This window comes from Burkholderia sp. MSMB1072 (assembly GCF_001524725.1).
Lineage (GTDB): Bacteria > Pseudomonadota > Gammaproteobacteria > Burkholderiales > Burkholderiaceae > Burkholderia.
Genome location: NZ_LOYC01000009.1, coordinates 57,672 through 173,014 on the forward strand (window position 1 = coordinate 57,672; position 115,343 = coordinate 173,014).

Annotated in this window: 97 protein-coding genes and 1 pseudogene (2 of these 98 cut by a window edge); 59 read left to right on the forward strand and 39 right to left on the reverse strand. The window is 68.0% G+C overall.

Going from position 1 to position 115,343, the window contains the following annotated elements; translation table 11 throughout:
• From WS89_RS02365 to WS89_RS02400, 8 genes are all read left to right on the forward strand, one after another.
• Positions 1-206, forward strand: partial view of an isoaspartyl peptidase/L-asparaginase family protein gene (locus tag WS89_RS02365; protein ID WP_059789381.1) — the 3' end only. The gene continues 793 nt to the left of window position 1, outside the view; only the last 206 of its 999 coding nucleotides appear in the window; its start codon lies beyond the left edge, outside the window; it ends in the stop codon at positions 204-206.
• Between the two features lie 25 nt (positions 207-231).
• Entirely contained in the window at positions 232-2,130 is a 1,899-nt protein-coding gene (locus WS89_RS02370) for a dipeptide ABC transporter ATP-binding protein (protein WP_059789382.1), read from the forward strand.
• A gap of 102 nt (positions 2,131-2,232) precedes the next feature.
• Positions 2,233-3,795 carry a glutathione ABC transporter substrate-binding protein GsiB gene (gene gsiB / locus WS89_RS02375; RefSeq protein WP_059500717.1) on the forward strand — a complete coding sequence of 521 codons (1,563 nt, stop codon included), beginning with the start codon at positions 2,233-2,235 and terminating at the stop codon, positions 3,793-3,795.
• Between the two features lie 67 nt (positions 3,796-3,862).
• A complete protein-coding gene (gene gsiC / locus WS89_RS02380; RefSeq protein ID WP_059789383.1) occupies positions 3,863-4,783 on the forward strand; it encodes a glutathione ABC transporter permease GsiC in 921 nt (306 codons plus the stop codon).
• Positions 4,784-4,790: 7 nt separating this feature from the next.
• Entirely contained in the window at positions 4,791-5,684 is an 894-nt protein-coding gene (gene gsiD, locus WS89_RS02385; protein ID WP_059500715.1) for a glutathione ABC transporter permease GsiD, read from the forward strand.
• Positions 5,684-6,766, forward strand: coding sequence for a DmpA family aminopeptidase (locus WS89_RS02390; protein WP_059789384.1), 1,083 nt, complete (start codon positions 5,684-5,686; stop codon positions 6,764-6,766). Before gsiD ends, WS89_RS02390 begins: the two co-directional genes overlap by 1 nt.
• On the forward strand, positions 6,763-7,590 hold the full coding sequence (locus WS89_RS02395) for a M55 family metallopeptidase (protein ID WP_059789385.1): 828 nt from the start codon (positions 6,763-6,765) through the stop codon (positions 7,588-7,590). Before WS89_RS02390 ends, WS89_RS02395 begins: the two co-directional genes overlap by 4 nt.
• 97 nt (positions 7,591-7,687) lie before the next feature.
• Positions 7,688-8,467: an AraC family transcriptional regulator gene (locus WS89_RS02400; RefSeq protein WP_059500712.1), complete on the forward strand. Its 780-nt coding sequence runs from the start codon at positions 7,688-7,690 to the stop codon at positions 8,465-8,467.
• Between the two features lie 461 nt (positions 8,468-8,928).
• Here WS89_RS02400 and pcaG read toward each other — a convergent pair whose 3' ends face one another.
• The 3 genes from pcaG to WS89_RS02415 form a co-directional block, all read right to left on the reverse strand.
• Positions 8,929-9,522 (reverse strand): protocatechuate 3,4-dioxygenase subunit alpha, encoded by a 594-nt coding sequence (pcaG, locus tag WS89_RS02405; RefSeq protein WP_059500711.1) that lies wholly within the window; start codon positions 9,520-9,522, stop codon positions 8,929-8,931.
• Between the two features lie 3 nt (positions 9,523-9,525).
• Positions 9,526-10,233: a protocatechuate 3,4-dioxygenase subunit beta gene (pcaH, locus tag WS89_RS02410; protein ID WP_059500710.1), complete on the reverse strand. Its 708-nt coding sequence runs from the start codon at positions 10,231-10,233 to the stop codon at positions 9,526-9,528.
• Between the two features lie 278 nt (positions 10,234-10,511).
• Complete coding sequence (locus WS89_RS02415) at positions 10,512-11,078, reverse strand: YiiX/YebB-like N1pC/P60 family cysteine hydrolase (protein WP_059789386.1); 567 nt, start codon at positions 11,076-11,078, stop codon at positions 10,512-10,514.
• A 120-nt stretch (positions 11,079-11,198) separates the two neighbouring features.
• On the opposite strand from WS89_RS02415, the gene WS89_RS02420 reads away from it, so the two are divergent.
• The 4 genes from WS89_RS02420 to WS89_RS02435 all read left to right on the forward strand — a co-directional run bounded on the left by WS89_RS02420 (position 11,199) and on the right by WS89_RS02435 (position 13,861).
• Positions 11,199-11,936 carry a helix-turn-helix domain-containing protein gene (locus WS89_RS02420; protein WP_059500708.1) on the forward strand — a complete coding sequence of 246 codons (738 nt, stop codon included), beginning with the start codon at positions 11,199-11,201 and terminating at the stop codon, positions 11,934-11,936.
• A 77-nt stretch (positions 11,937-12,013) separates the two neighbouring features.
• The gene (gene pcaQ / locus WS89_RS02425) at positions 12,014-13,000 is read left to right on the forward strand and encodes a pca operon transcription factor PcaQ (RefSeq protein WP_059789387.1); all 987 of its coding nucleotides are present in this window, start codon (positions 12,014-12,016) and stop codon (positions 12,998-13,000) included.
• Between the two features lie 130 nt (positions 13,001-13,130).
• Positions 13,131-13,490, forward strand: coding sequence for a type II toxin-antitoxin system RelE/ParE family toxin (locus tag WS89_RS02430; protein WP_059789704.1), 360 nt, complete (start codon positions 13,131-13,133; stop codon positions 13,488-13,490).
• Between the two features lie 74 nt (positions 13,491-13,564).
• Positions 13,565-13,861: an XRE family transcriptional regulator gene (locus tag WS89_RS02435; protein ID WP_059789705.1), complete on the forward strand. Its 297-nt coding sequence runs from the start codon at positions 13,565-13,567 to the stop codon at positions 13,859-13,861.
• 95 nt (positions 13,862-13,956) lie between these two features.
• Here the strand turns inward: WS89_RS02435 and WS89_RS02440 are convergent, their stop codons facing one another.
• The 3 genes from WS89_RS02440 to WS89_RS02450 form a co-directional block, all read right to left on the reverse strand.
• Positions 13,957-15,231 carry an APC family permease gene (locus tag WS89_RS02440; protein ID WP_059789388.1) on the reverse strand — a complete coding sequence of 425 codons (1,275 nt, stop codon included), beginning with the start codon at positions 15,229-15,231 and terminating at the stop codon, positions 13,957-13,959.
• A 138-nt stretch (positions 15,232-15,369) separates the two neighbouring features.
• The gene (locus WS89_RS02445; protein ID WP_059789389.1) at positions 15,370-19,872 is read right to left on the reverse strand and encodes a DEAD/DEAH box helicase; all 4,503 of its coding nucleotides are present in this window, start codon (positions 19,870-19,872) and stop codon (positions 15,370-15,372) included.
• 201 nt (positions 19,873-20,073) lie between these two features.
• Entirely contained in the window at positions 20,074-20,598 is a 525-nt protein-coding gene (locus WS89_RS02450; protein WP_059789390.1) for a metal-dependent hydrolase, read from the reverse strand.
• A 398-nt stretch (positions 20,599-20,996) separates the two neighbouring features.
• Here WS89_RS02450 and ggt point away from each other — a divergent pair, with 398 nt between their 5' ends.
• Complete coding sequence (gene ggt / locus WS89_RS02455; RefSeq protein ID WP_011547886.1) at positions 20,997-22,718, forward strand: gamma-glutamyltransferase; 1,722 nt, start codon at positions 20,997-20,999, stop codon at positions 22,716-22,718.
• Between the two features lie 88 nt (positions 22,719-22,806).
• Here ggt and WS89_RS31630 read toward each other — a convergent pair.
• Positions 22,807-22,999, reverse strand: a pseudogene (locus WS89_RS31630) (alpha/beta fold hydrolase); the annotation flags it as partial.
• A 322-nt stretch (positions 23,000-23,321) separates the two neighbouring features.
• Between WS89_RS31630 and ppk2 the strand changes: the two are divergent.
• Positions 23,322-24,272 (forward strand): polyphosphate kinase 2, encoded by a 951-nt coding sequence (gene ppk2, locus WS89_RS02460; RefSeq protein WP_059789391.1) that lies wholly within the window; start codon positions 23,322-23,324, stop codon positions 24,270-24,272.
• Positions 24,273-24,542: 270 nt separating this feature from the next.
• Here the strand turns inward: ppk2 and WS89_RS02465 are convergent, their stop codons facing one another.
• Both WS89_RS02465 and WS89_RS02470 read right to left on the reverse strand, forming a co-directional pair.
• Positions 24,543-25,130, reverse strand: coding sequence for an IMPACT family protein (locus tag WS89_RS02465; RefSeq protein WP_059500702.1), 588 nt, complete (start codon positions 25,128-25,130; stop codon positions 24,543-24,545).
• A 542-nt stretch (positions 25,131-25,672) separates the two neighbouring features.
• A complete protein-coding gene (locus WS89_RS02470; RefSeq protein ID WP_059789392.1) occupies positions 25,673-26,530 on the reverse strand; it encodes a LysR family transcriptional regulator in 858 nt (285 codons plus the stop codon).
• A 130-nt stretch (positions 26,531-26,660) separates the two neighbouring features.
• Between WS89_RS02470 and WS89_RS02475 the strand changes: the two genes are divergently transcribed.
• Together WS89_RS02475 and WS89_RS34490 are read left to right on the forward strand one after the other, a co-directional pair.
• A complete protein-coding gene (locus tag WS89_RS02475) occupies positions 26,661-27,239 on the forward strand; it encodes a DUF4865 family protein (RefSeq protein ID WP_179949847.1) in 579 nt (192 codons plus the stop codon).
• Positions 27,239-27,361 carry a hypothetical protein gene (locus WS89_RS34490; RefSeq protein WP_257128102.1) on the forward strand — a complete coding sequence of 41 codons (123 nt, stop codon included), beginning with the start codon at positions 27,239-27,241 and terminating at the stop codon, positions 27,359-27,361. The genes WS89_RS02475 and WS89_RS34490 overlap by 1 nt, the downstream gene beginning before the upstream one ends.
• Before the next feature lie 81 nt (positions 27,362-27,442).
• Here the strand turns inward: WS89_RS34490 and WS89_RS02480 are convergent, their stop codons facing one another.
• Both WS89_RS02480 and WS89_RS02485 read right to left on the reverse strand, forming a co-directional pair.
• A complete protein-coding gene (locus tag WS89_RS02480; RefSeq protein ID WP_059500872.1) occupies positions 27,443-29,644 on the reverse strand; it encodes a glycoside hydrolase family 3 C-terminal domain-containing protein in 2,202 nt (733 codons plus the stop codon).
• A gap of 481 nt (positions 29,645-30,125) precedes the next feature.
• Positions 30,126-31,301, reverse strand: coding sequence for a polysaccharide biosynthesis/export family protein (locus WS89_RS02485; protein ID WP_059789706.1), 1,176 nt, complete (start codon positions 31,299-31,301; stop codon positions 30,126-30,128).
• A gap of 449 nt (positions 31,302-31,750) precedes the next feature.
• Here WS89_RS02485 and WS89_RS02490 point away from each other — a divergent pair, with 449 nt between their 5' ends.
• The 13 genes from WS89_RS02490 (at position 31,751) to WS89_RS02545 (ending at position 48,388) form a co-directional block, all read left to right on the forward strand.
• Complete coding sequence (locus WS89_RS02490) at positions 31,751-32,797, forward strand: GHMP family kinase ATP-binding protein (protein ID WP_034206207.1); 1,047 nt, start codon at positions 31,751-31,753, stop codon at positions 32,795-32,797.
• Positions 32,794-33,375: a D-sedoheptulose 7-phosphate isomerase gene (locus WS89_RS02495; protein WP_059500698.1), complete on the forward strand. Its 582-nt coding sequence runs from the start codon at positions 32,794-32,796 to the stop codon at positions 33,373-33,375. Before WS89_RS02490 ends, WS89_RS02495 begins: the two co-directional genes overlap by 4 nt.
• A complete protein-coding gene (locus tag WS89_RS02500) occupies positions 33,372-34,103 on the forward strand; it encodes a nucleotidyltransferase family protein (protein ID WP_257128103.1) in 732 nt (243 codons plus the stop codon). Before WS89_RS02495 ends, WS89_RS02500 begins: the two co-directional genes overlap by 4 nt.
• The gene (gene gmhB, locus WS89_RS02505) at positions 34,093-34,665 is read left to right on the forward strand and encodes a D-glycero-beta-D-manno-heptose 1,7-bisphosphate 7-phosphatase (protein WP_059789395.1); all 573 of its coding nucleotides are present in this window, start codon (positions 34,093-34,095) and stop codon (positions 34,663-34,665) included. The genes WS89_RS02500 and gmhB overlap by 11 nt, the downstream gene beginning before the upstream one ends.
• 227 nt (positions 34,666-34,892) lie before the next feature.
• Entirely contained in the window at positions 34,893-37,115 is a 2,223-nt protein-coding gene (locus WS89_RS02510; RefSeq protein WP_082741788.1) for a GNVR domain-containing protein, read from the forward strand.
• 44 nt (positions 37,116-37,159) lie between these two features.
• Positions 37,160-38,341, forward strand: a complete 1,182-nt coding sequence (locus tag WS89_RS31635) for a glycosyltransferase (protein WP_179949836.1) — start codon at positions 37,160-37,162, stop codon at positions 38,339-38,341.
• 11 nt (positions 38,342-38,352) lie between these two features.
• The gene (locus tag WS89_RS02515; protein ID WP_059789707.1) at positions 38,353-39,786 is read left to right on the forward strand and encodes a DUF6418 domain-containing protein; all 1,434 of its coding nucleotides are present in this window, start codon (positions 38,353-38,355) and stop codon (positions 39,784-39,786) included.
• A complete protein-coding gene (locus WS89_RS02520; protein ID WP_082741767.1) occupies positions 39,783-41,021 on the forward strand; it encodes a hypothetical protein in 1,239 nt (412 codons plus the stop codon). The genes WS89_RS02515 and WS89_RS02520 overlap by 4 nt, the downstream gene beginning before the upstream one ends.
• 88 nt (positions 41,022-41,109) lie before the next feature.
• Entirely contained in the window at positions 41,110-42,318 is a 1,209-nt protein-coding gene (locus WS89_RS02525; RefSeq protein ID WP_059789396.1) for a glycosyltransferase, read from the forward strand.
• 199 nt (positions 42,319-42,517) lie between these two features.
• Positions 42,518-44,326: an alpha/beta hydrolase gene (locus tag WS89_RS02530; RefSeq protein WP_059789397.1), complete on the forward strand. Its 1,809-nt coding sequence runs from the start codon at positions 42,518-42,520 to the stop codon at positions 44,324-44,326.
• A 105-nt stretch (positions 44,327-44,431) separates the two neighbouring features.
• Complete coding sequence (locus tag WS89_RS02535; RefSeq protein ID WP_257128104.1) at positions 44,432-45,625, forward strand: acyltransferase family protein; 1,194 nt, start codon at positions 44,432-44,434, stop codon at positions 45,623-45,625.
• Between the two features lie 158 nt (positions 45,626-45,783).
• Positions 45,784-46,998, forward strand: a complete 1,215-nt coding sequence (locus tag WS89_RS02540) for a glycosyltransferase (RefSeq protein ID WP_082741789.1) — start codon at positions 45,784-45,786, stop codon at positions 46,996-46,998.
• A gap of 100 nt (positions 46,999-47,098) precedes the next feature.
• A complete protein-coding gene (locus WS89_RS02545; protein ID WP_059789398.1) occupies positions 47,099-48,388 on the forward strand; it encodes a hypothetical protein in 1,290 nt (429 codons plus the stop codon).
• A gap of 24 nt (positions 48,389-48,412) precedes the next feature.
• Here the strand turns inward: WS89_RS02545 and WS89_RS02550 are convergent, their stop codons facing one another.
• Positions 48,413-49,978: a mannose-1-phosphate guanylyltransferase/mannose-6-phosphate isomerase gene (locus WS89_RS02550; protein WP_059789399.1), complete on the reverse strand. Its 1,566-nt coding sequence runs from the start codon at positions 49,976-49,978 to the stop codon at positions 48,413-48,415.
• On the reverse strand, positions 49,975-50,553 hold the full coding sequence (locus tag WS89_RS02555) for a hypothetical protein (protein ID WP_059789400.1): 579 nt from the start codon (positions 50,551-50,553) through the stop codon (positions 49,975-49,977). The genes WS89_RS02550 and WS89_RS02555 overlap by 4 nt, the downstream gene beginning before the upstream one ends.
• A gap of 1,295 nt (positions 50,554-51,848) precedes the next feature.
• Here WS89_RS02555 and WS89_RS02565 point away from each other — a divergent pair.
• Positions 51,849-53,240, forward strand: coding sequence for a sigma-54 dependent transcriptional regulator (locus tag WS89_RS02565; RefSeq protein WP_034204976.1), 1,392 nt, complete (start codon positions 51,849-51,851; stop codon positions 53,238-53,240).
• A gap of 39 nt (positions 53,241-53,279) precedes the next feature.
• Here the strand turns inward: WS89_RS02565 and WS89_RS02570 are convergent, their stop codons facing one another.
• From WS89_RS02570 to WS89_RS02595, 6 genes are all read right to left on the reverse strand, one after another.
• On the reverse strand, positions 53,280-55,733 hold the full coding sequence (locus WS89_RS02570; protein WP_257128105.1) for a glycoside hydrolase family 2 protein: 2,454 nt from the start codon (positions 55,731-55,733) through the stop codon (positions 53,280-53,282).
• Positions 55,734-55,762: 29 nt separating this feature from the next.
• Positions 55,763-56,818 (reverse strand): DUF1839 family protein, encoded by a 1,056-nt coding sequence (locus tag WS89_RS02575; RefSeq protein ID WP_059789711.1) that lies wholly within the window; start codon positions 56,816-56,818, stop codon positions 55,763-55,765.
• The gene (locus tag WS89_RS02580; protein WP_059500687.1) at positions 56,815-57,789 is read right to left on the reverse strand and encodes an amino acid--[acyl-carrier-protein] ligase; all 975 of its coding nucleotides are present in this window, start codon (positions 57,787-57,789) and stop codon (positions 56,815-56,817) included. Before WS89_RS02580 ends, WS89_RS02575 begins: the two co-directional genes overlap by 4 nt.
• On the reverse strand, positions 57,786-58,982 hold the full coding sequence (locus WS89_RS02585; protein WP_059500686.1) for an acyl-CoA dehydrogenase family protein: 1,197 nt from the start codon (positions 58,980-58,982) through the stop codon (positions 57,786-57,788). Before WS89_RS02585 ends, WS89_RS02580 begins: the two co-directional genes overlap by 4 nt.
• On the reverse strand, positions 58,979-59,230 hold the full coding sequence (locus tag WS89_RS02590) for an acyl carrier protein (protein ID WP_006490451.1): 252 nt from the start codon (positions 59,228-59,230) through the stop codon (positions 58,979-58,981). Before WS89_RS02590 ends, WS89_RS02585 begins: the two co-directional genes overlap by 4 nt.
• Before the next feature lie 180 nt (positions 59,231-59,410).
• Positions 59,411-60,193 carry a Crp/Fnr family transcriptional regulator gene (locus tag WS89_RS02595; protein WP_059500685.1) on the reverse strand — a complete coding sequence of 261 codons (783 nt, stop codon included), beginning with the start codon at positions 60,191-60,193 and terminating at the stop codon, positions 59,411-59,413.
• A gap of 920 nt (positions 60,194-61,113) precedes the next feature.
• Here WS89_RS02595 and WS89_RS02600 point away from each other — a divergent pair.
• The 4 genes from WS89_RS02600 to polX all read left to right on the forward strand — a co-directional run bounded on the left by WS89_RS02600 (position 61,114) and on the right by polX (position 66,016).
• Positions 61,114-61,896, forward strand: coding sequence for a Crp/Fnr family transcriptional regulator (locus WS89_RS02600; protein WP_059500684.1), 783 nt, complete (start codon positions 61,114-61,116; stop codon positions 61,894-61,896).
• A gap of 11 nt (positions 61,897-61,907) precedes the next feature.
• On the forward strand, positions 61,908-63,314 hold the full coding sequence (locus tag WS89_RS02605) for an undecaprenyl-phosphate glucose phosphotransferase (RefSeq protein ID WP_059789712.1): 1,407 nt from the start codon (positions 61,908-61,910) through the stop codon (positions 63,312-63,314).
• A gap of 383 nt (positions 63,315-63,697) precedes the next feature.
• Entirely contained in the window at positions 63,698-64,090 is a 393-nt protein-coding gene (locus WS89_RS02610) for a TraR/DksA family transcriptional regulator (RefSeq protein ID WP_059500683.1), read from the forward strand.
• A gap of 150 nt (positions 64,091-64,240) precedes the next feature.
• Positions 64,241-66,016, forward strand: coding sequence for a DNA polymerase/3'-5' exonuclease PolX (gene polX, locus WS89_RS02615; RefSeq protein WP_059500682.1), 1,776 nt, complete (start codon positions 64,241-64,243; stop codon positions 66,014-66,016).
• A 45-nt stretch (positions 66,017-66,061) separates the two neighbouring features.
• Here the strand turns inward: polX and ald are convergent, their stop codons facing one another.
• Complete coding sequence (ald, locus tag WS89_RS02620) at positions 66,062-67,177, reverse strand: alanine dehydrogenase (RefSeq protein WP_059789402.1); 1,116 nt, start codon at positions 67,175-67,177, stop codon at positions 66,062-66,064.
• Between the two features lie 295 nt (positions 67,178-67,472).
• Here ald and WS89_RS02625 point away from each other — a divergent pair, with 295 nt between their 5' ends.
• The 5 genes from WS89_RS02625 to WS89_RS02645 all read left to right on the forward strand — a co-directional run bounded on the left by WS89_RS02625 (position 67,473) and on the right by WS89_RS02645 (position 74,563).
• Complete coding sequence (locus tag WS89_RS02625; protein ID WP_059789713.1) at positions 67,473-67,889, forward strand: DUF3995 domain-containing protein; 417 nt, start codon at positions 67,473-67,475, stop codon at positions 67,887-67,889.
• An 816-nt stretch (positions 67,890-68,705) separates the two neighbouring features.
• Positions 68,706-69,446: a gluconate 2-dehydrogenase subunit 3 family protein gene (locus tag WS89_RS02630; RefSeq protein WP_059500866.1), complete on the forward strand. Its 741-nt coding sequence runs from the start codon at positions 68,706-68,708 to the stop codon at positions 69,444-69,446.
• Positions 69,446-71,224: a GMC family oxidoreductase gene (locus WS89_RS02635; protein ID WP_059500680.1), complete on the forward strand. Its 1,779-nt coding sequence runs from the start codon at positions 69,446-69,448 to the stop codon at positions 71,222-71,224. Before WS89_RS02630 ends, WS89_RS02635 begins: the two co-directional genes overlap by 1 nt.
• A complete protein-coding gene (locus tag WS89_RS02640; RefSeq protein ID WP_059789403.1) occupies positions 71,221-72,648 on the forward strand; it encodes a c-type cytochrome in 1,428 nt (475 codons plus the stop codon). The genes WS89_RS02635 and WS89_RS02640 overlap by 4 nt, the downstream gene beginning before the upstream one ends.
• A 199-nt stretch (positions 72,649-72,847) precedes the next feature.
• Positions 72,848-74,563, forward strand: a complete 1,716-nt coding sequence (locus WS89_RS02645; RefSeq protein ID WP_059789404.1) for a cation:proton antiporter domain-containing protein — start codon at positions 72,848-72,850, stop codon at positions 74,561-74,563.
• A gap of 105 nt (positions 74,564-74,668) precedes the next feature.
• Here WS89_RS02645 and WS89_RS02650 read toward each other — a convergent pair whose 3' ends face one another.
• Both WS89_RS02650 and WS89_RS02655 read right to left on the reverse strand, forming a co-directional pair.
• Entirely contained in the window at positions 74,669-76,558 is a 1,890-nt protein-coding gene (locus WS89_RS02650) for a peptidoglycan D,D-transpeptidase FtsI family protein (protein WP_059789405.1), read from the reverse strand.
• Between the two features lie 430 nt (positions 76,559-76,988).
• Complete coding sequence (locus WS89_RS02655; RefSeq protein WP_006483554.1) at positions 76,989-77,336, reverse strand: DUF3564 family protein; 348 nt, start codon at positions 77,334-77,336, stop codon at positions 76,989-76,991.
• 649 nt (positions 77,337-77,985) lie between these two features.
• On the opposite strand from WS89_RS02655, the gene WS89_RS02660 reads away from it, so the two are divergent.
• Positions 77,986-79,197, forward strand: coding sequence for an SDR family oxidoreductase (locus WS89_RS02660; RefSeq protein WP_059789406.1), 1,212 nt, complete (start codon positions 77,986-77,988; stop codon positions 79,195-79,197).
• 55 nt (positions 79,198-79,252) lie between these two features.
• Here the strand turns inward: WS89_RS02660 and hpaR are convergent, their stop codons facing one another.
• Positions 79,253-79,693: a homoprotocatechuate degradation operon regulator HpaR gene (gene hpaR / locus WS89_RS02665; RefSeq protein ID WP_027782888.1), complete on the reverse strand. Its 441-nt coding sequence runs from the start codon at positions 79,691-79,693 to the stop codon at positions 79,253-79,255.
• 152 nt (positions 79,694-79,845) lie between these two features.
• Between hpaR and WS89_RS02670 the strand changes: the two genes are divergently transcribed.
• The 7 genes from WS89_RS02670 (at position 79,846) to hpaI (ending at position 85,876) form a co-directional block, all read left to right on the forward strand.
• Positions 79,846-80,535, forward strand: coding sequence for a fumarylacetoacetate hydrolase family protein (locus tag WS89_RS02670; RefSeq protein WP_059789407.1), 690 nt, complete (start codon positions 79,846-79,848; stop codon positions 80,533-80,535).
• Positions 80,532-81,296: a fumarylacetoacetate hydrolase family protein gene (locus tag WS89_RS02675; protein WP_059500673.1), complete on the forward strand. Its 765-nt coding sequence runs from the start codon at positions 80,532-80,534 to the stop codon at positions 81,294-81,296. The genes WS89_RS02670 and WS89_RS02675 overlap by 4 nt, the downstream gene beginning before the upstream one ends.
• 22 nt (positions 81,297-81,318) lie before the next feature.
• A complete protein-coding gene (gene hpaE / locus WS89_RS02680; RefSeq protein WP_059789408.1) occupies positions 81,319-82,782 on the forward strand; it encodes a 5-carboxymethyl-2-hydroxymuconate semialdehyde dehydrogenase in 1,464 nt (487 codons plus the stop codon).
• 165 nt (positions 82,783-82,947) lie between these two features.
• A complete protein-coding gene (hpaD, locus tag WS89_RS02685; protein WP_059500671.1) occupies positions 82,948-83,796 on the forward strand; it encodes a 3,4-dihydroxyphenylacetate 2,3-dioxygenase in 849 nt (282 codons plus the stop codon).
• A 44-nt stretch (positions 83,797-83,840) separates the two neighbouring features.
• Positions 83,841-84,233 (forward strand): 5-carboxymethyl-2-hydroxymuconate Delta-isomerase, encoded by a 393-nt coding sequence (locus tag WS89_RS02690; protein WP_059500670.1) that lies wholly within the window; start codon positions 83,841-83,843, stop codon positions 84,231-84,233.
• A gap of 20 nt (positions 84,234-84,253) precedes the next feature.
• Complete coding sequence (gene hpaH, locus WS89_RS02695; protein ID WP_059500669.1) at positions 84,254-85,057, forward strand: 2-oxo-hept-4-ene-1,7-dioate hydratase; 804 nt, start codon at positions 84,254-84,256, stop codon at positions 85,055-85,057.
• Between the two features lie 12 nt (positions 85,058-85,069).
• Positions 85,070-85,876, forward strand: coding sequence for a 4-hydroxy-2-oxoheptanedioate aldolase (gene hpaI / locus WS89_RS02700; protein ID WP_059789409.1), 807 nt, complete (start codon positions 85,070-85,072; stop codon positions 85,874-85,876).
• Between the two features lie 74 nt (positions 85,877-85,950).
• On the opposite strand, the gene WS89_RS02705 is transcribed toward hpaI, so the two are convergent.
• Positions 85,951-86,742, reverse strand: coding sequence for an AraC family transcriptional regulator (locus tag WS89_RS02705; RefSeq protein ID WP_059789410.1), 792 nt, complete (start codon positions 86,740-86,742; stop codon positions 85,951-85,953).
• A gap of 95 nt (positions 86,743-86,837) precedes the next feature.
• Here WS89_RS02705 and WS89_RS02710 point away from each other — a divergent pair, with 95 nt between their 5' ends.
• The 4 genes from WS89_RS02710 to WS89_RS02720 all read left to right on the forward strand — a co-directional run bounded on the left by WS89_RS02710 (position 86,838) and on the right by WS89_RS02720 (position 88,859).
• The gene (locus tag WS89_RS02710; protein ID WP_034204951.1) at positions 86,838-87,089 is read left to right on the forward strand and encodes a hypothetical protein; all 252 of its coding nucleotides are present in this window, start codon (positions 86,838-86,840) and stop codon (positions 87,087-87,089) included.
• Positions 87,090-87,120: 31 nt separating this feature from the next.
• Positions 87,121-88,083, forward strand: a complete 963-nt coding sequence (locus WS89_RS02715) for a quinone oxidoreductase family protein (protein ID WP_059789411.1) — start codon at positions 87,121-87,123, stop codon at positions 88,081-88,083.
• A gap of 105 nt (positions 88,084-88,188) precedes the next feature.
• Complete coding sequence (locus WS89_RS34495) at positions 88,189-88,362, forward strand: DUF6402 family protein (RefSeq protein ID WP_257128129.1); 174 nt, start codon at positions 88,189-88,191, stop codon at positions 88,360-88,362.
• Positions 88,359-88,859, forward strand: a complete 501-nt coding sequence (locus WS89_RS02720; protein WP_257128106.1) for a hypothetical protein — start codon at positions 88,359-88,361, stop codon at positions 88,857-88,859. Before WS89_RS34495 ends, WS89_RS02720 begins: the two co-directional genes overlap by 4 nt.
• 144 nt (positions 88,860-89,003) lie before the next feature.
• On the opposite strand, the gene WS89_RS02725 is transcribed toward WS89_RS02720, so the two are convergent.
• On the reverse strand, positions 89,004-90,095 hold the full coding sequence (locus WS89_RS02725) for a porin (RefSeq protein ID WP_059505056.1): 1,092 nt from the start codon (positions 90,093-90,095) through the stop codon (positions 89,004-89,006).
• On the opposite strand from WS89_RS02725, the gene WS89_RS34135 reads away from it, so the two are divergent.
• The gene (locus WS89_RS34135; protein WP_179949390.1) at positions 89,977-90,216 is read left to right on the forward strand and encodes a hypothetical protein; all 240 of its coding nucleotides are present in this window, start codon (positions 89,977-89,979) and stop codon (positions 90,214-90,216) included. The two genes, WS89_RS02725 and WS89_RS34135, sit on opposite strands and share 119 nt — an antisense overlap.
• A 37-nt stretch (positions 90,217-90,253) precedes the next feature.
• On the opposite strand, the gene WS89_RS02730 is transcribed toward WS89_RS34135, so the two are convergent.
• The 4 genes from WS89_RS02730 to pdxR form a co-directional block, all read right to left on the reverse strand.
• Positions 90,254-91,321, reverse strand: a complete 1,068-nt coding sequence (locus tag WS89_RS02730; RefSeq protein WP_059505058.1) for an ABC transporter ATP-binding protein — start codon at positions 91,319-91,321, stop codon at positions 90,254-90,256.
• On the reverse strand, positions 91,314-93,086 hold the full coding sequence (locus tag WS89_RS02735; RefSeq protein WP_059789412.1) for an ABC transporter permease: 1,773 nt from the start codon (positions 93,084-93,086) through the stop codon (positions 91,314-91,316). Before WS89_RS02735 ends, WS89_RS02730 begins: the two co-directional genes overlap by 8 nt.
• A 100-nt stretch (positions 93,087-93,186) precedes the next feature.
• A complete protein-coding gene (locus WS89_RS02740) occupies positions 93,187-94,287 on the reverse strand; it encodes an ABC transporter substrate-binding protein (RefSeq protein WP_059789413.1) in 1,101 nt (366 codons plus the stop codon).
• Positions 94,288-94,471: 184 nt separating this feature from the next.
• A complete protein-coding gene (gene pdxR, locus WS89_RS02745; RefSeq protein ID WP_059789414.1) occupies positions 94,472-95,953 on the reverse strand; it encodes a MocR-like pyridoxine biosynthesis transcription factor PdxR in 1,482 nt (493 codons plus the stop codon).
• A 100-nt stretch (positions 95,954-96,053) separates the two neighbouring features.
• On the opposite strand from pdxR, the gene WS89_RS02750 reads away from it, so the two are divergent.
• The 3 genes from WS89_RS02750 to WS89_RS02760 all read left to right on the forward strand — a co-directional run bounded on the left by WS89_RS02750 (position 96,054) and on the right by WS89_RS02760 (position 99,709).
• Complete coding sequence (locus tag WS89_RS02750; RefSeq protein ID WP_059789415.1) at positions 96,054-97,289, forward strand: multidrug effflux MFS transporter; 1,236 nt, start codon at positions 96,054-96,056, stop codon at positions 97,287-97,289.
• A 130-nt stretch (positions 97,290-97,419) separates the two neighbouring features.
• Positions 97,420-98,100, forward strand: a complete 681-nt coding sequence (locus WS89_RS02755; protein ID WP_059505068.1) for a response regulator — start codon at positions 97,420-97,422, stop codon at positions 98,098-98,100.
• Between the two features lie 187 nt (positions 98,101-98,287).
• Positions 98,288-99,709 (forward strand): sensor histidine kinase, encoded by a 1,422-nt coding sequence (locus tag WS89_RS02760; RefSeq protein WP_059505479.1) that lies wholly within the window; start codon positions 98,288-98,290, stop codon positions 99,707-99,709.
• Positions 99,710-99,790: 81 nt separating this feature from the next.
• Here WS89_RS02760 and WS89_RS02765 read toward each other — a convergent pair whose 3' ends face one another.
• The 8 genes from WS89_RS02765 to WS89_RS02800 form a co-directional block, all read right to left on the reverse strand.
• Positions 99,791-100,657 carry an MOSC domain-containing protein gene (locus WS89_RS02765; protein WP_059505070.1) on the reverse strand — a complete coding sequence of 289 codons (867 nt, stop codon included), beginning with the start codon at positions 100,655-100,657 and terminating at the stop codon, positions 99,791-99,793.
• Positions 100,658-100,744: 87 nt separating this feature from the next.
• Positions 100,745-101,698 carry an ABC transporter substrate-binding protein gene (locus tag WS89_RS02770; RefSeq protein ID WP_059505072.1) on the reverse strand — a complete coding sequence of 318 codons (954 nt, stop codon included), beginning with the start codon at positions 101,696-101,698 and terminating at the stop codon, positions 100,745-100,747.
• A 33-nt stretch (positions 101,699-101,731) separates the two neighbouring features.
• A complete protein-coding gene (locus WS89_RS02775; RefSeq protein ID WP_059789416.1) occupies positions 101,732-102,913 on the reverse strand; it encodes a c-type cytochrome in 1,182 nt (393 codons plus the stop codon).
• A 50-nt stretch (positions 102,914-102,963) separates the two neighbouring features.
• Positions 102,964-103,779, reverse strand: coding sequence for an ABC transporter ATP-binding protein (locus WS89_RS02780; protein ID WP_059789417.1), 816 nt, complete (start codon positions 103,777-103,779; stop codon positions 102,964-102,966).
• Positions 103,773-104,867 carry an ABC transporter permease gene (locus tag WS89_RS02785; RefSeq protein WP_059789418.1) on the reverse strand — a complete coding sequence of 365 codons (1,095 nt, stop codon included), beginning with the start codon at positions 104,865-104,867 and terminating at the stop codon, positions 103,773-103,775. Before WS89_RS02785 ends, WS89_RS02780 begins: the two co-directional genes overlap by 7 nt.
• A gap of 4 nt (positions 104,868-104,871) precedes the next feature.
• Positions 104,872-105,906, reverse strand: a complete 1,035-nt coding sequence (locus tag WS89_RS02790; protein ID WP_059789419.1) for an ABC transporter substrate-binding protein — start codon at positions 105,904-105,906, stop codon at positions 104,872-104,874.
• Positions 105,907-105,937: 31 nt separating this feature from the next.
• The gene (locus WS89_RS02795; protein ID WP_059789715.1) at positions 105,938-106,777 is read right to left on the reverse strand and encodes a class II aldolase/adducin family protein; all 840 of its coding nucleotides are present in this window, start codon (positions 106,775-106,777) and stop codon (positions 105,938-105,940) included.
• 19 nt (positions 106,778-106,796) lie between these two features.
• Complete coding sequence (locus WS89_RS02800) at positions 106,797-107,882, reverse strand: LLM class flavin-dependent oxidoreductase (protein ID WP_059789420.1); 1,086 nt, start codon at positions 107,880-107,882, stop codon at positions 106,797-106,799.
• A gap of 246 nt (positions 107,883-108,128) precedes the next feature.
• Here WS89_RS02800 and WS89_RS02805 point away from each other — a divergent pair, with 246 nt between their 5' ends.
• Positions 108,129-109,469, forward strand: a complete 1,341-nt coding sequence (locus tag WS89_RS02805; protein WP_059789716.1) for an acyl-CoA dehydrogenase family protein — start codon at positions 108,129-108,131, stop codon at positions 109,467-109,469.
• A gap of 61 nt (positions 109,470-109,530) precedes the next feature.
• Here the strand turns inward: WS89_RS02805 and WS89_RS02810 are convergent, their stop codons facing one another.
• Positions 109,531-110,505 carry a LysR family transcriptional regulator gene (locus WS89_RS02810; protein WP_179949837.1) on the reverse strand — a complete coding sequence of 325 codons (975 nt, stop codon included), beginning with the start codon at positions 110,503-110,505 and terminating at the stop codon, positions 109,531-109,533.
• 17 nt (positions 110,506-110,522) lie between these two features.
• On the opposite strand from WS89_RS02810, the gene WS89_RS02815 reads away from it, so the two are divergent.
• Positions 110,523-111,089: a cysteine dioxygenase gene (locus tag WS89_RS02815; protein WP_059789422.1), complete on the forward strand. Its 567-nt coding sequence runs from the start codon at positions 110,523-110,525 to the stop codon at positions 111,087-111,089.
• 105 nt (positions 111,090-111,194) lie between these two features.
• Positions 111,195-112,820 carry a rhodanese-related sulfurtransferase gene (locus tag WS89_RS02820; protein ID WP_059789423.1) on the forward strand — a complete coding sequence of 542 codons (1,626 nt, stop codon included), beginning with the start codon at positions 111,195-111,197 and terminating at the stop codon, positions 112,818-112,820.
• Positions 112,821-112,876: 56 nt separating this feature from the next.
• Here WS89_RS02820 and WS89_RS02825 read toward each other — a convergent pair whose 3' ends face one another.
• Positions 112,877-114,022, reverse strand: coding sequence for a glycerophosphodiester phosphodiesterase (locus tag WS89_RS02825; protein ID WP_059789424.1), 1,146 nt, complete (start codon positions 114,020-114,022; stop codon positions 112,877-112,879).
• Positions 114,023-114,389: 367 nt separating this feature from the next.
• Here WS89_RS02825 and WS89_RS02830 point away from each other — a divergent pair, with 367 nt between their 5' ends.
• Positions 114,390-115,343: the 5' portion of a squalene/phytoene synthase family protein gene (locus WS89_RS02830; RefSeq protein ID WP_059789425.1), read on the forward strand. It continues 114 nt past the right edge of the window; the window shows 954 of its 1,068 coding nt (coding positions 1-954); it begins with the start codon at positions 114,390-114,392; its stop codon lies beyond the right edge, outside the window.

The window sequence follows — 115,343 nt, forward strand, 5'->3', positions numbered from 1 at the left end:
TCGCGTATCGCGGCGCGTCGCTCGCCGATGCCGCGCACGACGTCGTGATGAACAAGCTGCCGCGCCTCGCGGGCCGCGGCGGGATCATCGCGGTCGACGCACGGGGCAACGTCGCGATGCCGTTCAACACCGAAGGGATGTACCGCGGCTACGCACGCGTCGGTGAAGCGCCGGTCGTCGGCATCTACCGCGACGACGCGGCTTGATCCCGGATCGCACGAGGAGAGACGCATGACATCGAGCCGTAACCCGTCGGTCCCGGCGCTGCCCGAGCAGCGCGTGGTGGCCGTCGACGACCTGTCGGTCACCTTCCGTCGCGAAGGCGCGACGTTCGACGCGGTTCGCAACGTGTCGTTTCACGTCGATCGCGGCGAGACGCTCGCGATCGTCGGCGAATCGGGCTCGGGCAAGTCGGTCACGTCGCTCGCGCTGATGCGACTCGTCGAGCACGGCGGCGGCGAAATCACGAGCGGCCGCATCGCGTTCCGGCGCCGTGGCGGCGCGCTGGTCGATCTCGCGCAGGCGAGTGCCGCGACGATGCGCGGCATCCGCGGCGCGGACATCGCGATGATCTTCCAGGAGCCGATGACGTCGCTGAACCCGGTGTTTACGGTCGGCGACCAGATCAGCGAGGCGATCGCGCTGCACCAGTCGAAGAGCGCCGCCGAAGCACGCGCGGAAGCGCTGCGGTTGCTCGATCTGGTGCGCATTCCCGAAGCGCGCCGCGTGTTCGCCCGCCATCCGCACCAGTTGTCGGGCGGGATGCGGCAGCGTGTGATGATCGCGATGGCGCTGTCGTGCCGGCCCGCGCTGCTGATCGCCGACGAGCCGACGACCGCGCTCGACGTGACGATCCAGGCGCAGATCCTGCAACTGATCCGCGGGCTGCAGGACGAAATGAACATGGGCGTGATCTTCATCACGCACGACATGGGCGTGGTGGCCGAGGTCGCCGACCGCGTGCTCGTGATGTACCGCGGCGAGAAGGTCGAGGAGGGCGAGTCGGACCGCATCTTCGCGACGCCCGCGCATCGCTACACGCGGGCGCTGCTCGCGGCCGTGCCGCGGCTCGGCTCGATGCAGGGTACCGACGCACCCGAGAAATTCCCGCTGCTCAAGGTGGACGGCGCGAGCGCGCCGGCGCCGGCTACGGCGTCCGCCGCGAACGACGCGCAGCCGTCCGTCGATCGCGCCGCGCCGCCGATCCTGCGCGTGCGCGATCTCGTCACGCGCTTTCCGGTGAAGAGCGGCGTGTTCGGCCGCGTGTCGCAATACGTGCATGCGGTCGAGCGCGTGAGCTTCGAGCTGCGCGCGGGCGAGACGCTCGCGCTCGTCGGCGAATCGGGCTGCGGCAAGTCGACCACCGGCCGTTCATTGTTGCGCCTCGTCGAATCGCAAAGCGGCTCGATCGAATTCGACGGCCGCGACATCAGCGCGCTGAAGGGCCCGGACCTGCAGGCGTTGCGCCGCAACATCCAGTTCATCTTCCAGGACCCGTTCGCGTCGCTGAACCCGCGCCTGACCGTCGGCTTTTCGATCATGGAGCCGCTGCTGGTGCACGGCGTCGCGAGCGGCAGCGAAGCGCAGGCGCGGGTCGACTGGCTGCTCGACAAGGTCGGCCTGCCGCCGGAAGCCGCCCGCCGCTATCCGCACGAATTCTCGGGCGGCCAGCGTCAGCGGATCGCGATCGCACGTGCGCTCGCGCTGAACCCGAAGGTCGTGATCGCCGACGAGTCGGTGTCGGCGCTCGACGTGTCGGTGCAGGCGCAGATCGTCAACCTGATGCTCGACCTGCAGCGCGAGCTTGGCGTCGCATACCTGTTCATCTCGCACGACATGGCGGTGGTCGAACGCGTCAGCCATCGCGTCGCGGTGATGTATCTCGGCCAGATCGTCGAGATCGGCCCGCGCCGCGCGGTGTTCGAGGCGCCGCAGCATCCGTACACGAAGAAGCTGATGAGCGCGGTGCCGGTGGCCGATCCCGCGCGCCGGCATGCGCCGCGCCAGCTCGCGGCGGACGAGATTCCGAGCCCGATCCGCGCGATCGGCGACGAGCCGCTCGTCGCGCCGCTCGTCGCGGTCGGCCCCGATCATTACGTCGCGACGCATCGCGTCGGCGGCGCGTATTGAGTGGTGGAGTCGTGCGCGACGACGACGGCGCACGCACCCGCAGGCAGTCGAAACCGAAACGCCCGTGAGGCGTCACCGATTCACCGATAGGAGCCCAGCAAAATGACCCAGCAGCATCCGTTTCCGATGTTTCGTCCGCGCGCATGCTTCGTCGCGCTTGCCGGCGCGTTTGCGCTGTCGGCCGCGCTGCCCGCGTACGCGCAGCAGACCGCGGTGATGGCGGTGGATTCGACCTTCACGACGATGGACCCGTACGACGCGAACGACACGGTGTCGCAGGCCGTGGTCAAGTCGTTCTACCAGGGCCTGTTCGGCTTCGACAAGGACATGAAGCTCGTCGACGTGCTCGCGACGGGCTATGAAGCCAGCCCCGATGCGAAGACGTACACGATCAAGCTGCGCTCGGGCGTGAAGTTCCACGACGGCACCGATTTCAACGCGGCGGCCGTGAAGGCGAACTTCGACCGCGTGACCGATCCCGCGAACCACCTGAAGCGCTACAACATGTTCCGCGTGATCGAGAAGACCGAAGTCGTCGATCCGACCACGGTGAAGGTCACGCTGCGCGAGCCGTTCTCGGCGTTCATCAACACGCTCGCGCACCCGTCGGCCGTGATGATCTCGCCGGCCGCGCTGAAGAAGTGGGGCCGCGACATCGCGCTGCATCCGGTCGGCACCGGACCGTTCGAGTTCGTCGAGTGGAAGCAGACCGACGACCTGAAGGTGAAGAAGTTCGCGGGCTACTGGAAGAAGGGCTATCCGAAGATCGACGCGATCGACTGGAAGCCGGTGGTCGACAACAACACGCGCGCGGCGCTGATGAAGACGGGCGAAGCCGATTTCGCGTTCCGCATTCCGTTCGAGCAGGCGACCGAGCTGAAAGGCAACCCGAAGGTCGACGTCGTCGAGCGGCCGTCGATCGTGCAGCGCTACGTGTCGCTGAACATGCTGCAGAAGCCGTTCGACAACCCGAAGGTGCGCCAGGCGCTGAACTACGCGGTGAACAAGGAAGCGCTCGCGAAGGTTGCGTTCTCCGGTTTCGCGACGCCGTCGACCGGCGTGGTACCGCAGGGCGTCGATTACGCGACGAAGCTGGGCCCGTGGCCGTACGACCCGGCGAAGGCGCGTGCGCTGCTGAAGGAAGCCGGCTATCCGAACGGCTTCGAGACGACGCTGTGGTCCGCGTATAACAACTCGACGTCGCAGAAGGCGATCCAGTTCGTGCAGCAGCAGCTCGCGCAGGTCGGCGTGAAGGTGCAGGTGCAGGCGCTGGAAGCCGGCGAGCGCGTCGCGAAGGTCGAGAGCGCGCCGGATCCGGCGAAGGCGCCGGTGCGGATGTACTACATCGGCTGGTCGTCGTCGACGGGCGAAGCGAACTGGGCGATCACGCCGCTGCTGGCCGGCGCGTCCGCGCCGCCGAAGCTCGTCAATACCGCGTACTACAAGAACGACGCGGTCGACGGCGATCTGACGAAGGCGCTCGAGACGACCGATCGCGCGAAGAAGGCCGAGTTCTACGCCGATGCGCAGAAGCAGATCTGGGCCGATGCGCCGTGGATCTTCCTCGTGCAGGAGAAGATCGTGTATGCACGCAGCAAGCGGCTGCAGGGCGCGTACGTGATGCCGGACGGCTCGTTCAACTTCGACGAGATCTCGCTGAAATGACGGCGGTTCGTCCGCCACGCAGTGCCGGCGGCGCGAGCCGCCGGTGCGCTGATTCGATCGGTGTCCCATGCTGAATTTCCTCGTCAAACGCCTGTTCGGCCTGCTGCCCACGCTCGCGATCGTCGCGGTGCTGGTGTTCCTGTTCGTGCACCTGCTGCCGGGCGACCCCGCACGACTCGCGGCCGGCCCCGAAGCCGACGACGCGACGATCGCGCTCGTGCGCGCCGACCTCGGGCTCGACCGGCCGCTGCCCACGCAGTTCGCGAACTTCTTCGTGAAGATCGCGCACGGCGATTTCGGCGTGTCGACGCGCAGCAAGCGGCCGGTCTCGACCGAGATCGGCGAACGCTTCATGCCGACGCTGATGCTGACGCTCGTCAGCATGGTGTGGTCGACGCTGTTTGGGATGGCGATCGGAATTGCGTCGGCGGTCTGGCGCAATCGCTGGCCCGACCGTATCGGGATGACGCTCGCGGTGTCGGGCATTTCGTTTCCCGCGTTCGCGCTCGGCATGCTGCTGATGGAAGTCTTCTCGGTGAAGCTCGGCTGGCTGCCGGTCGTGCCGGACGGCTCGTGGAAGAGCTACGTGCTGCCGTCGCTGACGCTCGGCGCCGCGGTCGCGGCCGTGATGGCGCGCTTCACGCGCGCGTCGTTCGTCGAGGTGCTGAACGAGGACTTCGTGCGCACCGCGCGCGCGAAGGGCGTGCACGAGCCGATGGTCGTGCTCAAGCACTGCCTGCGCAACGCGATGATCCCGGTCGTCACGATGATGGGGCTGCAGTTCGGCTTCCTGCTCGGCGGCTCGATCGTCGTCGAGGTCGTGTTCAACTGGCCGGGGCTCGGGCGCCTGCTCGTCGACGCGGTGACGATGCGCGACTACCCGGTGATCCAGGCGATCGTGCTGCTGTTCTCGCTGGAATTCATCCTGATCAACCTGACCGTCGACGTGCTGTACGCGGTCATCAACCCGACCATCCGGTTCAAGTGAGGCGCGAATGAACGCGACTGCCCAGCCCGCGGCGCCGGCCGCACCGACCGCGATCCGCACGCCGTGGCGCGAATTCTGGCGCAAGTTCCGCAAGCAGACCGTCGCGCTCGTCGCCGGCGGCTTCGTGCTGGCGCTCGTGGTGCTCGCCTTCGTCGGCCCGCACATCGTGCCGTTCGATCCGGAGAACTATTTCGACTACGACGCGCTGAACGCGGGGCCGTCGGCCGCGCACTGGTTCGGCGTCGATTCGCTCGGCCGCGACATCTTCAGCCGGATCGTCGCGGGCACGCGCATTTCGCTCGCGGCCGGCTTCTTCTCGGTCGCGCTCGGCGCGGCGATCGGCACGTTGTTCGGGCTGCTCGCCGGCTATTACGAAGGCTGGTGGGACCGCATCACGATGCGCATCGCCGACGTGCTGTTCGCGTTCCCGGGCATCCTGCTCGCGATCGGCGTGGTCGCGATCCTCGGCAACGGGATGGTCAACGTGATCTGCGCGGTCGCGATCTTCAGCATCCCGGCGTTCGCGCGGCTCGTGCGCGGCAACACGCTGATGCTCAAGCACATGACCTATGTCGAGGCCGCGCGCAGCATCGGCGCGTCCGACTGGACGATCATCATGCGGCACATCCTGCCGGGCACCGTGTCGTCCGTCGTCGTCTACTTCACGATGCGCATCGGCACGTCGATCATCACCGCCGCGAGCCTGTCGTTCCTCGGGCTCGGCGCGCAGCCGCCGACGCCGGAGTGGGGCGCGATGCTCAACGAGGCGCGCGCGGACATGGTGACGGCGCCGCACATCGCGGTGTTCCCGAGCCTCGCGATCTTCCTGACCGTGCTCGCGTTCAACCTGCTCGGCGACGGGCTGCGCGACGCGCTCGACCCGAAGCTGGAGCGCCGTTGATGCGCGCCGCACCGATGTGGACGGCGATGCTGCCGGCCGGGCCGCGCGGCACGATCGCCGACGTGCCGGGCGTGACGGTCGGCCATTGCACGCTCGATGCCGGCAACGTGCAGACGGGCGTGACCGTCGTGAAGCCGCATCCGGGCGACGTGTACCGCAGCAAGGTGCCGGCCGGGGCGGCCGTGATCAACGGTTTCGGCAAGAGCGTCGGGCTCGTGCAGGTCGACGAGCTCGGCGCGCTCGATACGCCGATCGCGCTGACCAATACGTTCGGCGTCGGCGTGGTTGCCCACGCGCAGATCCGTGCGGCGATCGCGGCGAATCCACAGGTCGGCCGCGACTGGCCGACCGTCAATCCGCTCGTGTTCGAGTGCAACGACGGTTACCTGAACGATATCCAGGCATGCGCGGTCACGGCCGCGCATTACGACGACGCATGCCGCGCGGCATCGCGCGACGTCGCACGCGGCGCGGTGGGCGCCGGACGCGGGATGTCGTGCTTCGACCTGAAAGGCGGGATCGGCTCCGCGTCGCGCGTGGCCGTCGCGGCCGGCCGGCCCTATACGGTCGGCGTGCTCGTGCTCGCGAATTTCGGCCGGCTGCCGATGCTGACGCTCGGCGGCGTGCCGCTCGGGCGCATCGTCGCGCAACGGCGCGCGGCCGAAGTTGCCCACACGGCGCCGCCCGAGCAGGGCTCGATCATCCTGCTGCTGGCCACCGATGCGCCGCTCGACGCGCGGCAGTTGTCGCGGCTCGCGCGCCGAGCGGCGGCGGGGCTGGCACGCACGGGCTCCGTCTACGGGCATGGCAGCGGCGATATCGCGCTCGCCTTCTCGACTGCCTACACGATCGCGCACGACGCATCGACGATCGCGCTGCCGGCCCTCGTGGCCGATGCGGCGCTCGATCCGCTGTTCATGGCCGCGGCCGAAAGCGTCGAGCATGCGATCGCCGACGCGTTGCTGCAGGCGGTGACGGTCGCCGGGCGCGACGGTCACGTGCGGCAATCGCTGCGCGACGCGGTGCCCGATCTCGACCGGTTGTTCAACGAAAACGACGAAGGACGTTCGACCCTGCCATGAAGATCCTGATCTCGACCGATATCGAGGGTGTCGCGGGCGTATTCGCCGTCGAGCAGACGCGCGCCGGCAATCCGGAATACGAGCGGGCGCGCCGCTGGATGACCGCCGAGGCGAACGCGGCGATCGAAGGCGCATTCGCCGGCGGTGCGCAGGCCGTCTGGGTCAACGATTCGCACGGCGGCTTTCGCAACCTGTTGCCCGACGGGCTCGATGCGCGGGCGCGCGTCGTACTCGGCAAGCCGCGTACGCTCGGGATGATGGCGGGCCTCGAACAGCAGCCCGACCTCGTATTCATGATCGGCTATCACGCGAAATCGCAGACACGCGGCGTGCTCGCACACACGATCAACAGCTTCGCGTTCACGCAGGTGTGGCTGAACGGCGTCGAGCTCGGCGAAGCCGGGCTGTACGGCGCGCTGGCGCGCGAATACGGCGCGCACGTCGCGCTCGCGACGGGCGACGACGTATTCGCCGAGGAAACGCAACCGCTGTTTCCGGACGCGCGTTTCGAGACGCTCAAGACGGCCGGCGGCGCATCGAGCGGCGAGACGCTTACGCCGTCCGCGTCGTGCGCGCGCATCGCGGCCGCCGCACGGGAGACGGTCGCGCAAGCGCTGTCGTCCGGCCGGCGCGCGGGCGCTCATCGGCCCGCGCCGGCCGCTTGCACGCTGCGCGTGCAGACGGCCGCGCTGGCCGACCTGTTCTGCGTGCTGCCGTCGCTCGAGCGTGTCGATGCGGTGACGCTGCGTTTCGACGGGCCGTCGGTCGAGCACGCGGTGCGCACGCTGAACAGCCTGTCGGCGATGTCGTTCATGTTGCGGTGACGCGTGCCGCGCGACGCCGCCGGCGCATGGCCGGCCGGCCGATCGCGGCGGGGCGGACCGCCTTCGATAGCGGGTCATTGATGATGGAATTCGGGCCGTGAGAAATACGCTGCTAGATCCCTACGAACACATTCCCCGGAGCGTGGTCGTGCTCGCCAACGAATTTGCGGCGGGCACGACGTTTCCGGATCATGCGCACGTGCGCGGGCAATTCGCATTCGCGTCGCGCGGCACGATCAGTGTGTCCACGCCGCACGGCCGCTGGCTGGTGCCGCCGCAGCGCGCATGCTGGGTGCCGGCCGGCGTGCGGCACGAATTGACGATGACCGGGCCGGTCACGATGCTCACCGCGTTCGTGTCCGCCGACGCCGCGCAGGCGGCCGGGCTGCCCACCCAGTGCGGCGTGTATGGCGTGTCGCCGCTGCTGCGGCAACTGATCGACGATGCGATCGACTTGCCGGCCATGTACGACGTCGACGGCCGCGCGGGCAAGCTGATGGATCTGCTGATCGCCGAAATCGCGACGATGCCGCGCCTGTCGCTGCATGCGCCATTACCGGCCGATGCACGACTGGCGAAAGTATGCCGGCACCTGTTCGCGGCGCCGTCGATCGCGGCCGATCTCGATCGGGTCGCGGCCGACGCGGGCGTGAGCCGGCGCACCTTCACGCGACAGTTCCGTGCGCAGACGGGCGTGAGTTTTGCCGCCTGGCGCCAGCAGGTATGCATGCTCGCGGCGATTTCGCGCCTGACCGACGGGCAACCGGTGACGCGCGTCGCGCTCGATCTCGGTTACGCGAGTGCGAGCGCATTCACGTCGGCATTTCGCCGCATTCTGGGCGACACGCCGAGCCGGTATCTGGAGATTCGTCGCTAGGCGCCGGGACGCCGCGCGGGTCACGCCGGTGCGCGGGCCGCGACACCAAAAAAATACGCGCCCGCCAACTTCGGCCAGACGCGCTTAAAGGCACTCTGTCTGACAAATGCGCGGACCGCCTGTCGGGCAGCGTCGCGCACGACGCTTGTCATTGTTGCTTCATACGATTCAATTCTGCCGACTCGTTGCAGATAACGAAGAATACGCCGCATAACGCGCAAACGATATCGGGGCGACCCGACGATTGATGTGCTCTCGCAGCATGCGTTTCAATGGCGCGTTCGATATCGGGATGGGAAGTCGATGATGGCAGGGATCCGCAGCCGTTACCGGGCACGATGCGGCGCACCATCGAATGATGGCGACGCGGGCCTCAAAACGCCGTGTGGCGCGATGCCTGCCGGTATCGCGCCACACGGCGGTGCGGTTGCATACGAAGCCGGCGAGTGCCGGCGCATGCGTCAAACGTCGAAGAACACGGTTTCTTCCGGCCCCTGCATGCGGATGTCGAAGCGGTAGACGACCGGGCGGCCCGGTTGCGCGTCGCGTTTCGCGACGAGCGTCGCGCGTCGCTCGGCCGGCACCGCGTTCAGCACGGGGTCGACCGCGTTCGCCGCGGCTTCGTCGTCGAAGTACACGCGCGTGAACGCGTGGGTGAGGATGCCGCGCATCATCACGGTCACGTTGATGTGCGGCGCCTCGTCGGCTGCGACGCGGCCCGGCTTCACCGTCTCGACGACGAAGCGCTGCTGCGGGTCGGTGCCCGTGCCGACCCGCGCGAAGCCCGTGAAGCCGGATTTCGCGATGTCGTCGCGCGACGCGGGATAGCGGCCCGCGCCGTCCACCTGCGTGAATTCAAGCACCGCGTCGCCAACGACGTTGCCGTCGCCATCGAACACCTGCCCGACCAGCAGCACATGCTCGCCTTCGGTGTGCGCGGCGGCGATCGTCGGCGTGAACAGGCTTTTCAGGTCGTAGTCGTATTGCTGCGGGCACAGGCCGTACGCGAAGTACGGGCCGACCGTCTGCGAAGGGGTTTGCTTCAGCGTCGTCATGGTTCAGCGCTCCATCGGGGTGGCGTCGCGGCCGCGCAGCACGATGTCGAATTCGTAGCCGAGCGCATAGCCTTCTTCGGTGATGTCCATCGAGAAGCGCGAGATCAGGCGCTCGCGCGCGGCTTCGGGCGTGCCCTGGAAGATCGGGTCGTACGCGAGCAGCGGATCGCCGGGGAAGTACATCTGCGTGACCAGACGCGAGCCGAAGTATTCGCCGAACAGCGAGAAGTGGATGTGATTCGGGCGCCACGCGTTCGGGTGGTTGCCCCACGGATACGCGCCGGGCTTGATCGTCAGGAAGCGGTAGCGGCCTTCGTCGTCGGTCAGGCAGCGGCCCGCGCCGAGGAAGTTCGGATCGAGCGGCGCGTCGTGCTGGTCGACCTTGTGCACGTAGCGGCCGGCCGCGTTGGCCTGCCACACCTCGACGAGCGTGTTGCGCACGGGCTTGCCGCCTTCGTCGAGCACGCGGCCGGTGACGACCATCCGCTCGCCGAGCGGCTCGCCGTTCTTCACGGCGTTCTTCGTCAGGTCGTGGTCCAGCGCGCCGAGATCTTCCGCGCCGTAGACCGGCGCGTACTGGTCGCGCAGCTTCTCCTTCAGCGGGATCAGCGGACGGGTCGGGCCGCGCTTCACGGACGAACGGTACTCGGGGTGAACATAGGCCGGATGCGACGGCCAGTCGCGCGGCGTGAGGATCGTGGGGGAATCCATCGGGGCGTCTCCTGATAGGTATTTCGCGAAGTGGACGCCACGACTTTAGCCAATCCGGAAAGTTATGAAAAATGACCTTTTTTCGTGAATTGCATAACCGTTTGTTATGTTTGTCCCGCCCATGAAAATTCCGCCGGACAGGAACCCTGTCCGGCGGAAAAAGCGATCGGGCTTCGCGTCGTCGGTGACGACCCCGTGCACGGCCCTCCAGCCAGCCCGTCGCTGCTTTTTTGTCTTTCGTTCTCGTTGTTATCCGGTCTCCCCAAGCGTGCCCGTCGTCACGGATGGCGGGGATCGAACACGATCCCGTCGAATTCGAGCGCCAGCGTGCCGCTGCGCAGCAGGGCCGACGGTGTCGACGCGTGGCCGGCGCCGAGCACGTCGTTCACGTACTGCGTGCAGAAGCCGCGCCGCGCGCGCAGATTGAAGCGATTGCCGAGCAGCGCATCGATTCGCCGTTCGGCCAGCGCATGGATGTGGCGCTGCGCGTCGACCGAGGCCGCCGCGACGCGGCGCGCCAGCGCGATGCGTCCGCCGTCGGCACGGGCGACGAAGCGCGACAGCGGCGTGAGCTTCGTCCACGCGAACGCCGTGGCTTCGGCGATCATCGGTTCGTCGCCCGACGTATCGACGACGATGCCGAAGCGGTTGGCCCAGACGCCCGCCGAGCCGGTCGCGGCATCCGGCGCACCGGCCGGCTCGCGGATGAACACGAGATCGCCGACGTGCGCGCCGGCGGCCAGCGTGCGCAGGGTGGCGAGCGGCATCGTGCGATCGGTGTCACGTGCATCGCGCGGGGCGGCGTGGTGCGATTCGCAGGCGGCTGTGTCGATTCGGGTGGTCATTTCGGCTCCGTCGTTGCGTGACAGGACGGAGCGGATTATGCAGACAAGTAACCTGAATTGCTGATGTGGATGTGTGAGTAGCCTAATATCCGACCACGAGCATCATTTTTCGATACCAACATGACCGAGACCGCCCAACTCATCGAAACGCTGAAGCGCCAGTTGAAGGCGCAGGGAATGACTTATCGGGACGTCGCGCGTGCGCTCGACATCTCCGAGACGAGCGTGAAGCGGCTGTTCGCGAGCGGCCGCTTCACGCTGGAGCGCATCGCGGAGATCGCGCAACTGCTCGGCTATACGCTCGCCGAGCTCGTGCAGGAAGCATCCGCGTCCGCGCCGCGCTTGCGCGTGCTGACCGAGCAGCAGGAGGCGTTGCTCGTGTCGGACGAGAAACTGCTGCTGGTCGCCGTGTGCGCGATCAATTACTGGACCGTGCAGGACATCGTGTCGGCCTATCGCGTCACGCAGGCCGAGTGCGTGAAGTATCTACTGATGCTCGACCGGATGAACGTGATCGCGCTGCTGCCCGGCGATCGGATTCGCGTACGCGTCGCGCGTGATTTCGACTGGCTGCCGGGCGGGCCGATCCGCCGCTACTTCCATGCGCACGTGCTCGACGACTTTCTCGGCAGCCGCTTCGACGGTCCGGGCGAGACGATGACGTTCCTGCAAGGAATGCTGACGGACGCGGCCGCCGCGGAGCTCGAACAAGAGCTGCGGCGGCTGAGCAGCAAGGCGGCGGCGCTGCATGCGGAGTCGTCGTCCGCGCCGCTCGGACAGAAGCACGGCACGGCCCTGCTGATCGCGAAACGGATCTGGGAGCCAACGGGATTCCACGCGCTGCGGCGCCATGCATGACGCCGTGCCGAACGCTTGGGCCTTTCCGGAAAGTTATGCAAAATGGCGATTCATCGTCATTCGCATAACCACCCGTTATGAATAACCGTATCGCCGACGGTCGCGTCAAATTCCGGCACCTGCAGTGTTTTCTCGCGGTCGCGCAACTGGGCGGCGTGCAGAAGGCGGCCGAAAGCCTGTCGATCACGCAACCGGCCGTGTCGAAGACGATCGCCGAGCTGGAGGCGATCCTCGGCGTGAAGCTGTTCGAGCGCGGCCGGCACGGCGCACAGCCCACCCGCGAAGCGCAACTGTTCATGCCGCACGCGAATGCGTGCGTATTGGCGCTGCGGCAGGGCGTCGGGCTGCTGGCGCGCGAGGGCGGGGCCGCTGCCGCGACGCTGGAAATCGGCATGCTGCCGACCGTCGCGGCTTCGCTCGCACCGGCCTTGATGAAGGCGCTGACCGCGCGCTGGCCGCGCATCGTCGTGCGGATCGCGACGGCCGCGAACGCCGAGTTGCTCGAGCGTCTGAAATCCGGGGCGATCGAATGTGCGATCGGGCGGTTGTCGGAGCCGGAGCGGATGATCGGGCTCGCGTTCGAGCAGTTGTACAACGAGCCGCTCGTCGCGGTCGTGCGTGCCGGGCATCCGCTGCTCGCGAGCGCGGCGCCGGCCGCCGAGCTGGCGCGCTACCCGGTCGTGCTGCCGCCGTTCGGCACGTTGATCCGCCAGTCCGCCGAGCAACTGCTCGGCGCATGCGGCGCGCCGCCGCTGGATTCGTTCATCGAGGTGCTGTCGGTATCGGTCGCGCGCGCACTGACGCTCGAGAACGATGCGGTCTGGTTCGTGCCGCTCTATGCAGCCGAATACGATCTGTCGGCCGGCGCGCTGGCGCGCCTGCCGCTGCCGTCGGCGGGCACCGACGAGCCGGTCGGGCTCGTGCTGCGTACCGATGCGCAGCCGTCGCCGGTCGCGCGGACGCTGATCGATGCGGTGCGCGACATCGCGCGATCGCGGTTCGGCAATGCGCGCCCGCACCAGGCGCCACGCGCGGCGCGCAAGCGCGCTCGCGGCAAGCGGTGATCCACCGGCCTGGCGGATGCGCCGGGTCCGATCTGCTTCTTGCCGAAGGATTGAGTGGCCATCCGGTCAGTAGCCGTCATCGGGGTGCTTGGCATATCGTACCGTTTTTGATACGATGGATGACAAGACGATGGCGAGACAGCAGATTCAGGTCACGCTCGGCGTGCGGTTCTTCCGGACGGCCCGCGGCCACGAGCCGGTGCGCGAATGGCTCGATGCGCTCGGGCAGGCGGAGCGAAGGGCGATCGGCGAAGAGATCAAGACCGTTCAACTCGGCTGGCCGCTCGGCATGCCGCTGGTCCGGGAGATGGCGAAGGATCTGTGGGAGAGCCGCGTGACGGTGCCGGGGCGAAGCGCGCGCGTGCTGTTCACGGTCGTCGGCGACACGATGGTGCTGCTGCACGGCTTCTTCAAGCAGTCGCGAGCTACGCCGTCGGACGATCTCGACGTCACCGTCGCGCGCTTGAAAGCGCTGACGCACGCCATCTGAATTCCCCGGTTGCGCCGGAACGCACCGTCTCCGACGGTCGGGCTGCCGGCAACGCCATGCACCTGGAGTACGACATGACGACCACGAACAATCCGCATATCGGCAGCGATTTCGACGCCTTCCTCGAAGCGGACGGCAATCTCGAAGCGGTCACCGCCACCGCGATCAAGCGCGTGATCGCGTGGCAGATCGGGCAGGAAATGAAGGCGCAGCACATCACGAAAACCGCGATGGCCGCGCGGATGAAGACCAGCCGCGCCGCGCTCAACCGTCTGCTCGACGAAACCGACACGAGCCTCACGCTGGCGACGCTCGCGAGCGCGGCCGCCGCGCTCGGCAAACGGCTCAGCTTCGAGCTGGTGCCGGCCTGACGGGCGCGAACGAACGGCGCACGGCCGGATCGGCGTGATCGTTCGTGCGATCGGTGCGGCGAACCGGTGGGCGTCGGCCCGCGGCGCATATCGGATCATTGACGCGGGCCGGTAACCTGCAGATAAAGCAGTGCGCCGCCCGCGAGCAGCAGCGGGCACAGGAAATACCATCCGGTCGTCACGAACAGCCCGGCGACCGCAATCAGCGAAATCCACGCGCAACGATATGCGATGCCGCCACGCGGCAGCAGCTTCAGTGCAGCCGCCGCGCCGAGCCCGTACACCATCACGAAACACCCCGACGTCACGAGCACGAGCGGCTTCGGTCCGACGTCCGACAGCGCCGTGGCGGCCAACGCGATGGCCGCGAGCACCGCGATCACGCCGAGGCTGCGGCGCGGCACGCCGCCGACCTGGCTGCCTTGCGCGAGCCATGCGGGCAGTGCGCCGTCGCGCCCGAGCGCCGCGCCGAGTTTTGCCGCGCCGGCGAAATATGCGTTCATCGTGCCGAGCGTGAGCAGCAGTGCAGCGGCGGCCGCCAGCATCTGCGCATGGCCGCCGATGCCGCCCGCGATCAGTTCGGCGAGCGGCGCGCCCGATGCACCCGCGGAAGGCCCGAGCACCGTCACGCTCGCGGCGGCCACCGACAGATACAGGAACCCGACGACCACGACCGCGATGCCGGCCGAGCGCGGCATGTCGTGCGCGGGCCGGCGGAATTCGGCCGCGAGATGCGTGATCGCTTCCCAGCCGGCGAAGCTCCACACGAGCAGCGCGGCAGCCTGGCCGACCGCGAGCCAGCCGTGCGGGGCGAACGGATGCAGGTTCGCGGCGCGGGCATGCGGCGCGGACGCAAGCACCGCGGCAAGCAGCAGCGCGACGAGCAGCGCCGACAACACCAGTTGCATGCGGCCCGACACGGTGACGCCGAACGCGTTCGCGGCCGACACGGTCGCGATCAGCGCGGCGGCCGTGACGACGACCGTCGTGTGTCCGCCGCCCGTGACGGCCGCGACGTATGCGCCGCCGAACATCGCGGCGGCCGGCGCGCCGGCCGGCACCGCGAAGTAGAAGCACCAGCCGACGATCGCCGCGGCCTTCGGGCCGAATGCGCGCCGCGCGTAGGTCGACACGCCGCCGGCATCGGGATAGCGGGCGCCGAGTGCGGCGAAGGTGGCCGCGAGCGGCCCGGACAGTACGACGAGCGCGGCCCATGCGAGTAGCGAGGCCGGCCCGGCGACTTCGGCGGCGAGCGCGGGCAGCGCGATCACGCCGGTGCCGAGCACCGCGCCGATATAGAGCGCGGCGCCCTGGAAAATGGTCAGCGAACCCGCGTGATGGGCAACGGGCGAATCGGCATGCGAAGGCATGAGCGGCAGTCTCCGGAAGTCTTGTCTTGTGTGGGCGAGGCGTGCAAGCGCGCGGTCGATCGTTCGATGCTACCGGAACGATGGCGACCGCGCGGCCCGGCGATCAGTAGTCTTGTGCCGCGTGCGTGTCAGCCGATGTCAGCAGGAACGCGCGAGCCGCAGGCGCGCGTCCTCGCGCGCGGCGGGCGACAGCTCGGGCGCGTAGTGGAACGTACCCGATACCAGCGATGCGACGGGCACGCCATCGCGGAACAGCACGCGATTGCCGGCCAGCGCCGGCACCTTGTCGCCGGGCAGCAGCGTGCCGGCGAGATTCAGCGGGTCGGCGCCCGTCACGCATACATACTGCCCATCGCCCGGTTGCCGGCGCAGTTCGCGCAGGATCGGGATGGCCTCGGGCAGCGCGAACTGTTCGCCCGCGAGCCCGGCGACGAACCGACCGCCGCGAATCTCGCCGCGTGCTTCGAGGCGCTGCAGCACGCGCACGAGTTCGCGCCAGCTCGGCAGCCAGTCGGCTTCGCGTTCGAGCAGCCGCCAGAACACGACGCCGTAGCGGCGCAGCAGCGTCCACACGATGTGTTCGAGTGCGTCGGGATCGGTCGTGGCGGGGCCGCGTTTCGGTGCGGGCGCGCCGTCGTCCGGTGGTGCCCGACGCGGCACGAGCGCCCAGCGGCCGGCGTCGTCCATCCCGCCGATCAGCGCGCCGCCGCGTCGTGTACGCGGTGCATAGGTCGCGCTGCGCTTGACGGCCGGCTTCAGCAGCGCGCGCAGGCCCGCGTAACTGTCCGCGTTCACGAGGCCGGCCGACACGAGTTCGCCGAGCGCCTGTTCGAGTTCGACGGGCAGCATGTGCAGGTCGTCGAGCAATGCGTCGAAGAACATCGCGCCGTGTGCGGCAAGCGCGTCGCGCACCTGTGTGGCGCGTGCGGATAGCGCCGGCTGCGCATCGGGATCGCGCAGCGCCTGCCATGCGGAAAGATGGCGGCGCGGCAACAGCACGATCGGCGTCGTCTTCACGGGCGTGCCGGCCGCGCGCGCCGGCGCGCCGATGCGGGTCCACACCAGCTTGCCGGAGCGGCACAGCTCGTCGAGGCCGCCCGCCGTGTAGTCGGTGAGCCGCGCGGGCAGCAGCGCGTCTTCCCAGGCGCTCGCCGCGGCCTCGTAGCCTTCGAGCTGTTCGACCACGGCTGCCAGCGCGTCGCGACCGGTGCCGCGCGTGTCGGGCGTCAGGTGCTGCCAGTGGAACAGAAAGCGCATGAAATCGGCGCGTTCGACCGGCTCGATCTCGCGACGCAGCCGCTTCACCGTATAGCGATGAATGCGCGCGAGCAGGTGACGTTCGCACCATTCGTCGGTCGTCGCGCCCGGCGTGAAGCGGCCGCGCATCACGTAGCCTTCGCGCTCCAGCGCCACGAGCGCCGTCGCGATCGACGCGGGCGGCATGCCGAGCGGCGCGGCGATCGCATCGAGCGTGAGCGGCCCGAAGCCGGTGAGTCGCGCGCGGATCACGTCGACGAGCGCCGCATCGGTTTCCCACGGCTGCGCGCACGCGGCCGGCACCTTGAGCGCCGGTGTCGTGCGGGCGTCGGGATGCAGCGCGCGCACGCACACGAGCCGCTCGACCGGCACCCACAGCACGGCGCCGCCCGGCGTCGCGAGTTTCGTCGCGCGGCGGCGTTCCGCGAGTTCCGCGAGTCGCTCGGGCCAGCCTGGGTGCGCGTGCGCCTCGCTGTCGGCGACGCATGCGAGCGTAAGCAGCGCATCGTGCATTTCGTCGGCGTCGCGCGCGAGCGGCCACGCTTCGTCGCGCACGGCGGCGATCGCGTCGGCGTCGAGCGCGCCCAGATCGTCGGCCGATTCGGGATCGCTCCAGCGGCGCGACTGCACGGCCTGCGTGCGGCGTTCCTCGAGCGGCGCATCGTCGAGGAATGCGTAGGGCTTCGCGTTCAGGATCTCGGCCGCGAGCGGCGACGGCGCGGGCAAGTCGCGCTCGACGAGTTCGATCGCGCCGCTCTCGATCCGGCGCAGCAGCGCAAGCCAGCCGTCGGTGTCCATCGCGTCGTGCAGGCAATCGTCGAGCGTCTGGTCGACGAGCGGATGATGCGGAATCTCGCGTTCGCCGACGATGTTCTCGAGACATGCGGCTTGATCGGGGAACACCGTCGCGAGCAGATCGTCGCTCTTCATCCGCTGCAGTTGCGGCGCCGTGCGCCGGCCGCCGGTGAAACGCGGCAGCGCAAGCGCGGTGGTCGCGTTCCAGCGCCAGCGCACGCCGAACATCGGCGCGTCGAGCAGCGCCTGGATCAGCACGTGCTCGGCGCTGGCCGAACGTAGGTAGCGCCACACTTCGTCGAGTGCGAAGCTGTGCGCGAGCGACAGCGACAGGATGATCGCGTCGTCGGTCGCGGCGGCCTGCAGTTCGAAGTTGAAGTTGCGACAGAAGCGCTTGCGCAGCGCGAGCCCCCATGCACGGTTGATCCGGCTACCGAACGGCGAATGGATCACGAGCTGCGTGCCGCCCGATTCGTCGAAGAAACGCTCCATCACGAGCGTGTCCTGCGTCGGCAATGCGCCGAGCGCCGAGCGGGTGCGCGCGAGGTAGTCGGCGATCTGGCGTGCGGCGTCGGGCGACAGGCGGAGATCGTCGACGAGCCAGCGCAACGCGGGCGCGAGGCGGCTTTCGGCGGGCGCGAGCGCGGTGGCGGCGGCATCGGTTCGCGAGTCGGTGACGATGCCGGCTAGGGCCGCTGGTTGGGCGTTACCGTGCGTCTCCGTCTTACCCGCCGCGTTGCCGACCGCGCGCTTGCGTCCGCCGGCATTCGCCTGCCGGTCGCCTTCCGCGAGCAGGCCGTCGATCCGTGCGCGCAGCCGCCCGACCGCCGCCGACAGCTCGTCGCTGCGTCCGAGCCCCTCGCCGAGCCAGAACGGAATGCTCGGCGATTGACCTTGCGCGTCCTCGACGCGCACGCGGCCCGTTTCCACGCGAATGATCCGGTACGACTGGTTGCCGAGCTGGAACACGTCGCCGGCCAGACTTTCGATCGCGAAATCCTCGTTGACGGTGCCGACCTGGATGCCCTGCGGTTCGAGCAGCACCGCGTAGTCGGCCATGTCGGGAATCGTGCCACCGGAGGTGGTCGCGGTCATCATCGCGTTGCGGCGGCCGCGCACGGTGCCGCCGACCACGTCGCGGTGCAGGTACGCGCCGCGCACGCCGCGGCGGCTCGTGAATCCCTCGGCGAGCATCTTCATCACTTCGTCGAAGCGTTCGCGCGTCAGCCGCGCGTACGGCGCGGCGCGCGTGAAGCTCGCATACAGCGCGTCTTCGTGCCATTCCGTGCACGCGACTTCGGCGACGATCTGCTGCGCGAGCACGTCGAGCGGCGCTTCGGGAATCCGCAGCGCATCGAGTTCGCCGCGTTGCACGCAGTCGAGCAGCGCCGCGCATTCGACCAGCTCGTCGCGCGACAACGGAAACAGCCGCCCCTTCGGCACGCCGCCGACATGGTGCCCCGAGCGGCCGACGCGCTGCAGGAACGGCGCGATGCCGCGCGGCGAGCCGACCTGGCAGACGAGATCGACGTCGCCGATGTCGATGCCGAGTTCGAGCGACGCGGTCGCGACGAGCAGCTTCAATTCGCCGCGTTTCAGCCGCTGCTCCGCGTCGAAGCGGTGCTCCTTAGCCAGACTGCCGTGATGCGCGGCGATCGCGTCCTTGCCGAGCCGGTCGGCGAGATGGCGCGCCATGCGTTCGGCGGTGCGCCGCGTGTTGACGAACACCAGCGTCGTGCGATGCGCGGCCGCGAGCCCGGCGATGCGGTCGTACACCTGTTCCCACACGTCGGTCGCCATCACCGGTTCGAGCGGCACGTTCGGCAGTTCGAGCGCGAGGTCGCGCTCGCGGGTGTGGCCGGTGTCGACGATCGCGCAGTCGCGCGGCGCGTCGGCCGGCCCGCCGACGAGGAAGCGCGCGACCGCGTCGATCGGCTTTTGCGTGGCCGACAGCCCGATGCGCGGCAGCGCGTGCCCGGCCAGCGCGTCGAGGCGTTCGAGCGACAGCGCGAGATGGCTGCCGCGCTTGGACGACGCCAGCGCATGGATTTCGTCGACGATGACCGAGCGCACGCTCGACAGCATCTGCCGCCCCGACGTGGACGACAGCAGCACGTACAGCGATTCGGGCGTCGTGACGAGGATGTGCGGCGCGCGCTTGCGCAGCGCCGCGCGCTCGGCCTGCGTCGTGTCGCCGGTGCGCACCGCGGTGCGGATCGCCGGGACCGGCAGGCCGAGTTGCGCGAGCGATTCGGCGATGCCGGCGAGCGGCGCGTCGAGGTTCACGTGGATGTCGTTCGACAGCGCCTTCAGCGGCGATACGTAGACGACCAGCGTCGCGTCGGGCAGCGTGCCGTCGTGCGCGAGCGCATCGCGCACCAGATCGTCGAGCGCGCACAGGAAGGCGGTGAGCGTCTTGCCGGAGCCGGTCGGCGCGGCGACGAGCGTGGAGCGGCCGGCCTTGATGTGCGGCCACGCGAGCGCCTGCGCGCCGGTCGGCGCGGCGAACGTGCGCCGGAACCACGCGGCGACGGCCGGGTGGAACACGTCGAGCGCGCGGGCGGCAGGGCGGGTAGCTGTGACGTCCATCGGAGCGTTGAAATGGGGTGCGAGCGTGCGGATTGATCGCACGCGAGTCGAATCGTCAGTGTGCCAGACGTCACCGGTGCGTGCCGGCCATGCGTGCCGACGATTCACCGTCAGATGGGGGCCTGCAGCGCGCTTTCAATGGACGGAAAGTTGCGTGCACGTTGACATGCCGATCGCGTGCCGATTTGTATCGAATTGCAACTAGACGCGATGCAGCCAGCCGAGCCAGTGTTCGATCAGCGGCGCACGCGACCACAGCGATTGCGCGAGCCACAGCGTGCCGGCCCAGGCGGCGGCCACGACGATCAGGTCGCAATGCCCGCTGTTCCACAGGTTGAGCGAGTGGCGCCGCCAGATCCACGGTACGCCGAGCGGATTGGGCCAGTCGGCGAGCAGATGCATCACGCCGCCGCAGGCGAAGCCGAACAGCGGCGCGGCCCATGGCGGATGCGGATGATGGATGAGCCCGTGCCATCCGAGCGCGAGCAGCGCGACCCAGCCGATGCCCCAGTGCGTGAGGGTGCGATGCGTGATCCACAGGCGGCGCTTGCGGCTCCACCATGCGACTTCGAGCCAGTCGGGCGCGGTGCCGCCCGCGACGCCCGCCGCGAACGCGGCGAGCATGCCCGAGTGCCACGGGCCGGTTGCGCCGGTTTGCGCGACGAGGACGGCGGCGGCGACGCCGGCCGCGACGCCGGACGCATGATGCGCATTGTGTGATGCCATAGGAAGCGAGACGGGGAAACGTGAAGCGGCGCGTGCACGAAACGATGATGCGGCGCGCAAGCGGGGCGCTATCTTCGCAGATCGGCCTGTGCCGCGGGCGGGTCGTTCGCAGATTTTTTTGCATCGGCGGCGAGGGCCGCCGCACGGTTCGCAACTTTCGGTTTTGTGCATTGCGCGATGGCGTGCACCGTAGCGGAAGGTCGACCGATCCCCAAGCGCGTCGCGGCGCCGCAACGTGAGCACGCGTACACAACCGGCACGCTTTCGTCGCCGCCGTGTGTTCGACCCTTTTTGTCCCCCTATACTACGAAGCCGGCATATGGCCGTCGGCGCGCCAGCGGCCATCCACGGATCAGGTGCTCGTCGCGCCTGAAGGAGATCCACATGGGGGACATGCAATGACTACGCTGAATCGCTTCAAATCATCCGCCGCCGTGCTGGCGACGGTGGCCGGCATCGGCTTCCTGCCGAACGCGCCCGCCTATGCGAAAGGGCCGCAGCCCGCGGTCCTGACGAGCTCCGCGGTGGCGGTGGCCGACAAGTACAGCGCGGATGCGGCGGAGCGAATCTTCAAGGAAGGCGGCAACGCGATCGACGCGGCCGTCGCGATCGCGTTCACGCTCGCCGTCACGTACCCGGAAGCCGGCAACATCGGCGGCGGCGGCTTCATGACGATCTACAAGGACGGCAAGCCGTACTTCATCGACTACCGCGAGCGTGCGCCACTCGCCGCGACGAAGGACATGTACCTCGACAAGGACGGCAACGTCGTCAAGGGCATGAGCCTGTACGGCCCGCGCGCGGTCGGCGTGCCGGGCACCGTGGCGGGCATGTGGGAAGCGCAGAAGCGCTTCGGCAAGCTGAAATGGAAGCAGGTGCTCGCGCCGGCGATCCACTATGCGCGCGACGGCTTCGTCGTCGACGAGCAGCTCGCGCAGCGCGGTGTCGACGCATCGAAGGAGTTCGGCGGCAAGACCAACTTCGACAAGTACTTCTCCGGGCTGAAGGCCGGCGCGAACTTCAAGCAGCCCGATCTCGCCGACGTGCTGACGCGCATCGCGGACGGCGGCGCGGAAGGTTTCTACAAGGGCAAGACGGCCGAGCTGATCGCCGCGTCGATGAAGACCGGCGACGGCAACGGGCTGATCACGACCGAGGATCTCGCGCAGTACCGCGCGGTGTGGCGCCAGCCGGTGCAGGCGAAGTGGAACGGCTACGACGTGATCACCGCGCCGCCGCCGAGCTCCGGCGGCATCGGCCTCGTGCAGCTGCTGAAGATGAAGGCCGACCTGAAGCAGGACTTCGAGGGCGTGAAGCTCAACTCGCCGCAGTACATCCACCTCGTCGCGGAAATCGAGAAACGCGTGTTCGCCGATCGGGCGCAGTATCTCGGCGATCCCGACTTCTACAAGGTGCCGATCGCGCAGCTGACCGACGATGCGTACATCGCGAAGCGCGCGGCCGAGGTCAACCCGAAGGAGCCGTCGGACACGAAGAGCGTGCAGCCCGGCCTCGGCACGACGATGCCGGAGAAGGCCGAAACGACGCACTTCTCGGTGGTCGACAAGTGGGGCAACGCGGTGTCGAACACGTACACGATCAACGGCTACTTCGGCTCGGGCGTGATCGCCGACGGCACCGGGATCGTGCTGAACGACGAGATGGACGACTTCTCCGCGAAGCCGGGCGTCGCGAACATGTTCGGCGTGGTCGGCAGCGACGCGAATGCGATCGAACCGAAGAAGCGCCCGCTGTCGTCGATGTCGCCGACGATCATGACGAAGGACGGCAAGGTGTCGCTCGTGATCGGCACGCCGGGCGGCTCGCGCATCTTCACGTCGATCTTCCAGGTGATCAACAACATCTACGACTTCAAGATGCCGTTGAAGGAAGCCGTCGGCGCGATGCGTTTCCATCACCAGTTGCTGCCGCCGAACACGATCTTCTGGGAGCCGTACCACCCGATCGAAGGCGAACTCGCGAAGCAGATCGAGGCGCGCGGCTATACGCTGAAGGGGCAGGATTTCAGCGGCGACATCCAGGTCATCAAGATCGACGGCAAGACGCCGGAGGCGATGGCCGATCCGCGCGGGCGGGGCGTGACGCGGATCATTCGTTGACGTTGACGTGAAGCGTGCGTGCGCGTCGGCGACAGCGGCCGCGCGCGCCGTTCGGCAGCCGGTGTTTCGATCCGGCCGCCGAATTTTTTCAGCCGGTCGTTCGGATGATGCCCCGCGATCCGCGCGGCAATGGCATCGCGCGCGTCCTCGAAGCAGTCGTGCCCGACAGCCAGCCGCTCGATCGGCGCGGATGGAAACAGTGCGGTAAAGAGCGGCAGGAAGTGTTCGGCGCCAAATGTTCGGTCGGCGTCTCCCCAGATCGCGCGCGCAGGCTGTTTCCGTTGCTCGTCGCTGCGACAGTGGGGCGACGATTTCTTCTTCGAACCGGATGAGGCACACGTGTTGCGCGTCGGCCGGAAAACCGGGCTGTCGGTCAGGAAACCGGCGTTGCGTTCGCAGGGCGGGCGCGTACCGGGGCCGGATGACACGGTCGTGCCGCCGCCGCCCGACCCACGCGCGGCGAGCCGGCGGGAGTCGCGCGCGCGGGCGGCGGGTTGCCCGCATGCCGCTTTCGATGGGCGTGGCCGCCTGTTTTCATGAATTTGACGCGCGACGCTGGGATAATGGCCGAGTTTGGCTGCGTCAATGATGGAAGGAGGCCCCATGGGCGACAACGATACCCGCACCGAGACGGACGACCGTACCGATACGAACTCGATGGAAGCGCGCCAGCGCCGTTTCGAGGAGGATCTCGTCGACGCATACGACGAAGAGCTCGAAATGGAGCTCGACGACCGCCGCTTCGACGACAGCGGGAACCTGCTGCTCTCGCCAGAGCGTCGCCAGGCGCGCAAGGAATATTTCCGCGAGTTGTTCCGCTTGCAGGGCGAGCTCGTGAAGCTGCAGGACTGGGTGGTGAACACCGGGCACCGGCTCGTCGTCATTTTCGAGGGGCGTGACGCGGCCGGCAAGGGCGGGGCGATCAAGCGCATCACGCAGCGCCTCAACCCGCGCGTGTGCCGGGTCGCCGCGCTGCCCGCGCCGAACAACCGCGAGCGCACGCAATGGTACTTCCAGCGCTATGTCGCGCATCTGCCGGCAGGCGGCGAGATCGTGCTGTTCGACCGAAGCTGGTACAACCGCGCGGGCGTCGAGCGCGTGATGAATTTCTGTACCGACGACGAGTACGAGGAATTTTTCCGGTCGGTGCCCGAGTTCGAGAAGATGCTCGTGCGCAGCGGGATCCAGATCGTCAAGTACTGGTTCTCGATCACCGATCACGAGCAGGAGATGCGCTTTCAGAGCCGGATCGCGGATCCGCTGAAGCAGTGGAAGCTGAGCCCGATGGACCTCGAAAGCCGCCGCCGCTGGGAGGCTTATACGGCCGCGAAGGAAGAGATGCTGCAGCGCACGCATATTCCCGAGGCGCCGTGGTGGGTCGTGCAGGCCGTCGACAAGAAGCGCGCGCGGCTGAACTGCATTCACCATCTGCTCGGCCAGGTGCCGTATCACGAGGTGCCGCGCCCGACCATCGATCTGCCGCAGCGCGAGCATCACGAGGATTACATTCGTCGGCCGGTGCCCGACAGCATGATCGTGCCGGAGATTTATTGATCGGTTCGCGCCGGTCGATCGCGATGCGATGAAGCGCGCCGCTCGATGCGGCGCGTTTTTTTCGGGGTGGCCGCTTGACGGCGGGCGATTCGGCCCGACCAGGTCTTACCGTCTTTCGGAGTGTCGGACGGACAGCCTCGACAGCGTGCTTCTAGGTGCGCGTCGATATGCGTCGACGCCGTCGAAACGGCGCGATTCCGACGCATTGGGGAAAACGACGCGCGCCGAGCGCTCCAGGCTTGCGCCGCTCGGGCCTGTCGCCGCAACGGCTCAAATCTCCGGAAACCCCGAGCGCCCCTGCGTCAGATCGAACAGTTCGCCTCTTGCCGCGGCTTCGGCGGTTTCGGGCAGCTTGATCACGAGCTTCACCGTCATCCCGTACGCGCTGTCCACCAGCGCGTAGCCGGCCTGTTCGATCCAGCGACGCACGCGCGCCTCCTCCGGGTAGCCGATCTCGATCGCGAGCAGCGTGTGCCGGATGCGCTCGACGCGCTCGGCATCGAGCAGCGCCGATGCGATCGCGTCCGTGTACGCCCGCACCAGCCCGCCCGCGCCGAGCTTCACGCCGCCGTAGTAACGCACGACCGCACCGAGCACGCCGTCGAGGTCGTGATGGCGCAGCACTTCGAGGATCGGCCGGCCCGCGGTGCCCGACGGCTCGCCGTCGTCCGACATGCCCGACTGGCCGCCCGCCAGCAGCGCCCAGCACACGTGGGTGGCCGCCGGATGCTCGTCGCGCAGGCGTTGCAGTACCTGCATCGCGGCATCGCGATCCTCGACGGGAACGGCATACGCGATGAAACGGCTCTTGCGGATTTCGAGTTCGCGGGTGTAGGCGGTGGCGAGCGAGTAACTCATGCGTCGCCACGCGGAAAGCGTTGGGAAATCAAGGCGATGATGGCTGGTGGATGCTTTTGACGTTGGCCCGGGGGCGGATGGATATCGTCAGCCCATGCGCGGGGCGAAGACGCGATTTTACCGTGGCGCGCGTCGAGGCATTTCGATGCCGGCACAACACGGTTCAGGCGACGTGCCGGATACGAATCGACGAAGCGCGCCGGGGATCGATGGGGGCGGCTCGACCTGTCGCGGAGTACGGTCGCGCGTTGCAATCGAATTTCACGGCAGCGAGCGGATCTGGCTCGTCAACCGGGATGCGGGGCAATGGGCGGTTATTCGTCAGTCGGATACACGGCCGACCGGGATGGCGTCGGATGCGTATTCCGGGTGCGCGAAGAGGACCAACCGACCTGCAATATCTCGCAACGGCGACTCGCTGCCGTCGCCCGCTCGATCGAGGACGCAAGCGCGGAGTCACGTTCGTTCACCGGTTCGTCCGGCGCATGCATGTCGCTTTCCTGCGAGGCGTTCAAGTCGGTTCGTCGAACCCGCGCGCGGCATCAACGCACGCCAACCGACGACCGTAGCGCCGCGCCCAGCGTGCGCAGCGCCTGCCTGGCTCGTGCATCGGTCAGATTCGAGTGGAGCACCACATCGCGCGTGGGAAGCGGCGGCAGCCCGTACCGCGCACCTACGTCGACGGTGCCGGCGGGCGCCACGCGATGCCCGAGCGCCGCGACGGCAAGCCCCGCGGACACCGCCGCGCCGATCGTCGCCACGCCGCCGCCGACAAAGACTTCCGTCCATGCGACACCGGCTTGGTCCAGCGCGTCGACCGCCATGCGGCGCACGCTGCATGGTTCGGCCTGCGTGGCGAGCCGCAGCGGTTGCGGCGGATGGTGCTCGAAATCGGCCGCCGCCATCCAGCCGAACGACTCCGACAGGATGGTTTCGCCGTCGAGCCGCCGGCTGTCGTGCTGCAGCGCGACGGCCGCATCGAGCTGGCTGCGATCGAACGCCTCGAGCACGTCGCGCGACGTGGCGACGCGGATCTCCAGTACGAGCGCCGGCTCCGCTTCGCTCATCCGCCGCAGCAGCATCGGGAGATCGGCGCCGACGACATGGTGGCTGACGCCGATGACCAACCGTCGCTGGCTCGTGCCGAATGCGCTGATTGCGCCGTGGTGAGCGGCCACCAGTTCGCGCGCCGGTTCCAGGAACGCTGTGCCGTCGGCCGACAGGCGAACCTGGCGCGGCGTGCGTTCCAGCAGGCGGCGGCCGAGCCCGTCTTCCAGCCGCTTGATCTTCAGGCTCACCGCGGACTGCGTCGTGTCCAGCGCTTCCGCGGCCCGCGTGAAGCTCTTGAGATCGGCGGTCAGCACGAATGCCTGCACGGCCTCGACGTCGAGCGTTTTCATCGCACCCTCATTCATTTCAGAATCGAATCATTGAAATATTCTGCCATCGCCTTTTCAAATGATTCAAGGTCTTCTACGCTGCCTTCATGTCGTCCGGAATTCCGTGGATTTCTTTCGCCAGGAGTCGATCATGCTGACCGCGTACTACGTGCACCGCCTGCCGGCGGACTACGACCTCGACATCATCCGCAATCGCGTGCACGAGCGCGGCCGGCTGTGGAACGACACGCCGGACCTGCTGTTCAAGGGCTTCCTGCTGCGCGAGGCCGGCCGTCACGGCGCGACGGAAAACGGCTATGCGTCGTTTTACCTGTGGCGCAACGAACAGGCGTTTGCGCGGTTCGTGACGGACGGCCGCTTTCGGGTCGTGACGGACAGCTTCGGCCGCGCGCCGATCGACACGCAGGTTGTGCTCGACGCACGCAAGGGCAGTGCGTCGACGGGACGTTTCGCTCGTCTGGAAACGATCGAGATCCCGGCGGACGCCGATCTCGACGCGACACTGGCGCGGGAGATCGCACGCAATCGCGACGCGGCGGCTCGGCAGGGCGTGGTTGCGGCGGCCGTCAGTGTCGATCCGCTGCGCTGGCGGCTGACGCGTGCGCTCGTGACGGAACACGAACCGGATGACGGCGGCGCGGGCACGGTGTACCAGGTCCTGCATCTGGCGAAGCCGCTGCTCGACACGCTGGAAGCGGGCGGCGCGTGATGGCCGGCATCGCGTCGCGATTGCCGGCCGGCGTGGTGATTGCCGCGCATCTGGCGGGGGTGGTAGCGGGGATCGCCGCGATTGCGGCGCTTTCGACGCTGCTGGCGCTGTTGCTCAGGTAAGCGCTTCGGCGCAGCGATGGTTGATGCGGGAGCGCCGCGCCTGCGATGCATGGCGCCCCCGGTCGCTTCATCGTCGCTCGGTCAGTGGCCCTGCAAGCGGATGTCGCGCGACGACGCGCCGACGTACACGGTCCCGCCCGGGACGACCCGCCAGCCGTTGCGCGACGTATCCCAGACGCTCTGCATCCGCGGCGACACGGTCACATGCACACGCCGCGCTTCGCCCGGATTCAGCCGGATCTTTTCCCAGCCGACCAGCCGCTTCGGGGGCTCGTCCTTGTACGGCACGCCGAGATAGACCTGCGGCGTTTCCGCGCCGGCAACGCGCCCGTCGTTGCGCACGGTAAACGCAACGCTCAGCGAGCCGTCCCATTGCTTCGACACCGACAGACCCGAATACGCGAAGTGCGTATACGACAGGCCGTAGCCGAACTCGAACATCGGCTTGATGTTGCGCGCGTCATACCAGCGGTAGCCCATGTTCAGCTTTTCCGCGTACACCGGGTCGGTCTCGAACGTGCCGTTTTGCCCCCACGTCGGCGAATCCTGATCGCGCGCCGGGAACGTCACGGGCAGCTTGCCGGACGGGTTGACCGCACCGAACAGCACGTTCGCGATCGCCTTGCCGCCGGCTTCGCCCGGATACCACGCCTCGACGATGGCCGACACGTTGTCCTTCCACGGCATCAGCACCGGGTTGCCGCTCTGGACGACGACGATCGTATGCGGATTCGCGCGCGCGACGGCTTCGACGAGCGCATCCTGGTTCGACGGATTCGCGAGGCTCAGGCTCTGCAGATCGCCGAAATCCTCGCCGGCCGGCTGCGCGACCACGACGATCGCGACGTCAGAGCGGCCCGCGAGCGCCGCGGCCTGGTCGATCTCCTGCTGCGTGTACGCGCGGAACGGCGACTGCTGGTCGCTGTTGCCCGCATACGTGACCTGCGCGGCCGGCGCCAACGCGCGGATTGCGGCGACGATCGGCACGTCGACCTTGAGCCACGGATTGCGCCACCAGCTGCAGCCGGTCGACGACCCGAACGTCAGGCCGCCGCAGCCTGCGAACGAACCCGATACGGGATCGCGCGTGTTGCCCGAACCGCCGCCGGACAGCACGGCCGCATCCGCATGGCCGCCGATCACGGCGATGCGCGACAGCGCCGACGCGACGAGCGGCAACTGGTTGCCGTCGTTCTTCAGCAGAACGATCGACTGCTCGGCGGCTGCCTGCGCGAACCGGTTGCCGGCCGCGAAATCGATCGTGCCGCCGCCTTTGGCCGGATCGTCCATCACGCCGACGCGGATCATCACGGCGAGCTTGCGGCGCACCATGTCGTCGAGGCGTGCGGTCGACACCGAGCCGTTCGCGATCGCCTGCTTGACGGCCGCGGGCGTCAGGTAGACGCTCGGCCCGACGTCCTCTTCCTCGTCGAGCCCGGCGTTGATCGCGGCGGCGGTGCTGTGCGTCGCGCCCCAGTCGGACTGCACCTGGCCCTGGAAGCCCCATTCGTTCTTCAGCACGTCGTTCAGCAGATGAGAGTTCTCGCACGCATAGGTGCCGTTCAGGCGGTTGTAGCTGCACATCACGCTGCCGGGCCGGCCGCGCTTCGCGGCGATCTCGAACGGCAACAGATACAGCTCGCGCAGCGTGCGTTCGTCGATCTGCGTATTGCCGCCCATCCGGCCGTGCTCCTGCTCGTTGCCCGCGTAGTGCTTGATCGTGGCGATGACCTTCTGTCGCTGCGTGGCGAGCGTGCGTTCGGCGAGCAGGTCGCCGGCCAGTAACGGATCCTCGCCGAGATACTCGAACAGACGGCCGCCGCGCGGCTCGCGCGCGAGGTTGGTGCCGCCGCCGAGGCCCATGCCGAATCCTTGCGCGCGCAACTGGATCGCGACCTGCTTGCCGAAGTCGTACGACAGCCGGCGATCCCAGCTCGCCGCGATCGCGATCGTCGCCGGGAACGTCGTGCTGGCCTGCGACGTGCTGCCGGAGCCGGTCGCCGAATCGACCATGTTCAGATCGGGAATGCCGAGCCGCGGCACGCCCTGGATGTAGCCGGCGCCGCCGCCCGGCACCTTCGACATTTCGTATTGCGAATGAATGAATTGAAGTTTCTCGTCGAGCGTCATCTTGCGCACGAGCAGGTCGGCGCGCCGTTGCGCGGCGGCCGATGCGAACGCGTCGGTGGCGTCGCCCTGCGCATTGAAATCGGCGTCGCCGGCGTAGGCGGTGGTGCAGAGGGTCGCTGCCAGCACGACGGCCGGCCAGAGGGTGTCCCGCATGTTGCTCTCCATGATCGTATTGCCGGTTGTTCGGATGATGTCTGGAGCTGCGCGCGCCCGGTGGATTCGCACCGGACGCATTCGGCTGGCGATGCAGGGTGGTTGCGCGTCGGCATGCCAGGCCAGGCGGGGAATCGTTACGGCCGGTTGGGCTCGACCGGTCAATGCGGGCGGCGACGCGTAGGCCGCCCGACACTGTCGAATCGGATGTAGCGATTCTCTGCAACGACAAATGGTATGAATGTAGTTTGACTACAGCATCGGTGTTTCTACCGATACGTGCGATCTTTATTTCGTAGGGGCGCGCGGCGGGGTGGAAAGGCGGTCATCGTTCCCGACGGCGGAGGCGGGGCGGGTAAGAAGTACTTGGAGGCAAGCGGTTTTGCGGAGGAGTGCGTCGGGATGGCGGCCGATTCGTTGCGTGCGCATCGAACGCGGGGAGGTGTCATGCGAACCCGCTCCCCGCGTGCGGCCGGCCTGGCTACTTCGTGACGAGTGCGCCGGTCAATCCCGCGCTGATCGCCGGCAGCAGCAGGTTCAGCACGCGGCTTGCGCGGACGAGCCCGGTGTTGTCGACATACACGACATCCTTCGACGCGAGCGGGAACTGGTTCGCGAGCAGCATCGACACCGGTGACTGCATGTCGAGGTGATAGATGACGGGTGCGCTGTCGGCGGCCTTGCGCAGCACGAACACCTGCTTGGCATTCGACGTTTGCTGGTTGAGCTGACCGGCCTGCGTGAGCGCTTCGCTCAGCGTGAGCGAACCGTCGCGCAGCGGCGCGACGGCTTGCGGCCTGACCACTTCGCCCATCACGTACACGGGATTGTCGTCGCGCGCGCTCACATGCAGCATGTCGCCGGGCTTCAGCATGATGTCCGACGGGTTTTTTCCCGTCTTCATCATCTGCGCGACGTTCAGCGGATAGATCGTGCCGTTGCGGGTGAGCGTGATGCGGCTCTGATCCGCGGTCGGCGCAAAGCCGCCCGCGCGGCTGACGGCTTCGATCAGCGTCATCGGAATGTCGTTGATCGGCTGTGCACCGGGATTACGCACTTCGCCGTCGACGTAGACCTGCGTGGCGCGGAACGACGCGACGCGAACCGTGACCTGCGGCTTCACGAACACCTTGGCGAGTTCGGTCCTGACCTCGTGCTGGAGCTGCGCGACGGTTTTCCCGGCCGCGTGGATCGGCCGCGGGATATACGGAAACTGCACGTTGCCGTTGCCGTCGACGACGAAGCCGGGCGCGGCGTCCGCGGCCTTCGTGTTCTGCACCGGCTGGCCGGCGGCCGTCGCGAATTCGGGGTGATCCCACACCGTGATCTGCAGCACGTCGCCGGCGCCGATCCGGTACATGTCCGCCTTCGCGAACAGGTTCGGCGCAATGGTCGCGCCCGGCGCACGTTTCTGTGCGGCGCGAATCTGCTCGATCTGCGTCAGGTCGATCTGCTTGACCGGCACCTGCATGTCGCTGGTGACGTCGCCGTTGTCGGCGGTCGTGACCGGCAACGCGGTCGAATTCATGTGCTGCCCCGGCACCGTGCAGGCGGACAGCGTCGCGATGGTCGCGAACGAGAACGCCATGCACATGCGGCGCATGACGGTGCGAGGGTGGCCCGGCGCCACGGAGTCCAGCGGTTGAGCGATTTTCATTTTTGTGTCCAGCATCGTTGAATCGATTGTTACGTTATCCGGATCGAATCGAAGTGCCTGTCGCGCCTTCGCTTCGTTCTGCACATCGTGACGACACTCGCGGGCGGCATTCGGGCGCACGGCGATCCGCGCGTCGTTCACGGCGAGGCGGCTCCCGGCATCGATTGTCAAACATTGCCAATGACGGCAGGAAGTCGTCATGCGTGGCGGGGACGTGACGGCGATTCCGACGCAGGTTCGCACGTCGCCGTGCCGCTCGCGAACAGAGCGTAACGCAGGTTGAACGCCTGGATCGAGCGGTGGCGGCTTAATGTAAGCCATCGCACGCAGCGCGCCGGACATCTATCGCATAGTGGCGCCAACGAACATGGTCGTGCATTCCCGACCGAATGTGCGGAGGCGCGAACGGCATCGTGCCGGCGTCCGACTCACTGTCTGCGAGAGATTTCATGACACGCTTCATTGCCCGTTCGAGGGCGCCTTTGCGGTTGGGTCTGGGTGGCGGCGGAACTGACGTGCCGCCTTATTCGGACCGGTTCGGCGGTCTGGCGCTCAATGTCACGATCGAGAAGTTCGCGTATGCGTCGATCGCGCCGCGCGACGACGCGAAGGTCGAACTGGTGGCCGCGGATACGGATACGCGCTGGATCGGCCCGGTGTCGCCGGTGCTCGACGTGCAGAAGGGGCTCGGGCTGCATGTGGGCGTCTACAACCGGATCGTGCGGGATTTCCACGGCGGTCATCCGTTGGCCGTCACGATCACGACGTGCTCCGAAGCGCCGCCCGGCTCCGGGCTCGGCTCGTCGTCGACGATCGTCGTTGCGCTGGTCAGGGCATTCTGCGAACTGCTGTCGCTGCCGCTCGGCGAATACGACATCGCACACCTCGCGCACGACATCGAACGAGAGGATCTCGGGCTCGCCGGCGGCAAGCAGGATCAATACGCGGCGACGTTCGGCGGACTGAACTTCATGGAGTTCTACGGCGATCGCGTGATCGTCAATCCGCTGCGGATCAAGCAGGAAATCAAGGCCGAGATGGAGGCGTCGCTCGTGTTGTATTACACCGGCGTATCGCGCGAGTCGGCCAACATCATCAAGGAACAGAGCAGCAACGTGACGGAAGGCGTCGTCGATTCGCTGGCCGCGTTGCACGAGGTCAAGGATGAAGCGGTACGCATGAAGGAAGCCGTGCTGCGTGCCGATTTCGAAGCGTTCGCCGCGTCGATGCGCGACGCGTGGGAATCGAAGAAGCGGATGGCGAAGAACATCTCGAACTCGATGATCGACGATCTGTACCGCGTCGCGGTCCGGGCCGGCGCGAAGGCCGGCAAGGTGTCCGGCGCGGGTGGCGGCGGCTTCATGATGTTCTTCGTCGATCCGGTCGAACGATCGGCGGTGATGCGCGCGCTGGACGCGTACAACGGGATCAACGGCCAGGTGCTCAACTGTACGTTCACCGACATCGGTGCGCAGTCGTGGAGAAAGAATCAATGACGATCGGCGTGGAGAGCGAAATTCGCCAGACGCTGTCGGTGCTGACGGCGCTCGTTTCCGACCGTGAGCAAGTGGCGCGGATCGAACAGGTGGCCGAACGCGTGACGGAAGCGCTACGGACAGGCAACAAGATCCTGCTCGCGGGCAACGGCGGCAGCGCCGCGGACGCGCAGCATATCGCGGGCGAATTCGTCAGCCGTTTCAACTTCGACCGGCCGGGGCTTGCGGCGTTCGCGCTGACCGTGGATAGCTCGGTCATGACCGCGATCGGCAACGACTACGGTTACGAGAAGCTGTTCGAGCGTCAGATTCAGGCGACCGGGCGCCCCGGCGACGTCTTCTGGGCGTATTCGACGTCGGGGCGTTCGCCGAACATTCTCCGCGCGCTGGAAGTGGCCAGGACGGCCGGCATGGTTTGCGTCGGCTTCACGGGCAACGGACCCGGCGCGGCCGAGATGCGCACGCGCGCCGACATCTGCATCGAGATTCCGTCCGCGTCGACCCCGAAGATCCAGGAAGGGCATCTCGTATGCGGCCACATCATTTGCGGCATCGTCGAAGAGCGGATCTTTGCATGAACGCGATGCTGCCCTGCCTGATCCTGGCCGGCGGCCTCGGCACGCGGCTGCGCCCCGTGTTGGGCGACGCACTGCCGAAGGCGCTCGCGTCGATCGACGGCGAGCCGTTTCTGGGCTGGATGCTGCGCGGGCTCCAGCAGCAGGGCGTGACGGAGGTCGTGCTGTCGCTCGGCTACGGCAGTGATCCGATCAAGTCGTTCGTGACGTCGCGCGACTTCGGCATCGCGATTTCCGTGATCGAGGAAGACGAGCCGCTCGGTACCGGCGGCGCGATCGTTCATGCGCTGAAGGCTCACGGCGCGCGCGACATGATCGTGATGAACGGCGATACGTGGTCGAACCTGGATCTGCGCGCGTTGTCGGCGTTCCATCGTGCGACGCGCCCCGATCTCGTCGTGGCGGCCACGTATGTCGACGATGCGTCGCGCTACGGCACGCTCGAATTCGATGCGACGTCGCGCAGGCTGTCGGCATTCCGCGAGAAGCGGCCGGCACGGGGCTACATCAATGCGGGCACGTATGTCGTCGACGCGAGCAGGCTGCTCGGTTTCGCGCTGCCGGTGAAATTCTCGTTCGAGCAGGATTTCCTGGCCGAACGCGCCGACGCGCTCGACATCCGCGTATTTCCCGAGGTCACGTCGTTCATCGACATCGGCGTGCCGGCGGACTACCGGCGCGCGCAGACCGCGATTCCGCCGATGCTGGAGACCGGAACCAGTGAAGCGTAAAGCCCTGTTCCTGGATCGCGACGGCGTGATCAATATCGACTACGGCTACGTCCACCGGCCGCAGGACTGCGTGTTCGTGGACGGCATCTTCGATCTCGTGCGGCTGGCCAATGCGAACGGTTACCAGGTGATCGTCGTGACGAACCAGGCCGGGATCGGCCGCGGATATTTTTCGGAGTGGCAGTTCGCCGCATTCATGGACTGGATGCGCCGCAGGTTCGACGAGCGTGGCGCAAGAATCGACCGTGTCTATTTTTGCCCGCATCACCCGGTGGCCGGGATGGGCCGCTACCGGCAGGCATGTGCATGCCGGAAGCCGCAGCCCGGGATGCTGCACGACGCGCGGCGCGAGCTCGACCTCGACCTGTCGGCGTCGATCCTGGTCGGCGACAAGCCGTCCGATCTCGAGGCCGGTGCGCGCGCCGGCGTCGGGCGCCGTTTCCTGTTCGTGGGCGACCGGCCCGGCCCGGTGCGAGCCGATCCGGTAGCCGGCGTCGTCGCGCGGCTGTCCGACATCGGTGCGGCGCTGCAACCCGCGGGTGTCGTCGCGGCGGGTGTATAGCGGGTCGCAGCCTCGACGGCTGCATGCCGAGATGAAACGAACGAGGACTCGACGACGGCTTGCCGGCCGTTGCGCCGATCGGGCAAGCGCGAGGCATCCAGGCTCCCGACGCAGTGCGCTCCGGCCGGCACCGAAGGGTTTCCAGCCGGATTTTCAAAGACATGAACGTGAATCACAACGCGCGTAAGGCGGCGAAGCCAGCCGGATCTTCCATTCTGGAGTTCAGCATGAAGATGGACCGACCTGCATTGACCGGGCATCAGAACGAACCGAAACAGGCTGCCGGACATGCGACGCGGTTGTCGCCGATCGATTTGCTGGAGAACGTGCTCGACAACGGGCGCCTGTTTGCGGCCGTGTTCGCGGCCTGCCTGCTGCTCGCGATCGTCTATGCGATCGCGGCGACGCCCGTGTATTCGGCCGACATGTTGATCCAGATCGAGGAGAACAAGCCCAGCGCACTGGGGTCGCTGTCGTCGATCTCCAAGGCGCTCGATATCCAGAATTCGGCGGTGGTCGGCGAAATCGACATCGTCCGTTCGCGCTCGGTCGTTCTCGAAGCGATGAACGCGACGGCCGCACAGGCCGAGGTGTCGGTCGAGAACCGGTTTCCGATCGTCGGCGGGCTGATCGGTTCGTTCCTGCCGAAGGATGCGAACGGCCTCGTCGACGCACCGCTCGGGATGTCGTCGTGGGCCTGGGGCGGCGAGCGTCTGGAGTTCAGGACGTTCGAGGTGCCGGCCGCGCAGATCGGCAAGCCGCTGACGTTCGACTATCTCGACGGCAACCGCTTCCAGCTGACGGACCGCGGCGGCCAGGTGGTGCTGAGCGGTGTGGTCGGCGTGCCGAGTGCGAACGACGGCTATCGCGTGGACGTCGCACGGATCGTCGCGCGCCCCGGTGCGCAATTCAGGGTGCGGCGCATCGCCACCGACGTGCGTCTCGACGCGATCCTGAAGAAACTCGGCGTGATCGAGACGAAGCGCCAGTCGGGCATCATGCAACTGAGTTTCGAGGATCCCGACCCCGTCTTTGCCGCACGCATGCTCAATGCGATCGCCGCGGCCTACCTGAACTTCAATGCGAGACGCCGTGCCGACGATGCGGAGCGCAGCCTCACGATCCTCAACGCGCAGATGCCGATCGTCAAGGCGCGGCTGCAACAGGCCGAGCAGGCGCTGAACACGTTTCGCAACCAGCAGGGGTCGATCGACGCGCAGGGCGATATCCGGCTGCTGGTCGAGCAACTGGCGCTCGTCGACAAGTCGCGGCTCGAAACCCGGCTCGAGTATCAGGATCTGCTGTCGAAATACGTGCCGGGGCAGCCGCAGGTCGTTGCGGCGGCCAACAAGCTGAAGGAACTCGACAAGCAGGCTGCGATGTTGAAGGACAAGGCCGCGCGCCTGCCGTCGCAGCAGCAGACGTACTTGCGTCTTGCGCGCGACGTCGAGGTCAACAACCAGCTCTATGTCGGATTGCTGAACAATACGCAGCAGTTGCAGATCGCGGAGGCCGGCACGGTCGGCAACGCATCGATCGTCGACAAGGCGGTCGCGAGCGACAAGCCGATCCGGCCCAAGCGCCTGATCGCGATCCTCGCCGGTGCGGTGATCGGGCTGATGCTCGGGTTTCTCGCGGCGCAGGGCCGTGCGCTGCTGGCCGGCCGCATTCGCGATCCGAATGAGCTGGAAGCGGCGCTCGGCATCCCGATGCTCGGCGTCCTGCCGAAATCGCGCCGTCAGGCCGATGCGGATGCGAATCGCACGCCGGCCTTCATCGCGACGCAGGAGTCGGCCGACGAACCGCTGGCCGATGCGATGGACAGCCTGGCGCTGACGTTGCGACACCGGCTGGCGGCCTATGGCGGCGACGCGAAGGTCGTGCTGGTGTCGTCCGCGGCGCCCGCGCAGGGCAAATCGATGATTGCCGCCAACCTCGCGTACCTGTTCGCCGAGAGGGGGCTCAAGACGGTGATCGTCGATGCCAACGTGCGCGCGCCGGCGCTGCATCGCTATCTGCCGGTCGCCGCGACGCCAGGCTTGTCCGACGTACTGAAGGGCGCGCTGCCGGCCGACGAGGCGATCACGCGCGTGGCCGGGAAGCTCGATGCGCTGTCCGCCGGCACTCAGCGCGCGTCGACGCGCAACCTGTTCGACGTCGCGCGTCTCGACAAGCTGGTCGTGTCGTTGCGCAGCGGCTACGACATGGTCATCGTCGATGCGCCGTCCGTGCTGCCGGTGGCCGACATCGCGGCCTTGTCGCGCGTGGCCGACATGACGCTGTTGGTGGCGCGCCAGGGTTCGGCGAACTCGGCCGGCATGGCGGACGCGCTCGACAGCCTGCGCAAGATCGGTGTGCGCATCGACGGGCTGGTGTTCAACGGGTTCGAGCCGTCGCCGTTGCACGGCGTACGCCGGATCGGCGCCGGCTTCGCCGCGGCGCGCGCCTGACCGCTCGGGAGGCGTCGATGCAATCGGGCGAGGAGGTGCAACGCATGAGCGATTCGATGGCGGGCAACGACGGGCTGCGGCGCGAGTCGCCCGCGGTGCGGGTCGTGTGGTTTCTCGGCCCGCGGCCGGTGAGCTGGAACGGCGTCATGCGATACAGCCTCAAATGTATCGATTTCATCCCGGCATTGGCGGGATTCGACGTGGAGCCGGTCGACATTCCGGCCGAGCCGCGTTCATTCCTGCGGTACTGGACGCAGTTCGTGCTGTATCCGCTGCGTGCGATCGCGGCGGCGCGCGCCGGACACTTCGTGATGCTGTACCAGGAAGACCTGGCCTTCATGATTCCGCTGATCCGGTGGGCGGGCGGCCGCGTCGGCATCGTGCTGCATCATGTGCAGCGTCCGGGCCAGGTGCGCGGCGTCGTCGAGCAGTTGAAGAATGCGTACATGCGATTGACGCAGTCGCTGATCGCGACCGCGGACGTGGTGCTCGCGCCGTCGGGCGTGACCGCGCAGGAAGCGCTGGCGGAGCTGCGCATCCGCGCCGACCGGATACAGGTCGTTCCCAATGCGTTCGACGATCGCTATGCGCCGATCGACGCCGCGGTGCGCGAACGGGCGCGCGCGATGCTGCTCGCGCGCTTCGGCATCGACGTCGGCGACGCGCTGGTGGTGCTGAACGTCGGCTCGGACGAGACGCGCAAGAACAATGCGACGCTGTTTCGCGCGCTCGCGTCGCTCGAACGCAAGGACGTGATGGTGCTGCGGGTAGGCAGCGCGCACAACCAGGCCAACCGCGACGAATGCCGCAGCATTGCCGCGCAGGCTGGCATCGCCGCCCATTTCGTCGAGAACGTCGGCGACGAGGATCTCGGCTACTTTTTCCAGGCGGCGGATCTGTACGTATCGCCGACGTTGCACGAAGGCTTCGGTCGCACGGTGATCGAGGCGCAATTCGTCGGCGTGCCGGTCGTCGCGTCCGATTTGCCGGTGTACCGCTACACGATGGGCGAGTCGTTCGTGGCCGTCGCCGATGCGATGGATGCCGCCGAATGGGGCCGGCAGATCGAACGCGTCGCCGGCGACCCGTCGCTGCGCGCCGGGCTGGTGAGCGCCGGGCGGGCGAACGCGCGGCGTTTTTCGTCCGGCGCGGTCAGCGCGCAACTGCACGATGCGCTGGAGCGCGCCGTGCATGGCCGGCCGCGCGCCGGCCGGGCACAAGCGTGAAAGAGGCGGCGATGCGAACGATTCAGGCCGGCGGCCGAACCGCGGCGCTCACGGGCGTGGCCGTATCGACGCTGTTCGTGCTCGCGTTGAGCGTCAATGCGATGCTGCCGGCGCTCGGCGCGATGGAACCGAGTGCGACCTGCACGTTGCTGGTCGCGGTCGCGGGCGTGATCGCGCTGATCGTCGCGCGGCCGGCGTTCGCCGTGTCGATCCTGTACACGCTGGTGATCGGACTGACCGCGTTCGTTGCCGGCGTAGGGATCGAGTCCGGTGGATTCCTGCGGGAAACGGACATCTTCGGCGTCGCGAACGGCGCGTTCAGCCGGCTGCTGTCGTTCTATGTCGTTTTCATCGCATGCGCATTGTTCGCGTTCGACCGGATCCTGAACGCACGCTCCGGCCATCCGCCGATCCGCGCGCGGATGACGCTTCAGCCGATAAGCGTGGCGCTCGGGCTGGGGCTGGTCGGCGCGATCCTCGCGACGGGCGTGCTGGCCGGCCTGACGGGCGGCTTCGCGGTGCTGAGCGGCGTGAATCGCTACGCGCTGCGCAACGACGCGTCGAACAGCACGCTGTTCAACCTGTTCCTGAACAACCAGACCTTCGTCGCGGTGCTGCTCGGCACCTTCTGCACGAGTTCGGCGCGGGTCGTACGCTGGACGTCCGTGTGCCTGCTCGTCGTCGACCTGGTGCTGGAAGCGTTGCACGGCGAACAGTTCATGGCCGTGCTGCACGTATGCCTGACCGTCCTGATCCCGTTCATCGCGATCCATGCGATGAACGGCAAGCCGGTGATGCGCTACCTGGGAATCGGCTCGCTCATCGCACTCGTGATCGGCAGCGTGTCGGTGTTCTACGCGTACCGGGGGCAGGGGCTCGACGTCGCGGAGACGGTGGTGTCGCGGTTTCTCGAACAGGGGCAGGCGTGGTACGTGGTGGACGGCGACGCACACCTGTTCGGCGCGCCGACGTTCGGGGGCATGGCGGCGTTCGGGCGCTTCGTCGATTCATTGGGTTCGTTCACCGAGCCGACGTTCTTCAGCGATGCGCCGGTGAGCGGGCTGCGCGACCTGATGCTGTCGTACGGCACGCCCGAGATCCTCAAGGCCTACGTGTTCGACGACGTGACGTTCACGATGGGCAACATGGCGGTGCCGGTCTACTGGTTCGGCTATGCGGGCGGCGCGCTGTTCATTGCGCTGACGGGCGCGATCTACGGCGTGGCGAGCGCGATGCTGATCCTGGTCGCGATGCGCGGCGGGGTCGTGATGCTGTGGCTGGCCACGAAGATCTTCGCCTACGCGACCTATGCGATGCAACAGGGCGATTACTGGACCTTGTTCGGCGCACGCACGCTGTTCTATCTGGCGATCGCGCTGATCTGGTGGCATTGCGTCGACGCGCGGCGCGTGCACGCCGATGCGATGCGGACGGGGACATCTTGAACGCGTTCGTCAGGCTTCTGTTTTCGTCGTTCGCGGGCGTGGTGTGCGAAAAGATCATCGGTGCGTTAGCGGCGATCGCGAGCAATCACCTGTTTGCGAACATCTACGGCGCGCGGCTGTTCGGCGAGCTGCAGTTCGCGTTGTCGCTGGCCTACGTGATCGGCAGCGTCGCGCTGATTTTCGGCGCACAGGTGATCCAGCCGATCCTCGGCAAGCACCCGCGCCTGCGGCACATGGTCGTCTACCGCGCGTTCCGCCTGCGGCTCACGCTGACGCTGGCCGTCATGCTGCTGTTCATGGGGGTCGTGGTGATCGTCATGCGGCCGTCGAGCGTATCCGAGCTCACGTTGATCGCGGCCTTTGCGTTGATCGTGGAGCCGATCGCGCTCGGTTCGCTGATGGCCTACGCCGAATCGAAGCCGTGGGTGATCACGCGGGCGCGGGCGTACGCCAGCTGCGTGCGGGTGCTGTGGCTGTACATCGCGGCACACGCGTCGCTCGGCGTGATCGTCGCCGCGTTCGCATGGCCGCTCGAGGCTTGCGTGGCGGCCGCGGCGCCGTTCAGCCGTTATCGCGAGCTGGCGTTGAAGACGCCGAAATCGTTTCGCGGCAGCGCGGCCGTCACGAAAGCGCTGGTCGTGCGCGGGCTGCGGATCTGGCCGGCCATTGCGGCCAGCGTGCTGGTACTGCGCATGGATCGGCTGCTGCTCGGCGTGCTGGTGTCCAAGGCCGATCTCGGCATCTATGCGTCCGCCGCGTCGCTGGTCGAGCAATGGAATTCGGTCGGCACGACGCTGGCGCTGGCCCTGGCGCCGAGCATGGTTTTTTCGGCGCGGACCGAGCCGCTCGTGCGCGCCAAGGCATTGAAGCTCGGTCTCTATCTCGGCCTCGTCGGCTGTGCCGCGTGGGTCGGCAGCTACTTCGTCGGCCGCAAGGTGTTCCTGATGATCTACGGGCCCGCGTTCGTGCAGGGCGTGCCGATCATGATCTACGCGACCGGCTGCGCGATCGCCACGTTCGTCGATGCGGGGCTGAGCACGTGGCTCCTGGCCGTGCGGCGCTACCGGCTCATCATGATCAAGCAGGTGCTGATCGTCGCGGCGATCGTCGCCGCGCCGTTCGTCATGCCGCGCACGCTGGTGATGTATGCGCCGTCGACCGGCATTGCGGTATCGCTCGTGGTGTTCTGGTGCGTGGTGCTCGGGAATCTCGCGTTCACCCGGGAGCGGCCATGAGCCGGCGTGCAGGCGGTCGTTCGCCGCGCCGGCGTGGACCGGCGGGACATGGAATCGGGAAGGTTTCGGATCGTAGGGGAGGTCACTCGTGAAAAACCGGGTGCTGATGGTGATGACGCGGGACATTCCGCAGGACGTATCGAACGGACGGGAGCGCACGTTGAGCTTCATCCGGAAGGCAATCGGCGACCACATGGACGTAACCGAATTCAAGATCCGCTCGGTGTTCGAGGACGGCGGCTGGCGCGCGAAGATCGGCGCGGCGGTGCGGGTCGGATGGAGCGTGTTGCGCGGCGCGCCGTGCGCGCTTCAGGTGGCGATGTTTTCGCATCCGCGCAAGCGCACGGCGCTGCTGCGCGCCGTCGAGGCGATCAGGCCGGACGTGATCTATTTCGACGGCATCCGGCTCGTCGATTACGCGATCCTGGTGCGGCGCAGCGTGCCCGGCTGCCGGATCGTCGTGGATTTCGACGATCTCATGTCGCGCCGCGCAAACATCCTGCGCGAGCAGGATTTGCCGTTGTCGGCCGGGTATCTGGAGAAGTCGATTCCGGGGCCGTTCGTCAGGCTCGCCAACGCGAGGCTGGTTCGCAACGCATTCCTCGGCTATGAAGCATTCGCGCTGAAACGGCAGGAGCGCGCGGCGATCGGCTCGTCGCATGCCGTCACGCTCGTTTCGACCGAGGACGCGCAGTCGCTGCGGCGGTCCCTCACGAACGACGAGGCCGTGAAGACGCACGTGATCGCGCCGCCGATGCATGCGCTGGTGCCGATGCGGCGTCCGGCGGCGCCGTTCCGGTTCGTCTTCATCGGTTCGGACCGGCAGTTGCAGAACCGGCTCGCGATCGAATTCCTGGTGGCGTTGTGGGCGCGTATCCGGCCGGCCACGCCGCTGGTGATCTACGGGCGCATGGCCGGCCGGTACGCACCCGTTCCGAACGTCGAGTTCGCCGGGTTCGCGCCGACACAGGCGGATGTCTACACCGAGTGCTCGATCGCGTTGTGTCCTGCTTTTCTGCGTGGCGGCATCAAGTCGAAGGTGCTGGAGGCGGTTTCGTACGGTTGCGTGCCGGTCGGCAACGAAGCCGCGTTCGAAGGACTCGGATTCCACGACGATGCGCTGGCGATGAGCGACACGAGACTGGAGCGGTTCGTCGCCGATCCGACCGCGGATCTGGATCGCGTCGTGGCGGCGGCCACGCGCTTCGCCGCGTACTGCGAGCAGCATTTCAGCATGCCCGTATTCGATCGTCGGTGGCGCGAGCTGATCGCGCCGCCGGCAGGCAGCCCGTCGTGACGGGCGCCGCAACGAAGAGGAGGGCCCCGATGGCGTGATCCGAACGGCTCGCGGGTGGCCGGCTTCCGGACCTTGCATGTGCGGCATGGATACCGGAAAGGGGAAGGCTTCCGCGGGAGATTTGCCGTCCTGCGGCCGACCGGTTCAGCGGTCGGGCCGCAGGGCGCCGTACCCATTCTTCACCGATACCTAATAGAAAATGAGACCGATCATATTTGACGGGCGGTTCGGATGGCTGCATCCGGGCAGCGGGACGCGGGGTGTCGTCCTGTGCAACGCGTACGGACACGAATCCGTCTGGAGTCACGGCGGCATGCGGAATCTGGCGGATCGCCTGTCCGCGCGCGGGATGCCGGTGCTGCGTTTCGATTACCGCGGCACCGGCGATTCCGCCGGGGCCGATGGCGCGAACGACCAGTTCGAAACGGCCGTCGACGACGTGTGTGCGGCCATCTCGCGATTGCGCGAGGAAACCGGCGTGACCCGCGTGACGCTGTGCGGCCTGCGGCTGGGCGCGGCATTCGCGCTGCTTGCGGCGGACCGGGACGACGTCGATCGGCTGGTGTTGCTGGCGCCGGTGGCGAGCGGGCGCAGCTACGTGCGCGAGCTGTCGATCATGCGCAATATCTGGCTCGACCAGTTGCCGGCGCCGCTGCGCGCGGCCCAGCCGCAAGACGCGCCGCTCAACGTGCTCGGGCAGGTCTACAGTGCGGCGTTCCGTACGCGGCTCAATGCATTCGACGCGATCGACGCGTTGAAGGACCGCACGGGTGCGCCGGCATCGGAAACGCTGATCGTCGACATGAGCGGCGGCGGTACCGAACCGCTGCGCAAACGGCTCGAAGCGCTGGGCGGCAAAGTCGAGCAAAGGCCGTTCGAAGGCTATGCGGCGTTCATGCAGGAAACGACGTTCTCGCGCTTGCCGACGCGCGTGTTCGATGCCGTCGTCGACTGGATCGCGGCCACCGATGGCCCGCAGCGACCGGCGGCGCGCACCGCGCAGAAAACGGACTGGGAGCCCGACCTGATGCTGCGCACGCCGGAAGCCTGCGAGCAGCCGGTTCGATTCGGGGCGGCCGGCCGCCTGTTCGGCATTCTGTGCACGCCGCACGAGATGCACGACCGGGGGCCGGTGGTGCTGATCACGAACACGTCGGCCAGTCCGCACGTCGGCGACAGCCGGCTGTCAGTGCGGATCGCCCGCGAGCTCGCGCGCCGCGGCATCGCGTCGCTGCGGTTCGACGGACGCGGGATCGGCGACAGTTCGCCGGCGCAAGACGGCGCGCCGCTCGATGCGCCCCAGCCGGTCTATTCGAGCGCCGTCGTCGACGACGTGGCGACGGCAGCCCACTGGTTGAAGGAGCAAGGGTATCGGCAGGTCGTGTCGTTCGGCATCTGCTCGGGCGCATACAGCGCGTTGCGTGCGGCGCTCGCGGGACGCGCACTGTCGGGCGTCATATCGGTGAACCTGCAGCGTTTCCACATGCCCGACGGCATCTCGACCGACGCGCTGCGCGAGCATCGTCCCAATTCGATGGCCGGCTACCGGTCGTCGTTCTTCGAGCTGAAGAAGTGGAAGCAGGTGCTGAGCGGCGATCGAAAGATCATGCCGTTCGTCCGGCTCGTGCTGAAGCGCTCGACGACGACGCTGGCCGTGCGAATCGGCGCATGGCGACGCCGGATCGCCGGCTGGTCGTGCGCGGACACGACCCCGGTCGATCCGCACGAGATCCTGCGTGCGCTCCAGCGCAAGGAGGTGAGCACGTTGTTCGTCTGCGGCGCATACGACAGCAGCCTCGATCTGGTGACGATGTATTTCGGCCCGCGCGGAAAGCGGCTGTCGCGATTTGCCGGTGCGCGCGCCGTCGTACTCGACGATCTCGATCACAGTGTGTTCGGTTCGCATGCCGCCGACGCGGTGGTCGGGCTGTGCAGCGAATTCGTCAAGGGGCTCGAATCGCGTCGCGCGACGGCGGCGACGATCATCAACGCGGAGTCGCCGGCATGACCGGACCGACGCGGGGCTGTGTCACATGTCGCACAGTCGCCGCATCGGTGCGGTGATACGGTAACGCGTCTGTCCTCCGCCGACGCCGGCAACCTCTACGCGACCATGACGATGCATTCCGAACCTTCCGGACGTCTGGACCATATCGATGCGATGCGCGCCGTCGCGGTCCTGCTCGTCATCTGGACGCACTATGCCGAGCGGTTCGTCGCGCTGGCGGGCGCTCAGCAGTGGCTCGACACGCTGCAGCGCTCCGTCAATTTCGGGCGGATCGGCGTGGTGGTCTTTTTCGGCATCAGCGGCCTGTTGATTCCGGTCAGTTTGCGCGGGCCGGTCCGACCAGGCACACGGCGCTTCCTGATCCGCCGTTTCCTGCGGCTGTATCCGGCATTCTGGTTGTCCATTCCGATCGGCTGCGTCGTCTTCTGGACGCTGTTCGGCAAACCGGTGAGCGCGACGCTGCTGATCGCCAATGCGACGATGATCCCGACCGCGTTCGGTCAGGAGCCGGTCATGGGGCATTACTGGACGCTCGAAACGGAGCTGTATTTCTACGGGCTTTGCCTCGTGCTGTTCTGGTGGGGCGGGCTGCATCGGATGCGCGACCTGTCGCTCGCCTGCATCGGGCTGTGCGCGGTGTTCGTGACGACCGTCGCGCTGCACGTCTTTCCCGACGACACGCTGGGCCAGTACAAGGCCATGTCGTATCACCTCGCGATCATGTTCTGGGGCGCATGTTTTCGTCAGGCCTACGACCGGCCGCTCGACACGCTGCGGGTGAGAGGGGGGCGGGGCGAACACGCCGGCATCGCGCTGACGTACCGATGCGTGGCGGGGCTGCTGACCGCGATGATCGTCGGCGTGGCGCTCGTCGGCGCGGCCAACGACTGGCGCCATCACAACGTCGATCATCTGCCGTCGTCGCTGGCTTATGTGGTCGGCGTCGCGATCTTCGTGGCGATGGCGACGGTATTGAAAGTCCGCGCGCGCGCGATGGCGAAGCTCGGCGAGGTCAGCTACTCGATTTACCTGTTTCACGCGATCCCGCTGTTCGGGTTCTACTGGCTGTGCGAACACTACAGATGGACCGGATGGCCGCTGGGCGTCTACATGATCGTTCCGGTCGTGCCGTTGATTGCGTTGTCGTATCTGAGCTACCGGTATTGCGAAGCGCCCTGTGTGCGGCTCGCGCATCGCTTGACCGCATCGCGGCGGCGCGGCGGCGATCTGCCGGTCGACAATCGGTCGGTCGATGCGACGCCGGGCCCGGTGCGAAGCGGCTGGCGCGCGGACGGATGAAATGGCTTGGAACGGCTTGGAACGGCGATCTCGCGTTGCCGATACGAATGGAATGGACGATACGGAGCGCAGACGATGCTGACGAGTACGGTGGTGCATGACGATGGCGGCGGCATGCCGCGATACCGGGTGGTTCGATGCACGTTCGGGATGCCGAATTGAACGGGTGGTCGTCGATCGGCTCCCGCGCGGAGGCGACGCGCGTCGTCGTCGTCAACGACTACGCGCGCAAGGGCGGCGCGGAGGAGGTCTACCAGACCTCCATCGAGGTGTTGCGCAAGATCCCGGACGTGGACGTGTACTCGTTCGACGAGACGAATTTCGCGGCGGGCGAAGGCGCGTTCGCGCGCGGCTGGAACCGCGCCGCGGCGGGCGCACTGGCGACGTTGCTCGACGACGTGCGTCCGCATCGCGTGCTCGTGCACAACTATCACAATTTGCTGACGCAATCGATCCTGCCGGTACTCGCACGGCGGCGCCGCGAGCAGGGATTTCGCACGTATCTCACGTGTCACGACTACCATCTGGTGTTCTACAACCCGAACCTGCTCGCCTATCGCAACGGGCGGCTGGTGCCGGTTCCGGTCGATGCGCTGTCGAATCCGGCGCGCCTGTTCGCGCTGGCGAGCCCGCGCGGGCGGCTGCACGACACGGTGAAGAAACTGCACTGGCACGCGGTGTACGCGTATTGCAATCCGCGGAACGTGTTCGACCTTTTCCTGTGCCCGAGTCCGTACATGCGCATGGCGCTGACGCAACGCGGCATCACGCGCACCGCACTGCTGCCGAATCCGGTGAGCACGCTGGCGGAGCCGTTCCCGCCGCGCGTATGCGATCGCGAGCAGTTCGATCTCGCCTATGTGGGGCGGCTCGATGCGGAGAAGGGCATACACGAGTTCATCGAACTGGCTCGCCGGACCGCGTTCCGCCGTATCGGCAGTCTGACGCTGTACGGCGACGGCACACTGCGCACGCAGCTCGAAACGTGCCACCAGGATCTGGTTCAGGCCGGCCGGTTGCGTTTCGCCGGGCGACTCGGCCACGGCGAGCTGTTTCACGCACTGCGCGCGCACGATGCGCTGGTGCTGCCGTCGGTCTGGGCCGAAAACGCGCCGCTCGTGCTGGTCGAGGCCGCCACGCTGGGGCTGCCGGTGCTCGCGCACGAGATCGGCAGCCTGTCGACGTTCGGTAGCGAGATCGGCAACAAGATCCTGTACCGGAATTCGCCGGACGGCCTGACGAATGCGTTCGACGAATTGGGTCGTCATTTGCGCATCGCCGATCGGCACTACGATTGTTCGGCGTACACGCCGTCGCGCTACGCGGCGCAGCTTGCATCGTGGATGGGGCTCGGCGGGCAGCAGGGCGGTTAGCGGCGCGCAGCGGATGCGTCGACCTGGGCCGGGTTCGGCCAGGATACATCGCGGCCGCGCGTTCGTCCCGCGGCCGCGATACTTGATCAAGAGGAGCGTTATGCGGGCATTGCGACGCATCGTGGCGGTCGCCCTTGGCGCACTGGCGTTGTCGGCCGTCTACGGTCATTGCCAGGGCGGCGAGCGCGTGATGGCGCTCGCGCCGGCCAATACGTCCGGCAGCCCCGATTTCAAGGGCTCGTCGAACGGGCTGCTCGCCGGCACGACGTCGATATCGAAAATCGACGTGCACACGTTGCTGTACCCGGGCAGCACGACGCAGGTGCTCGCGCACTACCTTCCATGGTGGGGCCCCGACCGGCGCGGTGTGAACGTCGGCTATCGATCCGACGATCCCCGCCAGGCGTTTCGCACCTTCGCCGACATGCGTTCGAGAGGCATCGACGGCGTGATCGTGGATTGGTACGGCGAGGGCCATTTCGTCGACACGGCGTGGCAGGCATCGCTGCCCGAACTCGCGAAGTTTCCCGGGATGACGTTCTCGATCATGATCGACAGCGGTTCCTTCAAGTTCAATGCGTGCCGCGGCTGCGACCTGACCGCGACGATCCTGCACAACCTCGCGTACATCAGCCGCGAATACTTCACGTCGAGCCAGTATCTGCGCTACAACGGCCATCCGGTCGTGTCCGAGTTCGGGATGGACGCGGTCGGCAAGGCCGACTGGGCACGGATTCACGCGGCGTACCCCGACGTCTACTGGATTCATACGTTGGTGCAGGGCTTCGATCTTCCGTACAGCAAGGGCGCGTACGTGTGGACGCAGCCGTCGCCGCGCGCCGCGCCGCAAGCGGTCGGCATACGGCGCGACCTGCTGTATCGCGAGCGCTTCTACGACATCGCACGGAATCAGCCGCCAGGGACGATCACGGTCGGCGGCGTATGGAGCGGCTTCGACGATACGAAGGCATCGTGGGGCGCTGCGGCGCCGCGCTTTCTCGCGCCGTCGTGCGGCCGGACCTGGCTGGACACGTTCAGGACGATCAACGAGCGCTACAGCGTGCGGCAACAATTGCCGTTCGTTCAACTGATCACCTGGAACGACTACGAGGAAGGCAGCGCGCTCGAAACCGGCATCGCCAGTTGCACCGCAATCGACGCGCAGCCCGTGGGTGCGAGCCTGACCGTCAGGATCACCCATCCGGAGACCGTCGACCATCTCGAGCTGTACGAGCGGCTCGGCGACGGCGCGTTCGCGCTGGCCGGCCGCTATCCGGCCGACACGACGAGCATGCCGCTGCCGGGCGCCCGGGCGGGCACCTACTTCATCAAGGCCGTCGGCAAGCCGTTCATCCAGAACGTCGTGTCGACGGCGATCGTCGTGCGGTGACGCGCGGGCGCCATGCCCGTGCGGTCAGCACGCGTCGCCCGTCGACGGCGCGGCCAGCACGGCCGCCTTCCGCGTAGCCGGTTCCGGCGGTACGCAAGTCTCCCGGCCATACTGATCGTCGAAGCGGACGATATCGTCCTCGCCGAGATAGTCGCCCGATTGCACCTCGATGATTTCGAGCGGAATCCGGCCGGGATTCTCGAGTCGATGTACTTCGCCGACGGCGATGTACGTCGATTCGTTCTCGCACAGCAGGAACGTCTCGGCGCCGCGCGTCACCTTCGCGGTGCCGCGCACGACGATCCAGTGTTCGGCGCGGTGATAGTGCATCTGCAGCGACAGCCGCCTGCCGGGCTCGACGACGATCCGCTTCACCTGGAAGCGCTCGCCGAGATCGATCGAATCGTAATGGCCCCACGGCCGCTGCACCTTGCGGTGCTCGCTCGCCTGCGGGCGCCGGTCGGTCTTCAGGCGCGCGACGATGTTCTTCACGCGCTGCACGTCGTGCTTGTTCGCCACCAGCACCGCATCGGCCGTCTCGATCACGACGACGTCCTTCATCCCGACGCACGCGATGAGGCGGCCTTCCGAGCGCACCAGGCTGTCCTGCGTATCCTCGAACACGATGGGGCCGCGCGCGACGTTGCCGTGATCGTCCTTCGGCATGATTTCCCAGATCGCGTCCCATGTGCCGACGTCCGACCAGCCGGCCGCGAGCGGCACGACGATGCCTTCTATGCCGAGCTCGCCGTGTTCCGCGAGGCGCTCCATCACCGCATAGTCGATCGAATCCGACGGGCATGCGTCGAAGGCCGCCGCGTCGATCCGGAAGAACGGATCGTCGGCGACGCCCGCGCGCCACGCGCTCTCGCAGGCCGCATGAATGTCGGGCGCAAGCGCGCCGATGGCCTTCAGCCAGACCGATGCGCGCGTGACGAAGATCCCGCTGTTCCACCAGTAATCGCCCGATTGCAGATAGCGTTCGGCGAGCGTCGCGTCGGGTTTTTCGACGAAACGCCCGATCGCGTAACCGCCCTGGCTGCCGTGGTGGCCCGAACGCGGCTCGCCGACCTGGATGTAGCCGTAGCCCGTCTCCGCGCGGCGCGGCAGCACGCCGAGCGTGACGATCGCGCCTTCCTGCGCATAGCGTGCCGCACGTGCGATCGCGTCCTGGAACGCGCCGACGTCGACGATCACGTGATCGGCCGGCATCACGGCGAGCACGGGATCGTCCGCGAGCGCACTCGCGTCGAGCGCGGCGAGCGTCAGCGCGGGCGCGGTGTTGCGCGCGGCCGGTTCCAGCAGGATGCGGGCGGGCGCCGAGCGGCCGTGCACCTGCTCGGCGCTCATGAAGCGATGCTGTTCGCCGCATACGAGCAGCAGCGTGTCGCCGAGCGATGCGTTCGCGATACCGTTCAGGCGGCGCGCCGTTGCCGACAGCGGCGACTCGTTCGATACCAGCTCGATCAGTTGCTTCGGATACTGCTCGCGCGACAGCGGCCACAGCCGCGTGCCGGAGCCGCCGGCGAGAATCACCGGCAGGATGCTCGGCAGATCGGGTTCGGGAACCGGACGAAGGGTGCGGGTCATCGGTTCGCTCCGGTATCGGCAGGGAGCAGGGTGCGCGCGCGGCCGTCGGCGCGCGCGTCGTCGTGGCGCGAGACCGAAACGGCTCGCGACAGCAGGTGACGCAGCGCGCCGGCCGCGCGGTCGGCCGACCGTATCATGCCGACGAACGGCGCGCCCTGTTCGAGATACGGCCCGTAGGCCTTGCGGAATCCGAACTGTTTGTAGAACGCCTGGCGCGGCGCGGGGACGTGCGTGCGCACCGCCGCCTCCGGCCATGCGGCCTGCGCGGCGGTGAGCGCGCGCCCGATCAGGCGTTCGAGCGTGTCGTCGTCGCGGCAGCTTTCGCTCGTCAGCACCTTGTCGATCACGACGTCCGGATCGATGTCGTCGCCGGGCAGGATGCGTGCGTAGGCCGCGACTTCCATCGCGTCGCCGTCGCGCACGCTCGCATAGACGTGCAGCGCGCCCGCGTCCTTGCCGTCGATGTCGAGATGCGTGTGCGCGTCCTCGACCACCAGCACGGCGTTGCGCGCGCGCAGGATTGCATAGAGATCGACGGCGCTCAGATGTTCGAATTCACAACAATGCCATTCCATGATGCTGTCCTCGCGTGATGCCTTCGGCACGCCGCGCGGATGCGGTCGATCCGTGCGGCGCGGCGATCTTCATCATCCCGATGCGTGGTGCAGCGGTCTGTTCGAAAGCGCACTCACGCTCCGGATTCGCAGGCGCGGCGCGGGATACCAGGCGATGCGCGCGGCACGGGAGCGTCGCAATGTGCGGTAGCACACACCGTCGGGGCCAGTGCTTTTTCATAATTGGTTCATCGTGGCGGCCTGCAATGAAGCGCGCCCGGCCGACATCGCACGCAAACCGCGCGCCGGGAGACGGGGCCGAGATTGCATCGTTGACGACGGACCGGCTGCGCGCAGGAGTGCCGGGCGCTGGCTCGCCGCCGATCGCATCGTGCACACCGGGCGAGGTGATCCCCCCGCCATCCGATCGCCATCCTGCACGCCCGCAAGGGGGCGCTGCTGCTCGCGCGCTTGCACCGCCGCGGTGATCTGCCGGTGGGGGCGCTTCGGGCCGGGACCTGCGGGCGGGCGGATCGCGCAAGGATGGCCATCATGCTGCACCGCACGACGCGCGGGCCGCCGCCCGGTATCCGGCCAGCCGGCAGGATTTCGCCGAAAAGCGCCTGCGCGGCGCGATGCCGGTGATTACGACGTGTAACGGCCGGGTGGCCGGCGCGCCGGCGGGAGGCGATGCGGCGACCCGGGGGCGCGCGCGATTATGCGGTCCGCGGAGCACGGTACTTTGCTTTTTGGGAGATTTCGATGGAAATCGCGGGCAATCGACCGGATCAATCTTGCGGAAAAGTAGTATTTGCCACTGATTGACGGGAATGGTCATAGATAATCAAATCTCAGTGGTCAAAAGCGCGGAGCGCCGGGCCACGAGCAGCGTAACCGACTGATTCACGTTTATCTTTTGGTAACAAGGCCAACTGGCAACGGGGTGTAAATTCAGGTGCGGATGAAATGGGGCGGGCGATCCGGGCGCGGTTTGGCCGCCCTCCGGCTCGGCATTGGGTGCGACCGTCGTGTACGATGCGACGCCCATGCGGGTCGGCGTTTCCGTGTGCCGACGTGCCCCGCCTGACGGCGGGTCGCTTCAAAGCCGGAATGTCATGGCTCCTGCAGTCGCGCATTCCGTTCGAGTTCGATGACAACGAGGCCGGATGACAGCCGGCTCGATCTCCGGGGGTTCTCGCCGTGTGCAGTTTCGATCTTCGCCAAAGCTGCGGAAACGCAGCGCGGAAAGGCGGCCATGCGCCGCCGGCCGCAGCGCACGCGAACGGTTCGCGGAGTGCGGAAAGTGATGGTTCGTTATGAATATGCCAATAACGCGCGATAAGAGCGCCGGCGTGGGGAGCGGTAACGGGCAGCGTCCGCTGATTTACTGGACGCAGTCGCCGTCCGTGATGCTGCGAAAGGAATTGTCGCGCCGCGACTGGAAAGTGTCGGTCGTCGCGCATGCGAACGAGCTGCGCGACACGTCCGGCGAAATTACCTGCGGCATTCTCGACTTGAGCGGCGGCCACGCCGATGCGATCGGCAGCATCGCGTCGACCTGCGCGTCGATGCGCGACGTCGTCTGGGTGGCGCTCGTGGATGCCGGCCAGACTGCGTCGCCGAACGTGCGCGCGCTGTTGCGCGACTACTGCTTCGACTACGTCACGCTGCCGGCGTCGCACCAGCGGATTGCCGATACGGTCGGCCACGCCTACGGCATGGAATGCCTGTTCGCGCGCGATCGCGAACAGCTCGAATCGGAGGAAAAGGGCATCGTCGGCACCTGCAGCGCGATGCTGCGGCTGTTCGATACGGTGCGGCGTTTCGCGCGCACCGACGCACCGGTGTTCGTGTTCGGCGAAACGGGAACGGGCAAGGAGCTCACGGCCGTCGCGATCCACCGTCATTCGGAGCGGCGCAACGGCCCGTTCGTCGCGGTCAACTGCGGCGCGATTCCGCCGCATCTGCTGCAATCGGAACTATTCGGCTACGAGCGCGGCGCGTTTACCGGCGCGAACGCGCGCAAGATCGGCTACGTCGAGGCCGCGAACGGCGGCACGCTGCTGCTCGACGAAATCGGCGACCTTCCCCACGAAAGCCAGGCGAGCCTGCTGCGGTTTCTGCAGGAACGCGCGATTCATCGGCTTGGCGGCAGCGATCCGGTACCGGTCGATGTCCGGATCGTGTCGGCGACGCACGTCGATCTGCGCGATGCGATGGAGGAAGGGCGCTTTCGCGCCGACCTGTTCCACCGTCTGTGCGTGATGCGCATCGATCAGCCGCCGCTGCGCGCGCGCGGCAAGGACATCGAACTGCTCGCGCATCACATGCTCGAGCGCTTTCGCGGCGATGCGCGCCATCGCGTGCGCGGGTTCTCGACGGATGCGATCACGGCGCTCTACAAGCACGACTGGCCGGGCAACGTCCGCGAATTGATCAACCGCGTGCGCCGGGCGGTCGTGATGACGGAAGGGCGTCTGATCACCGCGCAGGATCTCGAGCTCGAATACTGTCTCGACGCGGCGTCGCCGTCGGTGGCCGACATCCGCAAGTCGATCGAGCGCGAAGCGATCGAAACCGCGTTGCTGCGCACGCGCGGGCGCGTCGCCGCTTCCGCGCGCGAACTCGGCGTGTCGCGCGCGACGCTGTATCGCTGGATGGAGGCGTACGGCATCGAGCGGCCGCGCAGCACGGGCTCGTCCGACTGATACGCGGCAGCGCGACGCTCGCGGCGGCCGCGAGCGTCGTCACCCGGCCTGGCTGGCCCGCACCGCGCGCGCGGCGTTCACGGCCCGGATTTCCACCGCGGGCGGCGCATCGCCGTCGGCCGCCGCGGGCTTTCCGTCGATTCGCAATGGAATGAGCGCGATGCGCGCCGGCGTGCCGGGCGCGAGATGGAACCAGTCGTCGCTCGGCATGAAACCCGGTGCGTCGATCTGCACGTGGCGTGCGACATGCCGCGTGTCGATGTCGACGTGCCAGGTCTCGCCGGTGCGCGATACGCATGCCTCGATCCCCGGTTCGCGACGCGCCAGCACGGCAGGATGCGTGCGGGACGGGAAATGGAACGCCTGCGACAGCAGCGTGCCGTCGTCGGCGCGCAGTGTCGCGACGACCGTATCGTGTTCGCAGGGGCCGAAGCGGTACGCGTAGGTCCAGTCGAAGAAGCGGCCGAGCAGTTCGGCCGAGCCGAGCCGCACCGTGTCGTGCGCGGCGATCCGCACCGGGCAGCCGGCTCGTGCGACCGGCGTACGGCCGTCGCGTAGCGCGACCAGGTCGATCGCGGCCGACAGCGGCGCCGGGCGCTCGTTGACCACGTGCACGTCGAGCCCGTTCAGGCCTTCGTCCACGAGCAGCACCTGGATCGGCTGCAGCACCTGGCGCAGCGCATACCATGCCGATTTCGGGCGGTGCGCGGCGTCGATCACGCCCCATCCGGCGCCCGGCATCACGTCCTGGAACTGCCACACGAGCGCGCCGGCGCAACGCGAACCGGTGCGTCGCCATTCGGAAAACGTCTCGCGCATCACGTCCGCGATCACCGCACGCGACAGCTCGAAGTAGCGCGCCGGATCCTCGCGTCGCAGCCGGTCGGGCGCGACGTCGTACAGCGTCTGCAGATAGTGGTCGCGGATATCGTCGAAATCCCACGACGTGCCGGGGTCGCGCGGCACGGCCGCCTTCCAGCGCGGCTCGTGCACGCCGGGCCAGCCGAGTTCCGCGAGCGTCGCATCGCACGGCACGTTCGCGAACGCGAGGCATTCGCTCGCGAAGCGCACGTCCGCGCGGCGCGCGTCGTCGAGCGGACGCAGGTACGCGCCGACGCCGTAGTAGTGCGACACGCGTTCGCGCGGCGTGAACGGCAGCACGCCGCCGTCGGGCGAATCGGGCACGTACGGGACATCGGGGCGGTGCGCGGCCGCGTGGCCGGCCAGCCGGTCGGCCGTCAGCTCGACGAAGCGCTGCTTCGGCCCGAGCCCCGACATCGCGGCCTGTTGCGCGATCTCGCTGCCGCCGCACAGCACCGCAAGCGACGGCGAAGCGCCGTGACGCGAAAGGAGCTGGCTCGCTTCGCGATCGACGTTGGCCGCGAACTCGGGATCGTCGAGCGCGTAATCGAAGTTCGCGAAACCGAAGTCCTGCCAGACCAGCAGCCCGAGCCGGTCGCACCATGCGTGGAACGCGTCGGCCTCGTAGGTCATCGTGCCGCCGACGCGGATCATGTTGAAGCCGGCGTCGCGTGCGAGCCCGAGCAGGCGGGCGTAGGTCGCGTCGTCGGCGTGCAGCGCGAGCGGCGCGGCGCTGCTCCAGCATGCGCCGCGCGCGAACACCGGCACGCCATTGATGCGCAGCCCGAACCCCTTGCCGTCGATGCCGGAATCGATCTCGATCGTGCGGAAACCCGTCGAGCCGAGCGACCGGCGCGCGGCGCCGATATGCAGCACGACCTCGTAGAGCGCCGGGTCGCCGTGCGTATGCGGCCACCAGCGACGCACGTTCGGTATCGCAACGCTTGCGCGCAGTTGGTCGATGTCGGCACGTTCGAGCGTCGCGTGATGGTCGCCGCACGACAGCCGTGCCGCGAACGCGTCGGGCAGCGGCGCGGCGAACGTCAGTTCCGCGTCGAGCCAGCCCGTGTCGCCTTCGATACGGGCATGCAGTTTGCAATCGGCCAGAACGGGGCCGTCGGCCGGATCGAGCACCTCGACGGGCCGCCACGGGCCGGTGGGTACATACGGCGGAAACCAGCCCGGCATGTGCCCGAACAGCGACGTGCGGATCGTGCGCAATGCGGCGGGTTCGGCGAGCCGCGTGCGCCAGCGCGCACGGCGCGGCGCGCGCGCGTCGCGCAGATGCGGCGCGAGCGCGCGGAAGCAGATGGTCAGCCGGTGCGTGCCGTCGAGCGACACGGGCACGTCGTGAGCGACGAACATGCTGTCCGAGCGGTGGATCGGCGTGTCGTCGAGCCATGCGTGGGCGAGCGTCGCGAGGCCGTGAAAGCGCAGGATGCGCGGTCCGCGCCCGCGCAGCTCGAGCCGGTACCAGTGATCGCGCTCGTCGAGCGACGCGGCTTCGTCGAGCCGGCCGGCCAGCGCGAGCGCCTGCGCGACCGTGCCGGGCACCGGCGCCGCAATCCAGCTGCCGCGATCGGCCGGGAGGTCGCGCGGTTCGCGCACGGCGCCCGCGGCCGTCGCCAGCATCGACCATGCGGGCAGGGGGCGCGCGCGCGTCACCGCATGGCCGACACGGGTGCGGTGTCGGCGCGCACGGGCGTCACGTGCCGCAGCGGCGCGCCGATCTGCCGAGCGCACGCGACGAGGTCGGCATACGCGACCTCGATCGCTTCGAGCGTCGAATCGCCGTATTCTTCCTTGCCGCGTGCGCACGCGCGCGCGAGCCGGAATTCGAGCACCATCGCCTCGGACGCGATGCGATCGCACGCGGCGCGGATTTCGGCGAACGGTCCGGTGCAGCCGCTCGCTTGCAGCCAGCGTGCATAGTGGCCGAATAGTTCGAAATTCGCGCCGAGCTGCCGCACCGAATTGAACGAGTACGCGTGGAAGCGCTCGAGCGGCGCGCCCGCGAGGATGCGCGCGTCGGTCTGCAACTGCCGGCGGAACGCCGCGATCGGATCGACGATCGGCAGGCGCCGCAGGTGGCGCTGCAACGCGGCGAGCGAGGCTTCGCACAGCGCGCGTTCGTCGAGCGGTGCAAAGCGTCGCTTCGCGCATTCGACGTACGGCGGCAGCGTCATCGGCGAGCTCGCGCCGACGAGCCCGTTGTAGTCGAAATCCTCGGCGACGTAATAGCCGCTGTTGTGGAAGTAGCCGATCTGGTGCTTCGCACGGTCGATCGCGTCGATGCCGATCGTCGTCTTCGTGTGCTGCGTGCGGTAGCTGCTGCCGCGCGTATCGGGCAGGAACCACGCGTCGACCTCGACGATCATCAGGTGGCCGCGCGCGACCTGCGTCTCGATGTGCTGGTCGAGCGGCTCGTAGATCGAATGTTCCTGCACGACGATCCCGTAGAGCCGCTCCAGCTCGTCGTGCGGAAACTTGAAGAACGTGAACTGGTCGCCCTCGAAATCGAGCGCGATCGTAAACGGCAGCGCCGCATACGGATTGAGACCCCACCACCGGAGCACCTCGAGCCACATGTCGACATAGCAGTTGGTCTGCTTCCAGACCATCTCCTGACTGTGCAGCGGGTGCGGCCGGTAGTGGCGTGCGCGGTGGCGCACCCCCTCGAACGACGCGTCTTCGCCGTCGCGGGAAACGAACCTCATGGCGTGCCCCACAGCACGTCGCGGACCGCTTGCGGCCAGGCGTCGATGTCGAAGCCGTGGTGGCGGAACAGCGCGAGCGTGAGCCGTTCGAGGCCGAAGCCGACGCAGCCCGTGTGCGCGACGTCGCCCGTCGCGGTGCGGATGTCCCACAGCAGCCCGAAATGGTCCATGTGGTAGTTGAAGCTCAGGCACGCAGTCTGCCGGCCGTCGTGCTCGATCGGAATCAGCAGCTCGAACTTCAGGTTCTGCTCGCGCTGGCTGTTCGCGACGATCTTGCCGCCGCGCCCGAAGAACGGATCGTTCGCGAGATCGATCGCATTCGGCAGGTGCAGCGCTTCGATCATCCGCGTGCCGCGTTCCATCCACGTCTCGCGGAACGAGACGATCTGCTCGGGCGTGCCGATCCGCACGTATTCGCGCATCCGGAACAGCTGCATGCGGGTCGGGTCGAGCGACGGTTCGTGACGGAAGCAGTACGAGAACACGTCGACGATCCGGCCGTCGGCGGGCAGCGCCCCCGCGCGCGCGACGACGGGATACACGGGGTAGCACGCGGCCGGCGTCATCACGACGTAGGTCGGCTTCTGGTTTTCGGTCCAGTCGTCGCCGCGATCGAGGCATTGCAGCACGCGCTGGTGCTGGCGTTCGTCGCCGCAGAACGCGTGCACGCTGCCCGCCAGTTGCGGGAAGCTCTTCATGTATTCGCTGCGCTCGAACTCGGTGCGGCTCATCGCCGGCGGGAAGCGCAGCACTTCGGCCTGCTGGTCGGCGCCGAGGCGCGTGACGAACGCGTCGAGCGCTTCGACCACGCGCTCGAATCGTTCGCTGCGGCCGAACAGGCCCTGGATGCCGGTCGAAACCAGCAGGCCTGCGTCGATCAGCGCATCGCGCAGCGGATTGACGCCCGCACGGTCGAGCGGTGCGTCGGCGGGGACGGAGGCGGCGGAGGGCACGGCGAGGCGATCGTTCACGTATGTTTCTCCAGCGTGGCGGGACGCAGGGCGAGCAACAGGCTCGCGGTGTTGGCGGCAATGCGGTCGTTGCTGATCATCAGCGGCGCCGCGTGCAGGTCGCGAATGTGGCGGCCGATGCTGAACGGCGTGCCTTGCTTGTAGCCGGCCATCCCGCAGATCATCATCGCCTGGTGCGCGACTTCGAGCGCGGTCGCCGACACGTAGGTCTTCAGCGTATTGATCTCGGCGGCCCAGGCCATGCCGGCCGACCACGAGCGGGCCGACGCGTTCGCGTGGAGGCGCAGCACGTTGTCGACGCGGGCCTGCATCGCCTGCATCAGCGCGAGCGATTCGGCGATGCGTCGCGCGGCGGGTGACGGTGCGCCGTCGGTCTGGCGCGCCTGCGCGCGGAAGAACTGATGCGCGCGATGGAATGCGTCGCCGGCCACGCCGATCCACACCGCGGCCCACAGGATGTGCGAGACCGGCACCATCGTTTCCTCGGCGATCTTCGCGAACGGCACCGGCAGGCATTGCACGGCGGCGCCTTGCGCGTCGAGCACGAAGCCGTTGCTGCACGTGCCGCGCATGCCGAGCGTGTCCCATTCGCCGCGGCGCGTGAGCGTATAGCCGTCGCGCAGCAGCGTGACGAGCACCTGCTCGGAAGCCGGCGCGTCCGCATCGCGTCGCGCGGTGGCGAGAATACCGTCCGCGTAGTCGCCGTACGAGATCGTCGGCGCGGATTTGTGCAACCGGAACCCGCTGGCGTCGATTTCGAGCGCGCACTGGCTCGCGCGCAGGTTGCCGCCGACGCCGTCTTCCGACGTGGCCGATGCGAGCAGCCACTGGTGACGCACGAGCTGCTGCAGGAACAGCTTGTGCCAGCCCTGGTCGGCGGCGTGGTCGACGATGCAGGCGACCTGGATCTGGTGCATCGCGAACACCATCGCCGACGATGCGCACGCCTGGCCGAGGATCGAGCAGGCCGACGCGATGTCTTCCAGCGACGCACCCGCGCCGCCGAGATGGGTCGGCACCATGGCGCCGAGCAGCCGGCGCGCGCGCATCGCCTCGATCGCCTCGACGGGGCAGCGCGCGTCGCGATCGACCGCATCGGCATGCTGGGCGGCGATCTGTGCGACGGCATGCGCGGCCTCGTCGAGCCGATGCGAATCGCTGTTGGACGCGAGTTCGGGAAGCAGCGCGCTCATGCGGAGTGCTCGGTGCGTTGCAGCGTGGCGATCGTGTCCGCGAGTGCGTCGATGCTGCGGAACAGGTTGCGGTTCAGCATCTCGTCGGGAATCTCGATGTTGAACTGCTTTTCGATCGCGAGCATCAACTGGATCGTATCGAGCGAGGAGAGGCCCGCTTCGTAGAGGTCGTCCCCGTCGCCGATCGAATCGATCGCGGCTTCGAGGTGGGCGACGTGCTTCAGGATGGTTCTGATTTCGTTTTTCACGTGCTGCTCCGGCATGCGTGGTGTCGTCCGCTCGGGCAGACGCGCGATAAGCGCTGACATCCCCCCGGCAGTCCGGCATCAGTAGACCATCGGTGGACACGGCGTTCTGTTCGCCACCCTACAAACAGCTGACCCGGCACGCCGGCGGCGCAGAAGCGCCGTCCCGGCCCGGTGCGCCGGTCACGCGCGCGACGCGGCCGGCACGCCCGAGTCGGCCGACAGGATGCGCTTCATCTCGTCGCGCACGATCGCGCGGCAGCCGCACGACATTTTTTCGAGGCCGTCGAGGTCCGCGAGCTCGATCGAGCTGCGGTATTGCCGGATCAGGCCGAGCTTCTGGATTTCGCCGGCTGCGTCCGTGACCGTTTCGCGCCGCACGCCGAGCATTTGCGCGAGCATGCTGTGCGTCACCTGGATCTCGATGCTGCGCGTGCGGTCGAACGCGAGCAGGAACCATCTGCACAACTGATGTTTTAGCACGTGATGACGGCTGCAGAACGTGATCTGCGAGACCTGCGCCATCAGCAGCCGCACGCCGACGAACACGAGATGGCGGATCACCGGCGACGCATCGAACGCGGCCGCGAAGACGCGCCGGTCGAGCCGGTAGACGAAACCGTCGCGGCACGCGACCGCGCGGCAGGGCATCCGGCCGCTGCCGCCGATCACGTCGTCGCAGACCACGCCTTCGCTGCCGATCTCCGCGACCTCCAGCGTCATGCCGCCGGACGACACGTACTGCAGCGAAATCGCGTTCGTGACCGGCAGGTAGACCGCGGCGAGCATTTCGCCGGGTTCGCATAGCACCTGCCCGGATTTCAGGTGAACGAGCTGCAGGTGGGGTGTCAGCGTGGCGAGTTCGTCGCGGTCGATGGCCGCGAGAAACCGGTTGGCGTCGAAGCTGTGGGAAAGCTCGATCACGCCGTTCGCATACGCGACGGCGTCGGCGGCCTGGTGAGTCACGGCGCATCCTCGCAGGTTGGCGGTCGCGCGTCGTTTCGGCGAACCCCGGAACGGGATTTCGCACGATCGTGCGGACTTTTGTTGATCAAAAACGGAATGACGATACTCGCGAAAAAGGCTAGCACGCAATTGAATTCGAGCAATTCCGCATTCTGTCATTTCACAAAGTTTGACGATTGCAATTGAGCCGGAACGTTATGTCGATTTAATGATTCGTTTTCCCGGAATTAATCATCCGGAAATGGAATCATGAGCCTGCTTGTCATTATATGTCGACCGGGAATCAATCGATCGACATGGCGAATCGTACAGCGAAAGTGGCGAGATGGCATTGAACATTATTTGACAAATTAATGGGGTCAACATGATTTGTCATTAAAATCAATGGCTTGATTGTGATATGTGCGGTAACGGACAGAGCCGCGAATTAGTGTATCGATTCAAATTTGAGACAGTTTGAAACGAGCGTGTGCGGTGCGGCGATGGCGCGAAATGCTGCGCTGCACATCAAGAAAACAATTGAAAATCGGCTGTAAGTATTTGAACGATAAGCGTCGCGGCCGCCAACCGGCCGTCCTGGCCCGAGGCAAGGGAATTGATCAGTCGAATGCTCGCTGTGTCCGTCGCGCGGGAGAGTGTCCGGAAATGAGACGCTTTTTGGGATTTGGGGACGGTTATTCGGCGGCTCTAAATCGGATGTGATTCATATATTAAGGACGGGCGGGTATTGGCACGTAAATCGCTTATTCGGGCTGGCGTGTCGAAACGGGGCAGTCGACTCAATTCGGCGATGACAAGCCGATGATCAGTCGGATTCAGGGTTGTGGGCCGCAACCGCTGTCAATGTCCGGGCGCGCATCGAGATAACGAGTTCCGTGCCTGCTGCTGCCGGCGGCGCGGACGATAAAAGGGATACAGACATGCTTCATCTTCACTCGAGCTATTCGGCGAACGCCATCCTTGCTGCCCTCCCGGAGGACAGCATCCGCGCCATCGCACCGCATCTCGAACTGGTCAGGATCAAGGCCGGGATGCTCGACCGGGTCGGCGAGCCGATGCGCCACCTGCATTTCCCGACGACGGCGATGATGTCGGTGCAGCACCTGATGGAGGACGGTGCGATGGTCGAAGTGGCGGTGGTCGGCCGTGAGGGTGTGGTCGGGCTGGGGACGCTGGTCGGCGGTGTCGCCGCATCGAACCGGGTCGAGGTGCGTATCGGCGGAATGGCCTATCGCGTGCCGAGTTGCGTGATGCGCGCCGAATTCGAGCGATCGGCGCAGACTTACCGGCTGCTGCTCAACACTTGCCAGGCGACGATGGCGCAGATCTCGCGCAGTGCGCTGTGCAACCGGCATCACTCGGTCAGCGAGCAACTCAGCCGCTGGCTGCTGCTCGCGCACGACCGGATCGACGGCGACGAGCTGGCCGTCACGCAGCAGACCATCGCGAACATGCTCGGCGTGCGGCGCGAGGGGGTGACGGAAGCGGCCGGGAACCTGCAGGAAGCCGGGCTGATCCGGCAACGCCGCGGCCGCATCACGGTGCTCGACCGGCACGGCCTCGAACATCAGGCGTGCGAGTGCTACGACCTGATTCGTGCCGACTATCGCCGGTTGCTCGGCACGCGCGCAAATGCGAGGCCGGCGACGGTTCGTCCGCGCATGCCGGATGCGCATTTCGGATTCCCCGCGCACGGTGCGTGACGATGCAGTCGATGTCCGGTGGAACGAATGCAATGCGGCGTGCCGCGATCGCGGCGGTCGACGTCGCGCTCGTGCTGGCCGGGACGCTCGTCGCGCAGGCGGCGTCGGGTCTCGGATGGCATGAACTGTCCGATGCGCAACGCGGTTCGATCGCGCTGCTGTGCGTGCTGACGGTGGCGTTGCTGCCGCGCTACTTGCGCACCGTGCCTGGCGGTGTGGCCGTGCAGGGCGGCGCGCACGTGCTGACGCACACGCTGGTGGCGGTGATGTGTGCGAGCGTGCTGACGGTGGCCGGCACGATGTGGATCATGAATCGCGGCGGCACGGTGACCACCCGCTGGATCGTGCGCACGGTGCTGGCCGGCGACGCGGCGCTGCTGCTCGGCCGCGCGGCGCTGCTGGCGCTCGCGCTGACGCGCGGCGACCCGCGTGCGCGGCAGCGCCGCGTCGCCGTCGTCGGCGCAACGGCTTACGGGCGCGTGGCGATCGAGCGGATGCAGCTCGCGCCGAACGGCCCGTTCGTGCCCGCATGCGTATTCGACGACGATGCGCAGGCCGCCGCGGGCGGCATCGGCGGCGTACCGGTGATCGACGACTGGAACACGCTTCGCGACCTGATTCGCGGCGGCGACATCGACGAGGTCTGGCTCACGCTGCCGATGTCGCACGAGTGGCGGATCCACCGCATCGTGCGCGAGTTGCGCGACGAGTTCGTCGAGTTGCGGCTGTTGCCCGACGTGCGGCAGATGGCGATCGTCGATCGCTCCGCGACCGACGTGCTCGGCATGCCGGCGATCAATCTCGCGACCACGCCGCGCTCCGCGCCGGAGTTGTGGGCAAAGTTCGCGTTCGACCGGCTGTTCGCGTTCGGCGTGCTGATTCCGTTGCTGCCGCTGCTGGCGCTGCTGGCGATCGCGGTCAAGCTGTCGTCGCCGGGGCCCGTGCTGTTCAGGCAGCGCCGCAAGGGCGTCGACGGCCGCGAGTTCGACATCCTGAAGTTCCGGACGATGCGCGTGCATCGCGCCCAGCCCGGCGTCGTGCGGCAGGCGTCGCGCAACGATGCACGCATCACGCGCGTCGGCGCGTTCCTGCGGCGCACGTCGCTCGACGAGCTGCCGCAGTTCTTCAACGTGCTGTTCGGGCAGATGTCGGTGGTCGGTCCGCGTCCGCACGCGATCGAGCACGACGACTTGTATCGGCAACTGATCGACTGCTACATGTACCGCTACCGCGTGCGGCCCGGCATCACCGGCTGGGCGCAGGTGAACGGCTATCGCGGCGAGACGCGCAAGATCGAGGCGATGGAGGCGCGCGTGAAGCTCGATCTGTTCTACATGCAGAACTGGAGCTTCTGGTTCGACATCAAGATCATCCTGATGACGGTGGTGCGCGGCTTCGTCGGGCGCAACGCGTTCTAAGGATGCCGAATCATCGAGGCGACGCCGTGCGCGCGATCGTATCGACTGCGTGATGCCGGTTCGCGAGCACGGAAGGATGCACCGTGGCCGCACGGGAAATTGCTGCGCTGCGGTTGCGCCGGCGGCCTTCGCGGTGCGCGCCGCAAGCCGGGATTGCGCGTCGGTCCCCAGTTTCCGCACCGCTGCCGCTGCATGACGGGTACGCCGATTTCGGTCAACACACGCGTGTTCAATGGGTTTATCCTGCGTCGAATGCGTCCGGCGTTTCGCACGTCCGGCCGCCCATCCGGATGCGGCGGCGCAGTCGTGCCTGCGTGCCGTGCACCGGCGCGGTACCGCGCGCCGCTCTTTTTTGCGCGGAACCCGGAACAGGAGAGACGGCCATGTCGCTCGACCCACAACAAAGGCAGACGCTGAAGCAGCGGCTGAACGAGAGCGAGCAGGCGCTGCGTGCGGAGATCCGCACGAGCGAAGACCAGCGCGCGTCGGAATCCTATGCGGATCTGGCCGGCGCGGCGCCGGACGAGGGCGACGAGGCGAACGCAGACCTGTTCGTCGACGTCGATCATGCATTGATCGGCATGAAGCTGACCGAGTTGCGCGCGATCGGCCGCGCCCAGCAGCGGATGCGCGACGGCAGTTACGGCGAATGCATCGACTGCGATGGCTCGGTCGGTTACGAGCGCCTGCTGGCGCGTCCGACCGCCGAGCGCTGCGCGCATTGCCAGTCGCTCTACGAGCGACGCTACGCGACGACGCCGCGCGCGTCGCTCTGACGTCGCGGCTTGAACCGCGCTGCACGCGACGCGCGGCCGGCGTAGGATGACCAACGGGCGCCCGGCGGCGTCGATATGCGGCGCCGGGCGGGCAGACGCCGCCGCGCACGCGCGCGGCGCGACATCCACGTGGAAGGAGCCACGCCGATCATGCCGATCCACAATGCCGAGTGCGCGGCCGTGTTCGCCGAGATCGCCGACATGCTCGAGATCCAGGGCGCCAACCCGTTTCGCGTGCGTGCGTACCGCAACGCCGCGCGCACGGTCGCCGACTACGGCCGCGATATCCCGACGATGATCGCGAACGGCGACGATCTCGCGAAGATTCCGTCGATCGGGGCCGATCTCGCGGCGAAGCTGCGCGAGATCGCCGCGACCGGCACCTGCGAACTGCAGCAGACCTTGCGTCATGCGTTACCGGGCGCGATCGTCGAACTGCTCGACGTGCCCGGGCTCGGCGCGAAACGCGTGAAGGCGCTGCATGACGCGCTGCACGTCGATTCGCTCGAACAGTTGCGCGCCGAAGCGAAGAGCGGGCATGTGCGCGAGCTGCCGGGCTTCGGCGCGAAAACCGAAGCGCATCTGCTCGAAGCGATCGACGATCGCCTGCAGCGCGAGCCGCAACGCTTTCTGCTGCCCGACGCCGCGCATGCGCTGATGCCGTTGCTCGAACGCCTGCGTGCGGTGGCCGGCGTCGGCAAGGCCGTGCCGGCCGGCAGCTTCCGCCGCCGCCGCGAGACGGTTGGCGATCTCGACATCCTCGTCACCGCACGCGAGCCGGTCGCGGTCGCCGAAGCGTTCGTCGGCCACGCCGACGTGGCGCGCGTGCTCGCGCACGGCAAGACCCGGTCGAGCGTGACGCTTGCCAGCGGGTTGCAGGTCGACCTGCGCGTCGTCGATGCCGATGCGTTCGGCGCGGCGCTCGTCTACTTCACGGGATCGAAGGCGCACAACATCGCGCTGCGCAGGATCGCGCAGGCCGGCGGCCTGAAGATCAACGAATACGGCGTGTTTCGCGGCGACGAGCGGATTGCCGGCGCGACGGAGGCATCGGTTTATGCGGCGATCGGGCTGCGCGAGGTGCCGCCCGAGTTGCGCGAGGACCGCGGCGAGGTCGATGCGTCGCGTGCCGGCACGCTGCCGGCGCTGGTCGAGCGCAAGCATCTCCACGGCGACCTGCACGCGCATACCGATGCATCGGCCGGCCGCGATGGCCTGCGCGCGATGGCCGACGCCGCGCGTGCACGCGGGCTCGCGTACCTGGCCGTCACCGACCGTGCCCCGCCCGATGGCGCTCGGGACGGCTTCGACTGGCTTGCGCGCCAGATCGACGAGATCGATCGCGTCAACGCGACGTTCGACGATTTCGTGTTGCTCAAGGGCGTGGAAGCCGGCATTCGCGAGGACGGCAGCCTCGACGTACCCGACGCGATGCTCGGCCGGCTCGATCTCGTGGTGGGTGCGGTACGCGACGGTTTCGACCTGCCGCGCGGCGCGCAGACCGATCGCATGCTGCGCGCGATGGACCATCCGCATTTCACGATTCTCGCGCACCCCACCGGCCGCGTGCTCGGCGAACGCGACGCCTGCGCACTCGATGTGCCGCGCGTGCTCGCGGGGGCCGCCGCGCGCGGCTGCTTCGTCGAACTCGATGCGCAGCCGCGGCGATTCGATCTGCCGGACGTCTGGTGCCGCGAGGCCGCGAAGGCCGGTGTACTGGTGGCGATCGGTTCGGATGCATGCAGCGCGGACGAACTCGACAACCTCGCGTTCGGTATCGATCAGGCGCGGCGTGGCTGGCTGACGAGGCAGGACGTGCTGAACACGCGCACGCTCGCGCAACTGCGGCCGCTGCTGGCGCGCACGATGGGCGGTGCGGGCAGCGCGGGCGGCGGCGCGAAGCGGAGCCGGTCGAAGGGCGCGTGAACGCAACGCGGCCGGCCGCGTTGCGTGCAACGCATGCCGGCATGGTCAAGCGAGCACGCCTATCGCCGGCACGTAGGGCAGGCCGAGCGCCAGTGCGACCGCTTCGTACGTGATGTGCCCGTCGCACACGTTCAGGCCCGCACGCAGATGCGGATCGTCGAGCATCGCCTGTTTCCAGCCCTTGTCGGCGAGCGCGAGCGCATGGCCGAGCGTTGCATTGTTCAGCGCAAAGGTCGACGTGCGCGCGACCGCGCCGGGCATGTTCGCGACGCAGTAGTGGACCACGCCGTCGACGACGAAGGTCGGCGCCGCGTGCGTGGTCGCATGCGAGGTCTCGAAGCATCCGCCCTGGTCGATCGCGACGTCGACGACGACCGCTCCCTTGCGCATCGTCGCGATCATGTCGCGCGTGACGAGCCGCGGCGCCGATGCGCCCGGCACCAGCACGGCGCCGATCACGACGTCGGCATCGCGCACGGCTTCGTCGACCGTTTGCGCATTCGAGCAGACGGTTGCGATCCGGTTGGCGAACACGAGATCGAGCTGGCGCAATCGGTTCACGTTGTTGTCGAGCACGGTGACGCGCGCGCCCAGGCCCACCGCCATCTGCAGCGCGCCGGTGCCCACGACGCCCGCGCCGAGCACGACGACGTGCGCGGCCGGCACGCCGGGCACGCCGGCCATCAGCAGGCCGCGGCCGCCGCGCGGGCTTTCGAGGTGGGTCGCCGCGACCTGGATCGACATGCGGCCGGCGACTTCGCTCATCGGGGCGAGCAACGGCAGGCCGCCGCCCGGGCCCGTCACGGTTTCGTACGCGATGCAGACCGCGCCGGATTTCACGAGCGCGGCGGCCTGATCGGGATCGGGCGCGAGATGCAGGTACGTATAGAGGATCTGGCCGCGCCGCAGCATCGCGCATTCGGCCGGCTGAGGCTCCTTGACCTTGATGATCATGTCGGCGCGCGCGAAGATTTCGTCGGCGCCGTCGCTGAGCGATGCGCCCGCTGCCGTGTAGTCGTCGTCGAGCAGGCCGATCGCCGTGCCCGCGCCGCGTTGCACGAGCACGCGATGGCCGTGCCGCACGAGTTCGCGCGCGCCGGCCGGCGTGAGGCCGACGCGGTACTCGTGGTTCTTGATCTCTTTCGGCACGCCGATCAGCATGAGTCGCCTCCATGGCCTTCGTTATCGTCGTCGTGCGGGCAGCCGCTCGCGTAGCGGCATGCCGCGCAGTACTGGAATAACAGGGTAGTTGTGCACGGAGGGAAGTCAAGCGGCCGGCCAGCGCGACGACGCATGCGCACTGCGACGCAACATGCGCGGCTATCGGTTGCGGCCGTTGCGACCCGACGTCGCAATGCGCGCGTGGCCGGGTTTCGGTATCGTCATGCGGGCGGGGCCGTGGGCCGGAGTGCTTTCGGCAAAACAACGAGACGACGAGACGAGGACCTTGATCGACATGACCGGTGCGTATTTCAGCGTGCCGATGCTTTGCGCCATCGCGTTCGTGCACGTCTACTGGGCGTTCGGCGGGCGGCTGGGCAAGCGCGCGGCCATTCCCGAGCACGACGGCGTACCGCTGTTGCGGCCGACTGCCGTCGGCACGCTCGCCGTCGCGGCGGCACTGCTGGGCGGCGCAGGCGTGGTCGCCGCGCGTGCCGGATGGCTCGGGCGCAACGCGTATCCCGGCACGATCGCGTTCGCGGTCGTTGCGCTCGCATTGATCTTCGCGGTGCGGGCCGTCGGCGATTTCCGTTACGTCGGCTTCTTCAAACGGATTCGCGGGTCGCGTTTCGCGCGGATGGACACGCTGTATTACTCGCCGCTGTGCGCGGCGCTGGCGTTGTCGATCGCGTCGATGTTCTGGCCGGGGTGAGGGGAAAGCCGCGCGCGATTCGGCACGCGTGCGTGTCGGTCGGTGCCAGGTATTCGGCCGGCACGGCATCGTGGGTATGCATAGGAGGGGGAACTACCGGAGCGCGGTCCAACTCGACATCGCCCTCCGAGCGGGCGTCGCCGGAAAGCGACACGCGGCCCTCGCAGCCCCCGCGGCCCTCACGCCTCTCACGTCCGGCACGTCCGGCACGTCCGGCACGTCCGGCACGTCCGGCACGTCCGGCACATCCGGCACATCCGGCACATCCGGCACATCCGGCACATCCGGCACATCCGGCACATCCCCCGCGCTCCGCTCGTTTGCCCGACCGGCGAAGGCGTCGCCATCTCGCCATCCTTGCACATTCAGTCTTGCAGCCTTCCCATTGTTGCTAATTTCGATGCACTGAATTGCATCGAACCCTCTAGTAATGGAACCGGTTCCATATATAATTCGCCGCACTCGTCGCCCGGCCGGAAAAGAGGGTCGTGCACGTTGCGCTTGCTGTCCGCGGACGCGACGTCTAAGTTGAACAAGGGTCGTGGGCGATGGCGGGTAGATGCAGGCCGATGCCGGTATTTGTCCGACGATAGGGCCCGCGAAGAGGTCGAACCGCGCAGCGCCGCCGGCGCCGGGGCGACGTGCGGCTGCGTTGACGGCACCGCCGCGGACTGCGTCGCCGGACGTCTGCATCGAGGTAGTGCGCAACACCGAAAGAACATGGCGACCGGCCGCCTGCGGCACGGCTGCCTGCCGGGCACGCGGCATGCGGCATGCGCGCGTCCGAACCCGATCCCCAACGATCAACATCCGACCATGTCCACGCCACCTGACAAACCCAATTCGCGTCGCCGTTTCCTGCGCACCTCGGTCGCGCTCGTGCCGATCGCGTCGGTCGCCGGCTGCGACCTGCGCTCGTCCTCGTCGTCCGCGACGACGGCCGGCAACGCGTCCACTGCGTCGGCCAGCGCCGAACGCGCGCCGTACAAGCCGACCTTTTTCGATGCGAAGGAATGGGCGTTCGTCCAGGCCGCCGTCGACCGGCTGATTCCTGCCGACGCCGAAGGCCCCGGCGCACTCGAAGCGGGCGTGCCCGAATTCATCGATCGCCAGATGGAGACGCCGTATGCGCACGGCGCGACGTGGTACATGCAGGGGCCGTTCCAGCAGGGCGTGCCCGAGCTCGGCTACCAGTTGAAGCTGGTGCCGCGCGACATCTACCGGCTCGGCATCGCGGCCGTCAACCGCTATTGCGAAAAGGCGCACGGCAAGGCGTTCGCGGATCTCGACGCGCCGACGCGCGACACGGTGCTCGGCGCGCTGGAGAAGGGCAGCGCACAGATCGACGACGTCCCGCCCGGCGTGTTCCTCGGCCAGTTGCTGCAGAACACGCGTGAAGGCTACTTCTGCGATCCGGTGCATGGCGGCAATCGCGACATGGCCGCGTGGAAGATGATCGGTTTCCCGGGCGCGCGCGCGGACTTCATGGATTTCGTCAACCAGAGCGGCAAGCCCTATCCGTATGGCCCCGTCTCGATCAACGGGGAGCGCAGCTGATGGCCGCAGATAAGAAGCCGCACGTCGATGCGGTGATCGTCGGCTTCGGCTGGACCGGCGCGATTCTCGCGAAGGAACTGACCGAAGCGGGCCTGAACGTCGTCGCGCTCGAGCGTGGCGAATACCGCGACACCTATCCGGACGGCGCGTACCCGAACACGATCGACGAGCTGACTTACAACATCCGCAAGAAGCTGTTCCTCGACCTGTCGAAGACGACCGTGTCGATCCGCCATGGCCTGCAGGACACCGCGCTGCCGTACCGCCAGCTCGCCGCGTTCCTGCCGGGCGAAGGCGTGGGCGGCGCGGGGCTGCACTGGTCGGGCGTGCACTTCCGGATCACGCCGGAAGAGCTGCGCCTGCGCAGCCACTATGAAGAGCGCTACGGCAAGAAATTCATCCCCGAAGGGATGACGATCCAGGATACGGGCGTCACGTACGACGAGCTCGAGCCGCATTTCGATTTCGCCGAGAAGGTGTTCGGCACGTCGGGGCAGGCGTACAAGGTCGGCGGCAAGGTGGTCGGCGACGGCAACGTGTTCGAGGCGAACCGCAGCGACAACTTCCCGCTGCCCGCGCAGCTCAATACGTATTCGGCGCAGCGCTTCTTCGATGCGGCGCACTCGCTCGGCCTGCATCCGTACCGGCTGCCGTCGGCGAACACGTCGGGGCCGTACACGAACCCGTACGGCGTGCAGATGGGCCCGTGCAACTTCTGCGGCTACTGCAGCGGCTACGCGTGCTACATGTACTCGAAGGCGTCGCCGAACCTGAACATCCTGCCGGCGCTGAAGCAGGCACCGAACTTCGAGCTGCGCTCGAAGTGCCACGTGCTGCGCGTCGACCTCGACGACACGAAGAAGCGCGCGACCGGCGTGACCTACGTCGATCCGGCCGGGCGTGAAGTGCACCAGCCGGCCGACCTCGTGATCGTGGCCGCGTTCCAGTATCACAACGTGCACCTGCTGCTGCTGTCGGGCATCGGCAAGCCGTACGACCCGGTGTCGGGCGAAGGCGTCGTGGGCCGCAATTTCGCGTACCAGAACCTGTCGACGATCAAGGCGTTCTTCGACAAGGATACCTACACGAATCCGTTCATCGGCGCGGGCGGCAACGGCGTCGCGGTGGACGACTTCAACGCGGACAACTTCGATCACGGCCCGCTCGGCTTCGTCGGCGGCTCGCCGCTGTGGGTGAACCAGGCCGGCGTGAAGCCGATCAGCGGCATTGCGACGCCGCCCGGCACGCCGCAGTGGGGCTCGGCGTGGAAGAAGGCGGTGAAGGACAACTACGCGCACACGATCTCGATGGACGCGCACGGCACCAACATGTCGTACCGCGACGTCTATCTCGACCTCGATCCGACCTATCGCGATTCGTACGGGCAGCCGCTGTTGCGGATGACGTTCGACTGGAAGGACAACGACATCAGGATGGCGCGGTACGTGACCGGGCAGATGAAGAAGATCGCGGAGGCCATGGGGCCGAAGGCGATCGGCGTGTCGACGCGCGAGTTCGGCAAGCACTTCGACTCGCGCCAGTACCAGACGACCCACCTCGTCGGCGGCGCGATCATGGGCACCGACCCGAAGACGAGCGTGCTGAACCGCTATCTGCAGTGCTGGGACGTGCACAACGTGTTCGTGATGGGCGCGTCCGCGCTGCCGCAGGGCATCGGCTACAACCCGACCGGGATCATCGCGGCGCTGGCCTACTGGTCGGCACGCGCGATCCGCGAGCAGTACCTGAAAAATCCCGCCCCGCTGGTGACCGCATGAAGAGGACGATGAACCACCACAACGCCGCGCGCCGCATTGCTCCGCTGCGGCGCGCGCTGGCGATCGGCGCGGCATGGGCGGCATTCGGTCTGCCAGGCGGCGCCGCGTTCGCGCAGCCGGCGTCCGCGCCGACCGCGGCTTCGGGCCCGGCGGCCGCACCGGCGGCGCTGTCCGCCGACGCGGCCCTCGTCAAGCGCGGCGAATACCTTGCTCGCGCCGGCGACTGCATCGCATGCCACACCGCGAGCGGCGGCAAGCCGTTCGCGGGCGGGCTGAAGTTCGACACCCCGATCGGCGGCATCTACTCGACGAACATCACGCCGGACCCGAAGACGGGCCTCGGCGGCTGGACCTACGAGGACTTCACCCGCGCGGTGCGCGAAGGCGTGCGCAAGAACGGCGACACGATGTATCCGGCGATGCCGTTCCCGTCGTATTCGCGGCTGACCGACGACGACATGAAGGCGCTGTACGCGTACTTCATGCACGGCGTCGCGCCCGTCGAGCACGAGAACCGCGCGGTCGACATCGTGTGGCCGCTGTCGATGCGCTGGCCGCTCGGCATCTGGCGCAAGATGTTCGCGCCGTCGCCGAAACCGTTCGACGCGGCGCCGTACACCGACCCGGTGGTCGCGCGCGGCGCGTATCTGGTGCAGGGGCTCGGCCACTGCGGCGCGTGTCATACGCCGCGCGCGCCGACGATGCAGGAGCGCGGGCTGACCGACGCGGACGGCCTCGACTTCCTGGCCGGCGGCGCGGCGATCGACGGCTGGGTGCCGACGAGCCTGCGCGGCGAGCCGCGCACGGGCCTCGGCACGTGGAACGAGGCCGAGATCGTGCAGTTCCTGAAGACCGGCCGCACGCTGCGTACGGCCGCATTCGGCGGGATGACGGACGTGGTCGGCCATAGCATGCAGCACATGACCGACGACGACCTGAACGCGATCGCGCGCTACCTGAAGACGTTGCCGCCGCGCGTGCAGGGCGAGCAGCCGCACGTGTACGACGCGGCCGCGGCGAAGGCGCTGCAGACCGGCGACGCGAGCAAGCCGGGCGCGGCCGTCTATCGCGACAACTGCATGGCCTGCCATCGCAGCGACGGCCACGGCTATACGCGCGTGTTCCCGGCGCTCGCCGGCAACCCGGTCGTGCAGGGCGACGATCCGACCTCGCTGATCCACGTCGTACTGGAAGGCAGCGCGCTGCAGGGCACGCGCACCGCGCCGTCGACCTTCACGATGCCGCCGTTCGGCTGGCGCCTGTCGGACCAGGAAGTCGCGGACGTGTCGAACTTCGTGCGCACGAGCTGGGGCAACACGGGCGCGCTGGTGACCGCCGCGCAGGTCGCGAAGGTGCGCAAGAGCGTGCCGTCGACGCGGCCCGAGCCGCCGCCGGGCGCGCGGTTCCCGCAAGCGTCGCGCTGACGGGCGCCAGCCCGCCGGCAGCCCGGCCCGCGCGACGTGCGGCCGGGCTTGCGACGCGTTTCCCCTGCGCAGGGGTTGCACCCCGCCAATACGCGCCGCCGCGTTGAAATTTTCGCGGCGGCGCGCCATTTTTCCGCTTCATCCCGTATCCTTTCACTCTTGAACCTTACTAAATCGTTACAAGAGCTTGGGAGGGGGGATGCCTCATGACGTCAGCCTGATTGCATTGCTCGCGGCCGGTTTCGGTCTCGCGATGATCTTCGGTTATCTCGCGTCGCTACTGAAAATGCCGCCGCTCGTCGGCTATCTGCTCGCGGGGATCGTGATCGGCCCCGGCACGCCCGGTTTCGTCGGCGACCTGTCGCTCGCGCAGCAGCTCGCCGAGGTCGGCGTGATGCTGCTGATGTTCGGCGTCGGTCTGCATTTTTCGCTCGGCGATCTGCTCGCGGTGCGCAAGATCGCGCTGCCGGGCGCCATCGTGCAGATCACCGTCGCGACGCTGCTCGGCGGCGGGCTCGCGCTCACCTGGGGCTGGAGCCTCGGTGCGGCGCTCGTGTTCGGGCTCGCGCTGTCGGTCGCGAGTACCGTCGTGCTATTGCGCGCACTCGAAGGGCGCGGGCTCGTCGAGACGGTCAACGGGCGTATCGCGGTGGGCTGGCTGGTCGTCGAGGATCTCGTGATGGTGCTCGTGCTGGTGCTGCTGCCGCCGGTGGCGGGGCTGCTCGGCGGCACGCCGCCCGGCGACGCGCATGCGGCCGGCGGCAGCGTGTGGGGCACGCTCGGCGTCACGATGCTGAAGGTCGCGGCGTTCATCGCGCTGATGCTGGTGGTCGGCAAGCGCGTGTTCCCGCGCATTCTTTGGCTCGTCGCGCGCACCGGCTCGCGCGAGCTGTTCACACTGTGCATGATTGCCGCGGCGGTCGGCATCGCGTTCGGCGCGGCGAAGCTGTTCGACGTGTCGTTCGCGCTCGGCGCGTTCTTCGCCGGGATGATGATGCGCGAGTCGGAATTCAGCCGGCGCGCGGCCGACGAGACGCTGCCGCTGCGCGACGCGTTCTCGGTGCTGTTCTTCATCTCGGTCGGCATGCTGTTCGACCCGAAGGTGCTGCTCGACGAGCCGCTGCACGTGATCGAGGTCGCGGCCATCGTGCTGATCGGCAAGACGCTCGCGGCCGTCGCGCTCGTGATCGCATTCCGCTATCCGCTGAACACGGCACTGACCGTGGGCGCCGGCCTCGCGCAGATCGGCGAATTCTCGTTCATCCTCGCAGGCCTCGGCCGTGCGCTCGGGCTGTTGTCGGCCGAAGGACAGAGCCTGATTCTCGCGGTCGCGCTGATCTCGATCGCGATGAACACGCTGCTGTTCGCGCTGATCGATCCGGCGCTCGCATGGATCCGCAAGCATTCGGCGTTCGCGCGCAAGCTCGAGGCGCGAGACGATCCGCTTGCCGCGCTGCCGATGTCGACGCCGCAGACGCATCTGACCGGGCAGGTCGTGATCGTCGGCTATGGCAAGGTCGGCACGCGGATCGCGCATGCGCTGGACGAGCGCGGCATCGCGTATGTCGTCGTCGAGCAGAATCGCGAACTCGTCGAGAAGCTGCGCGCGGACGGCATCGCGGCCGTGTCGGGCGACGCGATCGAGCCGATCGTGCTCGTGCAGGCGCATATCGCCCGCGCCGGGATGCTGGTCGTGACGCTGCCCGACGTGTTCGACGTGCGGCAGATCGTCGAGATCTCGCGCACGCTGAATCCGACGCTCGAGGTCGTGCTGTGCACGAACAGCGGCGACGAGGCCGCGCTGCTGTCGAGCGAGGGCGTCGGCACCGTGTTCATGGGCGAGACCGAGCTCGCGCGGGGGATGACCGAGCACGTGCTCGGGCGGATGGCGAAGCCGGCCGCGGCCGCGCATTGACGGCGCGCGGCCGCGATCGGCCCTGCGTGCGCCGGTCTCGGCGGTGCGTTCCTGGAGAGCGGGGTGGGACGGGGCGATGCGGACACGGCATCGCCCGTGGCGCCGTCAGCCGGCGGTAGCCGCCTTCGCGGGCGCGGGGAGCCCGGATTGCGCGGTCGTCTTGAGCGATGCCGACGGTTTCTGCGTGACGGTCGTCGCCGCCGCTTTCGGCGCCGCGACCGTCTTCTGCGGCGCGGCGGCCTTCGCCGGCGCATTCTTCTCCGGTTCGACCGGCGCATCGGGCGGCACGCCGAGCAACTGCAGCGAGCCGCTCGTGACCGACGCGAACACCGGGCCGGCCACCGTGCCGCCGTAGTAGCCCTTGCCGCGCGGCTCGTCGATCATCACCGCGACGATCAGGCGCGGGTCGCTCATCGGCGCCATCCCGGCGAACAGCGCGCGGTACTTGCCCTTCGCATAGGTCGCGCCGACCTGCTTGCGCGCGGTACCCGTCTTGCCGCCGATCCGGTAGCCGTCCACGCGTGCGCGGCGCCCCGTGCCGCCTTCACCCACCGCCATCTCGAGCATCGAGCGGATCGCGGCTGCCGTTTGCGGCGACGTCACGCGGTGGCCGCGATGCGCGTCGATCGTCTGCTGGTCGGTGCCGTTCTTCAGCAGCGACACCGGGTGCAGCGTGCCGTCGCCCGCATAGGCCGTGTAGGTCTGCGCGATCTGCAGCAGCGACATCGACAGCCCGTAGCCGTACGCCATCGTCGCCTGCTCGATCGGCCGCCAGCGCTTGTAGCCGCGCAGCCGGCCCGCTGCGACGCCCGGGAACGTCAGTTCCGGTGCGCGGCCGATCCCGTACTCCTGGTATTTGTTCCAGATCGTTTCGGCGGGCAGGTTCAGCGCCAGCTTTGCGAGCGCGACGTTGCTCGACTTCTGCAGCGCCTGCGCGACGGTCAGCGACCCGTGGTTCGACGTGTCGTGGATCACGGCCGGCCCGATTTTGTAGGTGCCCGGCGACGTGTTGATGATCGTGTTCGGCGTGACCTTGCGCTCGTCGATCGACAGCGCGACGACGAGCGGCTTGATCGTCGAGCCCGGTTCGAACGTGTCGATCACTGCGCGGTTGCGCAATTGCTGGCCGGTGAGGCGGGCGCGGTCGTTCGGGTCGAAGGTCGGATAGTTCGCGAGTGCGAGGATTTCGCCGTTCTTCGCGTCGAGCACGACGACGCTGCCGGCCAGCGCGTTGTTCTCGATCACGGCGGCCTTGAGCTGGCTGAATGCGAGTTGCTGGATGCGGCGGTCGATCGTCAGCTCGATCGTCGCGCCGTGCTGTGCGGGGACGAGCGGGCGCGTGTCCGACACGATGCGACCGAGCCGGTCGCGGATCACCTCGCGCTGGCCCGACGTGCCCTGCAGGCGTGCGTTCGCCGCGAGCTCGACCCCTTCCTGGCCCTTGTCCTCGACGTTCGTGAAGCCGACCACGTGCGCGGCCGATTCGCCTTCCGGGTAGAAGCGCTTCGAATCGGCGATCTGCGTGATGCCGTCGATTGCGAGCTTGTCGAGCCGGCTGGCGGTGTCCGCGTCGACCTGCCGCTTGAGCAGCACGAACGTCTTGTCGTTGCCGAGACGCCGCTTCACCTCGACGAGCGACATGTCGAGCAGCTTCGCGATCTGCGGGTAATCGGTGTCGGCGACCTGTTTCGGGTTCGCCCAGATTTCATAGGTAGCCAGGCTGACCGCGAGCATCGCGCCGTTGCGGTCGACGATGCGCCCGCGCATCGCGTCGAGCTCGATCGTGCGCTGATAGCGCTTCTGGCCCTGGCCGACGTAGAAATCCTGGTTGGCGACCTGCACCCAGAAAGCGCGCGCGATCAGCGCCGCGAACGCGAGGAACACGACCACCACGATCAACCGTGAGCGCCACATCGGCAGGCGCGAAGCGAGCATTGGATTCTTGGTCGCCGTCGCGTACGGATCGGCAGGGTGGGTCTTCTTTTTCACGCTCATGCAATGGCCGGGGTCGGGCCGCCGGACGGCGGCTGGTCAGTCTGAATAATGCGATTGTAATAAATGAGTAAACATCGTGTGGGGAAAGTATGTTCCGGCCCCGCAAAAAGGGGAATGGCAGGCGGTCTGGAAAAGGGAGAGGAGGAAGAGAAAGGGCGGAGCCGACGCAGGAGTTCCCACCGGGTGCGGGTGATGGAACACGAGACGATCCCTCGCATGCCAATCCGGGCGCACGGTTTCCAACTGACCCGATCTCGATCGCCCCCGGCGTACGATCAATTGCCCGCGCCCCGGTTATTTCTTTAATCCCGAAAATGAAAAGCGCCTCCAGTCGAGGCGCCATTCATGCTGAATATCGAAATGAATATTACTTCTACCGGAATAAACCCGAAAACCGCAGACGATTGACGTCAATAGTACTTGTCGATATCTATCGGGCAACGGAAATAAATTCCCGGTATTCCGGCTGGGTCGTGCAGGTATCGACAGCCTGCAGGCGCCACGCGCCGTCGGGGTGCTCGCCGGCGAGCACCGCGGGCCCCTGTTCGCGCCGCGTCGCATCGAACGACAGCCCCTTCAACTGACAGACGGCATTGCCGCTGTCGGCCGCACAGAGCGCCATCGCGCCCTCCACGTCGCGGACCTTGCCCCAGGTTGGAAGGTCGATGCCCTGGTGTGCCTCGCGCGACCACAGCCCTTCGTCGGTATCGACCCACAATACCGCGAACGAATGCCGGGTTGCCGATTCGCTGCCATTAATCCGAATGGTGAGGCGCATTGCATCGTCTCCTGAAAAAAATGACACATTCGACCGTTTGGACTTGAACAGTCTAGATAGACTGGTGTGAAACGCAAGTGATAATCCGCAATAAATCCGTATCGAGTCTATTTCGGTTTCAGATGAAACGACGTCTGACGATGCATGGTCTTCCCGATGCGCCAGCACACGCGGGCGATACCGGCAACGACGATGTCCGGGCGGGCACGCGCGGTGACCCAGACATGGGATGACAGGGCCGCCGGCCGCGTCGATCGGCCGCGCACCGGCCGCCGTCGAAACCGGCGCGAGCGACGCGCTGCGGGGTAGGTCGAATGCAGTCAGACCGAACCTCTCGGCGCGTCGACGCGGCGGCCGGCACGACACACTCCGACAATCGCGTACAAATCGGCACACTTTCACGAAACTTTCGGGACAGACTTGCATGCGGTCCGGCCCCACACTGGAAGCTTCCCGATCCTGTGCGACGGACGCCCGTCCGCGCCGGCTGCCGCCGCCTCGTGCCAGAGCGCGATCGACGCGATCGCTGGCCGCATGCCCGATCGGGAGCCGCCGGGGCGCGCGTCAGCCCCGGCCCGGCCAGTGAGCCGTGCGCCGCCCGCAACCGCGGGTGCCGCGCCGCCTGGCCGACTCTTCGAAGGAGACTATCGTGCTGATCTGGAAAACCGCGTTGTCGCTGAACTGGCGGACGAGCCTCGTGTCGCCGGCCAGCGCACCGGTCGCGGCGGCGAACGTCGGACGGCTGGTGCTGACCGGCGCGACCGGCTTCATCGGCAGTACCGTGCTGACGGCGCTCGTCAATGCAGGGCTGCTCGAACGCATCGTCTGCGTCGTGCGCGCGCAGGATCGCGGCCACGCGGTCGCGCGGCTGCGTGAAGCCGCGCTCCGCGCGGGGCTCGCGCCGTACTGGGCGTCGCGCCTGACCGATGCGAACGTGATCGTCGGCGCGCTCGGCGACGTCTGGCACGGCGCCGATGCGCCGCGCCTGGCCGGCGCGACACACGTGATTCACTGCGCGGGCCATGCGTCGCCGGCCGACGGCGCGCACCTGCAGGCCGACATCGCCGATGCGGTGCGCTTCGCCGAACGCTTTGCGCGCGCGCCGCGCCTGCAGCGCTTCGTCTACGTCGGCACGGCCTACGCGCATGCCGGCCGTGGCGGGATCGTCCAGGAGGAGGCGGAACGCGACGCGGGGAACGATGCCGCGCCGGGCGGCGAAGGCCTGCCGGGCGCGGTGCTCGCGGCCGGCTACCTGCACGCGAAGGCGGAGACGGAGCAGCGCCTGCGTGCGCTCGGGCTGCCGCTCGTCGTCGTGCGGCCGTCGCACGTGGTCGGCCACACGGTGCTCGGTACGCGGCCCGCGCCGAATTCGTTCTGGATGTTCCGGCTCGCGCATGCGGCGCGCCGCTTCACCGCGCGGCCGATGACGCGCATCGACATCGTGTCGGTGGACGACGTCGCGCGCGCGACGATGCTGCTGGCCGTCAAGCCGACGCTCGCGCACGACGTCTATCACGTGTCGGCCGGCGACGAGGCGCCGCAGGTCGCGCAGATCGTGCGCGCGATGGACGAGGCGGCGGGGATGACCGGGGCGCCGCGCTACGCGGCATGCGCGCCGGCCGAACTGCCGCTCGTCGTGCGCGACGTGCTCGGGCGCCGCGATCCGGCACTCGAGCGCGTGATCGGCCGGGCGTTGCAGCGCTGCGGGGAATTCGCGACGGTCGATCGCGTGTTCGACAATCGCCGTGTGCGCGACGAAATCGATTTCGAGCCGTTGCCGTTCATCGATTACGTCGAAGAGTGCATGCGCACGTCGCGCGGCGTGGCCGTAACCGAGCTGATGCGCGGCGCGATCCACTGACCGCCCGCGTCGTACCGGCGCCCGTTCCCGCACGTGGCGGGCGCGGGCGCCGCCTTTACGCGTGGCTGCCGAGCTCGATGAGCCGGTCGAGCGCCCGGTAGATATCCTCGAGGCCGTCCTGGCCGAATCGCGATTCGAGCTGACGATATTGCTCGTCGATGCGCGGACCGATTTCCGTCACCAGTTTCCTGCTTTGCGGCGTCAGGCTGACCAGCAGCCGGCGCTGATCCTCCTGCGCGCGCATACGCGTGATCAGGCCGTCGCGCTCCATCCGTTCCAGCACGCCGGTCAGGCTCGGGCTCAGGATGCAGCAGCGTTTCGCGATCTGCCCGGCTTCGAGCGCCTGCGCCGGTTCGCCGTCGAGCACGCGGATGATCCGCCATTGCTGTTCGGTCAGCGAGAATTCCTTGAGAATGGGGCGAAACAGGCCCATCAGCGTTTCGCGGGCCTCGAGCAGCAGCATGGCCAGGTTGCGATGGTCGAGCGTACGGTTCATCAGGGTGAGCAGAGGACGGGGACGCATCAATCTTAACAGCCGAAGCTGATGAATTTCGTGTATCAGGGTAATCGAGGTTGCCAGCGCTCAATTGTTTACTTAAGATATTAACTATTGACGATGCGCCGCGACGCGCGGCAGGGGAATGACGCATGGAGCTGTCTTGCACGACCGCCGCGGCGGCGCCGTTGCCGGTCGCCATCGGTACCGTCTACGGCGCGCTGCTCAACGAGCGCGCGGCGCTCGCCGCGCTCGGCGATGCGGTGAACGCACCGCCTTACGGCCGCCCGCCGCAGGCGCCGATCCTGTACATCAAATCCGCCAACACGCATGTGGCCGACGGTGCTGCCGTCGTCGTGCCGGCCGGCGTCGACGCGCTCGAGATCGGTGCGTCGGTGGCCGTCGTGTTCGCCCGGCGCGCGACGCGCGTGGCGGCCGCGCAGGCGCTCGACTACGTGCACGGCTTCACGCTCGCGAGCGACGTGTCGGTGCCGCATCCCGACTACTACCGTCCGGCCGTGCGTTTCAAGTGCCGTGACGGCTTTTGCCCGCTCGGCCCGGCGATCGTGCCGGCTGCCGCGCTCGCCGACGTCGACGCGATCGGCCTGACGGTGCGGATCGACGGCGAGGTGGCCGCGTCCGCATCGACCGCGACGCTGATTCGCCCGGTGCGCGAGCTGATCGCCGACGTGACGGCCTTCATGTCGTTCGACGCGGGCGACGTGCTGCTGCTCGGCGTCGCGGGCGGCGCACCGCGCGCCCGCGCGGGCAGCACGATCGAGATCGCCGCGGCCGGTATCGGCGCGTTGCGGCATACGCTGATTGCGGAGGAAGCACGATGAAGACCGCGCGCGTGATCTACAACGGTGCACTGCATGCAGCCGAACCGGCCGGCGACGGCGCGATCCGCCTCGATACGGGGCGCGTGCTGGCGGAGGACGCGGTGGCATGGCTGCCGCCCGTCGCGCCGCGTACGACGTTCGCGCTCGGCCTGAACTACGCCGACCATGCGAAGGAACTCGCCTTCAATGCGCCGAGCGAACCGCTGATCTTCCTGAAGGGGCCGAACACGTTCGTCGGCCACCGGTCGCGCACGGTGCGCCCGGCGGACGCCACGCACATGCACTACGAGTGCGAGCTGGCCGTCGTGATCGGCCGGCCCGCGCGCCGCGTGAGCCGCGCACAGGCCATCGACTACGTGGCCGGCTATACGGTCGCGAACGACTACGCGATCCGCGACTATCTCGAGAACTACTACCGTCCGAACCTGCGCGTGAAGAACCGCGACACCTGCACGCCGCTCGGGCCGTGGTTCGTCAGCCGCGACGAGATCGGCGACGCGGGCGACCTGACGCTGCGCACGACGGTGAACGGCCGGCAGACGCAGCGCGGCAGCACGCGCGACATGGTCTTCGACGTGCCGGCGCTGATCGAGCACATCAGCAGCTTCATGACGCTCGCGCCGGGCGACCTGATCCTGACCGGCACGCCCGAGGGGCTGGCGGACACGCAGCCGGGCGACGAGGTCGTGACCGAAATCGAAGGGATCGGCCGGCTCGTGAACACGATCGTCGGCGAAGCAGACTACTATCGCGCCGGCTGAGCCCGTCGCCCAAGGAGAGCACATGACCATCAAGCACTGGATCGACGGCCGCGAAGTGGAGAGCCGCGAAACCTTCACGACGCTGAACCCGGCGACGGGCGACGTCATCACCGACGTCGCATCGGGCGGCGAGGCCGAGGTCGACGCGGCCGTGCGCGCGGCGAAGGAAGCGTTCCCGAAATGGGCGAACACGCCGGCAAAGGAGCGCGCGAAGCTGATGCGCAAGCTCGGCGAGCTGATCGAACGGAACGTGCCGATGCTCGCGGCGCTGGAGACGCAGGACACCGGCCTGCCGATCGCGCAGACGAGCAGGCAGTTGATTCCGCGCGCGTCCGAGAACTTCAACTTCTTCGCGGAAGTGTGCGTGCAGATGAACGGCCGGACCTATCCGGTCGACGATCAGATGCTGAACTACACGCTGTACCAGCCGGTCGGCGTGTGTGCACTGGTGTCGCCGTGGAACGTGCCGTTCATGACGGCCACGTGGAAGACGGCGCCGTGTCTCGCGCTCGGCAACACGGCCGTGCTGAAGATGTCGGAGCTGTCGCCGCTCACGGCCGACCAGCTCGGCCGGCTCGCGCTCGAAGCCGGCATCCCGCCCGGCGTGCTGAACGTCGTGCAGGGTTACGGCGCGACGGCCGGCGATGCGCTCGTGCGGCATCCGGACGTGCGCGCGGTGTCGTTCACGGGCGGCACGGTCACGGGCAAGCGGATCATGGAGCGCGCGGGCCTGAAGAAGTATTCGATGGAACTCGGCGGCAAGTCGCCGGTGCTGATTTTCGACGACGCCGATTTCGACCGCGCGCTCGACGCGTCGCTGTTCACGATCTTCTCGATCAACGGCGAACGCTGTACCGCGGGCTCGCGGATCTTCGTGCAGCGCACGATCTACGACCGCTTCGTGCAGGAATTCGCGCGCCGCGCGAACAACCTGGTGGTCGGCGATCCGTCCGATCCGGGCACGAATCTCGGCGCGATGATCACGCGCCAGCACTGGGAGAAGGTGACGGGCTATATCCGCATCGGCGAGCAGGAAGGCGCGCGCATGGTCGCGGGCGGTGCGGACAAGCCGGCCGGGTTGCCCGACCATCTGCGCAACGGCAACTTCGTGCGGCCGACCGTATTCGCCGACGTCGACAACCGGATGCGCATCGCGCAGGAAGAGATCTTCGGGCCGGTCGCGTGCATCATCCCGTTCGACGACGAGGAAGAAGGGTTGCGGCTCGCGAACGACACGGCGTACGGCCTCGCATCGTACATCTGGACGCAAGACGTCGGCAAGGTACATCGGCTCGCCCGGGGCATCGAGGCCGGGATGGTGTTCGTGAACAGCCAGAACGTGCGCGACCTGCGCCAGCCGTTCGGCGGCGTGAAGGAGTCGGGCACCGGGCGCGAGGGCGGCGAGTACAGCTTCGAGGTGTTCGCGGAGATCAAGAACGTGTGCATCTCGATGGGTTCGCATCACATTCCTCGCTGGGGCGTGTAACGGGAGCGGGTCGTGTCGCCGCAAGAACGAACGATTCCTTGGCCGGCACGCCGGCCAAGCATGGGGCCAGCGTAAGCGCTAAAGCGCTGACTCTGGCCGACCGCGAAGCATGGGACCGGAGTAACCGCTAAAGCGCTAACTCCGGTCGACAGGGAGACTTGAACGATGGGCAAATTGTCCCTCGCCGCGAAGATCACGCACGTGCCGTCGATGTACCTGTCGGAACTGCCCGGCCGGCATCACGGCTGCCGTGAGGCGGCTATCCGCGGCCATCAACTGATCGGCGAGCGCTGCCGCGCGCTCGGCGTCGACACGATCGTCGTGTCGGACGTGCACTGGCTCGTCAACGCGGGCTATCACGTGAACTGCAATGCGCGGTTCGCCGGCACCTATACGAGCAACGAGCTGCCGCACTTCATCCGCGACATGCAGTACGCGTATCCGGGCAACCCGGCGCTCGGCCGGCTGATCGCGGAAACGGCCACCGCGCGCGGCGTCGCGACCCGTGCGCACGAGATCGACAGCCTCGAGCTCGAATACGGCACGCTCGTGCCGATGCGCTACATGAACGGCGACCAGCACTTCAAGGTCGTGTCGATTGCCGGGTGGTGCATGTGGCACACGCTCGACGAAAGCCGGCGCTTCGGCGAGGCGCTGCTCGAAGCGATCGAGAAGAGCGATTCGAACGTCGCGTTCCTCGCGAGCGGCTCGCTGTCTCACCGCTTCAACGACAACGGCAGCCCCGAGGAATCGATCCACGAGATCAGCCGCGAATTCTTCAGGCAGGTCGACCTGCGCGTGGTCGAGTTGTGGAAACAGGGCGATTTCAAGACTTTCTGCGCGATGCTGCCGGAGTACAACGTGCATTGCCACGGCGAAGGCGGCATGCACGACACGGCGATGCTGCTCGGGCTGCTCGGCTGGGATCGTTACGATCGGCCCGTCGAGATCGTCACCGACTATTTCGCGAGCTCGGGCACCGGGCAGATCAACGCGATCTTCCCGCTGCCCTGAGCGTTACCGCCCGCCACGCATTCGAATCCGACCGGAGACCTGCCATGCCACACATCGTCGTCGAATACACCGCGAACATCCGCGACGACGCACGCATTCCCGTGCTGCTGCGCACGATCAACGCGACGCTGATCGCACAGGGCGGCGTGTTCCCGACCGGCGGCATCCGTTCGCGCGCGATCGAGCTGCGCGACTACTGCGTCGCCGACGGCACGGAGGACGACGCGTTCGTCCACGTGACGCTGAAGATCGGCGCGGGCCGCACCGACGCGCAGAAAAAGGCCGCGTGCGACGCGCTGTTCGACGCGATCAAGGTGCATTTCGCCGAGTTGTACGCGACACGCTACCTTGCGCTGTCGATGGAACTGACCGAGTTCAGCGAAAGCGGCTCGTACAAGCACAACAACATTCACGCCCGCTACAAGCGGGCCGGCTGAACTCCATTCCCGATCCGACCATGCTCGAACCCGCCATCATCGACCAGCTCGCGCACCGTCTGCACGACGCCGAACGCGCGCGCACGCAGATCCGCCAGATCTCGCTCGACCATCCCGACATCACGATCGACGACGCGTATGCGATCCAGCGTGCGTGGGTGGCCCTCAAGCTCGCGGAAGGCCGCACGCTGAAGGGGCACAAGATCGGCCTCACGTCGAAGGCGATGCAGAACACGTCGCAGATCGACGAACCCGACTACGGCGCGCTGCTCGACGACATGTTTTTCGAAGACGGCGGCACGATTCCAACTAGCCGCTTCATCGTGCCGCGCGTCGAGGTCGAGCTCGCATTCGTGCTCGGCAAGCGGCTCACCGGCCCGAACTGCACGATCTTCGACGTGTACGACGCGGTCGATTACGTCGTGCCGGCGCTCGAGATCATCGACGCGCGCAGCCAGTCGATCGACCCCGATACGAAGCGGCCGCGCAAGGTATTCGACACGATCGCCGACAACGCGGCGAACGCGGGCGTCGTGATCGGCGGCCGGCCGGTGCGCCCGCAGGACGTCGATTTGCGCTGGGTGGCGGCGATCATGTCGCGCAACGGCGTGGTCGAGGAAACCGGTGTCGCGGCCGGCGTGCTGAACCATCCGGCGAACGGCGTCGCGTGGCTCGCGAACCGGCTGTCGCGCTTCGACGTTGCGCTGGAGCCGGGGCAGATCGTGCTGGGCGGGTCGTTCACGCGGCCGTGCGCCGCGCGTTCGGGCGATACGTTCAGCGTCGATTACGGCCCGCTCGGGACGATCCAGTGCTACTTCGAATGAGTTGAGCGAACGATGCAGATTTCGTCGAATGTCTTCAAGGCCGCGCTCGCGCGCGGCGATGCGCAGATCGGGTTGTGGCTCGGCCTCGCGAATCCATACAGCGCCGAAGTGGTCGCGGGCGCCGGTTTCGACTGGCTGCTGATCGACGGCGAGCATGCGCCGAACACGGTGCCGACGATCCTCGCGCAACTGCAGGCGATCGCGCCGTATCCGTCGCATCCGGTCGTGCGCGTGCCGTGGAACGATCCGGTGATCGTCAAGCAGGTGCTCGATCTCGGCGCGCAGACGCTGCTCGTGCCGATGGTGCAGAGTGCGGACGAAGCGCGTGCGGCGGTGGCCGCGACGCGTTACCCGCCGCACGGCATGCGCGGCGTCGGCAGCGCGCTGGCGCGGGCGTCGCGGTGGAATCGCGTCGGCGAGTACCTGCATCGCGCGAACGACGAGATGGCCGTGCTCGTGCAGGTCGAGACGCGCGCGGGGCTCGACGCGATCGATGCGATCGCGCAGGTCGACGGCGTGGACGGCGTATTCATCGGGCCGGCCGATCTGGCGGCCGATCTCGGTCATCTCGGCCATCCCGGGCACCCGGCCGTGCAGGCCGCGATCGACGGTGCGATTCGCGCGATCAAGGCGGCCGGCAAGGCGCCGGGGATTCTGAGCGCGGATGAGGCGGCCGCGCGGCGCTATCTGGACGCGGGGGCGCTGTTCGTCGCGGTCGGCGTCGATACGACGCTACTGGCGCGGAGCGCGGAGCGGCTCGCCGCGCAGTTCAAAAGGAGCGGCGACGCCGCCGCGAAGCAGGGCGACGGCACGTATTGACGCGGCGGCAGGCGGTGGTCGTGTGCCGCCCGCGGCGTTTCGCCACGCGGCTTCGTGCCCGCGCATGGCCGCGCCTATCCGTTCGCGCTTCGTCCCGCCTCCATATACCGTCCCGGTGTCGTTCCCAGCGCGCGCCGGAACATGTCGATGAACGCGCTCACGTTGTCGTACCCGAGATCGAGCGCGATCGTCGTCACCGGCGCACCGTCGGCAATGCGCTCCAGCGCCCGCAGCAGTCGCGCCTGCTGACGCCACTGCGCGAACGTCAGCCCCGTCTCGGCGACGAAGCGGCGGCTCATCGTCCGTGCGCCGATGCCGGCCCATTCGGCCCATTCCTCCAGCCGCCGGTCGTTCGCGAGATCCGCGGCCAGCGCATCGGTGATCTTCACGAGGCGCGGATCCCGCGGCCGGACCAGGCCCAGCGCCTCGGCTTCCGATGCCGCGATTTCATCGAGGATCACGTCGGCGATCCGGGCCTGTGCGGCATCCAGCTCGCCATCGCCCCAACTTGCCGCGCGCTGCACGGCTTCGCGCAGCAGCGGCGTCGTGCGGATCGCGCGCGGCGTCGCCGGCAGCGCCGCGCAGCGGGCTTCGGCGACGAACGCCGACCAGCCGGAAATGGGCCCGAACGAGCGCAACGAATGCCGGCAATGCGGCGGGATCCAGATCGCATGGATCGCCGGCACGACCCACTCCTGGTCGTCGAGGCCGATCGTTACCAGGCCGCTCAGCGCGCCGACGAGCTGGCCGCGCGCATGCGAATGCGGCGCGGTGATGCGCGGGTCGCGTTGCGACAGGACGGCGGCGACCACGAACGGGCCGTCGTCGGACGTGACGAAGCGGGCGGGCAGGAGCGGATCGGACATGGCCGGATATCGGTATCGAATGGCCGTTATACCGGAGATTGGACGGATTCGCACGCCTACACTGCGTCCATCGATGACAACCGGAGCAAGACGCGATGCGAGCCGAACAGATGCTTCCCGACCATGCCGACCGGGTCGATGCCGGCGGAACGACGATTCGCAAGGGGACCGTTGGTGCGTTTCTGGTCAACGCACGGGTGTTGACCGATCCGAATGCCGCGCCGGCGGAGCGGGCGCGTGCGGAGGCCGATGCGATCGACGCGTTGCCTGCGCTGCGTGCGCTCGGCCTGTTCGACGTGCTGGAAGTACGCGATCCCGCGCTGCGCGCATGGCTCGATGCCCGGTAAAGACCCATCTTCCAGAATTGAAGGAACCACCATGAAAGCAGCAGTCGTAACGGGTGCCGGCGAGCGTCCCGTTCATACGGAATTCGACGCTCCCGGCGCGATGCCGGGCCACCGTCTGATCGACGTGACGGCGTCGGCGTTGAGCCGGCTCGCGCAGGGGCGCGCGGCCGGCACGCATTACTCGTCGGACCGCCGCTATCCGTTCGTCGTCGGTGTCGACGGCGTCGGGCGTCTCGACGACGGTCGGCGCGTCTACTTCTTCGGTGCCCCGGCGCCGTTCGGCGCGATGGCCGAACGCACGATCGTGCCCGATACGCAGTGCGTGTCGCTGCCGGACGCGCTCGACGACGTCACGGCCGCGGCGATCGCGATTCCGGGGATGTCGTCGTGGGCGGCGCTGACCGAACGCGCGCGGCTCGTCGCGGGCGAGACGGTGCTCGTCAATGGCGCGACGGGCACGTCGGGGCGGCTCGCGGTGCGGATCGCGAAGCATCTCGGCGCGGCGAAGGTCGTCGCGACCGGCCGCAACGCGGCCGCGTTGCAGGCGTTGCTGAATGCCGGCGCGGACGCCGTGGTGTCGCTGCAGCAGGACGACGCGCATCTGGCGCGAGCGCTCGAGCCGCATTTCCGCGCGGGCGTGGATGTCGTGCTCGATTATCTGTGGGGGGCCAGCGCGCAGACCCTGCTGGTTGCCGGCGCGAAGGCGACGCCCGATGGCCGCCGGCTGCGTTTCGTGCAGATCGGCTCGATCGGCGGCGCGGACGTGCTGCTGCCGGGCGCCGTGCTGCGGGCGACCGCGATCGAACTGATGGGTAGCGGGATCGGCAGCGTGTCGCTGCCGCGCTTGCTGGCGTCGGTGCGCGGCGTATTCGAAGCGGCCGGGCCGGCGGGCCTCGCGATCGACACGCGCACGGTGCCGCTGTCGGACGTCGGCGAACATTGGGGCGATACGAGCAGCCTCGTGCGTCCGGTGTTCACGATGCGGGGCGAGTAACGGCGACGGGCGTGCAAAGGGCCATCGTCTGCCAAGGGGAAGGGCATCGTGCCAAGCTACACCGCAGCGAATCTTGCAGATCAGCCGTGGTTTGATTTTCCCGTCGTGTCCGGCAGTACGGTCGCAAACCTCTATGAGCCAGGGAAAGTTTACTATCCGGTTCGGAATCGCTCGTTCCGAGACTGGCAAATCAGACACCATCGAGGTGGCGATTTCATCATATTTTCCGACTATAGGTCGATCATGCTGGACAAACCCATAACGGTGTACTTCGAATGAACGGATTGGCGACTGCCATGCAAGGGCCGGGCATGGTTGCGCTTGCAGCAATCGCGCTGTTCGGAATCGCGGTGTGCGTGTCGATCGTTGTCTTATACAGCCTTGCACACCAGGATGGGCGCGCTGTCCGAATGAAATCGGGAATGAAAGCGCTCGGTTTTGGTGTGGCAGTTGTCGCTTTTTTGGGTTGCGCCGGTTCTTACTATCAGGATGCGCACGTACGTGCACGAGCGACGCAGTTTGATACCGAGCTCTCCAGAAGCGATGGGGGGCGCTACACGGCGCAATACACCTACCTGGCTGGGGACCGCATTCTTTTGCGACTCTATCGGACATCCGACATGCGATTGCTTGCCGAGCGGACTTACGAGTACCCGGATTCCGTCCGACTGATATGGACTAAGGATTCCTTGATATTTGATGCCGCCGTTGATAGCGATGGAGAGATCAAACTACCGCCTACACTGTTCGATCGATTCAAGGCTATGTTGCCGTAGTCGACCGTGCTTCGTGCGTATGTGATTCCGTGTTGTGCACATGAACAGGCGCAGGATGATGCGTAACGGCGCACGAGGACCGGCGTCACACCGAATGGAGGCGGGCGGCTATACGTGCCGCCGCCCGCCGTCACGTCGCAACGATCAGAACCGCTGCTGAATCCCCGCCGTGACCCCGACCTGCGTGGTTCCATACCCCGCGAAATCGCGCGACACGCCGACCTTCTGGTCGTGTTTCGCGATCGCGAACGCGCCGGCCGCGTACAGCACCGTCCGCTTCGAGAGCGCGTAGTTCGCGCGCATCGACACCAGCGTCGGATCGGCGTCGCTGCCGCCCTTGATGTTCTGGTGATAAACGGCCGCGATCAGCGAGAACGTCGGCGTGAACTGGTACGACCCACCGAGCCAATACATGTCGCTCAACTGGTTTGCGGCCGTCGTGTGATACGTGCGCCGATAATTTCGATAGCCGGCCATCGTTTTCAGGTTGCCGAAGTCGTAGCTCAGGCCGGCATGGATGCCCTGAACGTAGTTGACGGTATCGACCGGCGTGACGCTGTCGGCCGCGCCGTTCTGCCGGTCGAACGTGACGACCGCCGCGAACGGGCCGGTCTCGTAACCGACCGCGAAATCGTATTTCGAGCTGGTTTTCATGCTGCCCGGCACGTTGCCGAAGCCGTACAGCGCGCCGAACTTGAAGCCGCTGAATTCGCCGTCGTAGCGCACCGCGTTCGACGAGCGCGTGAACATGCCGTCCTTGCGGCCGCCCGTCGCCATCGACGACGAGGCCCACGAGTAGTTCTGCGCGTAGCCCATCGGGTCGAACGGCAGCATGTAGTCGTAGGTGACGGTGTAGTTGCGGCCGAGCGTCAGTTCGCCCCATTTGCTCTTCAGGCCGACCGTCGCGCGGCGCGCGAAGATCGAGTCCGGGCCGTCGTCGAACGCGCCGTTCGCGAGATCGATCCCGCTTTCGAGGCGGAACACGGCCTTCAGCCCGCCGCCGAGATCCTCGACGCCGCGCAAGCCCCAGCGCGATGTGTTCTTGTTGCCCGACTTGAGCTTGACCGAATTGCCGCCTTCCGGCGCCGCGTGGTTGGTGAATTCGATGCCGGCGTCCATGATCCCGTATATCGTGACCGACGACTGCGCGTGCACGGCCGGCGCGGCGATACAGGCCGCCGCGGCCGAACCGGTGAGGACTACTGTTCGAATCGAACGTTCTGCGCGTGACTTCATTTTGACGGTGTCTCCTTGGTTTGTTCTGGGTGGGGTGAAACGGAAAACCGGTATTCGGCGCGCCATCGGCGAACGCCATGACGGGTTCGCCGATGCGAGGCCGCAACGGATGCGTGCCTGACTGCATGCGCGGCGGCACATGGGCCGCCGCGATCGGGTCAGCCCGCTTTCGCGAACGCCCAGCAGTCGTTGGTCGGGAATTCGATCCAGTGCTTGCCGGCCGCGCGCGGCACATGGCCGAACGCACGCAGGCGCATCTCGCCGCAATGGAACAGGTATTCCCAGCGGTCGCCGAGATACATCGACGTGACGAGGTCGGCCTGCAGCCGGTTCGCGCCCGGGCCGTCGGCGACCTGCACGCGTTCGAGGCGGATCACGGCCTGAGCGTCCTGACCCGGCGCGAGCGTGTCGCGGGCGACGGCGCGCAGCTCCCAGCCGTCGCCCGCGAGCGTCACGCATTCGCCGTCGATCGCGGCGACGCGCGCATCGATGCGGTTGTTGCTGCCCATGAATTCGGCGGTGTACAGCGAGCGCGGCGCGCCGTACAGCTCGGCCGGCGTGCCTTCCTGCTCGATGCGGCCGTTGCGCAGCAGCAGGATGCGGTCGGACATCGCCATCGCTTCGGTCTGGTCGTGCGTCACGCACAGGGCCGACAGCCCGAGCGACACGATCAGCTCGCGCAGCCACGCACGCGCTTCCTCGCGCAGCTTCGCGTCGAGGTTCGACAGCGGCTCGTCGAGCAGGATCACCGGCGGGTTGTAGACGAGCGCGCGGGCGATCGCGACGCGCTGCTGCTGGCCGCCCGACAGTTGATGCGGAAAGCGTTCTGCGAGATGGCCGAGGCCGAGCTGGTCGAGTGCGGTCTGCACGCGGCGCTTCTGTTCGGCCGGCGCCACACGCCGCAGCTTGAGGCCGTACCCGACGTTGTCGGCGACGGTGCGGTGCGGCCACAGCGCGTAGGACTGGAATACGAGGCCGAGCGAGCGTTGTTCGACCGGCAGGTCGACGCGTTGCGCGCCGTCGAAGAACACGCGATCGTCGAGCTGGATGCGGCCGTCGGACGGCTGTTCGAGCCCGGCCACCGCGCGCAGCAGCGTGGTCTTGCCGCTGCCCGACGCGCCGAGCAGGCACACGACTTCGCCGGCCTTCAGTTCGAACGACACGCCCTTGAGGATCGGGTTGGCGCCGTAGCTGAGGTGCAGATCGTCGACGATGAGCTTATCCATGAAGTTTCACTCCGAAGCGCAGGGCCACGCCGAGACCGGCGCCGACCATCGCGATGTTGATGACAGAGAGCGCGGCGACCTGGTCGACGGCGCCGGTCGCCCACAGCGACACGAGCAGCGCGCCGATCACTTCGGTGCCGGGCGACAGCAGGTAGACGGCGGTCGAGTATTCGCGCTCGAAGATCATGAAGATCAGCAGCCACGCGGCGAGCAGGCCGAAGCGCACGAGCGGCAGCGTCACGTCGAGCGACACGCGGCTGCGCGTCGCGCCGACGCTGCGGCCGGCTTCCTCGAGCTCGGGGCCGACCTGCAGCAGCGCGCTCTGGATGAGCCGCATCCCGTACGCGAGCCACACGACCGTGTACGCGATCCAGATGCTCCACATCGAATTCTTCAGCTCGCGCAGGCCGGGCACGAACAGGAAGATCCACAGGAACGCGAGGCCGGCGAGCAGTCCCGGCACCGCACGCGGCAGCAGCACGAGATAGTCGAGCAGCCTGGTCGCCCAGTCGGGGCGGCGGTGGCCGGCGAACGCGACGAGCGAGTAGAAGCCGATCGCGAGCGCGCCGCCGATCACGCCGATGCCAAGTGTATTGACGATGGCGCGCACCAGATTGTCCTGCTCGAACAGCTCGATGAAATTCGACAGCGTCAGCACCTCGGCGAGCGCGACGCCTTCGCCCCAGTTGGTCACGAACGCACGCAGCACGATGCCCGAGATCGGCACGATCACGGTCAGCAACAGCCACAGCGCGACGATCGCAAGCGCGACCCAGCGCCATACGCCGAGCGGCAGCACCGTCGCGCGGCCGGCCTTGCCCTTCACGGTGACGAAGCGGTTCGCGGTCTTCAGCAGGCGGCGCTGCAGCAGCACGAGCGGGAACGTGATCGCGACGATGCACACGGCGACCGCGGCCATCAGGTGATACGACGGCACGCCGAGCTTGTTGGTCAGCTTGTACAGGTAGGTCGCGAGCACGAGGTGGCCCTCCGGGTCACCGAGCACGAGCGGCAGCCCGAACACCTCGAAGCCGAGGAAGAACACCAGCACGCCGGCGAACAGCAGCGCGGGCATCGTCATCGGCAGGCTCACGTCGAGCGCGACGCGGAACGGCCGGGCGCCCGTCACGCGCGCGGCTTCCTCGACGTCCGAGCCGAGGTTGCGCAGCGCGGCCGACGAATACAGGTACACGTGGGGCACGTGCGTGAGGCCGACGATCACCGTGATCGCGAAGATCGAATAGACGTTCCAGGGCACGTTCTGCACCCCGAACAACTCCTTGAACCACACCGAGTAGAAGCCGACCGGGCCGGCCGCGACCACGTAGCCGAACGCGAGCACCATCGGCGACACGAACACCGGCGTGAGCAGCAGCGGTTCGAGCCAGCGGCGGCCGGGCAGGTCGGTGCGCACCATCAGGAACGCGAGGATGCCGCCGAGCGGGATCGAGATGAACAGCATCCCGCCGGCGATGACGAACGAGTTCTTCACGGCCGACCAGAAGTCGGGATCGCTGAAGATGAAACGGAAGCCTTCGACGCCGAGCGTTTTGTTCGCGTCGAAGAACGGCGCGGACAGCAGGCTCTGGAACAGGATGAAGCCGAGCGGCAGCGCGACCGCGACGGTCAGTACCGCGACGACGATCCAGCGCAGCATGCCGGCGAGCGGCTGCAGGCTGCTGACCGGCAGCGCGGGAATCGCGTCGCGCGGGCCGGTGGCGGGCGGAACGGCCGGTGCCGTGCCGCGTGTGCTGGTTGAAAGCATGAGTTCGCCCCTGCGGCCATCCGGATGGCCGCCTCAAGGAAGTCGGTAAGGGGAAGGAGGCGCCCGCGCGACGTGCGGCGGGCGGCCCGAGGTCAGCGGCTCAGCGCTTGATCGCCTGCTGCCATTGCTTCAGGAACGCGAGGCGCTTCGACTGATCGAGATAGACGAGCAGGCCGGTGCCGATCTGGATCGGCTTCAGCGAATCGCCGAGTTCCTTCGTGAGGCTCGCGGCCGACGTTTCGCCGGTCACGTCCGCGCGGATCGCGTACAGGTTCGCCTGGTTCGCGATCAGCGTCTGGCCGCGCTTCGACAGCAGGTAGTCGACCCACAGCTTCGCGGCGTTCGGGTTCTTCGCCTTCTTCGATACGGTGGTGAGGCGGCTCACGACCTGCGTGTAGTCCTTCGGAAACACGTAGCCGATCGACTTGTCCTTCTTCGCCTTGGCATACGCATACGAACCGATGATGTTGTAGCCGATCAGGTTCTCGCCCGACGAGATGCGCTCCATCATCGCGCCCGTGCTCGACTGCAGCTTCGGGCCGGTCGCGCCGATCGCCTTCACGAGTTCCCACGTGACCTTCTCGTTCACGTGGGCGTCCTGCGTCAGGTAGTTGAAGCCGACGCCCGATTTCTCGATGTCATAGGTCGTGACCTTGCCCTTGAACTTGTCCGCTTGCGTGGTGAGGAGCTTGATCAGGTCGGCGCGCGTCGTCGGTACTTCGTTCTCGGGAATCAGGCGCTTGTTGTAGACGATCGCGAGCGGCTCGAACGTCGTGCCGTACGCCTGCTTCTGGTACTGCGCCCATTGCGGCACGTTCGGGCTTTCCGGCGAATCGTAGGACGCCATCAGGCCGTCGTTGACGAGCTTGACCTGCAGGTCCATCGCCGAGCTCCACAGCACGTCGGCGCTCGTGCTGCTCGCCGCGTTCTCGCTGATGTAGCGGTTGTACAGCTCGGTGCTGTTCATGTCGTTGTACTCGACCTTCACGCCGTACAGGCTTTCGAAGTCCTTGATCAGCGGACGCACGAGGCCCGTGTCGGTCGTCGAGTAGACGATCAGCTTGCCTTCCTTCTTCGCGGCGTCGATCACGCCCTGGTAGTTCCCCGGGTAGCCGGCCGGAACCTGCGCGACGGCGCTGCCGGCGGCAGTGCCCAGAACGACCGCCAGCGCGGCGGCGAGGTGCTTCGGTGCAAACGGCATGTCTTCCTCCAGTTACGCTTATGTGTTGTTCGAGTGCAGCGGATGGTAATTGCGCGGCACTTTCAGCCCGCTTTCATTTCCGTTCACAATCGCGCCGTTCATGTCATGGATTTCCCGAGGTCGAAGCGGCCGCCGCCGCGGGTTTGCGGCGCGCGGCAACGCTTGAAAGGGAGAGGCGTGCGGGCTACGCGGGCGTGGCCAGCAGTTGTCCGAGGAGGCGGCCGCCATGCCGCGCGTGCGCGGCCGTCAGCGCGGCATATCCGACGACGACGCCCGCTTCGCACCGGGCGCTTCGACAGAAGCCGCGGATCGGCTGCAACGCGACGCCGGCCGCGCGGGCCTGCGCGACACAGGCTGCTTCGTCCATGCCAGGCGGCAGCCACAGCACGAAATGAAAGCCGGCGTGCTCGCCGGACACCGTGTACCGGCCGCCGGCATGCTTCGCCAACTGGTCGAGCACGATGTCGCGCCGCTGGCGGTACGCGTGGCGGGCGGCGCGCAGGTGCTTCGTGAAATCGCCGTGGCCGATGAAACGGGCCAGCGCGAGTTGCGGCGCTGCGCCAACCGAGCGGGCGGTCGCATGCCACACGGCGGACAGCGCCGGCCGCAGTTCCGCCGGCACGACCATGAAGCCGATGCGCAACCCGGAGAACAGCGTCTTGTTGAACGACCCGCAGTAGATCACGCGATCGCACGCGTCGAGCGCTTTCAGCGCAGGGAGCGGGGCGGTCTGGTAGCTGAATTCGCCGTCGTAGTCGTCCTCAATGACCCACGCGCGGTTGCGCTGCGCCCAGTCGAGCAGTTCGAGCCGGCGCGATACCGACATCGTGACGCCGAGCGGCGCCTGATGGGCCGGTGTCACGTAAGCGGCGCGCGCATCGGGATAGCGATCCAGCGATGCGGTGTCGATGCCTTCCCGATCGACCGGCACGTCGATCACGGTCGCGCCCGCGATCGTGAAGATCTGCCACGCCGACGCATAGCCGGGATCTTCCATCAGCACCGTCGTGCCGGGCGCGAGCAGCGTGCGTGCGACGAGGTCGATCGAATGGCGGATGCCGGTCGTGATGACGATGTCGCCGGCCTCGCACGGGATGCCGCGGTATTCCCGCAGGTACGCGGCGATTTCGATGCGCAGGCTTTCGACGCCCTGTGCCGGCGTCGCGCCGAGATCGTCCGCGGTCGCGGCAAGCAGGCTGGCGCCGAGCGCCTTCTTCCAGTGCTGCATCGGCAGCAGGCCGGGGTCGGCGAGCCGCGCGACGAACGGGACACCGGGACGCACGCCCTGCTCGGGCTCGGGCTCGGCCGCGGCGGCCGGCATGGCGAGCGGGACCGCACGCGGACCGCCGTCGCCCGATTGCGCGGCCGCGCGCAGATAGCTGTCCGGCACGACCGCGCACGCGCGCGTTCCGGATCCCCGCGTGCGGGTGATGTAGCCCTCGGCGCACAGGATGTCGTACGCCGCTTCGACGGTGCCGCGCGCGACATCCCAGCGCGCGGCCAGCGTCCGGCTCGATGGCAGCGGGCCGTCGCCGGGCAGCAGGCGCTTCAGGATCGCGTCGCGAATCGTGTCGGCGATGCATGCCTGCTTCGACTGCGGGCTGCCGCCCGACAGCCCGACCGGGCGTGGCAGGTCAAGCGGAATCGCGGCTTTGCCTCGCGGCATAGTGGTCCAGTCGATGGTCAATTTAATGGTCCTTCAGCTTATATCACTTTCGCCTTAGATTGCTGTCGACCCACCCATCCGACCGAAACGGACTTACCGCATGAAGACGCGTTCATTACCCCGATGGGGCTGGCTGTTCCTGTTGATGCTCGTCGTGTGCCTGCCGCGCGTCACGATCGATGCGTACCTGCCGTCGCTGCCCACGATGGCGGACGCGCTGCACGGCACCGATGCGCAGTTGCAGCTCACGCTGACTCTCTACATGGCCGGATATGCGTTGTCGATGCTGGTGTCGGGGCCGTTGTCCGACCGCTATGGCCGCCGCCCGGTGCTGCTCGGCGGCCTGTGCGTGTACGTCGTCGCGAGCGTCGCCTGCGCAGGGGCGACCAGCATCTCGACGCTGATCGTCGCGCGCGTGTTCCAGGCGCTGGGCGGCTGCAGCGGCACCGTGATCGGCCGCGTGATCGTGCGCGAGCGCTTTCCGGCCGCGACGCAGGCCACGATGCTCGGCCATCTTTCGGCCGGCATGGCGCTGTCGCCGGTGGTCGCGCCGCTGGCCGGCAGCGCGATCGCCGAGTGGCTCGGCTGGCGCGGCGTGTTCGGCTGGCTGGCGGCGGCCGGGCTGATCGCGACCGCGATGGTGCTGCGCTATCTGCCCGAGACCCGCGAGCGCGCTGCGCGGCCGCCAGCCGGCGCCGGACTGCTGCGGACCTATGCCGGCCTGCTGCGCGAGCGGCGGTTCCTGCGCTATTCGCTTGCCATCGGCTTTGCCTACTGCACGTACTATCCGTTCATCGCGGAATCGTCGACGCTGTTCCAGCGGCAAATCGGCGTGTCCGGGCCGGTCTATGCGGCGATCTTCGGCGTGACCGTGCTCGGCTACCTGATCGGGTCGAGTGCGTTCGCGCGGGCCGGCGCGCGCCGGACAGCCGATTCGGTCGTCGCGGCGGCGGCGGCCGTCAATCTGGTCGGCGCCGCCGGACTGTGGATCGGCGGCGCGATCGCCCCGGCTTCGGTGCCGGCCCTCGTCGCGCCGATGTTCGTCGTGATGATCGCGGTCGGGATCGCGATTCCGGCCTGCCAGTTCGCGGTGATGCAGCCGTACACGAAGATCGCCGGCACGGCGTCGGGGCTGTTCTTCTTTATCCAGATGGCGATCACGGCCGCGTGCGGCGGCGTGCTGGCGTGGCTGTCGGACGGCACCGCGCATCCGATGATCGTCGTCACGGGCGGCGCGAGCGTCGCGTTCGTCGCGGTGGTGGCCGGTTTGCGCGAGCGCGGCGCGACTGGCGATGCGCGCATCGCGGCGCGCAACCGGCCCGCCGCCGAGCGCTGAGCGCGGAACGGGGCCGCCGGCACCGCAGGCGGCGGGTTCGCGGCATCGCGCAACCCGTGTTTGCGCGAGGCGTGGAGACGGAAAGGATCATGTAATGTAGCGGGCTGTCGCTGACCTTACCGGAATCCCCATGCGTGTGCTGCTCGTCGAAGACAACCCGAACCTGGCCCAGTCGCTGAACGACGCGCTGAGCGCCGCGCGCTTCGCGGTCGATCACATGGCCGACGGCGAGGCGGCGGACCACGTGCTGCGCACGCAGGATTACGCGCTGGTGATCCTCGATCTCGGCCTGCCGAAGCTCGACGGGCTGGAGGTGCTGCGGCGGCTGCGTGCGCGCCGCAACCCGGTGCCGGTGCTGATCCTCACCGCGCACGGCTCGGTCGAGGATCGCGTGAAGGGGCTCGATCTCGGCGCCGACGACTATCTCGCGAAGCCGTTCGAGCTGACCGAACTGGAGGCGCGCGCCCGCGCGCTGATCCGGCGCAGCCTCGGCCACGAGCATTCGCGCGTCGAATGCGGGCCGCTTTCGTACGACAGTATCGACCGCGGCTTTCATCTCGCGGGCGAGCCGCTGTCGCTCACGCCGCGCGAGCGCTCGGTGCTCGAGGTGCTGATCCTGCGCAACGGCCGCGCGATCAACAAGGACACGCTGTCGGAGAAGATCTTCGGGCTCGACGAATCGGTGAACGCCGATGCCATCGAAATCTACGTGTACCGGCTGAGGAAAAAGCTGGAGAACAGCGGCGTGGCGATCGTCACGCTGCGCGGGCTCGGCTATCTGCTCGAAGCGAAGGCGCAGAGGACCGAATGAACTGCGCGCCTGCTCGCGTGTTTCGCATGGGACCGAGGTACGCGCTGAAGCGCGACTCCGGATCGACGGTTTTGCATGGGACCGGAGTAAGCGCCAGAGGCGCCAACTCCGCATCGACAGCTTTGCGCTCGGCGATGCGCCGCGAATGCGCCGCCACGCCGCTCGGAGCGGCCCGGCGGGAGGCACGATGACCCGCCCGAACCTGCGCGCGCAGGTCGCGCTGTGGCTGCTGCTGCCGCTGCTCGGCCTGCTCGCGCTCGACTCGTGGCTCACGTACCAGCGCGCGATGAGCGCCGCGCACGTCGCGTTCGACCGGACGCTGTCGTCGTCGCTGAAGTCGATCCGCGAAGGCGTGCGGCTCAACGACGGCGAGATCGAGGTCGACCTGCCGTATCTCGCGCTCGAGATGCTCGAATCGAGCGACGGCGGCAAGATCTACTACCTGATCCGCGAGGGCGACGGCCGCACGGTCACCGGCTATCCGGACCTGCCGCTGCCGCAGGGGCGCGATGCGGGCGACGGCGCGCCGTTCGTCACGCGCTACTACGACGTCGTGTATCGCGGCGAACAGTTGCGGATGGCCGCGCTGCGCATCCCGGTGCACGACGTGCCGACCGCGCAGTCGCGCATCGTGTGGGTGATGGTCGGCGAGACGATCGAGGCGCGTCAGGCGCTCGCGCGCGAGATCCTGATCGGGTCGCTGCTGCAGGAAGGGCTGCTCGTCGTGCTGGCGCTCGGGATCGTGTGGCTCGGCGTCGGGCGCGGGCTGCGGCCGCTGAACCGGCTGTCGGCCACGGTTGCCGCGCGCAGCGAGGACGACACGACGCCGCTCGACACGGGCGCGATGCCGAGCGAACTCGCGCCGCTCGTCGATTCGATCAACCAGTACATCGGCCGCACGCAGCGGATGCAGGTGGCGCGGCGCCGCTTCTTCGCCGATGCGGCCCATCAACTGAAGACGCCGCTCGCGGCCGTGCAGGCGGGCGTCGAGCTTGCGTTGCGGCCCGACGAACAGCCGCGCGCGAACGTGCACTTGCGCCGCGCGAACGGCGCGGTGCGGCAGGCCGCGAAGATCGTCCAGCAATTGCTGTCGCTGTCGCGGCTCGATTCGGACAGCGGTCATGCGGTCGCGCACAAGCCGGTCCCGCTGCACCGGCTCGCACGCAGCGTGACGCTCGACTGGTCGCCCGTCGCACGCGCGCGCGACATCGATCTCGGCTTCGAGCACGAGGCCGATGTCGACGTGAACGGGCAGGCCGACCTGCTCGGCGAGATGATCGGCAACCTGATCGACAACGCGATCCGCTATGCGGGCGACCATGCGGTGATCACGGTCCGCGTCTCGCGCGACGGTGGCGACGCGCGGCTCGACGTGATCGACAACGGGCCGGGTATTCCGGCCGACGAGCGCGACGCGGTGTTCGAGCGCTTCCATCGCGGCAGCAAGACGCAGACGGTCGAAGGGACGGGGCTCGGGCTGTCGATCGTGCGGGAAATCGCGCGCGTGCATCAGGGCAGCGTGACGCTCGCCGATGCGGGCGGCGGCGGGCTGGTCGTAACGATCCGGCTGCCGGCGGCGACGAGCGATGCGATGCCGCGCGCGGCGTGACGGCGCACGACGATACGGCACGCGCAGGGAACGGGCCGGCGCAAGCCCGTTATTGGCCGGAACAGGTCCTAGCGATCCGGCTCAGTCGCCGAAGCCGATCTCCGCTTCGACCGGCTGGCCGATTTCGAGCCACGCGCCCGCACCCTCGACGACGATCGCATTGATGCCGAACGTCAGCGCACCGCCGTAGTTCGGGTTCGCGCGATAGGTCTGCATCGTGTCGGTCGGCTCGTGCGGCCATTCGGGATTGGGCGCGCCGGTGGCCTGGTCGATCGTCGGCATCGGGCAGCGTGTGCACAGCTTCACGAGCCGCAGCCGCACCGGCGTGTCGCCGCCGGTGTCGAGGTGCTCGACGAAATCCTCTTCGTACGCATCGAGATCCGACACGACGACGTTCGGCCGGAAGCGGTTCATCGGGATCGCCGGCGCGCCTTTGGCGGCAAGCCGCGCGTTCAGGTCGTCGAGCGACGACTGGCCGATCACCAGCAGCGGATAAGCGTCCGCGAACTGCGTATGCGTATCGATCTCGCCGGTCCACTTGCGGTCGCAATCGCGTCGGGCGTCGGCGGCGAAGCGCGCGAGCTTCGTCGGCACGCCGAGGAATTCGGTGAGCCATGCGGCCGTTTCGGCGCCCGTGTCGATCGCGTCGACGGTGTCGCGCCACACGGTCGCGGCCATCTTCGGCGTGGCGGGCGTCGCGTCGCCATCGAGCGGCGTGCGCAGTGCCGGCATGCCCGGCGCGTTCAGCACGAGCGCATCGTCGTCGAGTGTCGGGCGGATCAGCGCGAGGCGCGGGTGCGTGCGCTGCGTGAGCATTTGCCCGTGCGGATCGGTGATCAGCCAGTGGCGATCGTAGGCGAGGCCCGTTTCGAACAGTTGCGCGCGCGTCAGCGCGACGCCGGCGCAGGATTTGATCGGGTAGACGAAGAGTTCGGCGATGGCTGGCATGACGCTGGCTGAAGGCGGGGTGATCGAATCGAGATTGTGCCAGATCGTGCCGGAGCCGTTTGACGGCTGCGCGCCGCCACGCGCCCGTCAGGCGAGCGGGAAGCCTGCATCGAAGGTCGTGCGCACGTCGAGCGGCTGGCGCAGCAGCCCGGCCCTCAGGTAGAAGTCGGCCGTGCGCTGCTGTTCGGCGATCACCGCTGCGTCGATCGGCAGCCAGCGCGTGCCGCGCCGCTCGAACTGCAGCTTCGCGGCGGCCGGCGGAATGCCGATGATGCGCGCGAGCGCCGCCGAATACGCGTCCGCATGCCGGTACGACCACGCTTGCGCACGCACGACACGCTGCAGGAAATCGCGCAGCACGTCGCGTTTCGCGGCGATGGCCGCTTCGGTCGCCGCGACATAGCTGAGGCCCGACCACAGCCCGCGGCCGTTGACCAGCACACGCGCGCGGCCGCTCGTTTCGGCGAGCGCGGTATAGGGCTCCCAGGTCGCCCACGCGTCGATCGAACCGGTTGCGAGCGCAAGCATCGTGTCGGCCGGCGGCAGGAAGCGGAACGACACGGCATCCGGCGGCAGGCCGGCCGCATCGAGCGCCTTCAGCGTCACGAAATGGCCGATCGAGCCGCGCGTGGTGCCGATCCGCTTGCCCTTCAGGTCGGCAGCGCCCTTGAGCGCGGCGTCGGGGCGCACGAGCACGGCCGTGCCGTACGGATCGGAGCGGTTCGCGCCGATCACCTTGATGCGGGCGCCCGATGCGAGCGCGAAGATCACCGGCGCATCGCCGATCGGCCCGCAGTCGACGGCGGCCGCGTTCAGCGCTTCGGCGAGCGGCGCGGCCGCGGGGAATTCGGTCCATGCGATGTCGTACGCGAGGCCGTTCAATTCGCCGGCCGCTTCGAGCAACGCACGCAGCCCGCCTTTCTGGTCGCCGGCGCGCAGCAGCGGGCGGGCGCCCGATTGCGCGCGCAGGGTAGCCGGCGCGGCGGCGATCGTGGCAAGGGCGCTCGCCTGGGCGAGGAAGTGGCGTCGAGTCGGATTCATCGTGAATTTCTGTCGAAGGAAGGATTCGTGAGTTCAATGCGCAAGCCCGGCCTGTACGTCGCGCACGGGTTCCGCGTCGACGCGCAGCAGCAGCGCGGTCAGTGCGTCGCCGCCCGTGGCGCGCGCGGCCGGTCGGGCCGCCGCATCCGAGCGGCACAGCAGGTCGGCATCCGACCAGCCGGCGCTGCCGGGCAACGCACGCGCCCGCAGCCAGCCGCGTCGATCGGCAAGCAGTTGCGTGCCGCCGAGCGCATCGGGCGGGACGCCGGCAATCGTCGCGAACGCGAGCCACGCATCGGCTGTCGTCGCGACGCAGTTCGCACGCGAGTCGACCGACGACGGCACAGGCGCGCCGGGTTCGGCGACGAGCAAGGTCTGCCAGCGCGCGTCTTCCGGCGGTGGCGTCGCGCCCGCCGCGAGCGCGACGACGCGCACGCGCTGGCCGTCGCGCCAGCGTTCGAGCGCCTGAGGCGCGGCGTCGCCGCACCGTACGTCGAGTGCCGGCAGCGGGACGGGCACCGGCCACGCGCCTTCCGCCCGCGCGCCGCTACCGGCTGCCAGCGCTTTCAGGTAGGCGAGCATGGCCCATGTGTCCTGTGGACCGAGCGTGGCCGCGAAGCCGGGCATCGTCGACGCGCCGTGCGCGTCCTGCGTGCCGTGGCGTACGCGCCAGAACAGTTCGCCGTCGAGCCGACGCGCGAGCAGCGCGCCGGCGAAGGTCGGCGGCCAGTGCGCGAGCGTGGCCGCGAGCGGCCCTTCGCCACGTCCGTCCGCGCCGTGGCAGGCCGCGCAATGTTGCGTATACAGGTGGGCGCCGCGCATCACGTTCGCGACCGAAAACGGCGCGGGATCGCGCTGGAAACTCGTCGGCACGGCAGGCGCGAGCCACAGCGAAGCGGGCGGCCACGGCGCGAACCATGCGACGGCCAGCGCGGCGATGGCCGTCGCGACACGCCGCTTGCGCGCAGCCAGCGCGAGGCAGGCGAGCACGACGGCCAGTGCCGTCGCGCCGCCGGCGAACGCGAGCTGCCGCGTGAGCCCCGCGTCGATGCGCAGCGTTTCGAGCGCGATGCGGTGTGCCCACGGCCACGCCGCCTGGCCGTCGGCGTCGCCGGTCAGGCCGATCGCGTGCAGCACGCGCGCCAACGCGATTTGCGCGCGATACAGCAATTGCAGGAACGCAATGGCCCAGTCGGCGAACGGCGGCGCGTTCATCGCGCGCGTCCGCGGCGTGCCGCAGCCAAACGTCGAACGGCGCCGGGCATCTACCAGCTCGCATCGAGCCCGAGATGCCGCAGCGCGTCGTGGCGCAATTCGGCGAGGCGCGGGTCGCCGCGATGGCGCGGGTAGGGCAGGTCGACGCGCAGTTCGGCGACGATCCGTGCCGGGCGTGGCCCGAACACGATTACGCGCTGCGCGAGGAACAGCGCTTCTTCCACGTCGTGCGTGACGAGCAGCGCGGAGAAGCCGTCGCGTTGCCACAGGGCGGTCAGCTCGGCCTGCATCGTGAGCCGCGTCAGCGAATCGAGCTTGCCGAGCGGTTCGTCGAGAATCAGCAGGCGCGGATCGTTGACGAGCGCGCGCGCGAGCGCGACGCGCTGCGCCATCCCGCCCGACAACTGATGCGGAAACACGTTCGCGAAGTCCTGCAGCCCGACGCGCGCGAGCGCATCGTCGACGCGATGCTGCGCGGTGCGCGCCACGCCGCGCGCTTCGAGGCCGAGCGCGACGTTCGCGCGCACGCGCCGCCACGGGTACAGCGTCGGGTCCTGGAACACGACGATACGCGACGTATCGGGGCGCTCGATCGGCACGCCGTCCTGCGCGATCGTGCCTTGCCGCGCGGCGTCGAGCCCGGCGACGAGGCGCAGCAGCGTCGATTTCCCGCAGCCGCTCGGGCCGAGCAGGGCGACGAATTCGCCGGCCGCGACCGACAGCGACACGTCGTCGAGCACCGGCAGCGCGCCGCCGGGGCCGTCGAACGCATGGCTCACGCGGCGGATGTCGATGCGCGCGCCGCGCGGCGTCGTGACGGCGGGCGCGGCGGCCGCGGACGGTTCGAGTACAGCGGCGCTTACCATTTGACGGTTCCTTTCTGCCACGCGAGCACACGGTCGCGCACCGCGAACAGCAGCGCGATCAACCCGGAAAACAGCAGCGCCATCACGAGCAGCGCCGCATACATGTTCACGTACGACGCCCAGCCCTGCGCCCAGCTCAGGTACCAGCCGAGACCCGACTTGACGCCCATCATCTCGGCGACGACCAGCACCGTGAACGACGCGCTCAGCCCCATGAAAATGCCGACGAACACGTGCGGCAGCGCGGCCGGAATCGCGACGCGCAGCACGAGGAAGCGCGCGTTCGCGCCGAGCGTGCGCGCAACGTCGTAGTACTGACGGTTGACGCTCGCGACGCCCGACCACGTGAGGACGGCGACCGGGAAGCCCGTCGACAGCGCGATCAGGAACGCGGCGGCCGAATAGCTCGACGGAAAGAAGTAGAACGTGAGCGGCAGCAGCGCGGTGGCCGGCACCGGGCCGAGCACGCGCAGCACCGGATGCACCCAGTAGCCGATCCGGCGCGACCAGCCGATCGACACGCCCACCGCGAAACCTACCGTGACGCCGTACGCGAAGCCGAGCGCGAGCAGCTTCAGCGTGTTGCCGGCGCTGCCGGCGAGGCGCGGCCAGTCGTCGACGTAGACCTCGATCAGTGCCTGCGGCGGCGCGAAGAACGGCGTCGGCAGCCAGCCGGTTTTCGCGGTGACGATTTCCCACGCGGCGAGCACGAGCGGCAGTGCGACGAGCCACGGGCCGGCCGGTCGCACCCGCGCGAGCCGCGTGCGGGTCGCGGCCACGAGATGACCGAGCGTCGCGGCGGCGAGCAGCAGCGCGGCGATCGTCCACGCGGCCGTGCCGAACGTGTCGGTGTACGCCCAGTCGCTGAAGCCGACGATCCGGTTCGGCCACAGTTGCGTGAACGCGCCGAGCGCGACCCACGCGAGCGCGGCGGCGATCCCGGTCGGCCAGATGCGTTCGCGCCGGGCGTCGGCGGCCGGCGCGGCGTCGCAGGCCGTGCAGGCCGCGCGCGCGGTAGCGTCGGCGTGGGCGGCGCCGCCGGCCGATGCCGATGCCGATGCGGCGGAAGCATGTTCGATCGTCGACATCGCGCTACCCCAGTACGTTGGCATAGACCTGCTGCGCGAAGCGCTGCGGGTCCGTGCTCTTCTTCAATACGCTGATGCGGCGGAAATCGTCCGCATAGAACGCGATTTCCTGCTGCAGGTCGACGTTGGTCGGGTGATGCGTGTAGGTGAGCGTCGCGTACAGCTTGCGCAGATCCTCGGGGCTGATCTTCGGCGAATACTTCGCGAACACCTTCGCGGCCTCGTTCGGGTTGTCGTGCGTGAATTCGGTGGCCTGCACGATCGAGCACGCGAGCGCGGCGGCCGACGGCCGGTCGTTGCGCACGAGGTCGCCGCGCGCGCCGATCACGCAGCACACCTTGCGCGCGTATTCGCCGGACAGGTTGGTCGCGAGTTCGGTATACGCGCCGTTGCTGCGCTTTTCGAGCAGGTAGAGATTCGGGTCGCCGTCGGCGATCGCATGGATTTCGCCCTTGTCGACCGCGACGCCGAGCAGGTCGGCCGGATACTGCCGCCACGTGACGTCGCGTTCGGGATCGATGCCGTTCTTCGCGAGCAGGATCGAGAAGAAGTGCTTGCCGGGCGCGGCGAGATCGCTGACGCCGACCGTCTTGCCCTTGAGCGCCTGCAACGTCGTGACGCCGGCCGCCTTCGCGCCGAGCAGCCGCACGCAGCCGCCGTGCGAGCTGCCGATGATCTTCACGTCGAAGCCGGCTTCGAGCGGCTTCAGCCAGCGGTGGATCATCCCGACCGCCGCATCGGCCTTGCCGGTTGCGATCGATTCGAGCAACTGGTCGGTCGAGCCGCTGTAGTTGATCAGCTCGACTTTCAGCCCGTTTTTCTCGAAGAAGCCGCGCTCCTGCGCGACGACGATCGGCGTCAGGCAGAACGCGTTCTGGTTCCACGCGAACGTGAGTTTCTTCAGCGGCGGCGCGGACCAGGCCTTGCGGCCGAGCGTGATCGCCGGCACGGCGAGCGCGGCGGCGCCGGCCGCGCGCAGCAGCCGGCGGCGTTGGTCGTCGTGCGCGTCGGCGGGTATGGGTGCGGTGGTTTCTGTCATGGTCTGGTCTCCGGTGTGGCGCGAGAGCGGCTCAGTCGAGCAGGTCGGGTTCGTCGGCGACGACGCGTGCGAACAGGCTGTCGAACGCATGCAGCGCGCCGTCGGGGCCGCCGATCTGGCCGTGCGTGTGGCGCGCGGTTTCGTGATCGATCGGCTGCGGCGTGCCGGCCGCTTCAGCCAGCAGCTGCGTGTGCGCGGCGTTGTCGAGCGCGATGTACCACCATGCGGCGGCCTCGACCGTCGGGCCGGCCGTCAGGATGCCGTGGTTCTTCAGGATCACGCCCTTGTGCGTGGTGCCGTCCGGCTTCGCGAACGCATCGGCGATCCGTGCGCCTTCGCTGGTGTCGACGACCATCCCCGTGAAGTCGTCGAACAGCGCGTGGTCTTCGTAGAACACGCAGGCGTCCTGCGTGAGCGGATCGAGCGGGCGGCCGAGCGTCGACCACGCCTTGCCGTACGTCGAATGCGTGTGCGCGGCGGCGACGACGTGCGGATGGGCTTCGTGGATCGCCGCATGGATCGCGAACGCGGCCTTGTTCAGCGGCCGCTTGCCGATCGCGGTTTCGCCGCGCGCGTTGACGAGCAGCAGGTCGGACACCTTGATCTGCGAGAAATGCACGCCGAGCGGGTTCACCCAGAAATGATCGGGCAGCTCCGGATCGCGCGCGGTGATGTGGCCGGCGAGGCCCGACGCGAAGCCGAAGCGCGCGAACAGGCGGAACGCGGCCGCGAGCCGCTCCTGCCGGTGGCGGCGCTCGGCGGCCACGTCGACGCGCGGCGCGGGCGGATCGAACCAGAAGTGCTGGCGCGGGGTGTCGGCGAGCACGAGGCCCGATGCGGTGCGCTCGGGCGAGGAAAGGACGGCGGACATGATCGCGTATCGCTCCATCTCAGGCGGCACGGCGCGCCGCGTCGCGGGCGGCGACGGCGCTGCGCACGCGCGGAATCAGTTCGCGGCCGTAGTCGATCGCATCGTCCAGCGGATCGAAGCCGCGGATCAGGAAGGTCGTCACGCCGAGGTCGTAGTAGTCGAGCAGCGCGTCGGCGACCTGTTCGGGCGTGCCGACGAGCGCCGTCGAATTCGAGCGCGCGCCGGTGAGCTTCGCGATCTCGGTCCACAGCCGCTTGTCGACGCGCGAGCCGCGCTCGGCCGCGGCGAGCAGGCGGCGCGCGCCTTCGCTCTGTTGCGGGCCGCCGGCGCCGAGACCGGCCGCCTCGCGCAGCCGGCGCGTTTCGTCGAGGATGCGGTGCGCACGCGCCCACGCTTCGTCCTCGGTCGCCGCGAGGATCGGCCGGAACGACACGGAGAAGCGCACCTGGCGGCCGTGCTTCGCGGCTTCGGCACGCACGCGCGTCGTCAGGTCGCGCACCTGGTCGAGCGATTCGCCCCACAGCGCATAGACGTCCGCGTGCTTGCCGGCCACCGCGAGCGCGGCTTCCGACGCGCCGCCGAAATAGATCGGCACGTGCGGCTGCTGGAACGGCTTCACTTCCGAGAAGCCCTGCTTGAAACGGTAATGCGTGCCGTCGTGATCGAACGGCTGCGTTTCCGTCCAGATCCGCCGCAGGATGCCGAGGTATTCGTCGGTGCGTGCGTAGCGCGCGTCGTGATCGAGGAAATCGCCGTCGCGCTGCTGCTCGCTGTCCGAGCCGCCGGAGATGAAGTGCACGGCGAGCCGGCCGCGGCTGAACTGGTCGAGCGTCGCGATCTGCCGCGCGGCGAGCGTCGGCGCGGTGAAGCCCGGACGATGCGCGAGCATGAAATGAATGCGCTCGGTCGCGGCCGCCGCGAACGCGATCGTCAGCGTCGCTGACGGGCCGGTCGAATGGTGCGGCACGAGAATCCGGTCGAAGCCGGCCGTTTCGTGGGCGCGGGCAAAGTCGCGCACATAGTCGGGATCGACCGCCGGGCCGGACGCCGGGTGGATTTCCGACTGCTTCTGGCTCTGGATCATGCCGATGAATTCGACGCTCATCTGGGTCTCCGGTGCAGGGACGTTCCCGGCGCGCGGCCGGGCAGGAATGGAGCGCAGGTTAACGCCGGGATCATGCGGAATGGAAATAATCAATCCCGATTTGAATATCAGATTTGCATGGTTTGGGGCCGCATGCGTTGCGCATACGCTGTGGGCTCGCGAATGATGGGGCGCGCGTTGGCGCAGGCTTTGCCGCCGCTGTCGTTTTACGCCGCCGTGTTCGAACTACCCAGGGAATCCGTTTCGATGTCCGCCAGCCTTGCCGCTTCCTCGCCGTCACGGCAGCCTGCACTGCACGTCCTGCTTGCCGCCGCCGAAGCCGCCGACGAGACGAGCGACGCGCGCGTTGCCGCGCTGCTCGAGCGCCTCGCCCCCGAACTCGCCGCCGATGCGGCCCGCAACGACGTCGAAGGCCGCTTTCCGCACGAGAATTTCGCGCGGCTGCATCGTGCCGGGCTGATCGCGCAGGTCGTGCCGCGCGAGCATGGCGGCGCCGGGGCGACGCTTGCGCGGGCGAGCCGGATCGTCGCCGCCGTCGCGCGGGCCGATCCGGCGACCGCGCTGGTGCTGACGATGACGTATCTGCAGCATCGCGCGCTCGGCCGCGCCGACAACCGCTGGCCGGCCCAGGTGCGGCGCGCGGTGTTCGACAGCGCGGTCGAGCACGGTGCGTTGATCAATGCGTTGCGCGTCGAGCCCGCGCTCGGTTCGCCGTCGCGCGGCGGGCTGCCGGCGACCGTTGCGCGCCGCGTTGCCGACGGCTGGCGGCTGTCGGGCCACAAGCTCTACAGCACCGGGATTCCGGCGCTGCGCTGGCTGGCCGTGTGGGCGCGCACCGACGAACCGGCACCGCGCGTCGGCGTGTTTCTCGTGCCGCGCGACCGCGATACCGACGGCGATCGCATCCGCGTGATCGAAAGCTGGAATCACCTCGGCCTGCGCGCATCCGGAAGCCATGAAGTCGTATTCGACGACGTGCCGCTGCCGGCCGATCACGCGGTCGACGTGCGCGCGCCGGACGCATGGGCCGTGTCGGCTGCCACGCACGCGGATGCCGACGCGCAGGCGGACCAGCAGGCGTGGATGGTCGCACTGCTCGGCAGCCTGTACGACGCGGTCGCGCGCGCGTCGCGCGACTGGCTGGTCGAATTCGCGACGACGCGCGCCCCGAGCGGGCTCGGTGCACCGCTCGCGACGCTGCCGCGCGTACAGGAAGCGGTCGGCGAAATCGAGGGCTGGCTGCACACGAATCGCGTGCTGCTCGACGATCACATCGCGCGCACCGATGCGGGCAACGCGCCTTCGGCGACGACCAGCGGCCTCGTCAAGCGCACCGTGACCGAGCAGGCGATCCGGACGGTCGAGCAGGCGCTGAAGCTGTCGGGCAATCACGGGCTGAGCCGCGGCAATCCGCTCGAACGCCACTATCGCGACGTGCTGTGCAGTCGCGTGCATACGCCGCAGGACGATGCGATCGCGGTGGCGGCGGGGCGGGCGGTGCTCGATGCGGCGACGCGCGGGGGAGCGAACGCGGACGCGGACGCCACGTCACGCAACGGGGGCGAACGCGGCCGACATGATGCGTGAGCCGGTGCGGGTTGCCGCGCGGGGCGACGGCGCGACGCGACGCGGGCGCCGCGCGGCCGCGTCACGCGGCCTTGTCGTGCGATTGCTCGGGCAGCGCGAATGCCGTGCGCGCATGCGCGGCGACGGCCGCGAGCGGCGCATCGAAGCGGGCCGCATCGTGCCGGCGCAGCAGCCACAGGTCGATCTGCGGCTTGAAATCGGCGAGCGGCACGATGTCGAGCGCGTCGCGCAACGGGCTGCGTTCGACGAGCGGCAGCGGCATCAATCCGAGGCCGACGCCGTTTGCAACGCTTTGCAGTTGCAGATCGCGGCCGTACGCATCGAGCGTGACCGGCATCGGCAGGCCTTGCGCGTCGAGCGCACGCCGCAAGCCCGCACGAAAGCCGCAGCCGTCCGGATTGAGCACCCAGCCGCGCGCGTGGCAATCGGCGAGCCGATAGCTTCGGCGCGGCCAGTCGCCCTTGCGGCCGACCGCGACGAGCCGCGTCGCCAGCAACCGAACGCCTTCGACCTGCGCCGGCAGCACCATTTCGCGCGCGAGGAAGACCAGCGCCGCATCGAGTTCGCGGCGCGCGATGCGTTCGACGAGCTGGCCGCCCCATGCGGTCGTGACGTGCGTCGCGAGTGCGGGCCACTGCGCGGCGAGGTCCGCGATGAGCGCCGGCAGCATCAGCTCGCCGAGCCCTTGCGTGAGCCCGATCCGGAATTCGCCTGCGGGCGGCTGCTCGCCGGCCGTCAGTTCGCGCAGCGCGTCGACCTCGCGCAGGATCGCGCGACATTGCTCGAACACCTGCCGGCCGATGTCGGTCGGGCGCGGCGGCTTCGTGTTGCGGTCGAGCAGCGTCACGCCGAGCGCTTCCTCGAGATTCTGGACGCGCCGCGTGATCGCGGGCTGCGTCATCCCGAGCTCGGCCGCGGCCTGGCTCAGGGTCTGACAGCGGACGACCGCTGCAAAAGCGTCGATATCGCTAATTTTCATGTTTGTTCTGCATGGTCTTTCCGGTGCATCATGACGATCCATCATATTCGGCATCATATTCGAGGAGACGGCCGATGAGTACGCTTTCGTTGCAGCAGACGCCGCTGCGTCCGTTCGTCGAGGGTCTGGATGCGCTGCTCGCGTCCGGCGCGGACGAGGCGCGCATACTTGACGAGGGCGGCGCGCTGCTCGCCGCGCTCGTCGAACACGACGACTGGTTGCCCGACGCGTTCGCGCAGCCCGATCCCGAGCGCTACCGGCAGTACCTGCTGCATCTCGACCCGGACGAGCGCTTCTCGATCGTCAGCTTCGTGTGGGGGCCCGGCCAGACGACGCCGATCCACGACCACACGGTGTGGGGGCTGATCGGGATGCTGCGCGGCGGCGAGTTCTCGCAGCCGTACCGGTTCGACGCGGCCGGCAAGCCGGTGCCCGCGGGCGACGCCGTGCGGCTCCGGCCGGGCGAGGTCGAGGCCGTGTCGCCGCGCATCGGCGACGTGCATCGCGTGACCAACGCGTTCGCCGACCGCGTATCGATCAGCATCCACGTATACGGCGCGAACATCGGCAAGGTCGAGCGCGCGGTGTACCTGGACGACGGTACCGTGAAGCCGTTCGTGTCGGGCTATTCGAATGCCTGACGCGAAGCCCGCTCGCGCGGCCCGGTGCGGGTGCTCGCCGGCAGGGCCAGGCTCGATCCGTTCCGCTTTCTTCACTGACTTCAACGTATTCGACACAGAGACATCGTGACGCCATCCGCCGATTCCACCTTCCGCTTTCCCGTCGCGTCGTACCAGGACGTACGCGCGCGCCTGCTGGCCCGCGACGAGATCGCGCTGATCGACGTACGCGAGGAAGATCCGTACGCACAGGGCCATCCGCTGTGGGCCGCCAACTTTCCGTTGTCGAAGCTCGAACTCGACGCGTGGACGCGGATTCCCCGCCGCGACACGCCGATCGTCGTGTTCGGCGAAGCCGGCGGCGAGGATCTCGCGCCGCGCGCGGCCGCGACGCTCGCGCGGCTCGGCTACACCGACGTGCGGCTGCTCGACGGCGGCCTCGCGGGCTGGGTCGCGGCGGGCGGCGAACTGTTCATCGACGTGAACGTGCCGAGCAAGTCGTTCGGCGAATGGGTCGAGGCCGAGCGTCATACGCCGTCGCTGTCCGCGCAGGAGGTGCAGGCGCTGATCGACGCGAAAGCCGATGTCGTGATCGTCGACGCGCGCCGCTTCGACGAGTACCAGACGATGAACATCCCGACGTCGACGAGCGTGCCGGGCGCGGAGCTCGTGCTGCGCGTGCGCGCGCTCGCGCCCGACCCGCGGACGCAGGTGATCGTCAACTGCGCGGGCCGCACGCGCAGCATCATCGGCACGCAGTCGCTCGTCAACGCGGGGCTACCGAATCCGGTCGCCGCGCTGCGCAACGGCACGATCGGCTGGACGCTGGCCGGCCAGACGCTCGAGCACGGTGCGGCGCGCCGTTTTCCGGACGAGATCGACGCGACGCAGCGCGCCGAAGCGCGTCGGGCCGCCCGCGCGGTGGCCGAGCGCGCCGGCGTGCCGCGCATCGCGCTGGCCGACGTCGCGGCGCTCGACGAACCGGGCCGCACGCTGTACCGCTTCGACGTGCGCACGCCGGAGGAATACGAAGCCGGCCACCTGCCGGGCTTCCTGAGCACGCCGGGCGGCCAGCTCGTGCAGGAGACCGATCATCACGCGGCCGTGCGCGGCGCGCGGATCGTGCTGGCCGACGACGACGGCGTGCGCGCGGACATGACCGCGTCGTGGCTCGCGCAGATGGGCTGGGACGTGCGCGTCGTCGAACCGGCCGGCGCCGCGGCATTCGTCGAGCGCGGCCAGCCGCCGCGCGACGTGCCGGCGCCGCCGCCCGCGACCGACGTGTCGCCCGCGACGCTCGCGGGCTGGCTGAAGGAGGCCGCGCCGGGCGAACTCGCGATCGTCGACGTGACGGCCAGCGCGAACTACGTGAAGCGTCATGTCCCGGGCGCGTGGTTCGCCGTGCGCGCGCAGTTGCGCGACGCGCTGGCGGCGATTCCGCCCGCGAAGCGTTACGTGTTCACGTGCGGATCGAGTCTGCTGGCGCGGTTCGCGGCGCACGACGCCCGCGCGCTGCTGCCGGCGTCGGCCGACATCCGGGTGCTGACCGGCGGCACGGCCGCGTGGATCGACGCCGGGCTGCCGCTGGAGAGCGGCGAGACGCATCTCGCGTCGCCGCGCGTCGATCGCTACCGGCGCCCGTACGAAGGCACCGACAACGCGGCGGCGGCGATGCAGGCGTATCTCGACTGGGAATACGGGCTGGTCGACCAGTTGAAGCGGGACGGCACGCACCACTTCAACGTGATCTGAGCGACACGGCGCAACCGGGCGCGGCGTCCGGTCGCGATGCGGGTGGGCGCTTCGTATCAGCGCGCGAACGTATCGACGGCCGTGCGGCCGACGGCCGGATCGTCGGTGAAGAAGCCGTCGATGCCCGCGCGCAGGTACGCCTGGATCTCGCGCACCGAGCCGGCCGTGTTGCGCGTGGCCGGCGTGCCGCCGTCCTTCAGCGACGCGGGCAGGAAGTTGTTCTCGGGGCGGAACGTGTACGGATGCACGACGAGGCCGGCTTCGTGCGCGTAGCGCACGTACGGCGTCGGCTGCTGCAGCGTGCCGTCCGCGGCGACCGCGATGATCGACGTCTTGTACGGCCCGACGCCGTTCGCATAGGTCGCGATTTCGCGCATGCCGTCGCGCGTCGACAGATCGCCGTAGGTGCGCTTGTCGTTCGCCTTCACGAAGTCGTACGGGCGCTGACCGGCTTCGTCCATCAACTGCACGAGCTTCCAGTTCGGCTGGCTCGACTTGATCCGGTTGCGGATCGTCTTCAGGTTCGCGACTTCGAACGACTGGATATAGACGGTCGCCGTGCGCGACGTGTACGGATCCTTCAGCAGTGCGTCGACGAGGCGGTCCTCGAGCGGCAGGTCGATCGACTGGAAGTAGGTCGGATGCTTGGTTTCCGGATACAGGTGGATCGTGCGGCCGGTCTGTGCGGACATCTGTTTCGCGAGCGCGACGATCTCGTCGAAGGTCGGGATCTCGAACTGGTCGTTGTACGCGGTGTTGGCGGGGCGCACCTGCGGAATGCGCTCGCGCGCCCGCAGCGTCTTTAGCTCGGCGAGCGTGAAATCCTCGGTGAACCAGCCGGTCAACTGCACGCCGTCGATCGTCTTGGTCGCCTTGCGGCTCGCGAACTGCGGCAGCGTCGACACGTTCGTCGTGCCCGAGATCTCGTTCTCGTGGCGCGCGACCAGCACGCCGTCGCGCGTCGCCACGAGGTCGGGCTCGATGATGTCCGCGCCGTCCTCGATCGCCTTGCGGTACGACGCGAGCGTGTGTTCGGGGCGCAGCGCGCTCGCGCCGCGATGGCCGACCACCTGGACCTTCGCGGAAATCGGCTGCGTGGGATCGCGCGTCAGATCGTCGTCGCCGCCGCACGCGGCGAGCAGGAACGCGGCGGCACAGGCGAACGGGACGTAGCGCAGGGAGGTCGGGCGCTTGAGGAGCATGTCGATGAACCTTCGAAACGGAGTCGGAAAAGGGCGCTCGCGCCGGTGGCCTGGCGGCGCGCCGGGCTGAACTGGATCGAACGGAGCGCGATCGTCGCATCGAATAATTACATATGTATTACTTGTGCCTTTCCGTTTGTTTTTGAGGGCGGCGAGCGTGCCGGCGCGGTCGAGCGCGGGCTTGCCCGCGCGGCATCCGCCCGCCGCAGGCTGCCCGCGCGCCGGATGCACTAAACTTGCGGGAATTTTGCATCGCCGCACCGGGGCCGCCGCCGCCGGGCGCGGCGATGCGGCGACTCGCGGGCCGGCGCGGGCGCCCGGCGCCCATGTGCGTCCGGGGCCCGCGCCGGCCGATTTTTCCCGACCCATGACGACCCATACCGATCCCGCCTATCTCCTCGGCGAGCTGCTGAAGAACGTTTCCCGCTCCTTCTACCTGACGCTGCGCGTGCTGCCCGACGGCATGCGCGACCCGGTTGGCCTCGCGTATTTGCTTGCGCGCGCGGCCGACACGATCGCCGACACGGCGCTCGTCGCGCCCGACCGCCGTGCGGCGCTGCTGACCGACCTGCGCGACGACGTCGAGCGGCTCGGCGACGGCGCGGCGCTGTCGCGTTCGCTCGAGGACGTGACGCGGATGCAGGCCGATTCGCACGAACACCTGCTGCTCGGCTCGATGGAGCCGATGCTCACGCTGTTGCGCGCGCAGCCGGAGGCCGATCGCGCATCGATCCGCAAGGTCGTCGCGACGCTCACCGCGGGGATGGAATTCGACCTGCGCACGTTTCCGGACGAGCAGTCGGGGCAGGTCGCATCGCTGCCGACGCGCGATGCGCTCGATCGCTACACGTACCTCGTCGCGGGCTGCGTCGGCGAGTTCTGGACCGACATGACGGACGCGCACACGCGCGCCGCGCGCGGCTGGGATCTGCCGGACATGCGCGAGAAGGGCATCCGTTTCGGCAAGGCGCTGCAGATGACCAACATCCTGCGCGACTGCGCGAAGGATCTGCGCATCGGCCGCTGCTACCTGCCCGACGACGTGCTGCGCGCGCACGGGCTCGTCGTGGCCGACCTGATGCAGCCGGAGGCTTCGGCGCGCGCGCGCGCCGTGCTGGTCGACCTGCTGCGTGTCGCGCTCGACCAGTATCGCGACGCATGCCTGTATACGCTCGCGATCCCGCGCCGTTTCGTGCGGCTGCGGCTCGCCTGCCTGTGGCCGATCATGATCGGCCTCGAAACGCTCGAACTGCTGGCCGGCCACGTTGCGTGGCTCGACCCGGCGAAGCCGGCCAAGGTGCCGAGAAAGCGCATCTACCGG

Coding starts and splice junctions, on each gene's coding strand:
- WS89_RS02370 (WP_059789382.1), top strand. CDS start 232: ATGACATCGAGCCGTAACCCGTCGGTCCCGGCGCTGCCCGAGCAGCGC.
- gsiB (WP_059500717.1), top strand. CDS start 2,233: ATGACCCAGCAGCATCCGTTTCCGATGTTTCGTCCGCGCGCATGCTTC.
- gsiC (WP_059789383.1), top strand. CDS start 3,863: ATGCTGAATTTCCTCGTCAAACGCCTGTTCGGCCTGCTGCCCACGCTC.
- gsiD (WP_059500715.1), top strand. CDS start 4,791: ATGAACGCGACTGCCCAGCCCGCGGCGCCGGCCGCACCGACCGCGATC.
- WS89_RS02390 (WP_059789384.1), top strand. CDS start 5,684: ATGCGCGCCGCACCGATGTGGACGGCGATGCTGCCGGCCGGGCCGCGC.
- WS89_RS02395 (WP_059789385.1), top strand. CDS start 6,763: ATGAAGATCCTGATCTCGACCGATATCGAGGGTGTCGCGGGCGTATTC.
- pcaG (WP_059500711.1), bottom strand. CDS start 9,522: ATGACGACGCTGAAGCAAACCCCTTCGCAGACGGTCGGCCCGTACTTC.
- pcaH (WP_059500710.1), bottom strand. CDS start 10,233: ATGGATTCCCCCACGATCCTCACGCCGCGCGACTGGCCGTCGCATCCG.
- WS89_RS02415 (WP_059789386.1), bottom strand. CDS start 11,078: ATGACCACCCGAATCGACACAGCCGCCTGCGAATCGCACCACGCCGCC.
- WS89_RS02420 (WP_059500708.1), top strand. CDS start 11,199: ATGACCGAGACCGCCCAACTCATCGAAACGCTGAAGCGCCAGTTGAAG.
- pcaQ (WP_059789387.1), top strand. CDS start 12,014: ATGAATAACCGTATCGCCGACGGTCGCGTCAAATTCCGGCACCTGCAG.
- WS89_RS02430 (WP_059789704.1), top strand. CDS start 13,131: ATGGCGAGACAGCAGATTCAGGTCACGCTCGGCGTGCGGTTCTTCCGG.
- WS89_RS02435 (WP_059789705.1), top strand. CDS start 13,565: ATGACGACCACGAACAATCCGCATATCGGCAGCGATTTCGACGCCTTC.
- WS89_RS02440 (WP_059789388.1), bottom strand. CDS start 15,231: ATGCCTTCGCATGCCGATTCGCCCGTTGCCCATCACGCGGGTTCGCTG.
- WS89_RS02445 (WP_059789389.1), bottom strand. CDS start 19,872: ATGGACGTCACAGCTACCCGCCCTGCCGCCCGCGCGCTCGACGTGTTC.
- WS89_RS02450 (WP_059789390.1), bottom strand. CDS start 20,598: ATGGCATCACACAATGCGCATCATGCGTCCGGCGTCGCGGCCGGCGTC.
- ggt (WP_011547886.1), top strand. CDS start 20,997: ATGACTACGCTGAATCGCTTCAAATCATCCGCCGCCGTGCTGGCGACG.
- ppk2 (WP_059789391.1), top strand. CDS start 23,322: ATGGGCGACAACGATACCCGCACCGAGACGGACGACCGTACCGATACG.
- WS89_RS02465 (WP_059500702.1), bottom strand. CDS start 25,130: ATGAGTTACTCGCTCGCCACCGCCTACACCCGCGAACTCGAAATCCGC.
- WS89_RS02470 (WP_059789392.1), bottom strand. CDS start 26,530: ATGAAAACGCTCGACGTCGAGGCCGTGCAGGCATTCGTGCTGACCGCC.
- WS89_RS02475 (WP_179949847.1), top strand. CDS start 26,661: ATGCTGACCGCGTACTACGTGCACCGCCTGCCGGCGGACTACGACCTC.
- WS89_RS34490 (WP_257128102.1), top strand. CDS start 27,239: ATGGCCGGCATCGCGTCGCGATTGCCGGCCGGCGTGGTGATTGCCGCG.
- WS89_RS02480 (WP_059500872.1), bottom strand. CDS start 29,644: ATGCGGGACACCCTCTGGCCGGCCGTCGTGCTGGCAGCGACCCTCTGC.
- WS89_RS02485 (WP_059789706.1), bottom strand. CDS start 31,301: ATGAAAATCGCTCAACCGCTGGACTCCGTGGCGCCGGGCCACCCTCGC.
- WS89_RS02490 (WP_034206207.1), top strand. CDS start 31,751: ATGACACGCTTCATTGCCCGTTCGAGGGCGCCTTTGCGGTTGGGTCTG.
- WS89_RS02495 (WP_059500698.1), top strand. CDS start 32,794: ATGACGATCGGCGTGGAGAGCGAAATTCGCCAGACGCTGTCGGTGCTG.
- WS89_RS02500 (WP_257128103.1), top strand. CDS start 33,372: ATGAACGCGATGCTGCCCTGCCTGATCCTGGCCGGCGGCCTCGGCACG.
- WS89_RS02510 (WP_082741788.1), top strand. CDS start 34,893: ATGAAGATGGACCGACCTGCATTGACCGGGCATCAGAACGAACCGAAA.
- WS89_RS31635 (WP_179949836.1), top strand. CDS start 37,160: ATGAGCGATTCGATGGCGGGCAACGACGGGCTGCGGCGCGAGTCGCCC.
- WS89_RS02515 (WP_059789707.1), top strand. CDS start 38,353: ATGCGAACGATTCAGGCCGGCGGCCGAACCGCGGCGCTCACGGGCGTG.
- WS89_RS02530 (WP_059789397.1), top strand. CDS start 42,518: ATGAGACCGATCATATTTGACGGGCGGTTCGGATGGCTGCATCCGGGC.
- WS89_RS02535 (WP_257128104.1), top strand. CDS start 44,432: ATGACGATGCATTCCGAACCTTCCGGACGTCTGGACCATATCGATGCG.
- WS89_RS02545 (WP_059789398.1), top strand. CDS start 47,099: ATGCGGGCATTGCGACGCATCGTGGCGGTCGCCCTTGGCGCACTGGCG.
- WS89_RS02550 (WP_059789399.1), bottom strand. CDS start 49,978: ATGACCCGCACCCTTCGTCCGGTTCCCGAACCCGATCTGCCGAGCATC.
- WS89_RS02555 (WP_059789400.1), bottom strand. CDS start 50,553: ATGGAATGGCATTGTTGTGAATTCGAACATCTGAGCGCCGTCGATCTC.
- WS89_RS02565 (WP_034204976.1), top strand. CDS start 51,849: ATGAATATGCCAATAACGCGCGATAAGAGCGCCGGCGTGGGGAGCGGT.
- WS89_RS02570 (WP_257128105.1), bottom strand. CDS start 55,733: ATGCTGGCGACGGCCGCGGGCGCCGTGCGCGAACCGCGCGACCTCCCG.
- WS89_RS02575 (WP_059789711.1), bottom strand. CDS start 56,818: ATGAGGTTCGTTTCCCGCGACGGCGAAGACGCGTCGTTCGAGGGGGTG.
- WS89_RS02585 (WP_059500686.1), bottom strand. CDS start 58,982: ATGAGCGCGCTGCTTCCCGAACTCGCGTCCAACAGCGATTCGCATCGG.
- WS89_RS02600 (WP_059500684.1), top strand. CDS start 61,114: ATGCTTCATCTTCACTCGAGCTATTCGGCGAACGCCATCCTTGCTGCC.
- WS89_RS02605 (WP_059789712.1), top strand. CDS start 61,908: ATGTCCGGTGGAACGAATGCAATGCGGCGTGCCGCGATCGCGGCGGTC.
- WS89_RS02610 (WP_059500683.1), top strand. CDS start 63,698: ATGTCGCTCGACCCACAACAAAGGCAGACGCTGAAGCAGCGGCTGAAC.
- polX (WP_059500682.1), top strand. CDS start 64,241: ATGCCGATCCACAATGCCGAGTGCGCGGCCGTGTTCGCCGAGATCGCC.
- ald (WP_059789402.1), bottom strand. CDS start 67,177: ATGCTGATCGGCGTGCCGAAAGAGATCAAGAACCACGAGTACCGCGTC.
- WS89_RS02625 (WP_059789713.1), top strand. CDS start 67,473: ATGACCGGTGCGTATTTCAGCGTGCCGATGCTTTGCGCCATCGCGTTC.
- WS89_RS02630 (WP_059500866.1), top strand. CDS start 68,706: ATGTCCACGCCACCTGACAAACCCAATTCGCGTCGCCGTTTCCTGCGC.
- WS89_RS02635 (WP_059500680.1), top strand. CDS start 69,446: ATGGCCGCAGATAAGAAGCCGCACGTCGATGCGGTGATCGTCGGCTTC.
- WS89_RS02640 (WP_059789403.1), top strand. CDS start 71,221: ATGAAGAGGACGATGAACCACCACAACGCCGCGCGCCGCATTGCTCCG.
- WS89_RS02645 (WP_059789404.1), top strand. CDS start 72,848: ATGCCTCATGACGTCAGCCTGATTGCATTGCTCGCGGCCGGTTTCGGT.
- WS89_RS02650 (WP_059789405.1), bottom strand. CDS start 76,558: ATGAGCGTGAAAAAGAAGACCCACCCTGCCGATCCGTACGCGACGGCG.
- WS89_RS02655 (WP_006483554.1), bottom strand. CDS start 77,336: ATGCGCCTCACCATTCGGATTAATGGCAGCGAATCGGCAACCCGGCAT.
- hpaR (WP_027782888.1), bottom strand. CDS start 79,693: ATGAACCGTACGCTCGACCATCGCAACCTGGCCATGCTGCTGCTCGAG.
- WS89_RS02670 (WP_059789407.1), top strand. CDS start 79,846: ATGGAGCTGTCTTGCACGACCGCCGCGGCGGCGCCGTTGCCGGTCGCC.
- WS89_RS02675 (WP_059500673.1), top strand. CDS start 80,532: ATGAAGACCGCGCGCGTGATCTACAACGGTGCACTGCATGCAGCCGAA.
- hpaE (WP_059789408.1), top strand. CDS start 81,319: ATGACCATCAAGCACTGGATCGACGGCCGCGAAGTGGAGAGCCGCGAA.
- hpaD (WP_059500671.1), top strand. CDS start 82,948: ATGGGCAAATTGTCCCTCGCCGCGAAGATCACGCACGTGCCGTCGATG.
- WS89_RS02690 (WP_059500670.1), top strand. CDS start 83,841: ATGCCACACATCGTCGTCGAATACACCGCGAACATCCGCGACGACGCA.
- hpaH (WP_059500669.1), top strand. CDS start 84,254: ATGCTCGAACCCGCCATCATCGACCAGCTCGCGCACCGTCTGCACGAC.
- hpaI (WP_059789409.1), top strand. CDS start 85,070: ATGCAGATTTCGTCGAATGTCTTCAAGGCCGCGCTCGCGCGCGGCGAT.
- WS89_RS02705 (WP_059789410.1), bottom strand. CDS start 86,742: ATGTCCGATCCGCTCCTGCCCGCCCGCTTCGTCACGTCCGACGACGGC.
- WS89_RS02710 (WP_034204951.1), top strand. CDS start 86,838: ATGCGAGCCGAACAGATGCTTCCCGACCATGCCGACCGGGTCGATGCC.
- WS89_RS02715 (WP_059789411.1), top strand. CDS start 87,121: ATGAAAGCAGCAGTCGTAACGGGTGCCGGCGAGCGTCCCGTTCATACG.
- WS89_RS02720 (WP_257128106.1), top strand. CDS start 88,359: ATGAACGGATTGGCGACTGCCATGCAAGGGCCGGGCATGGTTGCGCTT.
- WS89_RS34135 (WP_179949390.1), top strand. CDS start 89,977: ATGATCCCGTATATCGTGACCGACGACTGCGCGTGCACGGCCGGCGCG.
- WS89_RS02725 (WP_059505056.1), bottom strand. CDS start 90,095: ATGAAGTCACGCGCAGAACGTTCGATTCGAACAGTAGTCCTCACCGGT.
- WS89_RS02730 (WP_059505058.1), bottom strand. CDS start 91,321: ATGGATAAGCTCATCGTCGACGATCTGCACCTCAGCTACGGCGCCAAC.
- WS89_RS02735 (WP_059789412.1), bottom strand. CDS start 93,086: ATGCTTTCAACCAGCACACGCGGCACGGCACCGGCCGTTCCGCCCGCC.
- WS89_RS02740 (WP_059789413.1), bottom strand. CDS start 94,287: ATGCCGTTTGCACCGAAGCACCTCGCCGCCGCGCTGGCGGTCGTTCTG.
- pdxR (WP_059789414.1), bottom strand. CDS start 95,953: ATGCCGCGAGGCAAAGCCGCGATTCCGCTTGACCTGCCACGCCCGGTC.
- WS89_RS02750 (WP_059789415.1), top strand. CDS start 96,054: ATGAAGACGCGTTCATTACCCCGATGGGGCTGGCTGTTCCTGTTGATG.
- WS89_RS02755 (WP_059505068.1), top strand. CDS start 97,420: ATGCGTGTGCTGCTCGTCGAAGACAACCCGAACCTGGCCCAGTCGCTG.
- WS89_RS02760 (WP_059505479.1), top strand. CDS start 98,288: ATGACCCGCCCGAACCTGCGCGCGCAGGTCGCGCTGTGGCTGCTGCTG.
- WS89_RS02765 (WP_059505070.1), bottom strand. CDS start 100,657: ATGCCAGCCATCGCCGAACTCTTCGTCTACCCGATCAAATCCTGCGCC.
- WS89_RS02770 (WP_059505072.1), bottom strand. CDS start 101,698: ATGAATCCGACTCGACGCCACTTCCTCGCCCAGGCGAGCGCCCTTGCC.
- WS89_RS02775 (WP_059789416.1), bottom strand. CDS start 102,913: ATGAACGCGCCGCCGTTCGCCGACTGGGCCATTGCGTTCCTGCAATTG.
- WS89_RS02780 (WP_059789417.1), bottom strand. CDS start 103,779: ATGGTAAGCGCCGCTGTACTCGAACCGTCCGCGGCCGCCGCGCCCGCC.
- WS89_RS02785 (WP_059789418.1), bottom strand. CDS start 104,867: ATGTCGACGATCGAACATGCTTCCGCCGCATCGGCATCGGCATCGGCC.
- WS89_RS02790 (WP_059789419.1), bottom strand. CDS start 105,906: ATGACAGAAACCACCGCACCCATACCCGCCGACGCGCACGACGACCAA.
- WS89_RS02795 (WP_059789715.1), bottom strand. CDS start 106,777: ATGTCCGCCGTCCTTTCCTCGCCCGAGCGCACCGCATCGGGCCTCGTG.
- WS89_RS02800 (WP_059789420.1), bottom strand. CDS start 107,882: ATGAGCGTCGAATTCATCGGCATGATCCAGAGCCAGAAGCAGTCGGAA.
- WS89_RS02805 (WP_059789716.1), top strand. CDS start 108,129: ATGTCCGCCAGCCTTGCCGCTTCCTCGCCGTCACGGCAGCCTGCACTG.
- WS89_RS02810 (WP_179949837.1), bottom strand. CDS start 110,505: ATGATGCCGAATATGATGGATCGTCATGATGCACCGGAAAGACCATGC.
- WS89_RS02815 (WP_059789422.1), top strand. CDS start 110,523: ATGAGTACGCTTTCGTTGCAGCAGACGCCGCTGCGTCCGTTCGTCGAG.
- WS89_RS02825 (WP_059789424.1), bottom strand. CDS start 114,022: ATGCTCCTCAAGCGCCCGACCTCCCTGCGCTACGTCCCGTTCGCCTGT.